General features: G+C 57.9%; 95 protein-coding genes, 3 tRNA genes, 2 rRNA genes and 1 pseudogene (2 of these 101 running past the window's edge). 50 read left to right on the plus strand and 51 right to left on the minus strand.

Annotation, left to right across the window (positions count from 1 at the left end; genetic code table 11):
• From tldD to mreB, 8 genes are all read right to left on the minus strand, one after another.
• Positions 1–444: the beginning of a metalloprotease TldD gene (gene tldD, locus V6L81_RS22260; protein ID WP_338660334.1), read on the minus strand. Its footprint begins 999 nt before the window's first position; the window shows 444 of its 1443 coding nt (coding positions 1–444); it begins with the start codon at positions 442–444; its stop codon lies beyond the left edge, outside the window.
• Between the two features lie 155 nt (positions 445–599).
• The gene (locus V6L81_RS22265) at positions 600–1427 is read right to left on the minus strand and encodes a carbon-nitrogen hydrolase family protein (RefSeq protein ID WP_095023076.1); all 828 of its coding nucleotides are present in this window, start codon (positions 1425–1427) and stop codon (positions 600–602) included.
• Positions 1428–1436: 9 nt separating this feature from the next.
• Positions 1437–5249, minus strand: coding sequence for a YhdP family protein (locus tag V6L81_RS22270; protein ID WP_338660335.1), 3813 nt, complete (start codon positions 5247–5249; stop codon positions 1437–1439).
• Between the two features lie 75 nt (positions 5250–5324).
• Entirely contained in the window at positions 5325–6782 is a 1458-nt protein-coding gene (rng, locus tag V6L81_RS22275) for a ribonuclease G (protein WP_095001127.1), read from the minus strand.
• Between the two features lie 56 nt (positions 6783–6838).
• On the minus strand, positions 6839–7444 hold the full coding sequence (locus tag V6L81_RS22280; protein WP_095018244.1) for a nucleoside triphosphate pyrophosphatase: 606 nt from the start codon (positions 7442–7444) through the stop codon (positions 6839–6841).
• Between the two features lie 51 nt (positions 7445–7495).
• Positions 7496–7984 carry a rod shape-determining protein MreD gene (mreD, locus tag V6L81_RS22285; RefSeq protein WP_095001125.1) on the minus strand — a complete coding sequence of 163 codons (489 nt, stop codon included), beginning with the start codon at positions 7982–7984 and terminating at the stop codon, positions 7496–7498.
• On the minus strand, positions 7985–9055 hold the full coding sequence (mreC, locus tag V6L81_RS22290; protein ID WP_095001124.1) for a rod shape-determining protein MreC: 1071 nt from the start codon (positions 9053–9055) through the stop codon (positions 7985–7987).
• A gap of 143 nt (positions 9056–9198) precedes the next feature.
• Positions 9199–10236 carry a rod shape-determining protein MreB gene (gene mreB / locus V6L81_RS22295; RefSeq protein WP_002555108.1) on the minus strand — a complete coding sequence of 346 codons (1038 nt, stop codon included), beginning with the start codon at positions 10234–10236 and terminating at the stop codon, positions 9199–9201.
• Between the two features lie 210 nt (positions 10237–10446).
• Here mreB and gatC point away from each other — a divergent pair, with 210 nt between their 5' ends.
• The 6 genes from gatC (at position 10447) to V6L81_RS22325 (ending at position 16805) form a co-directional block, all read left to right on the plus strand.
• Positions 10447–10734, plus strand: coding sequence for an Asp-tRNA(Asn)/Glu-tRNA(Gln) amidotransferase subunit GatC (gene gatC / locus V6L81_RS22300; RefSeq protein WP_016781778.1), 288 nt, complete (start codon positions 10447–10449; stop codon positions 10732–10734).
• A 15-nt stretch (positions 10735–10749) separates the two neighbouring features.
• A complete protein-coding gene (gatA, locus tag V6L81_RS22305) occupies positions 10750–12201 on the plus strand; it encodes an Asp-tRNA(Asn)/Glu-tRNA(Gln) amidotransferase subunit GatA (protein WP_095018245.1) in 1452 nt (483 codons plus the stop codon).
• Between the two features lie 10 nt (positions 12202–12211).
• Entirely contained in the window at positions 12212–13657 is a 1446-nt protein-coding gene (gatB, locus tag V6L81_RS22310) for an Asp-tRNA(Asn)/Glu-tRNA(Gln) amidotransferase subunit GatB (RefSeq protein ID WP_095018246.1), read from the plus strand.
• Between the two features lie 77 nt (positions 13658–13734).
• Positions 13735–14106: a septal ring lytic transglycosylase RlpA family protein gene (locus tag V6L81_RS22315; RefSeq protein ID WP_095018247.1), complete on the plus strand. Its 372-nt coding sequence runs from the start codon at positions 13735–13737 to the stop codon at positions 14104–14106.
• 47 nt (positions 14107–14153) lie between these two features.
• Positions 14154–15194, plus strand: coding sequence for a calcium/sodium antiporter (locus V6L81_RS22320; protein ID WP_338660704.1), 1041 nt, complete (start codon positions 14154–14156; stop codon positions 15192–15194).
• Between the two features lie 138 nt (positions 15195–15332).
• Complete coding sequence (locus V6L81_RS22325; protein WP_338660336.1) at positions 15333–16805, plus strand: PhoPQ-activated protein PqaA family protein; 1473 nt, start codon at positions 15333–15335, stop codon at positions 16803–16805.
• Positions 16806–16807: 2 nt separating this feature from the next.
• Here the strand turns inward: V6L81_RS22325 and V6L81_RS22330 are convergent, their stop codons facing one another.
• Both V6L81_RS22330 and V6L81_RS22335 read right to left on the minus strand, forming a co-directional pair.
• The gene (locus V6L81_RS22330; protein WP_095001119.1) at positions 16808–17749 is read right to left on the minus strand and encodes an AEC family transporter; all 942 of its coding nucleotides are present in this window, start codon (positions 17747–17749) and stop codon (positions 16808–16810) included.
• A gap of 64 nt (positions 17750–17813) precedes the next feature.
• Complete coding sequence (locus tag V6L81_RS22335; RefSeq protein WP_095018249.1) at positions 17814–18371, minus strand: hypoxanthine-guanine phosphoribosyltransferase; 558 nt, start codon at positions 18369–18371, stop codon at positions 17814–17816.
• Positions 18372–18535: 164 nt separating this feature from the next.
• Between V6L81_RS22335 and upp the strand changes: the two genes are divergently transcribed.
• A complete protein-coding gene (gene upp / locus V6L81_RS22340; RefSeq protein WP_095001117.1) occupies positions 18536–19174 on the plus strand; it encodes a uracil phosphoribosyltransferase in 639 nt (212 codons plus the stop codon).
• Position 19175: 1 nt separating this feature from the next.
• Positions 19176–20453: a uracil-xanthine permease family protein gene (locus V6L81_RS22345; RefSeq protein WP_095001116.1), complete on the plus strand. Its 1278-nt coding sequence runs from the start codon at positions 19176–19178 to the stop codon at positions 20451–20453.
• 106 nt (positions 20454–20559) lie between these two features.
• Here V6L81_RS22345 and hemH read toward each other — a convergent pair whose 3' ends face one another.
• Entirely contained in the window at positions 20560–21585 is a 1026-nt protein-coding gene (gene hemH / locus V6L81_RS22350; RefSeq protein WP_095001115.1) for a ferrochelatase, read from the minus strand.
• A 13-nt stretch (positions 21586–21598) separates the two neighbouring features.
• Positions 21599–22501: a TIGR01777 family oxidoreductase gene (locus V6L81_RS22355; protein WP_338660337.1), complete on the minus strand. Its 903-nt coding sequence runs from the start codon at positions 22499–22501 to the stop codon at positions 21599–21601.
• 192 nt (positions 22502–22693) lie between these two features.
• Between V6L81_RS22355 and V6L81_RS22360 the strand changes: the two genes are divergently transcribed.
• From V6L81_RS22360 to V6L81_RS22405, 10 genes are all read left to right on the plus strand, one after another.
• Complete coding sequence (locus V6L81_RS22360; RefSeq protein ID WP_095001113.1) at positions 22694–23680, plus strand: NAD(P)/FAD-dependent oxidoreductase; 987 nt, start codon at positions 22694–22696, stop codon at positions 23678–23680.
• Between the two features lie 173 nt (positions 23681–23853).
• Positions 23854–24822 carry a DUF523 and DUF1722 domain-containing protein gene (locus V6L81_RS22365; protein WP_130871983.1) on the plus strand — a complete coding sequence of 323 codons (969 nt, stop codon included), beginning with the start codon at positions 23854–23856 and terminating at the stop codon, positions 24820–24822.
• 2 nt (positions 24823–24824) lie between these two features.
• A complete protein-coding gene (locus tag V6L81_RS22370) occupies positions 24825–25763 on the plus strand; it encodes a MerR family transcriptional regulator (RefSeq protein WP_095001111.1) in 939 nt (312 codons plus the stop codon).
• Between the two features lie 8 nt (positions 25764–25771).
• Positions 25772–27217 carry a deoxyribodipyrimidine photo-lyase gene (gene phrB, locus V6L81_RS22375; protein ID WP_095018250.1) on the plus strand — a complete coding sequence of 482 codons (1446 nt, stop codon included), beginning with the start codon at positions 25772–25774 and terminating at the stop codon, positions 27215–27217.
• Positions 27210–27980, plus strand: a complete 771-nt coding sequence (locus V6L81_RS22380) for an SDR family oxidoreductase (protein ID WP_095018251.1) — start codon at positions 27210–27212, stop codon at positions 27978–27980. The genes phrB and V6L81_RS22380 overlap by 8 nt, the downstream gene beginning before the upstream one ends.
• Positions 27977–29224 (plus strand): NAD(P)/FAD-dependent oxidoreductase, encoded by a 1248-nt coding sequence (locus tag V6L81_RS22385; RefSeq protein WP_095001108.1) that lies wholly within the window; start codon positions 27977–27979, stop codon positions 29222–29224. The genes V6L81_RS22380 and V6L81_RS22385 overlap by 4 nt, the downstream gene beginning before the upstream one ends.
• The gene (locus V6L81_RS22390; protein WP_095018252.1) at positions 29221–30021 is read left to right on the plus strand and encodes a DUF1365 domain-containing protein; all 801 of its coding nucleotides are present in this window, start codon (positions 29221–29223) and stop codon (positions 30019–30021) included. The genes V6L81_RS22385 and V6L81_RS22390 overlap by 4 nt, the downstream gene beginning before the upstream one ends.
• The gene (locus V6L81_RS22395; RefSeq protein WP_296300745.1) at positions 30008–31279 is read left to right on the plus strand and encodes a cyclopropane-fatty-acyl-phospholipid synthase family protein; all 1272 of its coding nucleotides are present in this window, start codon (positions 30008–30010) and stop codon (positions 31277–31279) included. Before V6L81_RS22390 ends, V6L81_RS22395 begins: the two co-directional genes overlap by 14 nt.
• Positions 31272–31778 carry a DUF2878 domain-containing protein gene (locus V6L81_RS22400; protein ID WP_323165837.1) on the plus strand — a complete coding sequence of 169 codons (507 nt, stop codon included), beginning with the start codon at positions 31272–31274 and terminating at the stop codon, positions 31776–31778. Before V6L81_RS22395 ends, V6L81_RS22400 begins: the two co-directional genes overlap by 8 nt.
• A 240-nt stretch (positions 31779–32018) precedes the next feature.
• Positions 32019–32324: a YkgJ family cysteine cluster protein gene (locus V6L81_RS22405; protein WP_095001104.1), complete on the plus strand. Its 306-nt coding sequence runs from the start codon at positions 32019–32021 to the stop codon at positions 32322–32324.
• A 10-nt stretch (positions 32325–32334) separates the two neighbouring features.
• Here V6L81_RS22405 and V6L81_RS22410 read toward each other — a convergent pair whose 3' ends face one another.
• The 6 genes from V6L81_RS22410 to hemA form a co-directional block, all read right to left on the minus strand.
• Positions 32335–32853 (minus strand): acyloxyacyl hydrolase, encoded by a 519-nt coding sequence (locus V6L81_RS22410; protein WP_095001103.1) that lies wholly within the window; start codon positions 32851–32853, stop codon positions 32335–32337.
• 82 nt (positions 32854–32935) lie between these two features.
• The gene (gene murI, locus V6L81_RS22415; RefSeq protein WP_095038778.1) at positions 32936–33727 is read right to left on the minus strand and encodes a glutamate racemase; all 792 of its coding nucleotides are present in this window, start codon (positions 33725–33727) and stop codon (positions 32936–32938) included.
• Positions 33720–34475 carry a molybdopterin-synthase adenylyltransferase MoeB gene (locus tag V6L81_RS22420; RefSeq protein ID WP_095031454.1) on the minus strand — a complete coding sequence of 252 codons (756 nt, stop codon included), beginning with the start codon at positions 34473–34475 and terminating at the stop codon, positions 33720–33722. Before V6L81_RS22420 ends, murI begins: the two co-directional genes overlap by 8 nt.
• A complete protein-coding gene (prmC, locus tag V6L81_RS22425) occupies positions 34469–35299 on the minus strand; it encodes a peptide chain release factor N(5)-glutamine methyltransferase (protein ID WP_095024934.1) in 831 nt (276 codons plus the stop codon). The genes V6L81_RS22420 and prmC overlap by 7 nt, the downstream gene beginning before the upstream one ends.
• Positions 35300–36382: a peptide chain release factor 1 gene (gene prfA / locus V6L81_RS22430; protein WP_095003173.1), complete on the minus strand. Its 1083-nt coding sequence runs from the start codon at positions 36380–36382 to the stop codon at positions 35300–35302.
• 2 nt (positions 36383–36384) lie between these two features.
• Positions 36385–37668, minus strand: a complete 1284-nt coding sequence (hemA, locus tag V6L81_RS22435) for a glutamyl-tRNA reductase (RefSeq protein WP_095003174.1) — start codon at positions 37666–37668, stop codon at positions 36385–36387.
• A gap of 201 nt (positions 37669–37869) precedes the next feature.
• Between hemA and V6L81_RS22440 the strand changes: the two genes are divergently transcribed.
• The 18 genes from V6L81_RS22440 to hrpT all read left to right on the plus strand — a co-directional run bounded on the left by V6L81_RS22440 (position 37870) and on the right by hrpT (position 52491).
• Positions 37870–39594 carry a tetratricopeptide repeat protein gene (locus tag V6L81_RS22440; RefSeq protein WP_130871981.1) on the plus strand — a complete coding sequence of 575 codons (1725 nt, stop codon included), beginning with the start codon at positions 37870–37872 and terminating at the stop codon, positions 39592–39594.
• Between the two features lie 3 nt (positions 39595–39597).
• Positions 39598–40224, plus strand: coding sequence for a lipoprotein insertase outer membrane protein LolB (gene lolB, locus V6L81_RS22445; RefSeq protein ID WP_095003176.1), 627 nt, complete (start codon positions 39598–39600; stop codon positions 40222–40224).
• A gap of 1 nt (position 40225) precedes the next feature.
• Positions 40226–41086 carry a 4-(cytidine 5'-diphospho)-2-C-methyl-D-erythritol kinase gene (ispE, locus tag V6L81_RS22450; protein ID WP_370688637.1) on the plus strand — a complete coding sequence of 287 codons (861 nt, stop codon included), beginning with the start codon at positions 40226–40228 and terminating at the stop codon, positions 41084–41086.
• Between the two features lie 37 nt (positions 41087–41123).
• A tRNA-Gln gene (locus tag V6L81_RS22455) sits at positions 41124–41198 on the plus strand.
• Positions 41199–41243: 45 nt separating this feature from the next.
• Entirely contained in the window at positions 41244–42185 is a 942-nt protein-coding gene (locus tag V6L81_RS22460) for a ribose-phosphate pyrophosphokinase (RefSeq protein ID WP_019825119.1), read from the plus strand.
• 139 nt (positions 42186–42324) lie between these two features.
• On the plus strand, positions 42325–42912 hold the full coding sequence (locus V6L81_RS22465) for a 50S ribosomal protein L25/general stress protein Ctc (protein WP_095003177.1): 588 nt from the start codon (positions 42325–42327) through the stop codon (positions 42910–42912).
• 166 nt (positions 42913–43078) lie between these two features.
• Entirely contained in the window at positions 43079–43663 is a 585-nt protein-coding gene (gene pth, locus V6L81_RS22470; RefSeq protein WP_016781749.1) for an aminoacyl-tRNA hydrolase, read from the plus strand.
• Positions 43664–43686: 23 nt separating this feature from the next.
• On the plus strand, positions 43687–44787 hold the full coding sequence (gene ychF, locus V6L81_RS22475) for a redox-regulated ATPase YchF (protein ID WP_086798695.1): 1101 nt from the start codon (positions 43687–43689) through the stop codon (positions 44785–44787).
• A 124-nt stretch (positions 44788–44911) separates the two neighbouring features.
• Positions 44912–45976 (plus strand): aromatic acid exporter family protein, encoded by a 1065-nt coding sequence (locus V6L81_RS22480; RefSeq protein WP_095003178.1) that lies wholly within the window; start codon positions 44912–44914, stop codon positions 45974–45976.
• A gap of 250 nt (positions 45977–46226) precedes the next feature.
• Positions 46227–47144: a sigma 54-interacting transcriptional regulator gene (locus V6L81_RS22485; RefSeq protein ID WP_095021222.1), complete on the plus strand. Its 918-nt coding sequence runs from the start codon at positions 46227–46229 to the stop codon at positions 47142–47144.
• Positions 47145–47439: 295 nt separating this feature from the next.
• Complete coding sequence (locus V6L81_RS22490; RefSeq protein ID WP_095021223.1) at positions 47440–47667, plus strand: hypothetical protein; 228 nt, start codon at positions 47440–47442, stop codon at positions 47665–47667.
• Positions 47668–47764: 97 nt separating this feature from the next.
• A complete protein-coding gene (locus V6L81_RS22495) occupies positions 47765–48133 on the plus strand; it encodes an EscI/YscI/HrpB family type III secretion system inner rod protein (protein ID WP_095003181.1) in 369 nt (122 codons plus the stop codon).
• Positions 48134–48141: 8 nt separating this feature from the next.
• Entirely contained in the window at positions 48142–48897 is a 756-nt protein-coding gene (gene sctJ, locus V6L81_RS22500; protein ID WP_095019656.1) for a type III secretion system inner membrane ring lipoprotein SctJ, read from the plus strand.
• Complete coding sequence (locus tag V6L81_RS22505) at positions 48894–49439, plus strand: type III secretion protein (RefSeq protein WP_338660338.1); 546 nt, start codon at positions 48894–48896, stop codon at positions 49437–49439. The genes sctJ and V6L81_RS22505 overlap by 4 nt, the downstream gene beginning before the upstream one ends.
• The gene (gene sctL / locus V6L81_RS22510) at positions 49417–50031 is read left to right on the plus strand and encodes a type III secretion system stator protein SctL (protein WP_315263064.1); all 615 of its coding nucleotides are present in this window, start codon (positions 49417–49419) and stop codon (positions 50029–50031) included. The genes V6L81_RS22505 and sctL overlap by 23 nt, the downstream gene beginning before the upstream one ends.
• A gap of 83 nt (positions 50032–50114) precedes the next feature.
• Entirely contained in the window at positions 50115–50270 is a 156-nt protein-coding gene (locus V6L81_RS22515) for a hypothetical protein (RefSeq protein ID WP_338660705.1), read from the plus strand.
• Positions 50271–50305: 35 nt separating this feature from the next.
• Positions 50306–52291: a type III secretion system outer membrane ring subunit SctC gene (gene sctC / locus V6L81_RS22520; RefSeq protein WP_338660339.1), complete on the plus strand. Its 1986-nt coding sequence runs from the start codon at positions 50306–50308 to the stop codon at positions 52289–52291.
• Positions 52288–52491 carry an HrpT family type III secretion system protein gene (gene hrpT, locus V6L81_RS22525; protein WP_095019660.1) on the plus strand — a complete coding sequence of 68 codons (204 nt, stop codon included), beginning with the start codon at positions 52288–52290 and terminating at the stop codon, positions 52489–52491. The genes sctC and hrpT overlap by 4 nt, the downstream gene beginning before the upstream one ends.
• A 132-nt stretch (positions 52492–52623) precedes the next feature.
• On the opposite strand, the gene V6L81_RS22530 is transcribed toward hrpT, so the two are convergent.
• From V6L81_RS22530 to sctW, 13 genes are all read right to left on the minus strand, one after another.
• Positions 52624–53604, minus strand: a complete 981-nt coding sequence (locus tag V6L81_RS22530) for an AvrE-family type 3 secretion system effector (protein ID WP_338661110.1) — start codon at positions 53602–53604, stop codon at positions 52624–52626.
• Positions 53605–53618: 14 nt separating this feature from the next.
• Complete coding sequence (locus tag V6L81_RS22535; RefSeq protein ID WP_338661111.1) at positions 53619–56945, minus strand: AvrE-family type 3 secretion system effector; 3327 nt, start codon at positions 56943–56945, stop codon at positions 53619–53621.
• Between the two features lie 68 nt (positions 56946–57013).
• Positions 57014–58111, minus strand: coding sequence for a type III secretion system export apparatus subunit SctU (gene sctU, locus V6L81_RS22540; RefSeq protein ID WP_095019661.1), 1098 nt, complete (start codon positions 58109–58111; stop codon positions 57014–57016).
• Positions 58108–58905 (minus strand): type III secretion system export apparatus subunit SctT, encoded by a 798-nt coding sequence (gene sctT, locus V6L81_RS22545; RefSeq protein WP_095021228.1) that lies wholly within the window; start codon positions 58903–58905, stop codon positions 58108–58110. Before sctT ends, sctU begins: the two co-directional genes overlap by 4 nt.
• Before the next feature lie 12 nt (positions 58906–58917).
• Positions 58918–59178 (minus strand): type III secretion system export apparatus subunit SctS, encoded by a 261-nt coding sequence (gene sctS, locus V6L81_RS22550; protein WP_095003190.1) that lies wholly within the window; start codon positions 59176–59178, stop codon positions 58918–58920.
• 7 nt (positions 59179–59185) lie between these two features.
• Positions 59186–59839 carry a type III secretion system export apparatus subunit SctR gene (sctR, locus tag V6L81_RS22555; RefSeq protein WP_095003191.1) on the minus strand — a complete coding sequence of 218 codons (654 nt, stop codon included), beginning with the start codon at positions 59837–59839 and terminating at the stop codon, positions 59186–59188.
• Positions 59836–60825, minus strand: coding sequence for a FliM/FliN family flagellar motor switch protein (locus V6L81_RS22560; protein WP_338660341.1), 990 nt, complete (start codon positions 60823–60825; stop codon positions 59836–59838). Before V6L81_RS22560 ends, sctR begins: the two co-directional genes overlap by 4 nt.
• Complete coding sequence (locus tag V6L81_RS22565; RefSeq protein WP_169916765.1) at positions 60825–61211, minus strand: type III secretion system HrpP C-terminal domain-containing protein; 387 nt, start codon at positions 61209–61211, stop codon at positions 60825–60827. Before V6L81_RS22565 ends, V6L81_RS22560 begins: the two co-directional genes overlap by 1 nt.
• A complete protein-coding gene (locus V6L81_RS22570) occupies positions 61190–61636 on the minus strand; it encodes a hypothetical protein (RefSeq protein ID WP_338660342.1) in 447 nt (148 codons plus the stop codon). Before V6L81_RS22570 ends, V6L81_RS22565 begins: the two co-directional genes overlap by 22 nt.
• The gene (locus tag V6L81_RS22575) at positions 61623–62981 is read right to left on the minus strand and encodes a FliI/YscN family ATPase (RefSeq protein WP_169916766.1); all 1359 of its coding nucleotides are present in this window, start codon (positions 62979–62981) and stop codon (positions 61623–61625) included. Before V6L81_RS22575 ends, V6L81_RS22570 begins: the two co-directional genes overlap by 14 nt.
• Complete coding sequence (locus V6L81_RS22580; protein WP_254925221.1) at positions 62978–63895, minus strand: FHA domain-containing protein; 918 nt, start codon at positions 63893–63895, stop codon at positions 62978–62980. The genes V6L81_RS22575 and V6L81_RS22580 overlap by 4 nt, the downstream gene beginning before the upstream one ends.
• A 35-nt stretch (positions 63896–63930) precedes the next feature.
• Positions 63931–66024 carry a type III secretion system export apparatus subunit SctV gene (sctV, locus tag V6L81_RS22585; protein WP_095024943.1) on the minus strand — a complete coding sequence of 698 codons (2094 nt, stop codon included), beginning with the start codon at positions 66022–66024 and terminating at the stop codon, positions 63931–63933.
• Positions 66021–67052, minus strand: a complete 1032-nt coding sequence (gene sctW / locus V6L81_RS22590; RefSeq protein WP_256938075.1) for a type III secretion system gatekeeper subunit SctW — start codon at positions 67050–67052, stop codon at positions 66021–66023. Before sctW ends, sctV begins: the two co-directional genes overlap by 4 nt.
• A 330-nt stretch (positions 67053–67382) precedes the next feature.
• Between sctW and V6L81_RS22595 the strand changes: the two genes are divergently transcribed.
• The gene (locus tag V6L81_RS22595; RefSeq protein WP_095019668.1) at positions 67383–67907 is read left to right on the plus strand and encodes an RNA polymerase sigma factor; all 525 of its coding nucleotides are present in this window, start codon (positions 67383–67385) and stop codon (positions 67905–67907) included.
• 80 nt (positions 67908–67987) lie between these two features.
• On the opposite strand, the gene V6L81_RS22600 is transcribed toward V6L81_RS22595, so the two are convergent.
• The gene (locus V6L81_RS22600; protein ID WP_095003198.1) at positions 67988–69205 is read right to left on the minus strand and encodes an MFS transporter; all 1218 of its coding nucleotides are present in this window, start codon (positions 69203–69205) and stop codon (positions 67988–67990) included.
• A gap of 172 nt (positions 69206–69377) precedes the next feature.
• On the opposite strand from V6L81_RS22600, the gene V6L81_RS22605 reads away from it, so the two are divergent.
• Positions 69378–69454, plus strand: a tRNA-Met gene (locus V6L81_RS22605).
• Positions 69455–69803: 349 nt separating this feature from the next.
• Complete coding sequence (locus V6L81_RS22610) at positions 69804–71168, plus strand: glycosyltransferase family 39 protein (protein WP_338660343.1); 1365 nt, start codon at positions 69804–69806, stop codon at positions 71166–71168.
• Positions 71169–71243: 75 nt separating this feature from the next.
• Here the strand turns inward: V6L81_RS22610 and V6L81_RS22615 are convergent, their stop codons facing one another.
• The 4 genes from V6L81_RS22615 to V6L81_RS22630 form a co-directional block, all read right to left on the minus strand.
• The gene (locus tag V6L81_RS22615; RefSeq protein WP_338660344.1) at positions 71244–71726 is read right to left on the minus strand and encodes a cupin; all 483 of its coding nucleotides are present in this window, start codon (positions 71724–71726) and stop codon (positions 71244–71246) included.
• Positions 71727–71743: 17 nt separating this feature from the next.
• Positions 71744–71819: transfer RNA gene (locus V6L81_RS22620), tRNA-Phe, on the minus strand.
• A 99-nt stretch (positions 71820–71918) separates the two neighbouring features.
• On the minus strand, positions 71919–73319 hold the full coding sequence (locus tag V6L81_RS22625; RefSeq protein ID WP_338660345.1) for an FAD-linked oxidase C-terminal domain-containing protein: 1401 nt from the start codon (positions 73317–73319) through the stop codon (positions 71919–71921).
• Between the two features lie 102 nt (positions 73320–73421).
• On the minus strand, positions 73422–76676 hold the full coding sequence (locus V6L81_RS22630) for a response regulator (RefSeq protein ID WP_338660346.1): 3255 nt from the start codon (positions 76674–76676) through the stop codon (positions 73422–73424).
• A gap of 281 nt (positions 76677–76957) precedes the next feature.
• Between V6L81_RS22630 and V6L81_RS22635 the strand changes: the two genes are divergently transcribed.
• From V6L81_RS22635 to V6L81_RS22660, 6 genes are all read left to right on the plus strand, one after another.
• Positions 76958–77539, plus strand: a complete 582-nt coding sequence (locus tag V6L81_RS22635; protein WP_095019672.1) for a fimbrial protein — start codon at positions 76958–76960, stop codon at positions 77537–77539.
• A gap of 75 nt (positions 77540–77614) precedes the next feature.
• Positions 77615–78313, plus strand: a complete 699-nt coding sequence (locus V6L81_RS22640) for a molecular chaperone (protein WP_095019673.1) — start codon at positions 77615–77617, stop codon at positions 78311–78313.
• A 35-nt stretch (positions 78314–78348) separates the two neighbouring features.
• The gene (locus V6L81_RS22645) at positions 78349–80970 is read left to right on the plus strand and encodes a fimbria/pilus outer membrane usher protein (protein ID WP_095031443.1); all 2622 of its coding nucleotides are present in this window, start codon (positions 78349–78351) and stop codon (positions 80968–80970) included.
• On the plus strand, positions 80963–81889 hold the full coding sequence (locus V6L81_RS22650; protein ID WP_095021237.1) for a fimbrial protein: 927 nt from the start codon (positions 80963–80965) through the stop codon (positions 81887–81889). Before V6L81_RS22645 ends, V6L81_RS22650 begins: the two co-directional genes overlap by 8 nt.
• A gap of 19 nt (positions 81890–81908) precedes the next feature.
• Entirely contained in the window at positions 81909–82400 is a 492-nt protein-coding gene (locus tag V6L81_RS22655) for a fimbrial protein (RefSeq protein WP_095019676.1), read from the plus strand.
• A 7-nt stretch (positions 82401–82407) separates the two neighbouring features.
• Entirely contained in the window at positions 82408–82926 is a 519-nt protein-coding gene (locus V6L81_RS22660) for a fimbrial protein (RefSeq protein ID WP_232527630.1), read from the plus strand.
• 9 nt (positions 82927–82935) lie between these two features.
• Here V6L81_RS22660 and V6L81_RS22665 read toward each other — a convergent pair whose 3' ends face one another.
• The 7 genes and pseudogenes from V6L81_RS22665 to V6L81_RS24290 form a co-directional block, all read right to left on the minus strand.
• On the minus strand, positions 82936–83580 hold the full coding sequence (locus tag V6L81_RS22665; RefSeq protein ID WP_095023120.1) for a response regulator: 645 nt from the start codon (positions 83578–83580) through the stop codon (positions 82936–82938).
• A gap of 36 nt (positions 83581–83616) precedes the next feature.
• Positions 83617–84264, minus strand: a complete 648-nt coding sequence (locus tag V6L81_RS22670) for a response regulator (protein WP_095003207.1) — start codon at positions 84262–84264, stop codon at positions 83617–83619.
• Between the two features lie 90 nt (positions 84265–84354).
• A complete protein-coding gene (locus tag V6L81_RS22675; RefSeq protein WP_095021239.1) occupies positions 84355–85551 on the minus strand; it encodes an EAL domain-containing protein in 1197 nt (398 codons plus the stop codon).
• A gap of 11 nt (positions 85552–85562) precedes the next feature.
• Complete coding sequence (locus V6L81_RS22680; protein WP_095021246.1) at positions 85563–88331, minus strand: ATP-binding protein; 2769 nt, start codon at positions 88329–88331, stop codon at positions 85563–85565.
• A 96-nt stretch (positions 88332–88427) separates the two neighbouring features.
• Entirely contained in the window at positions 88428–89309 is an 882-nt protein-coding gene (locus V6L81_RS22685; protein ID WP_095039415.1) for a Dyp-type peroxidase, read from the minus strand.
• 97 nt (positions 89310–89406) lie between these two features.
• Positions 89407–89838, minus strand: coding sequence for a methyl-accepting chemotaxis protein (locus V6L81_RS24285; protein WP_371928120.1), 432 nt, complete (start codon positions 89836–89838; stop codon positions 89407–89409).
• A gap of 108 nt (positions 89839–89946) precedes the next feature.
• A pseudogene (locus V6L81_RS24290) lies at positions 89947–90936 on the minus strand (PAS domain-containing protein); the annotation flags it as partial.
• Between V6L81_RS24290 and V6L81_RS22695 the strand changes: the two are divergent.
• Positions 90935–92353: a short-chain fatty acid transporter gene (locus tag V6L81_RS22695; RefSeq protein WP_095003210.1), complete on the plus strand. Its 1419-nt coding sequence runs from the start codon at positions 90935–90937 to the stop codon at positions 92351–92353. The pseudogene V6L81_RS24290 and the gene V6L81_RS22695 sit on opposite strands and share 2 nt — an antisense overlap.
• 120 nt (positions 92354–92473) lie before the next feature.
• Here the strand turns inward: V6L81_RS22695 and can are convergent, their stop codons facing one another.
• On the minus strand, positions 92474–93118 hold the full coding sequence (gene can, locus V6L81_RS22700; RefSeq protein WP_095003211.1) for a carbonate dehydratase: 645 nt from the start codon (positions 93116–93118) through the stop codon (positions 92474–92476).
• A 151-nt stretch (positions 93119–93269) separates the two neighbouring features.
• Between can and V6L81_RS22705 the strand changes: the two genes are divergently transcribed.
• A complete protein-coding gene (locus V6L81_RS22705) occupies positions 93270–93653 on the plus strand; it encodes a serine kinase/phosphatase (protein WP_169916771.1) in 384 nt (127 codons plus the stop codon).
• Positions 93654–93767: 114 nt separating this feature from the next.
• Here V6L81_RS22705 and rimI read toward each other — a convergent pair whose 3' ends face one another.
• Both rimI and V6L81_RS22715 read right to left on the minus strand, forming a co-directional pair.
• Positions 93768–94220, minus strand: coding sequence for a ribosomal protein S18-alanine N-acetyltransferase (gene rimI, locus V6L81_RS22710; protein ID WP_016781701.1), 453 nt, complete (start codon positions 94218–94220; stop codon positions 93768–93770).
• Positions 94213–94986 (minus strand): energy transducer TonB, encoded by a 774-nt coding sequence (locus V6L81_RS22715; protein ID WP_095003212.1) that lies wholly within the window; start codon positions 94984–94986, stop codon positions 94213–94215. The genes rimI and V6L81_RS22715 overlap by 8 nt, the downstream gene beginning before the upstream one ends.
• Positions 94987–95130: 144 nt before the next feature.
• Between V6L81_RS22715 and mksB the strand changes: the two genes are divergently transcribed.
• Genes mksB through mksF form a run of 3 tightly spaced genes read left to right on the plus strand, consistent with a single transcriptional unit; the run spans position 95131 to position 99885 of the window.
• On the plus strand, positions 95131–96408 hold the full coding sequence (gene mksB, locus V6L81_RS22720) for an Mks condensin complex protein MksB (RefSeq protein WP_095019681.1): 1278 nt from the start codon (positions 95131–95133) through the stop codon (positions 96406–96408).
• Positions 96398–97048 carry an Mks condensin complex protein MksE gene (gene mksE / locus V6L81_RS22725; protein WP_150628566.1) on the plus strand — a complete coding sequence of 217 codons (651 nt, stop codon included), beginning with the start codon at positions 96398–96400 and terminating at the stop codon, positions 97046–97048. Before mksB ends, mksE begins: the two co-directional genes overlap by 11 nt.
• Positions 97045–99885: an Mks condensin complex protein MksF gene (gene mksF, locus V6L81_RS22730; RefSeq protein ID WP_338660347.1), complete on the plus strand. Its 2841-nt coding sequence runs from the start codon at positions 97045–97047 to the stop codon at positions 99883–99885. Before mksE ends, mksF begins: the two co-directional genes overlap by 4 nt.
• A gap of 57 nt (positions 99886–99942) precedes the next feature.
• Here mksF and V6L81_RS22735 read toward each other — a convergent pair whose 3' ends face one another.
• The 5 genes from V6L81_RS22735 to V6L81_RS22755 all read right to left on the minus strand — a co-directional run.
• Positions 99943–102246, minus strand: coding sequence for a PqiB family protein (locus V6L81_RS22735; RefSeq protein ID WP_095019683.1), 2304 nt, complete (start codon positions 102244–102246; stop codon positions 99943–99945).
• The gene (locus V6L81_RS22740; RefSeq protein ID WP_095003217.1) at positions 102239–102862 is read right to left on the minus strand and encodes a paraquat-inducible protein A; all 624 of its coding nucleotides are present in this window, start codon (positions 102860–102862) and stop codon (positions 102239–102241) included. The genes V6L81_RS22735 and V6L81_RS22740 overlap by 8 nt, the downstream gene beginning before the upstream one ends.
• Positions 102849–103508 (minus strand): paraquat-inducible protein A, encoded by a 660-nt coding sequence (locus V6L81_RS22745; RefSeq protein WP_095021242.1) that lies wholly within the window; start codon positions 103506–103508, stop codon positions 102849–102851. The genes V6L81_RS22740 and V6L81_RS22745 overlap by 14 nt, the downstream gene beginning before the upstream one ends.
• Before the next feature lie 189 nt (positions 103509–103697).
• A 5S ribosomal RNA gene (gene rrf, locus V6L81_RS22750) occupies positions 103698–103813 on the minus strand.
• Positions 103814–103975: 162 nt separating this feature from the next.
• Positions 103976–104495 (minus strand): 23S ribosomal RNA (locus V6L81_RS22755) (it continues 2374 nt past the right edge of the window).

Genomic DNA, 104495 nt, shown 5'->3' on the forward strand with positions numbered 1-104495 from the left:
GCGGGTGGCGGCATCGACACGCTTGAGCAGCTCGACCTTTTCTGCGCGGCTGATGACTTCCAGCGGGTTGTCCGGGCCATACAGCTGAGCCACGTCCTGAGTGGTGAACGCCTGCACCGTGCCGTTTTGCCCGGCACGGGAGATCGAACGGGCGGCGCGGGCGGCCTGACCCAATGCGTCCAGGGTAATGGCATTGCTGTAGGCAAAGCCGGTCTTCTCGCCAGACTGGGCGCGAACACCTACACCCTGGTCGAGGTTAAAGCTGCCTTCTTTGACGATGCCGTCTTCCAGCGTCCAGGATTCGGAAATCTGGCCCTGGAAATACAGGTCTGCCGCGTCGATACCCGGCCCGGCCAGGTCTCCCAATACGCTTTGCAGGCTTTCGATGGTGACACCTCCGGGTGCCAACAGGTGTTCGCTGACTGAGGTCAACAACTCGCTCATAATCACTCCGTCTTGGCCCCTGCTTCAGCATCTTTGAGTGCTGAACCCTCGGGCCTGAAAAATCTGTTCTGTGGGAGCGGGCTTGCTCGCGATGGCATCGATGCGGGGCAACGGTTACACCCTGTCGCCTGCATCGCGAGCAAGCCCGCTCCCACTTAAATTAGATGGGCGTTGAACCGCCGATGGCTCACCACCGGCATGCGCGCCCTGATATCCGCCTGCTCAAGCGCATCGCGGCGGGCCAGCAACACCCCCTCGCCCTGCGCCTGCTCGGCCAGCACCCGCCCCCAGGGATCGATAATGGCTGCATGCCCCCAGGTTTCTCGCGGGCCCGGATGCACGCCGCCCTGGGCCGCTGCAAGGATATAGCACTGGGTTTCAATGGCGCGGGCGCGTATCAGTATCTCCCAATGGGCCGCACCCGTGACAGCGGTAAAGGCCGAGGGCGCGGTAATCAGTTCAGCGCCCGCAGTACGCAGCTCACTGTACAGCTCCGGGAAGCGCAGGTCATAACATACGCTCAGGCCCAGCTTGCCGACCGGGGTATCCGCCACGACCACACGCCTTCCATGAGCATAGTCATCAGACTCACGGTAGCGGCCACGGTTATCGGACACATCCACGTCAAACAAGTGCAATTTGTCGTAACGGGCCGCTTGCTCGCCCTCGGCGTCGATCAGCAATGAACAAGCATTGACCTTGGCTTCAGGCTGCCCCTCGGGGGGCAGAGGCAAAGTACCAGCCACTACCCATAACTTGAGGTCGCGGGCGGTCTGTTTCAACCAGGGCAGGATCGGGCCCTCACCCAACGCCTCGGCGCGGCCGATGGCGGCAGTATCGCGACGGCCCATCGCGGCAAAGTTCTCGGGCAACACGGCCAGTTGCGCACCGCCTTGGGCAGCCTCCTCCAGCAGCCGGCGCGCCTGGGCCAGATTGGCCAGGACATCGCTCTGGCTGACCATTTGAATCACTGCCAGGGTCATGCTGCGCTCCTAGTGTTTCTCGAAAGGCTTGTCGAAAGTGATCTTCGGATCGTTCCACGGCCCTTGAATGCTGTATTGCACGCTGGCGAAGCGCGACACCTGGTCACCGATCAGCTTGTTGAGCAGGAACATCGCCCCGCCCGCTGCCGGCCCGCCCACCAACAGCGCTGCAAGGGGCAGGTTATTGGTCACGGGCAAGGTCACCAGCAGCTTGGCGTCGACCCGGTCGGTGACCATGTTCAATGTACCGTTAAGTTCCAGATTGGTGGACGGCCCGGTCATCAGGATCGGCTTGCCTGTGCTGTACACGCCGCTGCGGGCATTGAGCACGCCCTTGACCCGGTCATAGCTCAGGCCCTTGCCGAACAGGTCGGAGAAGTCCAGGCGCAGACGACGGCCAATGGCGTTGAAGTTGAGCAAGCCAAAAATGCGCAGCACCTGGGCGCTGCCGTCGACTTCCACAAACTGCCCCTTGTTGAGCGAGGCGTCCAGTGTGCCGGAGAAACGCTTGAGGCCAATCCACGCTGGCGAACCGGGCCAGTTGCCATCGATGTCCACATGAAAGTTGTCGCTGGTGACGCTGGGGGCAAAGCCCCAGTTCTTCAGCACCGTGGCCAGGTTGCCGCCACCCAGGCGCCCCTGGTACCAGCTCTTGCTGTTACCCGCCACGCCTTCCCAGCCGCCCGAACCTTCAAGCAGCATGCCCTTGAGCCCCAGATTGAGACTGGTAAGTCTGATGCCCCGGCTGTTGGGTCGAATGTTGAGTGACCAGGCACCAAGCAGGTCCGCCCCCTGGTAGAGCTGGCGAATAATGATGTCCAGAGCCGGTATTTTGCGCGGGTCGACCGCAGCCAGCGGGTCGGGGGCATTCTCGTCTGCCACCGTCTTGGGATCAGGCGCAGGCAGGCGAATGGTCTGCATGTTGACCACAATCGGCGCGTTGTTCGCATCCGGTAGGGTCACGGCGCCGATGGCCTGCTTGCTGTCGATTTGCAGCGCCCAGGAGGCGGCGACGCGCTTCATGACCAGGCGCACCTGATCCAATTGGGTGCCGAAGGCAATCAACTTGCCGACTTTAAAGTCCGCACTGCTGAGCAGTTGCTTGGCGCTGCCGCCGGGGTCATTGCCGGCATATCGTTCGACCAGCGCCTGCCAGGGGGCGACGTCCAGCTCCGACAGCACGCCGCGAATGCGCAGGCCCTTGGTCGTGGGCAAAACGGGTTTGCCATCGCCCAGGAACAACTCGCCACGCCCGTCTTCAAACTTGCCATTGGGGGCAGCAAAGGTCAGGTTGACCAGGTCGCCGTAGTCAAACCAGTACCGCCGCTCGGCGCCTTGCAGAGTCATGCGAAACACGCTGTTGCGGCTTTCATTGGCCGCCAGCCCGAAGGGTGCCGGCAAATCCACCACCGCGCCCTTGAGGCTGGAGCTGACGCGTAACTGGCTGTCGGCACCGTCCAGGGTCAGTTGCAACTGATAAGGCAAGTCACCGCTTACCGGGATCGGTTGATTGAACTTGAGCCAGTCCGTGAGTTTTTTCACCCCCACCTGACCGCTGGCCACCACCCGGGTGCTGATGCGGCCAGGCTTGCCGTCGGCAAAGATCTGCGCGGTGATCGGGCGATCGAACGCCCGGGCGCTGATGCCCTTGCCGCTCAGGCCCTTGGCACTGTCAAAGCGCAGGTCACCCTTGAGCTGGGTCAGTTCAAGCTCGGGTTCGCTGATTTTCAGGCGCGCCTTGTCGACATTGAAGTCCACCAGGATTTTTGGCTCCACGCCCTGTTCCAGCGGGATGTCCAGATCAACACGGCCCTTGAGCGCACCTTCACCCTGCCAGCCAGCGAACGTTTCTGCGGTACCTATCGGTGCTTCCTGAAGAATTTTCAGACCGTCCCCCAGCCCGCCCTCAAAGTCGCCATCCAGAAACAGATGGCTGACCTTGCCGGCAGGCACATGCGGGATGCTGACAGCCACGTTACGCACACGGGTGTCGAGTAGCTGACCTTTGCTGGCCATGATCCGCACACCGCTGTCTTCAATAAACACATCGCCCGACACGTTACGCACATGGGGCCAGCCAGGCTGGAACGCCAGTTCTGCGCCATGCACCTTGAAAAACAGGCTGATATTGCGCGCCGCCGCAACGGCGTCATGGCTCAGCGAACCTTGATACTGGAAGAAGCCCTCTTCGACTGCGCCTTTGATAATCGCCGTGCTCAGCCACTCCGAAAGCGCCGGACTCAGTACTTCAGGCAGGTACTTGGGGGTAAAACGGCCGTCGCCATCTGTCAGGCCCACCCGCAGGTCCATGTAATCTTCCTGGGAATGGTCAAGGTGAATGCGGATCAAAAAGTCGGCCGCGATATTGCCCTCTTCCCCCAGCACTTTGATGTAGGGCGCAATCAGGGTGAAGCTGTCCTTGTTCAGGGTCCAGCTCAGCAGGGCATTGGCTTGCAGGTATTGCCAGGGCTTGGCGAAGATCGGGTCGAGGTGCAGCATGAAGTCTTTGCTGTCCAGGCGCAGTTCGCCCTTGCCCAGGTCGCCGCTGATCAGGCCACTGACATTGCGCGCCGCCGGAGCGCCGTGGGTGGCATTGAAGCCGACCTGCTCCAGATTGGCCGCAAAGCTGATTTTTTGATCGTCCGTGGCTGCTGGACGATAATCAGCCAGCACATTGCGCAAGGTGCCGGTAACGCTCAATTGATCGATGACTTTGGCGACGGCTTCCGGCACGGGGGCCAGTGAGTCCATCAGCGGCGTGATCGGGGTCAGGTCCAGGCGGTCGGCCTGCAGGTGCCAACGCTCCTGCTCCTTGTCGGTGGCCGCGAACTGCTGCAGTTGCAGACGGGTTTCCCAACGGGTCTTGCCCAGGTTCATGGCCAGTGAGTCGAGCACCACCCTGAAACCCTGTTTGCCGCGCTCAGCCCAGGCATGCAGTGCCAGGTTCTCGATGGTCTCGGGTTTGCGATCGGCATAGGCACCACTGAACCGGGTCGCATTCAGGCGCGCCACCGCGCTCTGTACCGAGCCCTGGCTCCAGTTGAACCAGAACTCGCCTCCAGCCTTGAGCTCGGAGACTTTCCACGGTGCGATCAGCGTGGCCGGCAGCCACTTGGCCCAATCACTTTGCGGCAGGCTCAGATAGGCCTGGGCCGCACCGTCACGCCAGTGGCTGGCCTGAACCTGTGTGCTGAGGCTCAGCGCCACGGGCTGGCCATCGGGCAACGTCAGCCGCGCATCAAGACGCTGGTCCGACGCGCCGACGTCCAGCGTCAGCCCGACATAAGTCAGGGTCAGCGGGGATTGCTTGTAGGGTTCCAGGGTCACCTGGCTGTCGAGCACCGACAACCGCGCCACACGTTGCAGCTGGTTGAGCAACTGCTCAGGGTCAAGCGGCTGGTCATCCTGCACCGGCAGCCCTTCGAGTGCCCAGTGGCCGTGTTCATCCTGGCGCAAGCTCAGTTGCAGACCATTGAGCTGCACGTGACCAATACGGATATCACGGTTCAACAGGCTGGCCCACACATCGGGCACCACCTGCACTTCATCCAGACGCAGGGCGCTGTTGCCCTCACCGACCATGACGTCGTGGGCCTTCAATACCGGCGCCATTCCGCTCCAGCTTCCTTCCAGGCTGCCAATGGTCAATGGCATGCCCAGCGCTTCGCGGGCTTTGCTCTGCACTTCAACGCGGTATTCGGCGATCAGGGGGGTCAATTCACGGCCGATACTGACGTACAACGCCGTCAGGACCAAAACCAGAGCGCACGCGCCCAGCCCCCAACGGGTCAGCGCGGCAAAAAAGCGTGTCAGACGCTCCATGTCAGGTGGCCCCTTAAATATTGATCGTAGGGGCCGGTTTCAGCCCCTTTTCGACGCTATGTGACGCTAGATACTTCAGAGCAGCACCACGTCGTATTGTTCCTGGGAGTACATGGTTTCGACCTGAAAACGAATCGTGCGACCGATAAACCCTTCCAGCTCCGCGACATTGCCTGACTCTTCGTCCAGCAAACGATCCACCACTTTCTGGTTGGCCAGCACACGATAGCCGGTCGCTTGATAAGCCCGGGCCTCTCGCAGGATCTCACGGAAGATTTCATAGCAGATGGTTTCGGGGGTTTTCAACTTTCCCCGGCCCTGGCAGCACACGCACGGCTCGCACAACACTTGCTCCAGGCTCTCGCGCGTACGTTTGCGGGTCATCTGCACCAGACCCAACTCGGTAATGCCGATGATGTTGGTCTTGGCGTGATCACGCTCCAGCTGTTTTTCCAGGGTGCGTATCACCTGGCGCTGGTGCTCTTCATCTTCCATGTCGATAAAGTCGATGATGATGATCCCGCCCAGGTTGCGCAGGCGCAGTTGCCGGGCAATCGCGGTAGCCGCTTCGAGGTTGGTCTTGAAGATGGTTTCCTCAAGGTTGCGATGACCCACAAACGCGCCGGTGTTGACGTCGATGGTGGTCATGGCCTCAGCCGGGTCGACCACCAGATAACCGCCGGACTTGAGCGGTACCTTGCGGTCCAGAGCCTTCTGGATTTCGTCTTCAACGCCGTACAAATCGAAAATCGGCCGTTCGCCTGGGTAGTGCTCAAGGCGGTCGGCGATTTCCGGCATCAGTTCGGCAACAAATTGCGTGGTCCTCTGAAAGGTTTCCCGCGAATCGATGCGAATTTTCTCGATCTTGGGGCTGACCAGATCACGCAATGTACGCAGCGCCAGGCCCAGGTCTTCGTAGATCACCGTCGGCGCGCCCACCGTCTTGATCTGGGCACCGATCTGGTCCCACAAACGACGCAGGTAGCGAATATCCATCAGGATCTCATCCGCCCCGGCACCTTCGGCCGCCGTACGCAGGATAAACCCGCCGGCTTCCTTGATGCCTTCCTGGGCCACGCAATCACTGACCACCTGTTTAAGGCGTTCGCGCTCGGCTTCGTCTTCGATCTTCAGCGAAATGCCGACATGGGCGGTGCGCGGCATATACACCAGGTAGCGCGAGGGTATCGACAGTTGAGTCGTCAGGCGCGCACCTTTTGAACCTATCGGGTCTTTGGTGACTTGCACCACCAGGCTCTGGCCTTCATGCACCAGCGTACCGATGCTTTCAACGGCCTGGCCTTCACGCAGGGAAATTTCGGAGGCATGAATAAAAGCAGCACGATCCAGACCGATATCCACAAAGGCAGCCTGCATGCCGGGCAAAACCCTGACAATCTTGCCTTTGTAGATATTGCCGACAATGCCCCGGCGCTGGGTACGTTCGACATGCACCTCTTGCAGAACACCGTTCTCTACCACTGCCACGCGCGATTCCATCGGCGTGATGTTGATCAGGATCTCTTCACTCATGGCTGGGTCTCGTTCAGGCGTCATCACAGTAGTGCCACGTCTCGTAGGTGCCGTATTCAGCGCACGGTAAGGTTTTGCCAACAGGGTATGCCGAAATGCCCGAGCAGTTCTGCGGTTTCGCACACAGGCAGGCCCACGACGGCGGAATAACTGCCATTCAGGCCCGCCACAAACACCGCAGCCAAGCCCTGAATGGCGTAGCCACCGGCTTTGTCCAGGGGTTCACCGCTGGCCCAATACAGGCTGGCTTCTTGTTTGCTGATGTTTCTAAAGCGTACCTGACTGCGTACCACTCGGGTTTCACAGCGCCCGGCGTCAATAATCGCGATCGCGGTCAACACCTCATGCTCCCGGCCAGACAGCGCCATGAGCATAGCCAAGGCGTCGGCCTCGTCGACCGGTTTACCGAGAATGTGTTCATCGAGCACCACGGCCGTGTCAGCCCCCAGTACGCAAAACGCAGCGTCCGGCATGGTCGTCAGCAGTTGTTGGCGCCCGGCCTGGGCCTTTTCGCGCGCCAGGCGCTCGACATAGGCCACAGGGGATTCATTCGGGAGGGGAGTTTCGTCAATGGCTGCGCTGACCGTTTCAAACGGCACGCCGATCTGAGTCAACAACTCGCGTCGGCGCGGTGAGCCAGAGGCCAGATAAAGCGAGGTCATCAAGACATCTCCCTGTCGAGGTGCACAAACCAGGAAATGGCTCGTATCCGGTTAATTGATTTTGAAGCGTCTGCACAGCCCGCGCAGCCCGTAACTGACCCAGGGCCACAGCAGGGCACTGACCACACCCGGCAACACCAGCGCCAGCGTTGGCTGGCGATTGCCGGTCAACGCACTGAGCCACAGTTGGGCAAGCTGCGCCAGGCCGAACACAACCAGAAGCACCAGGCATTGCTGCCACATCGGGAACACCCGCAAGCGCTGCTGAAGGGACAGCACCAGAAAGGTAATCAGGGTCAGGGTCAGGGCGTTCTGCCCCAGCAACGTGCCATACAGCACATCCTCCGCCAACCCCAGGCAAAACGCGGTGACCATGCCCACTTTGTGCGGCATGTACAAGGCCCAGAAAGCCAGTAGCAATGCCAGCCAGAGCGGGCGCAGGATTTCCATGAACTGGGGCATGGGTGAAATACTGAGCAACAGGCCAATGGCAAATGTCAGCCAGATGATCCAGCCGTTACGCGAACGGGTACTCGCCATTTATTGCCTCTCCCGGGTAGTGGCCGGCACGGCGGCTGGCGGCTTGGCGGCAGGGGTTGCAGCGGGCGCAGGTTTTTTCACGGTCTTGGGCTCGGCAACAGCCGCCGGAGCTGGAGCCACAGCCGCCGGGATAACGGCCGCTGCAGGCGCAACCGGCTTGGGCACCGTCGCCGGAATGATCGGCGGCGGTTCACCGTTTTGTTCAGCCTGCTGAGCCTTGGCCGCATCGTTGGCCCGCTCTTCAGGGGTACGGCTGTCACTGAACACCAGCAGCAGGTAACGGCTGCGATTCAGGGCTGCCGTCGGCACGGCCCGCACAATGGCAAAGGGCTGACCCGAATCGTGAATCACCTCCTTTACCGTTGCCACCGGATAACCGGCCGGGAAGCGCTGCCCCAGGCCAGAGCTGACCAACAGGTCACCCACCTTGATATCCGCCGTGTCAGCAACATGACGCAGTTCAAGGCTCTCGGGGTTGCCTGTACCGCTGGCAATCGCCCGCAACCCGTTACGGTTGACCTGCACTGGAATGCTATGGGTGGTATCGGTCAGCAACAGGACACGCGAGGTGTAGGGCATCAACTCAACCACCTGCCCCATCAGACCGCGGGCATCGAGTACCGGCTGGCCCAGCACAACGCCGTCACGTTCACCCTTGTTGATGATGATGCGATGAGTGAAGGGGTTGGGGTCCATGCCGATCAGCTCGGCCACTTCGACCTTTTCGTTGACCAGCGCCGAAGAGTTGAGCAACTCGCGCAGGCGAACGTTCTGCTCGGTCAAGGCCGCCAGCTTTTGCATGCGCCCCTGAAGCAGAAGGTTTTCGGTTTTGAGTTTCTCGTTTTCAGCCACCAGCTCAGTGCGGCTGCCGAACTGACTGGCCACACCCTGCCACAAACGCTGCGGCAGATCGGTGATCCAGTAGGACTGCATCAGTACCAGAGACATCTGGCTGCGCACAGGCTTGAGTAACGTAAAGCGAGCGTCCACTACCATTAGCGCGACCGATAGCACGACCAGCACCAGAAAGCGCACGCCCAATGAGGGGCCTTTGGAAAAGAGCGGTTTAATAAGCCGCTCCTCCCGGGCAGGTGTTCAATTTATTCATACGGCTTCAAGCGGCCTGGATGAAGATTGACAGAAGATAAACGCCAAAAGGCAGCACTGCAAAGTGCTACCTTCTGATGATAACGAAAGGGCTGCACCACGCGATCTTATTCGCTGGAGAGCAGGTCCATCGTGTGTTTATCCATCATTTCCAGCGCACGGCCACCGCCACGCGCAACACAGGTCAACGGGTCTTCGGCAACAATCACCGGCAGTCCGGTTTCCTGAGCCAGCAACTTGTCGAGGTCACGCAGCAAGGCGCCACCACCGGTCAGTACCAGGCCACGCTCGGCGATGTCCGAAGCCAGCTCTGGCGGAGACTGTTCCAGCGCGCTTTTCACGGCCTGAACGATGGTTGCCAGCGACTCTTGCAGAGCCTCGAGCACTTCATTGGAGTTCAGGGTGAAGGCACGTGGTACGCCCTCTGCCAGGTTACGGCCGCGTACGTCGACTTCACGTACTTCACCACCCGGGTAGGCAGTGCCGATTTCCTGCTTGATGCGCTCGGCAGTCGATTCACCGATCAGGCTGCCGTAGTTACGGCGCACATAGGTGATGATTGCTTCGTCGAAACGGTCGCCACCTACCCGTACGGATTCGGCGTAAACCACACCGTTCAGGGAGATCAGCGCGATTTCAGTGGTACCGCCACCGATATCGACAACCATCGAGCCACGAGCTTCTTCAACCGGCAGGCCTGCACCGATGGCCGCAGCCATTGGTTCTTCGATCAGGAACACTTCACGGGCACCGGCACCGAGTGCCGATTCACGAATGGCGCGACGCTCTACCTGAGTCGATTTGCAAGGCACGCAAATCAAGACTCGCGGGCTAGGTTGCAGGAAACTGTTTTCATGCACCTTGTTGATGAAGTACTGCAGCATTTTTTCGCAAACGCTGAAATCGGCGATAACGCCGTCCTTCATCGGACGAATGGCAGCAATGTTGCCCGGTGTACGGCCAAGCATGCGCTTGGCCTCGGTGCCGACAGCAACGACACTTTTCTGGTTACCGTGTGTCCGAATAGCCACAACTGATGGCTCATTCAGGACAATACCGCGCTCGCGCACGTAAATAAGGGTGTTGGCAGTGCCCAGGTCGATGGAAAGATCGCTGGAAAACATGCCACGCAGTTTCTTGAACATGGGAAAGGGACCCTAGGCAACGCGTGGGTAAAAAAGTGCGGCAAACTCTAACAACGACAGGGATTTTGGGCAAGGCGCCAATATGTTAAATTGGGCGCTTTTCTGAGCACCAACACCCACAATCGCGGCCATATGACCGTAGAAATGCGGTAGTGTTCCGACAATCTAACACACGGATAGCATCCGTCCTGTTTTCCACTGGAGAATCCCATGGCGCTAGACCGCTCCGACGTGGAAAAAATCGCACATTTGGCCCGTCTTGGCCTCAATGATGCCGATATTCCACGCACCACCGAAGCCCTTAACAGCATTTTGGGGCTGATTGATCAGATGCAGGCCGTCGACACGACCGGTATCGAGCCTCTGGCCCACCCACTGGAAGCCAGCCAGCGCCTGCGTGCAGACGTCGTGACTGAGAGCAATCATCGCGAGGCGTATCAGTCCATCGCACCGGCGGTCGAAAACGGCCTCTATCTGGTTCCGAAAGTCATCGAGTAAAGGGAAAGCGCCTGCATGCATCAATTGACTCTGGCCGAGATCGCCCGCGGACTCGCCGATAAAAAGTTTTCTTCCGAAGAGCTGACCAAGACCCTGCTGGCGCGTATCGCCCAGCTCGATCCTCAGCTCAACAGTTTTATCACCCTCACCGAAGACCTTGCCCTGGAGCAGGCCAAGGCCGCTGACGCACGTCGCGCCAACGGTGAAAGCGGTGCCCTGCTGGGCGCCCCGATCGCTCACAAGGACCTGTTCTGCACCCTGGGCGTACGCACCAGCTGCGCCTCGAAGATGCTCGACAACTTCAAGGCACCGTACGACGCCACAGTGGTAGCCAAGCTGGCCGCTGCCGGCGCCGTAAGCCTGGGCAAGACCAACATGGACGAGTTCGCCATGGGTTCGGCCAACGAATCGAGCTACTACGGCGCGGTCAAAAACCCGTGGAACCTTGACCACGTACCCGGCGGTTCGTCGGGTGGTTCGGCCGCCGCCGTTGCCGCCCGCCTGTTGCCTGCCGCGACGGGGACCGACACTGGCGGATCAATCCGACAGCCGGCAGCCCTGACCAACCTCACAGGCCTGAAACCGACGTACGGTCGCGTTTCGCGCTGGGGCATGATCGCCTACGCCTCCAGCCTCGACCAGGCCGGCCCGCTGGCTCGCACGGCCGAAGACTGCGCCATCCTGCTGCAAGGCATGGCCGGTTTCGACCCGCAAGACTCCACCAGCATTGACGAACCCGTACCGGACTTCAGCGCCAACCTCAATGGTTCGCTGAATGGCCTGCGTATCGGCGTGCCTAAAGAGTTCTTCAGCGAAGGCCTCGACACGCGTATCGCCGAGCTGATCCACAACAGCATCAAGGAACTGGAAAAACTCGGCGCCGTGATCAAGCCGATCAGCCTGCCGAACATGCAGCACGCGATTCCTGCGTACTACGTCATCGCACCTGCCGAGGCCTCGTCCAACCTGTCGCGTTTTGACGGTGTGCGCTTCGGCCATCGCTGCGAAAACCCCAAGGACCTCACTGACCTGTACAAGCGCTCGCGCGCCGAGGGCTTTGGCCCGGAAGTACAGCGCCGGATCCTGGTGGGGGCCTACGCCCTGTCGGCGGGCTACTACGACGCTTACTACCTGCAGGCGCAAAAAATCCGTCGCCTGATCAAAAACGACTTCATGGCGGCATTCAACGAAGTCGACATCATCCTCGGCCCGACCACGCCTAACCCGGCCTGGAAAATCGGCGCTAAAAACAGCGACCCGGTTTCCGCCTACCTGGAAGACGTCTACACCATCACCGCCAACCTCGCGGGCCTGCCGGGCCTGTCGATGCCAGCCGGTTTTGTCGATGGCTTGCCAGTGGGCGTGCAGTTGCTTGCACCTTATTTCCAGGAAGGTCGCCTGCTCAACGTCGCCCACCAGTATCAGTTGAACACTGACTGGCACACGCGCTCACCTGCCGGCTTCTGAGGAGAAACATATGCAATGGGAAGTTGTGATCGGGCTGGAAATTCACTCCCAGCTCGCCACCCAATCGAAGATTTTCTCCGGTAGTGCCACCACCTTTGGTGCAGAACCGAACACCCAGGCCAGCCTGGTAGACCTGGGCATGCCCGGCGTATTGCCGGTACTGAACCAGGAGGCCGTGCGCATGGCCGTCATGTTCGGCGTGGCAGTAGATGCCGAGATCGGTCAGCACAACGTGTTTGCCCGCAAGAACTATTTCTACCCCGACCTGCCCAAGGGCTACCAGATCAGCCAGATGGAGTTGCCGATCGTCGGCAAGGGTCACCTGGACATCACTCTGGAAGACGGCACCGTCAAGCGGGTCGGCATTACCCGCGCGCACCTTGAAGAAGACGCCGGCAAAAGCCTGCACGAAGACTTCAGCGGCTCCACCGGCATCGACCTGAACCGCGCGGGCACACCGCTGCTGGAAATCGTTTCCGAACCGGACATGCGCAGCGCCAAAGAGGCCGTGGCCTACGTCAAAGCCATGCACGCCCTGGTACGTTACCTGGGTATCTGCGACGGCAACATGGCCGAAGGCTCGCTGCGTTGCGACTGCAACGTATCGGTGCGCCCGGTGGGTCAGGCCGAGTTCGGCACCCGCTGCGAGATCAAGAACGTCAACTCGTTCCGTTTTATCGAGAAGGCGATCAACAGCGAAATCCAGCGCCAGATCGAGCTGATCGAAGACGGCGGCAAGGTTATCCAGCAAACCCGCCTGTATGACCCGAACAAGGACGAAACCCGCGCCATGCGCAGCAAGGAGGAAGCCAACGACTACCGTTACTTCCCCGATCCGGACCTGCTGCCGGTGGTGATCGAAGATGCGTTTATCGAACAGGTTCGCGCCACCCTGCCAGAACTGCCACCGCAAAAGCGCGAGCGCTTCCAGTCGCAGTTCGGCCTGTCGGCTTACGACGCCAGCGTTTTGGCCTCCAGCCGCGAACAGGCGGACTACTTCGAAAAAGTCGTGAGCATCAGCGGCGACGCCAAGCTGGCGGCCAACTGGGTCATGGTTGAGCTGGGCAGCCTGCTTAACAAGCAAGGCCTGGACATCGACCAGTCACCGGTAAGCGCCGAACAGCTGGGCGGCATGCTGCAGCGCATCAAGGACAACACCATCTCCGGCAAGATTGCCAAAGTGGTGCTTGAAGCAATGGCCAATGGCGAGGGCAGCGCTGACGAGGTCATCGAAAAGCGCGGTCTCAAGCAAGTCACCGACAGCGGCGCCATTGAAAAGGTGCTGGACGAAATGCTGGCGGCCAACGCAGAGCAGGTCGAGCAATACCGTGCGGCAGACGAAGCCAAGCGCGGCAAGATGTTCGGTTTCTTTGTCGGCCAGGCGATGAAAGCGTCCAAAGGCAAAGCTAACCCGCAACAGGTCAACGAGCTGCTGAAAAGCAAACTCGAAGGCTAAGCCACTCAACTGTGGGAGCGGGCTTGCCCGCTCCCACAGATTTTTGTGGTTATTTCCCGCAACAGAAGGATTCCCCCATGAAGCAGCTACTCGGCGCCTGCGCCCTGCTCAGCTTGCTCGCCGGCTGTGCCAGCCATGACATAGACCCCCGCGGCTATGACAAAACCGGCATTGCCTCCTATTACGGCGCTCGCCACCACGGCAAGCGAACCGCCAGCGGTGAACCTTTCGACCAAAATGCCCTTACCGCTGCCCATCCCGCCCTGCCTTTCGGGACGCGGGTACTGGTCACCAACTTGAGCAACGACAAATCCGTCGTGGTACGCATCAATGACCGCGGCCCGCATACCCGCAGCCGCTTGATCGATCTTTCACGCCAGGCCGCCAGGCAGTTGGATATGCTGCGCAGTGGCACGGCTAAAGTCCGGGTCCAGGGCTTGAGCGACTAAGCGAGGGGGTCACTATTTTCGGCTTGAACGCATTATCTGCGTGGAGCGTGCTGCAACTGTTCGGCGGCCTGGTGCTGTTGATTGCAGGTGCGCAGCTGTTGGTGCGCTGCGCAGAGCACATTGCGAGCAAATTGAAGGTACGGCCACTTCTGGTCGGCTTGACCGTGGTAGCAATGGGCAGCAGCGCACCCCAGATGACGGTCAGCCTGCAGGCCGCGCTCAATGACACCGCGGACATTGCCGTGGGCAGTGTCATTGGCAGCAATATTTTTAACATCCTCGTCACCCTCGGGCTTTCGGCGCTGATTATTCCACTGCGGGTGTCGCGACAGCTGGTGCGCCTGGACATCCCGTTGATGATTCTCGCCAGCATCATGGTGTTTGCACTGGCCCTGAACCATCAACTCGACCGCCTGGACGGCGCACTGTTGCTGGTCGGCTTGCTGGTGTACCTGTTCTTGCTGCTGCACCAATCCCGCCACAGCGGTCACCACCACCCCGGCCGCGACACCCCTTACGCTTCATGGCTACGCACACTCACGCAGATGGGCTGCGCCTTGCTCCTCCTCGGGTTTGCCGGCCATCTGCTGCTGGGCGCTGCCGTCGAGGTGGCTTCAGAGCTGGGCCTGTCCGAACGCATCATCGGCCTGACCATCATCGCCGTGAGTACCTCACTGCCCGAGCTGGCCACTTCCCTGATTGCTGCATTTCGCGGCCAGCGTGAAATTGCGGTGGGCAACGTCATTGGCAGCAACGTGTTTAACCTGCTGGGCGTATTGGGGCTCACCGCCCTGCTGGCGCCCGCGCCACTGTCGGTGTCGCCCAATGCACTGGCCTTCGACCTGCCGGTAATGCTGGGCGTCGCAGCACTGTGCCTGCCGGTGTTCTATAGCGGCTATCGGGTGACACGGGCGGAAGGCTTGCTGTTTCTCGGCTTGTATCTGGCGTATGGCCTGCACGTAGTGTCATTCACCACCGGCATGCCGCTGGCAGGCAAGCTCGAGCATCTGATGCTGTTTTACATTCTGCCGGCTTTGTTGCTGTTTCTGCTGTTCAGCACTTTGCGTGCATGGCGCCGACAACATTGAGGCGTGGTGATTACCACTTAATGCAGGAACAAAACCTACAACAAAGACAGGTACATCCTGCTGAAGTATTTAGATAACTCCCGTAAACATGGAGGATGCCGCGCGATAACATGCGCCTCTGGTATTTACGGGCCTGCCATGAACTCACTTCGCTCCCTCGTTTTACTCGCCCTCACCTTGCTGACAAGCGGTTGCAGTTACGCATCGGATGCCGCGATGACCTGCTTCATCAACAACGGTCAAGATTTCAGTAAAGTATTGGGCTGCTACAAACAGGCTCAAGCTGATCAGGCGCTGACGCATAAGTTCATCGGCTCAACATTGTTTCCCGGGGTGGAAAGACGTCGCTTCGAGCTTCAGTCCCAGCGCTGGACAGGGCATGACTACGCTCGCCCGACCGACTGGGTTCACACTGTCGATATCTATATTCCGCAAGCTGCATTGAATAGCCAGGCACTATTGATCGCCAATAACGGGATCAATATCCCTGCAACCGACAAACCCCTGCAACCTTCAACAGACTTTACCGAAGAAATGGCACTCGGCATTGCCCGGCAAACGCAAACCATTGTGGTCTCTGTCAGCAATATCCCGAATCAGTACCTGACCTATACCGATGATGACCTGGCGCGTCGCGAAGATGACAGCGTGGCCCATAGCTGGTCTCTGTTTCTAAAAAACCCTGAGACCCGGCCATTTCTTTCGCTGCACATTCCCATGATGCTCACACTGGTCAAAGCCATGGACCTTGCCCAACAGGAGCTCAAGCCATGGCAAATAGATCGTTTTATTGCCAGCGGCGCGTCCAAACGGGGGTGGGCGGTATGGATGACGGCGCTGACAGACTCGCGGGTGAGCGCAATAGCTCCCTTTGTTATCGATATTCTCAACACCAAAGCGGTTCTGAAACACACCTATGGTGCTTATGGTAAAAGCTGGCCGATTGCTTTCAATGCCTATCACCACGAAGGCATTACGCAACAGTTAGAAACGGCTGATTTCGACAAACTGATGCAGATAGAAGACCCTCTGCTCTATGTCAAATCATCAACCGACAGGATGACAATCCCCAAGTACATCGTGAATGCCAGCAGCGATGACTTTTTTCTCCCGGACAACGCACGGTTTTATTTTGACGCGTTGCCTGGAACAAAAATGCTCCGTGTCGCACCCAACGCAAACCATTACGGGATCAAGGCATTTATCGAGAGTTCGTTGATTGCTTTTACCAACCGACTGCAACAGAAACGTCCATTACCGACCCTAACAACCATCGAAAAAACCGAATCGGCAAGTTCAAAAATGCAACTTGGGTTTTCTGAACGCCCCACCAAACTGGTTCAATGGCGCGCGTTCAATCTCAATGATCGTGATTTCCGACTGGCCTGCGGTATCAGGTACGAAGCCACCCCGATTGTCATGACCGAAAACAACACGCTTACCGTTGAGTTGAACTCACCCGAAGAGGGCTGGAGCGCCAACTACATAGAGGCCACGATGGCCGACGGCCTGGTCATCAGTACGCCTGTACTGGTTTTGCCGCACACCTATCCGACCTGGACACCCAAACAAATCGGGCCTGCATGCAGAAACCTGAACGATCCAGCCTGAGATTAAATCCAGCCGCCCCACTGCAACACAAAAATCCCGATATTGGTGGTGATAGCCGCCATCAAGGTGGTGATCACGATAATCGCTGCTGCCAGCTCGTGATTACCATTGGCTGCCCGCGCCATGACATAACTGGCAGCCGCCGTAGGGCTGGCGAAGTACAGGAACAAAATCCCCAGTTCCGGCCCGCGAAAACCGCAGATCCAGGCGCCGAGGGTTGCCAGCAGCGGCATGCTGACCATTTTCACCAGGCTGGCGCTCAGCGCCATGTCGCCACTTTTGCGCAGGCTCGCCAATGACAGCGTGCCACCGATGCAAATCAGCGCCAGCGGCAAGGTCATCGCCGCCAGATACTCACCCGATGCCTGCAACCAGCCAGGCAAGCTGATCTTGAACAGCGCAAAGGGCACTGCAGCCAGAACACTGATGATCAGCGGGTTTTTGACCACGCTTTTGCAGATACTCCACGGATCGGACTTGATGACCGGGCTGTAAACCGCCAATACGATGGTCGACAGGGTGTTGTAGAGCAGGATCACCAGGCCGGCGAGCACTGCCCCCAGTGAAATCCCGTAGTCGCCGTACATGCTGGCCGCCAGAGCCAGGCCGATAACCCCGTTATTACCGCGAAAAGCGCCCTGGGTGTAGATGCCGCGATCTTCCCGCGGGCAGCGCCAGATTGACCAGCCCCACGCCAGGGCAAAGCTGAACAGGGTCGCCGCGACAAAATACGCCAGCACCTTGGGCTGCAAGGCAGCCCTGAGGTCGGCGTGCAAAATACCCAAAAACAACAACGCCGGCATGGTGACGTTAAACACCAATGCCGACGCCGTATGGATAAAGTTGTCATTGATCCAGCCCACGCGCTTGAGCACCACGCCTAAAAACAGCATGGCAAACACGGGAGCCGTAATGGAGAGCGTCTGAAGGAATATAGCCAGCATGTCGGCGCTCTCGTGAAGACAGGACAGGTTGAAGCCTTCCAGGGGTCAGCTTCAACGACCTTTATTACATACCTTTGACGGCATAAATGCCGGCAGCATTACGCCAGTAGCCTTTGTAGTCCATACCATAGCCAAACACGTAACGGTCAATGCAAGGCAAGCCCGTGTAGTCGGCCTTCAGGTCAGGACGCGCCTTGCGGTCATGTTCCTTGTCGATCAATACCGCGGTATGCACCTGACGGGCACCGGCGTGTTTGCAGAAATCAACGATCGCGCTCAGGGTGTGACCTTCATCGAGGATGTCATCGATGATCAGTACATGACGGTCTATAAACGAGACTTCAGGCTTGGCTTTCCAGAACAGGTCACCACCCGTGGTTTCATTGCGATAGCGTGTCGCATGCAAATACGACGCTTCAAGCGGAAATTGCAGATGGGTAAGCAGCTTGCCGGAAAAAATCAGGCCGCCGTTCATCACACAAAATACCACTGGATTGGTCTCGGCCATTTCAGCCGTGATTTGCGCGCCAACGCGGGCAATGGCTGCCTCGACTTCAGCTTCGGTGTACAGGCAGTCAGCCTCTCGCATGATTTGACGGATATGCTCGAGATCAGCAGACATGACGCTCTCCAGGGGGTGTTGTGCAAGAAAAGCGGGCAAAGGTACGCATCCGCTTGGCTCAGATCAAGCATTTATGGACTAACGTGCAGTAATGTCTGTAGGACATCACCCCGGATTAGATTAATCTAGGCCGGTTTTTTTGCCTGCCCCCGGAGTTTTTCCCTATGCCTATCCGTGAGATACGCCATCCGCTAATCCGTCACAAACTCGGCCTGATGCGTCGTGCTGACATTAGCACGAAGAATTTCCGCGAGCTCGCTCAGGAAGTCGGCGCGTTGCTGACCTATGAAGCCACCAGTGACCTGACCCTCGAAACCTACGATATCGACGGCTGGTGTGGCACTGTTCAAGTTGAAAAAATCGCCGGTAAGAAAATTACCGTCGTCCCGATCCTGCGTGCAGGTATCGGCATGCTTGAAGGCGTCCTTAGCCTGATCCCGGGCGCCAAGGTCAGTGCTGTCGGCATTGCCCGCAATGAAGAAACCCTCCAGGCCCACACTTACCTGGAAAAACTGGTACCGGAAATCAACGAGCGTCTGGCGATGATTATCGACCCGATGCTGGCCACCGGTTCCTCGATGGTTGCCACCATTGATCTGCTGAAAAAAGCAGGCTGCAAGGAAATCCGCGCCATGGTGCTGGTTGCTGCGCCTGAAGGGATTGCAGCTGTTGAAGCCGCTCACCCGGACGTAACCATCTACACCGCCTCCATTGATGAGCGTTTGAACGAGCACGGCTACATCATTCCGGGCTTGGGTGATGCCGGCGACAAGATCTTCGGCACCAAGCAAAAGGACATTTAACATGCAGGACGAGTTCAACGACCCGCTCTGGCGCCAGATCATATCTGGCGCGCAGATGCTCTTCGTGGCCTTTGGCGCGTTGGTGTTGATGCCTTTGATTACAGGCCTGGACCCTAACGTTGCGCTGTTCACGGCGGGTCTCGGGACTCTGCTGTTCCAGATCGTGACCCGGCGCCAGGTGCCGGTCTTTCTGGCTTCGAGTTTCGCTTTCATTACTCCGATCATTCTCGCCAAGGGTCAGTTCGGCCTGGCCGCGACCATGGGCGGCGTGATGGCAGCCGGTTTCGTGTACACCTTTCTCGGTTTCGCGGTAAAGCTCAAGGGCACCGGTTTTATTGACCGCCTGCTGCCACCTGTGGTGATTGGCCCGGTGATTATCTCGATCGGCCTCGCGATGGCACCCATTGCTGCACACATGGCCATGGGTCGCGCTGAAGATGGCACCGAGCTGATTCACTATCAGACGGCCATGCTGATCTCGATGCCAGCACTGCTGACCACCTTGATCGTGGCCGTATTCGGCAAAGGGATTTTCCGTCTGGTGCCGATCATTGCCGGCGTGCTGGTAGGTTTTGGCATGGCGTTCTACTTCGGTGTTGTCGACACCGCCAAGATCGCCGCCGCCCCCTGGTTTGCGCTACCGCACTTCACCGCGCCCGAGTTCAACTGGCAGGCGATTCTGTTTATCGTCCCCGTGGCACTTGCCCCGGCCATTGAACATATCGGCGGTGTCATTGCCGTAGGCAGCGTAACCGGTCGCGACTACCTGAAAAAACCGGGCCTGCACCGCACACTGTTCGGTGACGGCATTGCCACCACTGCAGCCGGCTTGCTGGGTGGCCCACCCAACACCACGTACGCCGAAGTGACAGGCGCGGTGATGCTGACCAAGAACTACAACCCGAAAATCATGACCTGGGCGGCGATCTTCGCCATCAGCCTGGCATTTATCGGCAAGTTCGGCGCACTGCTGCAAAGCATTCCAGTGCCGGTGATGGGCGGGATTCTGTGCCTGCTGTTCGGTTCGATTGCGGCGGTGGGCATGAACACCCTGATCCGCCATCAAGTCGACCTGAGCGAAGCACGCAACCTGGTAATCGTCTCGGTGACCCTGGTATTCGGGATTGGCGGCGTACTGATCGGTACGGGGATGGGGCCTGAGGACTTCGGTCTCAAAGGCATCGCGCTGTGCGCCATTGTGGCGATTGCGCTGAACCTGATCCTGCCGGGCAATGACAGCTGGAAGCACAAGAAAAAAGGTGACGGGCCCGTCATCTGACCTGTAATCCTTGTGGGAGCGGGCTTGCTCGCGATGGCATCACCTCTATCCAACAGATAGACCGCGTTGACTGCATCGCGAGCAAGCCCGCTCCCACAGGGGTTTCCTACAGGGCCAGCGGCGCCCTCTCACACAACGTGTTCAACGCCTGCGCCCACTGCGGGTGGTCATTGAGACACGGCACCAGCACCAACTCCTCGCCCCCCGCCTCGATAAACTGCTCGCGTCCGCGATCGCCAATCTCTTCCAGGGTTTCAATGCAATCGGCCACAAACGCCGGGCACATCACCAGAATCTTCTTTACCCCTTGCTTGGCCAACGCATCCAGACGCGCCTCAGTGTAGGGTTCAATCCACTTGGCCCGGCCCAGACGGGACTGGAACGCCACCGACCACTTCCCTTCAGGCAAGCCCATGCGCTCGGCAAAGGCCTGTGCGGTGCGCAGACACTGCGCCCGATAACAGGTGGCAAGTACCGCAGGCGATGCATTCTTGCAGCAGTCATCATTTTTGAAGCAGTGGTTGCCGGTCGGATCCAGCTTGTGTAAATGCCGCTCGGGCAAGCCGTGAAAGCTCAGCAGCAAGTGATCGTAATCCTGCTCCAGATGCGGTTGGGCACTTGCCACGAGAGCATCGAGGTATTCGGGCTGATCATAGAACGGTTGCAGGATGGAGAACTGGACAGGCAGCTTTTTGGCCTTTACCACCCGCTTGGCCTCTTCAATCACCGTGGTCACGGTGCTGTCGGCGAACTGCGGGTAAAGCGGCGCCAGAGTGACCTTTTTGATGCCCTGCGCAGCGATACGGGTCAACACGGTTTCAATCGATGGCTCGCCGTAACGCATTGCCAGCTCGACCGGGCCCTGGCTCCACTCTTTGGTCATGGCCTGTTGCAAACGGCGGCTCAGTTCCACCAGCGGCGAACCTTCCTTCCACCAGATCGAGGCATAGGCATGGGCCGATTGCTCGGGCCGCTTGATCAGAATCAGCGACACCAGCAAGCGTCGCACCGGCCACGGCAGATCGATGACGTACGGGTCCATTAAAAACTGATTCAAGTAGCTGCGTACATCCGCTACCGAAGTAGACGCCGGCGAACCCAGGTTAACCAGCAACAGCGCGTGATCGGTCATGCAACTTCCTATTTCAGGGGCGGGCGGCGACATCTTCGAGCGCCGCACGCAAATCGGTGAACTGAAAAGTAAAACCCGCTGCCAGCAGTTTTGCCGGTTGAGCCCGCTGGCCACCCAGCAACAAACCGGCCATCTCGCCGAGCAGCACACGTAACACAAAGGCAGGCATGGGCATAAAGGCCGGGCGGTGCAACACGCGACCCAGCACCTGAGCAAATTCGCCATTGCGTACCGGATGCGGCGCGCAGGCATTATAAGGACCGCTTGCGGCATTCTCATGCACAAGAAAATCAATCAGGGCGATTTGGTCATTGATATGAATCCACGGCATCCATTGCCGACCATTGCCTATCGGCCCGCCCAGCGCCAGCTTGAACGGCAACAACAGGCGCGACAAAAAGCCGCCTTCGGACGCCAGCACCAGCCCCGTGCGCACCAGGACCACGCGCACCCCCAAAACCTGTGCCCGCTGAGCGGTCTCTTCCCAGGCGATACACAAGTGGCTGGCGAAATCCTCACTCACCGTCGGCGACTCTTCTGTCAGCTCGCGCTCACCACCGTCGCCATACCAGCCCACCGCCGAACCCGATACCAGCACTGAAGGCTTTTGCGCACGACTTTGCAACCAACCCACAAGGGTCTCGGTCAAGGTGATGCGGCTGCTCCACAACAAAGCCTTGCGCTTGCGGGTCCAGGGCCGATCGGCAATCGGCGCGCCGGCCAGGTTGATCACCGCATCAATCGGCTCCTCACCAAGCTCTTCAAGCAGGGCAATCCCTTTGACCTGGGCACCGCATAATTGAGCCACCTGTTCGGGGCGACGGCTCCACACACTGAGGCGATGGCCTTGCGCCAGCCAGTGACGACAGAGCTGACGCCCTATCAAGCCTGTACCGCCGGTCAGCAAAATGTGCATGAGTTGATCCTCACAAGGAGTTTTATCGGGAGCACTGGTCTATTTTTATATAAAGACCTTTTATCGGTCGTTGAGCTGATTTAAGAATAGGCCACATGGATCTGAAGCAAACACTAAAACCTATACTAAAAAACATAATTGTACAGGTATTGCCGACGGCGTAGTCTGTGCAAACAGAGATCGGGGGCCACAATGACTGTACCCATCGCAATTATCGGTGCCGGCATAGCCGGGCTGTCAGCCGCAAATGCCCTGCACAAGGCGGGGCATGCAATTCAATTGTTCGATAAAAGCCGGGGCAGCGGGGGACGCATGTCGAGTAAGCGCAGTGATGTCGGGGTACTGGACCTGGGGGCTCAGTATTTCACCGCACGCGACCGCCGTTTTGTCGATGAAGTCCAGCAATGGCAAGCCGAAGGCTGGGCCGCCGAGTGGGAACCGCACCTGTACCACTATAAAAATGGCCTGTTAAGCCCCTCACCCGACGAGCAAACCCGCTGGGTGGGCACGCCGCGCATGAGCGCCATTACCCGAGGCCTGCTGGGCCATTTGCCCGTGAGTTTCTCCTGCCAGATCACCGACCTTATACGCGGCGAAAAACGCTGGCACTTGCTGGATGCCGAAGGTGAGGAACACGGCCCGTTCAGCCACGTCATCATCGCCACTCCGGCACCACAAGCCACGTCCCTGCTGGCCAGCGCACCCAAGCTCGCAAGCGCTGCTGCCGGTGTGAAAATGGAACCGGCCTGGGCCGTGGCACTGGCGTTCGAATCCCCCCTCGACACGCCCATGGAAGGCTGCTTCGTGCAAGGCAGCCCGCTGGACTGGCTGGCCCGTAACCGCAGCAAACCCGGGCGCGACAGCCAGCCTGACACCTGGGTCCTGCACGCCACCAGTGCCTGGAGCAAACAGAACCTCGACCTGCCCAAAGAGTCAGTGATCGAACATCTGCACGGCGCATTTGCCGAGTTGATGCACTTCCCTACTCCCGCACCGATTTTCAGCCTGGCCCACCGCTGGCTCTACGCCCGCCCTGCTGCGGCGCATGAATGGGGCGCGCTGGCCGACTCCGATCTGGGCCTGTATGCCTGTGGTGACTGGTGCTTGTCAGGTCGCGTGGAAGGCGCCTGGCTCAGCGGCCAGGAAGCAGCGCGACGGCTGATCGAGCATCTGGATTGAAGCCACAACACGTGCCGCAGCAGCTGCCGCAGGAACGAGCAGCTGCTACGCGGGATTAACAACCCTCCAAAATACCTGTACAAGAAATTTGACTTGTACAACATCTGGCATATGATGAACTCAAGTTGTACATCACCAAAAAGATGTACAAGTAATTCTTGGAGGTTCGTCACATGCCCAGCCCCACATCTGCCCGGCACAAACCCAAAATAGCCATCAGCGCCTGCTTGTTGGGGGCTGAAGTGCGGTTCAACGGCGGGCATAAAGAGTCACGCCTGTGCAGCCAGGCCCTGACCCAACACTTCGAATTTGTCCCGCTTTGCCCCGAGGTCGCCATCGGTCTGGGTATTCCGCGCCAGCCGGTGCGATTGGTGGGCAACCCCTTACAACCCCAGGCTGTCGGCACGGTCGACAGCACGCTGGACGTGACCCGGCCCCTGCACGACTACGGCGTGGAAATGGCCGCGGCGCACACCGATATCTGCGGCTACATCTTCATGCAGAAGTCACCTTCCTGTGGCCTGGAGCGGGTCAAGGTGTATCAGGACGGCGGACGCCCTGCCGAACTGAGCGGGCGCGGCATCTACGCCCGGGCATTCTGTGACGCTCAACCCGATTTACCCGTGGAAGAAGACGGCCGTTTGAACGACCCGGTGCTGCGGGAAAACTTCATGACCCGGGTGTACGCCTACAGCGCCTGGCAGGCACTGCTCAAACAGGGCGTTACCCGCCGCTCACTGACCGAGTTTCATGCCCGCTACAAATATCTGCTGATGGCCCATCATCCGGTGCAGTACAAAACCCTCGGCAACCTGCTCGGCAGCCTTGGCAAGCAAGACCCTATGGGCATTGCACCGCAGTACTTCAGCGAACTGATGAAAGCCCTGAAAAAATGCGCCACCCGCCGCACCCACACCAATGTGCTGCAACATATCAGCGGCTACCTCAAGCAAGCCATCAGCGCCGAAGACAAGCAGGAAGTCCAGCAACTGATTGGCCAGTACCTGCACGGCATCGTGCCACTGGTGGTCCCGTTGACCCTGCTCAAGCATCACTTTCGCCTGCACCCCCACCCGTACATCTCGCGCCAGGTTTACCTGCAGCCGCACCCGGAAGACCTCAGCCTGCGTAATGCCATCTGACCATGAATGATGACCTGATCATGTCCAACACCCCTGGTACGGACTACAGCCAGGCACTGGCCGAAGGCTGGTTGCCCATCCGCGAAGTGTCGCGCATCACCGGTGTGAATGCCGTGACCCTGCGTGCCTGGGAACGCCGCTACGGCTTGATCGTGCCGCACCGCACGGCCAAGGGCCATCGCCTGTTCTCGACCGAGCATATCCAGCGCATCCAGCAGATTTTGTTGTGGCTCAACCGTGGCGTGTCGGTCAGCCAGATCAAGCCGCTACTCAACGCGCCGCCGACTCTCGCCCCGGCACCTGACAGCGACTGGCAGGCGTGGCGGCAAACCATGATTGAAGCCATCAGTGAGCTGGCCGAACGCCGCCTCGACGACTGCTTTAACCAGGCAATGTCGCTCTACCCCGCCCGCCCGCTCTGTGAACAACTGCTGCTGCCTCTTTTGAGCGAGCTGGAACAACGCTGGCAAGGGCAGTTCGGTGCGCAATTGGAGCGGGTGTTTTTCCACTCCTGGCTGCGCAGCAAGCTGGGGGCACGGATTTATCACAACAACCGTTCGCTCAAGGGCGCGCCGGTACTGCTGATCAATCATTCCGACCTGCCCTTCGAGCCGCAACTGTGGCTGACCGCCTTGCTGGTCAGCAGCAGCCACTGCCCGGTCGAAGTCTTCGACGCACCTGTGCCCGGCGGCGAACTGGGCCTGGCTGTCGAGCATTTGAAGCCCCGCGCCGTGGTGCTGTACTCCAGCAAAACCCTCAATACCCATCAACTGCCCCGACTGCTGCAGGGTATCGACTGCCCGATCCTGATCGCCGGACCGACGGTATGCATCCACTTCGACCAGTTGTCCGTAAGTACAACCGAGATCGCAGGATTGTATCTGGCCCACAACCCGGTAGAGGCCCATCAACGCCTCAGCCAACTCGGCCTTTATCGCTAGGAAATGATATGCAACTGATCTGGCTGCGCACCGACTTGCGCCACGACGACAACACCGCCCTGAGCGCCGCTGCCAAACGCGGCCCCACCCTGGCCGTATACCTGATCAGCCCCGAGCAATGGCTGGCCCATGACGATGCGCCAAGCAAGGTAGACTTCTGGCTGCGCAATCTGCGCACGCTGAGCAACAGCCTGCAACAGCTCAATATTCCTTTGCTTATTCGTACTGCGCCCAGCTGGGACCAGGCGCCTGCGGTGCTCCTTGAGCTGTGCCAGCAGCACGGAGTTGAGGCGGTACACACCAACCAGGAATATGGCATCCATGAAACCCGCCGCGACCAGGCAGTTGCCCGGGCCCTTGAAGCTCAGGGCATCGAGTTTCACGGTTACCTCGACCAACTGTTGTTCCAGCCGGGCAGCATCCTCACGCAGTCGGGCTCGTACTTTCAGGTCTTCAGCCAGTTTCGCCGCATCTGCTACAACCGCCTGCACATGGCCTTGCCCAAGCTGGTTGCCAGGCCTGAAAAACAATCACCGCTGAATATCCAGAGCGACGTCATACCCAAGTCTGTCAGCGGTTTTGCCGTACCCAGCGATTCGCTGCGCGCATTGTGGCCAGCAGGCGAGGATCAGGCTCGCCAACGCCTGGCACAGTTTGCCGATGAGCAGATCCACTACTATCAGGACGAACGCGACCTGCCCGCCAAACCCGGTACCAGCCAGCTGTCGGCCTACCTCGCGGCAGGTGTGATCTCACCCCGCCAATGCCTGCACGCCGCATTGCAAAGCAACAACGGCGAGTTTGAAAGCGGCAGCCCGGGGGTATTTACCTGGATCACCGAGCTGCTGTGGCGCGAGTTCTACAAACATATCCTGGTGGGCTACCCACGGGTCTCACGTCACCGCGCCTTTCGTCCGGAAACCGAATACCTGCCCTGGCGCCACGCGCCGGATGAACTGGCCGCCTGGAAACAGGGCCGCACTGGCTTCCCGATTATCGACGCGGCCATCAGGCAACTGCTGGAAACCGGCTGGATGCACAACCGCCTGCGCATGGTAGTGGCTATGTTCCTGACCAAAAATCTACTGATCGACTGGCGCGAGGGCGAGCGCTTTTTTATGCAGCATCTGATCGACGGTGATCTGGCCGCCAACAATGGCGGCTGGCAATGGAGTTCATCCACGGGAACCGACTCGGTGCCGTATTTCCGTATTTTCAACCCGATCACCCAGTCCGAACGCTTCGACCCCGAGGGTAAATTTATCAAGCACTGGCTGCCCGAACTGGCCGAGCTGAACAAAAAACAGGTGCACAACCCCGCGTCGGTGGGCGGGCTGTTTGGCGTGGCCAATTACCCGGCGCCCATCGTCAACTTGAGCCAAAGCCGCGACCGCGCCTTGAGCGCCTTCAAAAATCTGCCCTCCCGGCAAATGCTGGAGGCCAGCCATGGCTGATCGGCGGCGGATCTGGCTCACGGGCGCGAGCAGCGGCATTGGTGCGCAAATGGCCGAAGAGTTGCTCAGTAGTGGCGCCCGGCTGGCATTGACAGCCCGCACGCTGGCGCCTTTGAAAGCCTTGTCCGACCGTTACCCCGGACAGGTCTTGCTGGTGCCCGGCGACCTGACCGACAGCCTGCAGGTACGCGAAATTGGCAAGCGCATCATCCAGGCCTGGGGCGCGCTGGACACCGTAATCCTCAATGCAGGCACCTGTGAGTATGTTGATGCCCGCCACTTCGACGCCGCACTGGTCGAGCGCGTGGTGCGCACCAACCTGCTGGCCAACAGCTATTGCCTGGAAAGCGCACTGCCACTGCTGCGCGCAGGCTCGCGCCCGCATCTGGTGGGAGTGGTCAGCTCGGTCACCTTATGGCCATTGCCACGGGCCGGGGCCTACGGTGCGTCAAAAGCCGGCCTGCGCTACTTGCTCGAATCGTTGCGCATCGATCTGGCCCAGGAACAGATCGATGTCACCCTGGTCAGCCCCGGCTTTGTCGATACCCCGCTCACTGAACACAATGACTTCCCGATGCCCATGCGCTGGCCTGCACACAAGGCGGCACGGCATATTTGCCAGCGCCTGGAAAAACGCCCGCTGGAGATCGCCTTCCCGACGCTGTTCATTGCCTCCTTGCGGCTGCTGGCAAACCTGCCAAAGCGCCTGCAAGTGGCGTTAGGCAAGCGTCTGGCACGTACATCCGACGGTAAGCCATCATGAAAATAGCGATCATTGGCAGCGGGATTTCAGGGCTGACCTGCGGCTACCTGCTGCATAAAGAACATGATGTCAGCGTGTTCGAGGCCAGCGACTGGATCGGCGGGCACACCCATACCGTCAATGTGAGCGTCAAAGGCCAAACCTATGCCGTGGACACCGGCTTTATTGTGTTCAACGATTGGACTTACCCTAATTTCATCAAATTGATGGAGCAATTGGGTGTTGGCTCCAAAGCCACTGAAATGAGTTTTTCAGTCCACGACACCGACAGCAACCTCGAATACAACGGCAATACCCTCAACAGCCTGTTCGCCCAGCGCAGCAACCTGTTGTCGCCCAGGTTCTGGGGCATGTTGCGCGATATTTTGCGTTTCAATCGCGAGGCCATTCGCGACCTGGACGAACAACGTATTGCCAGCAACACCCGGTTGGGCGACTACTTGCGACTGCGGGGTTATGGCTCGCGCTTTATCGAACACTATATCGTGCCGATGGGGGCTGCGATCTGGTCGATGTCCCTGGTCGAGATGCAAGCCTTTCCATTGCAGTTCTTTGTGCGCTTTTTCAAGAATCACGGCCTGCTCAGCGTCAGCAATCGCCCGCAATGGCGTGTGATTGAAGGCGGTTCCAGTAGCTACCTAAAACCCTTGAGCGCAGGATTTGCCGACAGGATTCGCCGCAACTGCCCGGTTATCCAGGTTGAACGCAATGCCGAAAGCGTTCTGGTGCACAGCGTTGGTGGTACTGAATCTTTCGACAAGGTGATCTTTGCCTGTCACAGCGACCAGGCCCTGAAGCTGCTGGCCAAGCCCTCGGTTGCCGAACAACAGATTCTGGGAGCCATGCCATACGCCGACAACGAGGTCGTGCTGCACACCGATACCCGATTACTACCCGACCGAAAGCTGGCTTGGGCTAGCTGGAATTATCGCCTGGGCGGTGCAGGACAAAAACGTGCAGCCGTAACCTACGATATGAACATCCTGCAAGGGATTCAGAGCGAGACCACTTTTTGCGTCAGTCTCAACCAAACCGCAGCAATTGACCCGCTCAAAGTGCTGGCCAGCTACACCTATGCCCACCCGCAATACAGCCTGGACGCCGTCGCCGCGCAAGCGCGCTGGCAAGAACTGCTGGGCGCACAGCACAGCTACTTTTGTGGCGCTTATTGGGCCAACGGCTTCCATGAAGACGGCGTGGTCAGCGCCTTGCGCGTGGCCCAGGCCTTTGGTCAGCAATTATGAACAGCGCCCTGTACAGCGGCTGGATCGGCCATCGGCGCTTTGCTCCAAAGCCCCATGCCTTTCGCTATCAGATCGGCCTGTTGTATCTGGATCTGGATGAGCAAGACGCTGTACTGGGGCTTTCACCACTGGCAGGCAAAAGTCGTTTTGCGCCCTTCTCGTTTCGTGAAACCGATTACCTGAAAACCTTCACCGCAACCGGCATGCGCCTGATTGATGCGGTACGCCAGCAAGTTTCCAGCGCTTTGGGGTATACGCCGCAAGGCCCGATATGCGTGCTCACACAAGCCCGCAGTTGGGGGCTTTCCTTCAACCCGGTGAGCTTCTTCTATTGTTACGAAGCTGACGGAAAACTGGCCGCCCTCCTGTGTGAAGTCACCAATACGCCTTGGCGCGAACGTTATCACTATGTGCTTCCCGCCAATGGAGACGGTCTTTCCCACGTTGCCGTGGCCAAAGCCTTCCACGTATCACCTTTTCTGCCACGGGATCTGGAATACCACATGAGCTTCAGCCCGCCCCAGGCCCGGCTCGGGGTGCATATGGCCGACTGGCAAGGTGATCTGAAACTGTTTGATGCCACCCTCAACCTGCAACGCACTCCCCTGGACCGCCCGGGCCTGCACCGCTATCTGCGGCAGTTCCCGTGGATGACCGCCAAAACCTGCCTGGCCATTTACTGGCAAGCCTTGCGCCTGTTTCTTAAACGCACACCGATTTTTTCCCACCAGGCCGCCGACGGCGCCTTTCGCATTGCCGCCCTGCAACCCAAGGATCAACGCCATGAAGAGCCCTAGCCTGGTGAGCAAAACCTCACTGTCGACTACCCACAACCTGACCAGCGCACTACTGCGACGCGGGGTGCTGCGCCAGCTCAGTCAATTGAAAAGCGGGCATCTGGTGATCACCGAAAACGGTGAACGCCTGATCTTCGGTGACAGCGGCGCGGGCCTGGTCGGCGAGGTGCAGATTCACGATACAAGTGTCTGGGGCATGATCGCCAGCAACGGCTCGATTGGCGCCGGCGAAGCCTTTATTCATGGCTACTGGAGTTCACCTGACCTGACCAAAGTGATCCGCGTACTGGTCAGCAACATGGACGTGCTTGATGCCATGGAAGGTGGCCTGGCCCGCCTGGGTCGCCCGCTGATTCGTGGCTTGCACTGGATCAATCGCAACACCCGCAAGGGCTCGCAAAAAAACATTGCTGCGCATTACGACCTGGGTAATGACATGTTCGAGCAATTCCTCGACCCGACCATGATGTATTCCGCCGCGCAGTTCTTAACGGCTGACGACACCCTGGAGCAAGCCCAGCTTAACAAGCTGCAGCGCATCTGCCAGAAGCTCGACCTCAAGCCCGCAGACCATTTGCTGGAAATCGGTACCGGCTGGGGCAGCATGGCGCTGTATGCAGCGCAACATTACGGCTGCAAGGTGACGACGACTACATTGTCCAAAGAGCAATTCGACTACACCCAAACCCGCATCGAAGCGCTGGGCTTACAAGAGCAAGTAACGTTACTGCTGGAGGATTACCGCGACCTGACCGGGCAATACGACAAGCTGGTGTCGATCGAGATGATCGAAGCAGTCGGCCATCACTTCTTGCCCAGTTACTTCAAGCAATGCGCCCGCTTGCTCAAGCCCCACGGCCTGATGCTGCTGCAAGCCATCACCATTCGCGAGCAGCGTTACGAGCAGGCAAAAAGTAGCGTGGACTTTATCCAGCGCTACATCTTTCCCGGTGGTGCACTGCCTAGCGTGCAAAAAATGCTCGAAATTGTCGGCAAGGACACCGATATGAATCTGATGCATATGGAGGATTTTGGCCTGCACTACGCCAAAACCCTGCGCTTGTGGCATGAGAACTTTCGCCGCGCACACGGCCGTTTAACGGAATTGGGCTACGACGAATACTTTCTGCGCCTGTGGGAGTTTTACCTGTGCTACTGCGAGGGCGGCTTTCTCGAGCGCAGCATCGGCACCGCACAATTGTTGCTGGCCAAGCCGGCGGCCATGCCCGAACCATTGCTTGGTCGCTTCAATGCCTAAAAACCTGGTAAATGCCGGGCTGTTCCAGCTCGGCTGGTTTGCCTGTGTATTGGGAGGCAACAGCCTGTGGTTGCTGCTGGCCGCGGGCGCCCTGCTGGTGCATCTTCTGTTTATCAGCCGCTCATTGGCAGAAGTGCGCCTGGTAGTGGTCGTGTGCGTGCTCGGCAGTACGGTGGACAGCCTGTTGCTCAATGCCGATGTTTTCGCCTTCAAGCAGCCCGGCATAGTGATTCCGTTCTGGCTGATGTTGCTTTGGGCCCTGCTGGCCATCACCTTGAACCACTGCCTGGCGTGGACTGCCAAGCCCTGGTGGCGTGCTGTTTTGCTGGGAGCCATCGGTGGACCGCTGTCGTATTACGCCGGGCAACGTCTGGGCGCGGTGCAATTCCCGCTGGGCCTGTGGCCGACGCTGGCCGGGTTGAGCCTGTTGTGGGCTGGGTTGTTTGCGGTCCTTGTAGCGATTGCCGACAGGCTACGTCCGGTTGCGCAGCAAGTGTAAATCCTGAGAGCGAGTTTCATCTGGCAAACCGCAATGGCTGACTTTACGACGGCTGCGGCAGCTGCAAGGTCTGAAGGAAATTTTAACTGTGGGAGCGAGCCTGCTCGCGAAAGTCGTTCGCGAGCAGGCTCGCTCCCACAGGGAGGGTTGACCGGCAACAGAGTATCTACGGGGGGTTATACATCTGCGTTCATCAGCACATTCACACCTGATGCCAGCACTGCCTTACACTGCACGCCTATGACCAACATCCCCCTGACCGAAATTACCGAACCCGCCGTTACCTGTTCAACGTGCGCGGCATGCTGCTGCCAGCTGGAAGTGATGCTGATCACCGATACCGGTGTGCCCGAGCGTTTTATTGCAGAGGATGACTGGGGCGGCGAAGTGATGCTGCGCCTGGATGATGGTTGGTGTGCGGCTTTGGACCGCAACACCATGATGTGCACCATCTATGAGCTTCGACCACTGATTTGCCGCGAGTTCGAAATGGGCGAAGTCGAATGCCTCAATGAACGCCAGGGCATTGCCACGGCGTATCGCTAAATACCTGCCCCTACAGCGGCATGGTGTAGTGCAGCGCATAGCTTTCTACGCCGTCATTGGTGCTGGAGATCCCGGCATTGGAATAGTGGGTCGCACGTATCCCGACCTCATGACCACCGGCAAAGCGCAGGCCAAACCCCAAACGGTCTTCAAACTGGAAAGCTGTTCCCAGACGGTTGCCCTCCACTTCAGTGTGCGAGAACAACGCCACCCCGATCCCGGCTTCGAGATAGGGCTTAACGCTTCCACCGGCAAATTCGTACACCAGCACGGGCGAGAACGACAGGCTATTACTCGCGGATGACTTGTCACCTTCCCAGTAGGTGTAAGCCCCATCCCAATAGCCGGTCAGACGCCCCACATCACTTTGTAGCCAGCTTTTGTCCCAATCAGATTTCAAGCCCAGACGGTAGGTCATGGTCGATTCGCTGGTGTGCCCCACCGCAAATTCAAGCCCGGCAGCCTGTGCAGTAAAACTTTGCCCCAGTGCAGCGGCTGCAAGCGCAGCCAAACAAAACAGTCGCTTCATAAGAAAATCCTATTTTCATATGCCCATGTCAGTGGTTATGCGCTTCATCAGGCAGGTGTCATGAAGCATAAGTTCTGTTTTTTTACAGACCGAAGCTTCGCACAACGCCAGATTTATTCCACAACACAGGCAGGATATTTCCTAAGTGTTCAGGAGAAGCGCTGGTCCAGAACTGCGTTTCAGCAGGCGGGCCAGCTGCCAGCAAGCCGCGCTCAGCCAACAATCGCTTGAGCTGGCGCGCCACGGCGGCACCGGTGTCGATCAGGGTAATCGAACCAGGAAGCATCTGGCTTAGCAGAGGCTTGAGGAAGGGGTAATGCGTACAGCCAAGAATAATGGTGTCACAGCCCGCGGCCAGCAACGGTTCGACATAACCGCGCAACAAAGTACGCAAGGTATCGCTGTGCAGGTCGCCGGTTTCGATCAGCTCCACCAGGCCCGGGCATGGCTGAGTGACAACCCGCACATCGCTGGCAAAACGATCGAGCAAGGCAGCAAATTTGGCGCTCTGCAATGTGCCGGTCGTGGCGAGTACGCCTACCACTCCACTGCGGGTGGCCGCTGCCGCCGGTTTGACCGCTGGCTCCATACCGACCATGGGCCAGGTCGGGTAACGCTGACGCAAATCCGCCACCGCAGCCACCGTTGCAGTATTACAGGCCAGCACCAGCGCCTTGGCGCCTTGCTGCTGGAAAAATTCAGCCATTACCGCGCAGCGCTGACGAATGAATTCGGGGCTTTTTTCGCCATAGGGGATATGCCCGCAGTCCGCCACATAAAGCAGCGACTCGTTGGGCAATAGCGCGTGGATCTCCTTGAGTACCGACAAGCCACCGACGCCGGAGTCGAAAACGCCAATCGGCGCCTCACTCATGGCCAGTACCGCATACGCTGCAGGCCGGGTCGCGCTTGACCCGCAATTCGCGAAAACGCGTGCTCGAGGCATCGACCAGCAACAGCCGGCCCACCAGTGGCTCACCAAACCCGGCCAACACCTTGAGCGCTTCAAGGGCCTGCAAGCTGCCGATCACCCCCACCAGGGGACCAATGACGCCGGCTTCGCTGCAGGTCAGCTCCTCTTCGCTGCCATGCCCGTACAGGCAGTGATAGCAAGGGCTGGCACTCTGGCGCGAGTCAAACACCGACAGCTGCCCCTCAAGGCGAATCGCCGCGCCACTGACCAACGGCTTGCGCGCCGCAACACAGGCCTTGTTCACCGCTTCACGGGTGGCAAAGTTGTCGCAGCAGTCGAGCACCAGATCCACCGCGGCAACGGCGTCGGCCAGCGAATCGGCATCCAGCACCGAGCGGTGGGCAACCAGCTTGAGATGCGGATTGATCAGGCGCAGTCGGCGCAACGCCGAGTCCACCTTGCTCTCGCCAACATTGGCAGTGTCATGAATGATCTGACGCTGCAGATTGGTCAGGTCAACGCTGTCAAAGTCAGCCAGATGCAGCTCGCCGACACCGGCGGCGGCCAGGTACAGCGCGACGGGCGAGCCCAGCCCACCCAGCCCGACAATCAGCACACGGCTGTTTTTCAGCTTCAGCTGGCCATCGATATCAACCTGTTGCAACAGGATCTGTCGGCTATAGCGCAACAGCTCCTCGTCGGTCAGCACGGCAGGCGGCCCAATGTAATGCGTTCGTGGCCGCCCAGGTCCGTGCGGCTTTCAACCTCGGTAAAACCTGCGTCCTGCAACAGTTGGCGCACAGCTGCAGCCTGATCGTAACCGTGCTCCAGCATCAACCAGCCACCTGCATTCAAGTGCTGCGCAGAAGCGGTAATGATCTGGCGGATATCGTCCAGGCCATCGGCACCGGCAACCAGAGCGCTTTCAGGTTCGAAACGCACATCGCCTTGCGCCAGGTGAACATCACCGGCAGCAATATAGGGCGGGTTGCTGATAATCAGGTCAAAACGCTGGTCGTCCAGCGCGCTGAACCAATGGCTGGTAAACACATTGACGTTGTCGAGCTGCAAACGCTGGCGATTGCGCTCGGCCAGAGCCACGGCCTCAAGCACGCGGTCAACTGCCGTGACGTGCCAGGCGGCACGTTCACTGGCCAAAGCCAGGGCGATTGCACCGCTGCCAGTGCCCAGGTCCAGCACTTTGGCCGGGGTTGCGGGCAGCAGGGCCAGCGCGGTTTCCACCAGCAACTCGGTGTCCGGGCGCGGAATCAGCGTATGCGGCGCCACTTCCAGATCAAGGTTCCAGAAACCCTGCTGCCCCAGAATATAGGCCACCGGCTCACCGGCACGGCGGCGCAGCAAGTACTCGGCGAAGGTCAAGGCGGCTTCGCTGCTGACGATTTTTTCGGGCCATGTGTGCAGATAGCTGCGCGACTTGCCCAGGGCAGCGGCCAGCAGCAGCTCCGCATCAAGACGGGCCGTAGGTGAATCAGGCAGTTCAGCAGCACGCAACAAGCTGGCAATAATAGTCATTTATTCACCCAGGGCTGTCAGTTGATCAGCCTGAAACTCCGCCAATAAAGGCTCGATAACGGCATCAACGCCGCCAGCCAGTACGTCATCCAGGGAATACAGGGTCAGGTTGACACGATGGTCAGTCACTCGCCCCTGCGCGAAATTGTAAGTGCGGATGCGCTCGGAACGATCCCCCGAGCCCACCAGCGACTTGCGCTCGCTGGCAATGGCATTGGCCGCGGCGCTGGTTTGCTGGTCATTCAATTTGGCCGAGAGCCAGGACATCGCCCGCGCCCGGTTTTTATGCTGGGAACGCTCTTCCTGACACTCCACCACAATGCCCGAGGGCAAGTGAGTAATGCGGATGGCCGAGTCGGTCTTGTTGACGTGCTGGCCACCGGCTCCGGAGGAACGGTAGGTATCCACACGCAAATCGGCCGGGTTGATCTCGATGGCTTCCTGCTCATCGGGCTCTGGCAGCACCGCCACGGTACAGGCCGAGGTATGGATACGACCCTGGGATTCGGTTGCAGGTACACGCTGCACGCGGTGTACACCGGACTCGAACTTCAGCTTGGCGTAAACATTCTCACCTTCGACACGGGCAATGACTTCTTTATAGCCACCATGCTCGCCGATGCTTTCGGACAGGATTTCAACCCGCCAGCCACGGCGCTCGGCGTAGCGCGAGTACATGCGAAACAGATCACCGGCAAAAATCGCCGCTTCATCGCCACCGGTGCCGGCGCGAATTTCCAGAAACACGTTGCGCCCGTCATTCGGATCCTTGGGCAGCAGCATGCGTTGCAGGTCTTTTTCCAGTTCGATCAATCGCTCTTTGGCTTCACGAACTTCCTCGACTGCCATTTCGCGCATGTCCGGGTCGTTGTCCTTGAGCAACGCCTGGGCGCCTTCAAGGTCGGCCTGCACTTTGAGCCACTGCGCGTAAGCGGCAACAATGGGTTCAACTTCCGAGTATTCCTTGGAATAGGCGCGGAATTTGGTTTGATCGGAAATGACTTCGCCATCGCCAAGCAATGCGGTCAGTTCTTCAAAACGGTCCTGGAGGATGTCCAGTTTATTAAGCAGTGACGCTTTCATTACTATTTTTTATCCGCAGAGCTATGCGATGAGCCCTCACCGAGGGCAAAAAGTTCTTGGGCCATGGCCAGCGCATCGAGGCGGCCTTCGGCGGAAAGTTTTTTCAGTTGTACGCTGGGGGCATGAAGCAATTTGTTGGTCAGCCCGCGCGCCAGTTGTACCAGCACATCTTCCGGATTGCTGCCGTTGGCGAGCATGCGCTGGGCCTTTTGCAGCTCTTCGTCACGCAGGCGTTCGCTTTGCTGGCGGTAGGCCTTGAGCACATCCACAGCCGCCAGTTCACGCAGGCGCACCATAAAATCGTCAGCGCCGATGCTCACCAGCTCTTCTGCCGCCTGGGCCGCGCCCTGACGGCTCTTGAGGTTTTCCGCAACCACTTCATGCAAGTCATCGACGGTATAGAGGTACACGTCGTCCAGCTCACCGACTTCAGGCTCGATATCCCGGGGAACGGCAATATCGACCATAAAAATCGGTTTGTGCTTGCGCAGCTTCAGGGCGCTTTCGACCGCGCCCTTGCCCAAAATCGGCAATTGGCTGGCCGTGGAGCTGATCACGATGTCGCTGTGTACCAGCTCCTGGGGAATATCCGACAGCAGTACCGCGTGGGCGCCAAACTGCTCAGCCAGGGTACTGGCGCGTTCCAGGGTACGGTTGGCCACCACGATACGCTTTACTCCCAGGTCATGCAGGTGGCGGGCGACCAGGGTAATCGTCTCGCCCGCACCGATCAGCAAGGCCTGGCTGCGCTGCAGATCGCTGAAGATCTGCTTGGCCAGGCTCACCGCGGCAAAGGCCACCGAAACCGGGTTTTCACCGATGGCGGTGTCGGTGCGCACCTGTTTGGCCGAGTTGAACGTGGCCTGGAACAAGCGCCCCAACAACGGCCCGACCGTGCCCGCCTCACGCGCCACGGCATAGGCCGACTTCATCTGGCCGAGAATCTGCGGTTCGCCCAACACCAGCGAATCCAGGCCTGAAGCCACGCGCATCATGTGACGAACGGCTGCGTCGTCTTCATGGATATAGGCGCAGGCACGCAGTTCATCGAGGCTCAGGTCATGATAGTCCGCCAGCCATTGCAGCACACGGTCTGCCGAAAGGTGGTCCTGCTCTATATAGAGCTCGCTGCGATTGCAGGTGGAGAGGATCGCAGCTTCGCGACTGTCGGTTAGGCGGCAGAGCTGCTGCAAGGCCTCAACCAACTGCTCCGGAGTAAAAGCCACGCGCTCGCGGACGTCTACTGAAGCAGTCTTGTGGTTAATACCGAGTGCGAGGAAGGCCATTCAAGATCGCTGATGATGACAAGAAGCCGACAATTGTCCTACTTCGCCAGATTCAGAACAACCATTGCTGACTATTGTCTCTATAGTTAACGTCTGTTGAACACATCATCAGCCCCGGATATCGATAGTCGCACCTGTTATGGTTTGCACCATTGCATGTGTCATGATGCCCAGACCGCAGGTAAGTCGCCCATCTCTTATATGAATAGATCCTCCGCGTTGCTCCTCGCTCTCGTCCTTCTCAGTGGCTGCCAGGCTCTGGCCCCCACGTCCCCGGATGACTCATCCGCGGCAGAAGACGTTTCCTCCACCCCGGAAAAACCCACGGTCTACAGTTCGTTCAGCGAAGACACGCTGTACAGCCTGTTGAGCGCCGAGCTGGCCGGCCAGCGCAATCGTCTGGATATCGCCCTCGATAACTACGTGACGCAAGCGATCAACACGCAGGATCCGGGAGTTTCCGAACGCGCTTTCCGTATCGCCGAGTATCTGGGCGCCGACCAGGCCGCACTGGATACCTCGCTGATCTGGGTGAAAAACGCCCCGGACGATATCGAGGCGCAACGTGCTGCAGCCATTCAGCTGGCGCGCAACGGCCGTTATGACGAATCCCTGGTCTACATGGAAAAAGTCCTGCAGGCCAAGGGTGATACTCACTTCGATTTCCTGGCCCTGGCGGCCATAGAAACCGATGCGGATACCCGGGCAGGTCTGCAAAAAAGTTTTGACAGCCTGCTGGCCAAGCACCCGGACAACGGTCAGCTGATTTTCGGCAAGGCCTTGTTGATGCAACAGGACGGTGATGCCGAAGGCGCGCTGAAGCTACTGGAAAAGAACCCGCCGCAAAACGGCGAAGTCGCCCCGATTCTGTTGCGCGCCCGTTTGTTGCAAAGCCTCAACCGCGGCGATGAAGCGTTGCCCCTGCTGAAAAAAAGCGTCAGCCAGTACCCCGATGACAAGCGCCTGGGCCTGACCTATGCGCGCACCCTGGTCGAGCAGAACCGCATGACCGAGGCAAAAGTGCAGTTTGCCAGCCTGGTGGAGCAATACCCCGAAGACGATGAGCTGCGATTCTCGCTGGCACTGGTTTGCCTGGAAGGCAAATCCTGGGACGAAGCCGAAGGCTATCTGCAAGAGCTGATCGAGCGCGACAGCCATGTCGACTCGGCGCATCTGAACCTGGGCCGCATCGCCGAAGAACGCAATGATCCCGAGGGCGCACTGGTTGAGTACGCATTGGTAGGTCCCGGCAGCGAATACCTGCCCGCACAACTGCGCCAGGCGGACATCCTGATCAGCCATGGTCGCGGCGCCGAAGCCTCGAAAAAACTGGCCTCGGCCCGTGGTGCACAGCCCGACTACGCCATCCAGCTGTACTTGATAGAAGCCGAAACCCTGGCGGCGAACAACCAGACCGATCGCGCCTGGAACACGCTGCAACAAGCACTCAAGCAATACCCGGACGATCTCAACCTGCTGTATTCACGCGCCATGCTGGCCGAGAAACGTAACGATCTAGATCAGATGGAGCGGGATTTACGCGCCATCATCAAGCGTGAACCTGACAACGCCATGGCATTGAACGCCCTGGGCTATACGCTTTCGGATCGAACCACTCGCTACACGGAAGCCAAGGCGCTGATCCAGCAAGCCTATGATCTGAACCCGGACGACCCTGCTGTGCTCGACAGCCTGGGCTGGGTGAATTATCGCCTTGGCAATCTGGATGAGGCCGAACGCTTGCTGCGCCAGGCACTGGAGCGTTTCCCTGATCAGGAAGTAGCCGCTCATCTGGGCGAAGTGCTGTGGGCCAATGGCAAGCAGCGTGAAGCGAAAAAAATCTGGGGCACTTTTCTTAAAGAAAATCCTGACAGCCCTATTCTGCGCAAAACCATTTTGCGCCTGACCGGATCAGAGACTCTTTAACTCATGTTTTATCGTCACTTGCGCCATCTCGTGGTTTTCAGCCTGATTGCCGTGCTCGCCGGTTGCGCGGGCTTCGGCGCCCGCGAATCCGTAGAAGGCCACGGCAGCCCTGCCCTGTGGTCAGCCCACAAACAGCAATTGACCCGGCTCGACGGCTGGCAAATCAGCGGCAAAGTCGGCATTCGCGCCCCTAAAGAATCGGGCAGCGCCACGCTGTTCTGGCTGCAGCGCCAGGACTATTACGACATACGCCTTTCCGGTCCGCTGGGCCGCGGAGCCGCTCGCCTGACCGGGCGCCCGGGCAGCGTGCTTCTGGAAGTGGCCAATCAGGGCCGCTATGAAGCACCGACCCCTGAAGCGCTTTTGGGCGAACAATTGGGCTGGAGCCTGCCAGTGTCACATCTGGTCTGGTGGGTACGCGGCTTGCCTGCGCCCGGCAGCAAAAGCCGGGTAACATTGAATGCTGACAGCCGCCTGGCCAACCTGGAACAGGACGGCTGGAAAATCGAATATTTGAGCTATGTCGAGCAAAACGGCTTCTGGCTGCCTGAGCGGGTCAAGCTGCACGGCCCGGATCTGGATGTCACGCTCGTGGTTAAAGATTGGCAACCTCGCTTGTTGGGTCAATAAGATGCAAGACCGTCTGAATCGAAACACTCTGGTTTTGCCCTCCCCGGCAAAGCTTAATCTGATGCTGCACATTCTCGGTCGTCGCGAAGATGGCTATCACGAACTGCAAACGCTGTTTCAATTTCTCGACTACGGCGATGAAATGACCTTTGCCGTGCGTGACGACGGAATCATTTGCCTGCACACCGAATTCCCCGGTGTTGCTCATGACGACAATTTGATCGTCAAGGCCGCAAAAAAGCTTCAGGCACAATCCGCTTGCCCGCTGGGGATCGATATCTGGATCAAAAAAGTGTTGCCCATGGGCGGCGGCATCGGTGGCGGCAGTTCCAATGCCGCCACAACACTGCTCGCGCTCAACCATCTTTGGCAACTGGCCTGGGATGAAGACCGGCTGGCAGCGCTGGGCCTGACTCTTGGGGCCGACGTCCCGGTTTTCGTTCGTGGCCACGCCGCATTTGCTGAAGGTGTCGGCGAAATTCTTACGCCTGCCGAGCCAGAAGAACCCTGGTATCTGGTGCTTGTCCCGCAAGTATCTGTAAGTACTGCAGAAATATTTTCAGATCCGTTGTTGACACGTGACTCTTTGCCCATTAAAGTGCGCCCCGTTCCCAAGGGAAACAGCCGAAACGACTGCGAAGCAGTAGTGAAGGAGCGTTATCCAGAAGTACGTAACGCTTTGAATTTGTTAGGTAAATATACCGAAGCAAAATTAACTGGAACTGGAAGTTGTATATTTGGGGCCTTCCCAAACGAAGCAGATGCTGATAAAGTGCTGCACCTTCTTACAGAGACCCTTACAGGGTTTGTAGCAAAAGGAAGCAACGTTTCGATGTTGCATCGCAAGCTGCAAAATTTGTAAAAGGAAACGGGTACACGGTACTCGTAGCAACAGATACAGGGGCGTCGCCAAGCGGTAAGGCAGCAGGTTTTGATCCTGCCATGCGTTGGTTCGAATCCAGCCGCCCCTGCCATTTCTTATACTCATCCAGGTTACCCTCAGCCTTCAGGTACTGCGCGTGTCCAAGATGATGGTCTTTACGGGGAACGCTAACCCCGATCTGGCTCGGCGTGTCGTACGTCAGCTGCATATCCCACTCGGTGACATCTCTGTCGGCAAGTTTTCCGACGGCGAAATTACCGCTGAGATTAATGAAAATGTCCGCGGTAAAGACGTTTTCATCATTCAGCCGACTTGTGCTCCGACCAACGATAACCTGATGGAACTCGTCGTGATGGCTGATGCCTTCCGCCGCTCCTCAGCGACTCGTATTACTGCTGTTATTCCTTACTTTGGTTATGCCCGTCAGGATCGCCGTCCGCGTTCCGCACGTGTGGCTATCAGCGCAAAAGTTGTTGCTGACATGCTTACCGTAGTCGGCATCGATCGTGTTCTCACGGTTGATTTGCATGCTGACCAAATCCAGGGTTTCTTCGATATTCCTGTAGATAACATCTATGGCTCCCCAGTTTTGGTGGATGACATCGAAGATCAGCGCTTTGAGAACCTTATGATTGTGTCCCCGGATATCGGCGGCGTCGTGCGTGCACGTGCTGTTGCCAAATCCCTGGGCGTCGATCTGGGTATCATCGACAAACGCCGTGAGAAAGCCAATCACTCTGAAGTGATGCATATCATCGGTGATGTCGAAGGGCGTACCTGTATTCTGGTTGATGACATGGTCGATACCGCCGGCACGTTGTGCCACGCGGCTAAAGCCTTGAAAGAGCATGGTGCTTCCAAAGTGTTCGCCTACTGCACACACCCTGTGCTGTCGGGTCGGGCAATCGAGAATATCGAAAATTCCATGCTGGATGAGCTGGTGGTGACCAACACCATCCCGCTGTCCGCTGCCGCACAAGCCTGTTCGCGTATCCGCCAACTGGATATCGCACCGGTTGTGGCTGAAGCGGTTCGCCGCATCAGCAACGAAGAATCGATCAGCGCGATGTTCCGATAAGGGCCCTGCCCTTTCAGGACTTCTGCTGACGAAAAGCGCCCCGCCCCAGCAATCCGTTGGGGCGGGGCTTTTTTGCCCATACCGTCCATGGCGCTGGTCGCAAACGCCAGGGCGGATGTGGTTATTTTGGAGATACAACATGAACGATTTTACTCTGAATGCTGAAGTGCGTTCCGACCTGGGGAAAGGTGCGAGCCGCCGCCTGCGTCGTCTCGCAAGCCTGGTTCCAGCTGTAGTTTACGGTGGCGAAAAAGCCCCTGAATCCATCAGCATGCTGGCTAAAGAAGTTGCCAAACTGCTCGAAAACGAAGCTGCTTACAGCCACGTTATCGAACTGACCGTTGGCGGCGTTAAGCAAAACGTGATCATCAAAGCTCTGCAACGTCACCCGGCTAAAGGCCACGTGATGCACGCTGACTTCGTACGCGTTGTTGCTGGTCAAAAACTGACTGCAATCGTACCGGTTCACTTCGTTGGTGAAGCGGCTCCGATCAAGAAAGGCGGCGAGATCTCCCACGTTGTTGCGGAAATCGAAGTTTCCTGCCTGCCAAAAGACCTGCCTGAATTCATCGAAGTTGACCTGGCTAACGCTGAAGTCGGCTCGATCATTCACCTGTCGGACATCACCGCTCCTAAAGGCGTTGAGTTCGTAGCTCTGGCACACGGTAACGACCTGGCAGTAGCCAACGTTCACGCTCCACGTGTTGCACCAGAAGCAGCAGAGTAATTCATTACTCTGTCGTTGGAGTCTTGAGAAACATCGCGAGCTAACACGCAGCGAGTAAAGCGGACAAGATCGCGAAGTTTACTCACGTAAACCCGCTTTCTTGTCCGTTTTCGCCGCTAACCGTTAGCGGCGATGTTATCCACAACTCCATAGAAGGGCCCTTGTCGTGACCGCCATAAAACTGATCGTTGGCCTGGGAAATCCAGGCACCGAATACGAACAGACCCGGCATAACGCAGGGGCCCTTTTTGTTGAGCGTCTCGCGGCAGCCAATGGGGTAAACCTCGTTGCAGACCGCAAATATTTTGGCCTGACCGGGCGCTTCAGCCACCAGGGTCAGGATGTTCGTCTGTTGATTCCCACCACCTATATGAACCGAAGCGGCCAGGCCGTTGCGGCGCTTGCCGGTTTCTACCGCATTGCGCCGGAATCCATATTGGTGGCCCACGACGAACTCGATCTCCCGCCAGGCGTTGCCAAGCTCAAGCTGGGCGGCGGCCACGGAGGTCACAACGGATTGCGCGACATCATCGCGCAACTGGGGAACAACAAAGATTTCTACCGTCTGCGGCTTGGCATTGGCCACCCGGGCGTCGCCAGCATGGTGTCCAACTTTGTCCTCGGTCGTGCGCCACGCGCCGAACAGGAAAAACTGGATGCCAGCATCGATTTTGCCCTCGGCGTGCTGCCGGATATCCTCGCCGGGGAATGGAACCGTGCGATGAAAAACCTGCACAGCCAGAAGGCCTGACTCTTTTTCCGAGGGGAAACACCATGGGATTCAACTGCGGCATCGTCGGCCTGCCTAACGTCGGCAAGTCCACCCTGTTCAACGCCCTTACCAAGTCCGGTATCGCGGCCGAGAACTTCCCCTTCTGCACGATCGAGCCGAACACCGGTATCGTGCCGATGCCCGACCCACGCCTGGACGCGCTGGCTGCCATCGTCAAGCCACAGCGTATCCTGCCGACCACCATGGAGTTCGTTGATATCGCGGGCCTGGTGGCTGGCGCATCGAAAGGTGAAGGCCTGGGTAACAAGTTCCTGGCCAACATCCGTGAGACCGATGCCATCGCTCACGTGGTCCGCTGCTTTGAAGACGAAAACGTTATTCACGTTTCCAACAGCGTTGACCCGAAACGCGACATCGAAATCATCGACCTTGAGCTGATCTTCGCCGACCTCGACAGCTGCGAAAAGCAACTGCAGAAAGTCGCGCGCAATGCCAAAGGCGGTGACAAGGAAGCCGTAGCCCAAAAAGCCCTGCTGGAACAGCTGATCGCCCACTTCACCCTGGGCAAGCCGGCACGCAGCCTGATCAAGAACATGGACGCAGATGAGAAAGCCATCATCAAAGGCTTCCACCTGCTGACCACCAAGCCGGTGATGTACATCGCCAACGTGGCTGAAGACGGTTTTGAGAACAACCCGTTGCTGGACGTTGTGCTGGCTATCGCTGAAGAAGAAGGCGCGATCGTTGTTCCGGTCTGCAACAAGATCGAAGCAGAAATCGCCGAGCTTGATGACGGCGAAGAGAAAGACATGTTCCTGGAGGCCCTGGGCCTTGAAGAGCCTGGTCTTAACCGTGTGATTCGCGCCGGTTACGAAATGCTGGACCTGCAAACCTACTTCACCGCCGGCGTGCAGGAAGTTCGCGCCTGGACAGTAAAAGTAGGTGCGACCGCCCCTCAAGCAGCCGGTGTGATCCACACCGACTTCGAAAAAGGCTTTATCCGCGCTGAAGTTATCGCCTACGACGATTTCATCAAGTTCAACGGGGAAGCGGGCGCGAAAGAAGCCGGTAAGTGGCGTCTGGAAGGCAAGGAATACATCGTTAAAGACGGTGACGTCCTGCACTTCCGTTTCAACGTGTAATACAGCACACGTATAAAAAACCGCGCCCAGGCGCGGTTTTTTTTGGCCTGGCGTTTGTGGCGCACTCCGGGGCGCAACAACGGTCTATGGTTAACGCCATCTCACCTCATGATCGGGAGCCTCAATGATTCCCCGCGCCAAATTCCTCAGCCGCTATACCGACCCCATAGTCGAAAAAATCAAAGCCCGCTGGTCCCTGGGCTGGCGAGACGCCCTGGCCTCAGCCATTGCCGCCGCACTGGCGTGGATTATCGCCCGGCATTTTTTCGGTCACATACACCCCGTGTTTGCCGCAATCAGTGCCGTGGTGTGCCTGGCTCCAGGCCTGCCCAGTCATGGCAAGCAAGCGGTGGGCCTGATGGTGGGTGTCGCCACCGGGATCATCGTAGGCGAAGCCGCCTTGTGGTTGCCGGATGCTTACCCGTTGGTGCGTATTGGCTTTGCCACCTTCTCTGCCATCGCCATCGCGGCACTCTATGGCCTGGGGGCCGTGGTGCCCATCCAGGCCGGTGTATCGGCGGTGCTGATGCTGGCCGTAGGCCCGGAAAGTGCTGGCGTGGTACGGATGCTTGATGTGGTCGTGGGCTCATGCGTCGGGCTGGTTTTCAGCCAGATACTGCTGACCCCCAACCCGATCGGCATTATCGACAGCTCCGCCAAGGAGTTGCTCGAAAAGCTGGCGTCGGGATTCGGTAAAAGCCTGCAAGCTCTCGAAGGACAAGATGCGGCCAAGGCTCAAAATGCCGTGCAGATATTTTCCAGGGCCCACGACAGCCTTATTGCCCTGGAGAACGGCATCAGCATGGCCCGCAATACCGCCCGCTGGACCTTGCGCGGGCGCTTTGTATCACGGGAAGTCAAAGACATTGCCAGCCGTTACGAGCGCCACGCCGTGCGTTTATACGCCAGCTCCCTGTTGTTTGCAGAAGCCTTTGCCGATGCCTTGCGCAAGGAACAGGGCCCGGCACCGTCCTCCCTCCACGAACGGCTGGCAAACGTTGCTTCAGGCTGCGCCTCGATCGCCAGCGACGATGAACACCCGGTACTCATCCCCGTAGCCGGCGATGAATCGGCCGATGTTGTGTCAGCACCATGGCAGCTGTGCATGCAGCACTTGAGCACCGTTGAAAGCGCCCTTCTGACCTTCGGATTTACGACTCAGGGCGATAGCAGAAAAAACCCTGAATAAAAATACGAATAAATACCCGTTTACCCTTACCTCCACGAAGTTCGATCCATGGAGGTAAGGCACGCTATCCCTACGCCAATAAATACTAATCCTTACCGTGTCTATGTGTTTTAGCTCTCGACAGGCGGCCAGTTCAGGCCTTGGTTTAAACCGTCAACACCTTCAAACTATAAAATAAAAAGCGTTGTTTATACCTGTTTAACATTGCGAATTTCCCCTATCAAAAAAACATGGCGCCGGAGTATATTCAATGGGATCCTTTCGCCCGGACAAAGAGCCTTCAAGCCTATATTTTTCCGATGACACACAACTTCACGCTACTGTCAGAAATGCGGCAGCACAAAATATCGACATAATGCTTCATGGTGAAACAGGCACAGGCAAAGATACATTGGCCGAGCATCTGCATACCTTATCCGGGCGCCGTGGTCGTTATATTGCACTCAATTGCGCGGCCATCCCCGAGAGTCTGGCGGAAAGCCAGTTGTTTGGTGTCACCCAAGGCGCATTCACCGGCGCCCTGCAATCACGTGCAGGATTTATAGAAGCTTCAGATAAAGGCACTCTGTACCTGGATGAAATAGACAGCATGCCGCTGGCTTTGCAGGCCAAATTGTTGCGCGTTCTGGAAACCCGTGGTGTTGAGCGATTGGGCTCGACAACATTCATCCCTGTGGACATGCGTGTGATTGCCTCGGCCCAAACCTCCCTTGCGAAGTTGGTGGCACAAGGTCATTTCAGGTGCGACCTGTACTATCGCCTGAATGTCGTGAACCTGCACTTGCCGCCTTTGCGAGAACGACGCGAATACATTACCCCCTTGTTTATGGAGTTTATTCAGCGTGAGGCCCGGCATTTCAACTCATCCATACCAGTACCGAACACTGCGCTGCTACAACAGATCATCTGTCATGACTGGCCGGGCAATGTCAGGGAGTTACGCTCCGCAGCAAAGCGCTTTGTGCTCGGGCTACCCCCGCTGGATACCTCTTCCTGTGAACATGAATCCACAATTCTAAATTTAAAAATGCGCCTGCAACAAATAGAAAAGCAGTTGATCGCAGATTGTTTGCGACGCCACTTTAATTGTATCGATTCTGTGGTAATCGAACTTGGGATTGCCAAGCGCACGCTGTACCACCGAATGAAACAATTAGACATTTACTGAGTAGTTCCCACTGGAACTGCCCACATGGATATCGACACTTAAATAGCGAACAGACGTTCTGTTGCACTCCCAATACCGAACCACAGAGGCACATACATGTTCCCTTTACTTTCACTTGTAATGCCCTTTGCGAGCCAGGTCCTCAACGCGCTTGGCGGATTTGGAAACACAAGAATGCCCCCTGCAAACCCGGCAAATACTCACACCAAAAATATCGATCACTCTCAAACGAACATATATATAAATAATAAAATTTCGTTCTGACCTTCCTGAGAAAACCAAGAGGATAAAGAGTATGTTTACAGAAATAGTTAGATTCTTTGCAGGAATGGCGCGCGGTGCTGGCGACGACCCACTCCAAGCGCAAAAAAACTTTGCGCGCGAACAGGAATGGAAAGCCGCCGCGGCCGCCATGCACAAAACGGGAGTTGACACGAGAAACGGCATAGCCGCCGGAGTAATGGACTCAAGTAGCAAGTCAATGAATGCAATCTTTGCAGGTGCCAAGGCCATCTCGTACTGATTTTATTCATACCGCCCCATCTCGAATGGGGCATCCGGCCAATCGGGGCGTGCAGCCACACAAGCATGCAACTACAACTCACAGCTTGAGGTTTCAAATGAAAACCCACTTTCCTTCGAAGCTCCCCCAGGCCGTCTTGAGTGCCTCTGAACTACCCTCGAACACCCCCGAACTGGCCGATATCCATTGGTTCAACGCCTCTTTGCTTGCCACGGCAACTAAAGCAACCAATACCGAGATATCCGATAAATTGACCAGCCACCCACTCAAACAGCGCTCTGCACTTTTAGCGGGTCTGTCGAGTACCGCCGCAAGGGCCCTGCAAAAAGCCAGTACCAGCACCGACCCCCTCGACATGCTCAAATCCACCCGGGCCCTGTCGGCGCTCCACCTTGAGACCGTGCTGAGCGCCAAGATGATCAGCAAGACGTCACAAGCCATCGAAAAACTCACCAATCTGTCTTAGGTAACCGCATGGCAGCGCGCCTGATCAAGAGTGTGTGTTTCCTGCTCGTGCTGGCCGTCACCGGTTGTGGTGAAAGCGTGGTGCTTCACAGCCAGCTCTCCGAACAGGAGGCCAATGCAGTCATTGCAGAACTGGCAGACAAACAGGTCCACGCTCAAAAAGTCCCCGATAAAAATGGCATTTCCATTCGTGTCAGAACAGAAGCTATCAGCCGGGCGATTAACTCGCTGTCGGCGGCTGGCCTGCCCAGAACAAAGCGCTCCACACTGGGTGATATTTTTCGCAAGGAAGGTGTCATTTCTACGCCACTTGAGGAGCGCGCCCGTTACATCTATGCGCTGTCACAAGAGCTTGAAGCCACACTGTCGAGCATTGACGGGGTGATAGTCGCGCGCGTGCATGTGGTACTGCCCGAACGTGTGGCGCCAGGTGAGGCCGTGCAGCCCGCATCCGCTTCGGTGTTTATCAAACACGATGCCAGACTGGACCCCGACGGCATCCAGTCGCGGGTACGGCGGATGGTTGCCAGCAGCATTCCGGGCATGGCAATGGCAATCGACAACCCGCACAAAATAACCACGGTTTTTGTTCTTGCCGCCGCGTTTCAGGACAACCAGCAACTGCTGTTCTTCGGACCTTTTCTGGTGCCGCAGCAAGACCTGGGGTTCTGGAAAAGCCTGTTCGCTGCACTGGTGACAGGGTGCCTGCTGGCAATCATTACGCCAGTTGTATGGTTAAAGCTGCGCAAAAAGGGCTCTGCATGAATGACCTTGATGCCTGGGTACAGTGGTGGGCCTTGCCATGGCGCTACGCCCATCCGCACTGGCAGATCCTTGACGCATCGCCCGCCTTGCTGCGCAACCAGCATGCAGGCGCCAGCAAGAGCTTGGGTATCGCCCCCTGCCTGCCCTGTGCGCCCACAACCAGCCTGATGCAGCTGGCACTGGCGCAACCGGCGCACTATGACGCGTTGCTGCAAAGGGTCGAGCGTATCTGCCGCACTACACCTTCTGCTGCACGGGATGACACGCAGCGTTTGTGGTGCCAGCGCCTTGCCAGGGCTTTGCACACGCAGGACTGGCTCGAGCCCGCCGACGATCCCTTGCAACTGCTCAGAGCATGGCTCGAACCACCGGTCTGGCAGAGGTTGCGACTGCGCTTTGCCCCTGCACGGATCGAAACGCTGGAGCAAAAACCGGTGCCGGCCATTTCACCGGCCAAACTCCGAACGCTCTGGCAAACAGTGTTGTGGCACACACGACCCCGCGACGAGGGGCACAACCATGCTGACACGCCGCACGATTGAGCTGCAGCCAGGCGCAACCGGGCTGCCCCAGGTACTGATCAGCAGCCAGAACCTGATCGATTGCGGCCTGGCCAATGAGGTGCTGGCCCAGGCACGTGCCCAGGCAGACGAACTGCTGAGCAACGCTGAAAACGCTGCCGAAACGCTGCTGCAAAAGGCCCACAGCGAATTCTGGCAACAGGCCAATGCCCATCTGGCGCGTTGGCAACAGGAACATGGCGCCTTGTACCAAGCGATTGAAACCAGCGCCTCGCAAGTGGTCAATCAGGCTCTGGAGCGATTGCTCGGTGAGGTGCCGCCACAGATGCGAATCAATGCCTTGCTGGCGCAACTGCTGCCAGCCCAATGCCCGCCATTGAATGCAACCCTGCGCTGCCACCCGCAGATGCTTGCACCTGTACGGCAGTGGCTAAGCACCCGCCCGGATACCGCATGGCAACTGCAAGCAGATGAACGCCTCGACCCCTTCGCTCTGGTGCTGGTCACTGCGCAACACGACCTGCGCATTGACTGGGCCACAACGCTCAAGGCGCTGCTGATCCCCATGACCACTGATGGAACTGATCCGGCAGGAGCTACCACTGAGTGGTGAGTATTGACTGATGGAGGTTCTATGGCTTCGTTCGAAAGCATCCAGCGTCGCATTGACACCCGCTTTATCCAGGCCCAAAAAAACTGGAGGAGATCGCCCTGAACAATCAAGCAAGCCCCGAAGACATGCAGCGCTTCCTCGACGCTTCACAAAAAATGGCCATTGCCAGTTTCTCGATCAACGAGCAAACCCGATTCAAGCACAGCCTGACCAAAAGCATTATTGATGCCGTGCAGTGATGCTCGGGTTCAAGCACTCCCTCCAATGGGCCCTGTTGCCAGCTCTTTTTTTGCTAGCCAACGGGGCGATGGCCGCCATTCCACAGGAGTGGCAAAAAACGCCTTATGCCCATGAAGCCAATAACCTGTCAGTGCCTGATTTTCTAGGGGCCTTTGCCCATACCGTGGGCCTGCAACTACAGATTGATGGCGCGCTTCAAGGCGTCGTAAACGGCAAGCTGCGCGCCGACACGCTCACCGGTTTAATGGAGCGGCTTGCACTGGAACACCGTTTCCAGTGGTTTGTGCATAACAACACGCTCTACATCAGTTCGCTTGACCAGCAGACCACGAGCCGCCTTGAAGTTGCGGACGATACCATTGCCGATCTGAAGCAGGCCCTGACCCGGATAGGCCTGCTGGATGAGCGTTTCGGCTGGGGCGAGTTGCCGGATATCGGCGTGGTACTGGTGTCCGGGCCCAAACGCTATATCGAGCAGATCAGGCAGTTCAGTCGCAAACGGGCAGAACCCGCCAATAAACAGGATGTGCTGACTTTCACACTGCAGTTCGCCAATGCGGCAGACCGGCAGATCGATTATCGGGGCGAAAAACTGAGTGTGCCCGGTATCGCCAGCCTGTTGCGCGGGTTGCTCGATACCCAGTCATCGAGCCCGTTCGCTGCTCCCTCCCCCGGCCCCTCGCCAGTATCCGGCACGGCCTCCCCCATGCCTTATTCAAGCAATCCACCACCGCCCGCGCTCACCGCCGATTTGAAATCATCAGGCCTGAACGCCATCCGCGTGGAGGCCGATGTACGTAACAACAGCGTGTTGATCTACGACGTCAGCGAACGCCGGACGCTCTATCAGGCACTGATCGCCAAGCTCGATGTCCCGCGCAAACTCGTGGAAATAGACGCCGTGATTCTCGATATCAACCGCACCCAACTCAATGAACTGGGGACGAAATGGGGCTTTCAGAGCGGCCGTTTCGGGATGGCTACTGGGTTGTCGGGCACTTCCCCGACAACCGTGTCCATGATCCAGGCTGACCGTTTTGCAGCCGAGATCAAGGCACTTGAAGCCCGCGGGCTGGCAACGGTGGTATCCAACCCCTCGATCATGACCCTGGAAAACCAGCCCGCTGTTATCGATTTCAATCGCACGCAATATATCCAGGCCGTCGGTGAGGGCGTGGCCAACATCATGCCGGTCACCACCGGCACCAGTTTCCAGGTCATACCCCGGGTAATCGAAGCCAGTGGCGCCAATCAGATTCACCTGATCATCGATATCGAAGACGGCACCTTTGCCGATAACACAGGGCAGCATTCCACACCGGATGTTCGCAAAGGCAACATCAGTACCCAGGCAGTGATCCACGAAAAACAATCCCTGGTCATCGGCGGTTTTCATGTCGCTGAAGAGGTCGACAGCCGCAATCGAGTCCCCGTATTGGGAAATATCCCATGGCTGGGCAAGCTGCTGTTTTCGTCCACGCAGAACACTAAAAATCGCCGTGAGCGACTGTTTATCCTGACACCCCGCCTGATTGGCGACCAGACCAACCCTGCCCGCTACCTGCCACAATCGGATCAGGCGCAACTGGAGGCAGCGCTGACCCCATTGAGACGGCGTGATGCGAAGCAGCCAGTGATTCAGCGCTCCGATATTACCCGGGTGTTCCGTCAACTGGTCACGGGCCACGTGCCTGGCCGGTTCACAGCGATGCCGATGCCGACCCGGACGGGCAGCCTGTGCAAAGCGTTCACGTCTCTGAAGGTCGATACCGAGCGTCATCAGTGGTACGAAAGTGAGGACTACAACGTGGCCGTACTGGTATTGCACAACCAGAGCCAGAGCCGGGTGCGCGTCGATGAACGTGATTGCAGCACTGCCGGCACCCTGGCGGTGAGTGTCTGGCCGACTCCGTGGCTGGCGCCCGGCGAACGTGCGGAGGTGTTTATCGCGACACGAGCACCCGAGCCCGACGAACAATCAAGCGTGTCTCGGCCATCATTGCTGGAGGTCGCGCCATGACTCGGCTGATCGCAGTTGCCATGGCGGCGGCCCTGGCTGGACTGTTGCAAGGCTGCACCTCGGATTGCCGTACAGACCTGTGCGCGCGCCCGGCCTCCAGCGCCAGGACGCTGGTGATCTGGTGGCCACCACACATGCGTACAGATACAGGCTCGTATGCTGAACGTTCAGACCATCACGTTGTGCCTCTGGAACCCTAGATCAACCGTGCAACGACCCATTGCCCCGGTGATCTGAAGACATTCAAACCCACGCATCCAATCCTGCGCAGAGTCTTAGCCCCCACCCCCATGTACCGGCCTGTCTGATTATCAGCCAGGCCGGTATTGTCATTACATCAAAGGGCTGCGGCCATGCCGGATCTTTTGGTCAAGCTGCTCGGGATTCAGCTCCCGAATACGAGCCGAGGGCAACGTATCCTTGAACTCAACGCGCAAGGGAGTGTTCTGATCCATACCGTATTTCAACTCAATGTTGAGGAGTTTGCAGGAATTGCTCAAGGCTGCCCTGCTGGAGTAGGCCACAAGAGGAATGGGGGTCTTCATAGCGTCGGTTCTAGTTGCCGTATAGCTTACAGCCAAGGTTTTAATCCGCAGGTTGTCCGGGTTTTCCAGGGCCTTTTGCACATCATTTATGGCGTTAGGCCCATCCCCTATCTGATTGTCAATCATGCGCAGCACCTTCGGCTTGACCTCCAGCCTGATCACTACCGAGGTGCCCTGGCTGCTTTCCAGGTCGTTGATGATCCGCTCGAATTGTGGCTGCTGGGCAAACAGCCGGAGAATTGCCGCCTTGTTAGCAGGCGCAGCGTCATTCAGCCACTCATGGTCAGGGCCACCTTTTACCCCCACATAGGAAACCGTTCTTTCAACTGATTTGAGTGCTCGCCGACCTTGTGCGGCCAGCGCCTCCTGGTGAAGGCAGGTTTGCAGCTGTTCATTGAGGGCATGGTGCTCTTCAGAACGGGTAGCGGGTGACGGTAGCTGAATGAATAGACGATGCAGATGTTGCAGTTGCTCCACCAGTGGGCCCTGTGCTGCAAACGAGGTCAGGTGTTGCTTGAGTGGCGCAGAATGCCGGGACAAGGCATCGCGTAATCCATTGACTTGCGCCTGATCGATCACAGCAGGCTGCTTGAAGGTAAAACGCATGCTGCGGGCAACACTGCGATCAAACCCCAGGGTGAACGAAGAATCACTCGTGATATACGGCACCCACGTAGGTCCATCGGCACCGAGCTGAGTCCACAAGGCGCCATTGGCCGGCGCCATACCTAAAGAGGCACTGCCTCTGGCTAACCATTGGGTATTCACGCTTTGGGCCCGGGTTATTTCATCCTGCCCCAAGACGACAGCGCTGCGTTGATCAACATGAAACAGTTGAAGCCCCCCCCCGCATTCACCATAGTACGTACCAGGCCACCAGGTGTATTCGAGGTTTCCGGCATCAACATGTGAAAGCGGGGCTGCACATGAGCGGAAACACTCAAGTCCAAAGCGTTTTTCGAGCTCGTGCCGCTCTTGTGATTGCTGCCAAGATCCAGCAAGTCGAAAACGTTCCCTTTCTCCCCGGTGAGGATGGCCATCATTGCGGGAAAATCTGCCTCCCTGATATCAAAGCTGACGCTTTGCTCGTTTTCATGCGTCAACGCCAATGTAGTCTCAGCCCCTACCCTGAGCCGGCCTTCGAGTGGCACCTCGGAGGGAAGCAACATGTTACCGACGCCTACAGAACCAGTGACGGTATGGCCAGTGCCCATATTGATGTCAACGCTGACCCCCTGATCGGTTCGAGTCAGCGTTATGCCGTTGGTATTGTCTCTTGAAACACCCCCTATGATTTCAAGCAACGGGACTGGAAGTAAGAACAGGGATGCCGATAAGGTTTTGCTCCGGCTCGATGCAACTGACTGGCCGCTTTCAGACTTTTGAATGCATTGAAGCAGAGCCTGCTTGACCGTCTCTTGTGGATTGAGCCCCAAGGTAGTGGTTATATGAAAATTGAGCGCTGATCCCGGGGTACCCAAGTCCCTGGCCAACAATTTGAAGTTGTTATAGAGCGTTTCTGCCTGCTTCAATCCATTGATGCTCTGCGATGTTTTCTTGTGTACCGGGCTGTTTTGATAGTTCTCTATCGCACTCTCCAGGCGGGCTGTTATTTCGGCCTGATCAGGCGCTTTACCCTCCAGCCGGTCGACCAGTTTGACCAGCCTGAAAAGTGTGCGGGCGTGCTGAATCAAATCGCTCTCGATCAGCCCGGTCGAATTGCTCAAATCACGTTTCAGGCCAGCGTCGTGCAACGACAAACAAACACCCTGTTTTTCGTAACTGCGCAGCAAGGCCGCTGTGATATCAGACTTTGAAGACCCCATATTCTCGAAGGACTGGCGAATTCGGGACAGGTTGCTCGCTGAGCCTTCAGTGGGTTTGCCACTCGTTGTGGGCAGATAATCCGGGATCACACGGGCTCCCTTGATCTCGCCCAATCGCCTGGCCAATTGCACGCTGCACTCTTCTACCTCACTCAGAAAACGCTTGAGTTTTGTGGCCAGGGCCTGGGTTGGCTGGCCCTCGCCCAGGCGGTCAAGGCGACTTGAAATATCCATCGTACGGGGTGTCACGCTCGCCAGCGTACGCAATAGCCCCTGCAGTTCCCGCACATCCGCGTAGAGGTCTGCCAGCCCGCGTCGCCCTTTAACATCATGCTGGATACCAAGGCCGATATTCTTGATCCCCTGAACAGGATGAAAATGGGCTAAAGCACTTTTAATGACCCCACGATCAACCGACAGGGCTTCAGTCTTGTGGCCAAAACAATCGGAGGTCACGGCCCAGGAGGTGCCGTTGTCCTGGCTCTTCAACTCAGCGTTGCCCAACACCGTACCCAGTGATCTCGCGGGGGTGTTTGAGTGTGCCGTTAAAGGTTTCCATTGCGGGTCACCATCCGCTGAAACAATCAACTGCCGATAGTGTTCACCCCATCTTTTTTGTTGCGCATTGTTTTCACCCCAGCTGACGATCAATTGCTGACCTGCTCCCATACGCAACGACTTGACCGGCGCATTGTCCGGCACCGGCACGGGAGTCCAGGTGAGCGCTGAGGTGCAAGGGGTTTGCCAGTGAGCCTTGTCGAGCTTGAGCAGTTCGCCGGCGCCGGTCTGTGCATACAGATCTCCCTGACGGTCAAGTGCCAGCGCCACAAGCTCTTTAGGCCGGGTAAAGGTCAAGACCCTGGCCTTTCCGTTGACGTGGGCAATCAGCTTGTTTTCAGCATCAAGCGTTACAAATTGCCTGGCGTTATCGATAGCAAAACCGGTGATCTTTCGCTCGTTATTCTCAACCATGGCGCCACCAAGGTTGATATGGGCATGAGCATCATTAACAGGTGTCAGGTCATAACTGGCACCGCTGTACGCAGCATCCCGCGTTTTATGGATTGCCAGCGCTTTCAGCTCTGCACCTTGCAATACATAAGCGCGACCATCCAGGCCACGCTCCAGTCGCTCCACATTGTGGTGAGCGCTTTTATCCCATTGCTGTGAGCACTCGTTCCAGCACAGCAATGTGTTGCCCTCAAGCGCAACCTTGCCCCGCGGCCCAAGGTCCACACTACCGGCGAGTGTCTGCAGCCCTGGCTCGGGCAAACCTGTGTCGTTCACTCTGAGGATCACATCACTGAGGTTCCAGCCCGATGCCTGATCAGGGCCATGGCTCAAAGGGGTGCTGTGTAACTGGCGGCGGGAGTCGAGGACAAGGGCGTTGAGCCGGCCTTGATCATCATGCATAAAGCCCTTGATGCTGACTGCGCCCTGATGCAGCTGCTCAAGATTATCGAGTGGTTCAGGGCGCATGACCAATTGCCCGTCTTCGGCATTGCGCAGGTTCGCGCACAAAAACTCACCCTGAGGTGTCGAGGCGTACAGCACATCACCCGCCAGCCCCAGATGCGCCAGTTGCACCGGTTTACCCGACTCGTTGACGGGAACAAGACAAAGAGCAGCATCGGCTGTGTCGCGGCTGATTTTTAGCGTGAAACCCTCAAGGCTCGCCTGCGTTTTACCATCAATGCTCATGTCTGCGACCCCCTGCGGCACTTTCATCAGTTGCCCTTGAGCACTCAAGCCAATACGGCTGTATCGGGCCTCGTCCTTGTCGGGCAACCAACGAAGCGTCTGTGCTTCTAACCGGTACAGGCGTTGCTCGACCACACGAAACTGGCCGCCTTCGGCGGTTGTTTGCACACCGCTTATCTGCCCCAGATGGGCACGCCCGGGATTGATCGGGGGCGATGGGTAAAAACTCAGGGGAAGACTGCTTTTAAGTACTGCAGCGGCCGCAGGGGTGGACTGGATATGAAATACATTAAATTTGTCGTCCCTGATTCGCAGGTTCCGGGCAGGGCCTGCGTAAGTGGCATCTTGCTTGAACGGCCTGGACAACTGATTCAGTTGGGCGGCAATGTCCTGGCCCACATACGAGCCTTGGGTCACGACTTTTCCTTCAACCAGGCTGGCGCTGAATGCCAGAGAGGGCTGCTGATAATGACGAAAACCGGTCATTTGCACCGATTCGGTGGGGCCAGAAGTGTTCGGGGAGGCTGTGCCGCGCATTTCTGACGGCGCTGGCTTTGCGGGTTCAAAAAAATTGACGTCCATGACTGCTCAACTCTGACTGGCTGATGAAGAGTGAGTGACCATGTAATAGCGCCCGGTTCCTGCCCCGATCAGCGTTGCTCAAGTTCCGCCAACTCGATGACTTCACGGCGCTCGTCATCATCCAGTTCTCGCAGAGTGCGGTAGACCAGCGCAACCGCCTGCAGGGTCTCGCGGCTGATGCAATGCCCGGTCTCGATGCCATACAGCGTGCGAGCCAGCCACACACACTGAATCACCGGAACATCTGCTGCCCGTGCCCTGTCGATCATTCGCCGTGCCCGGGCATCAGCCCCCTTGGCAATCACGGTCGGCAAAGGCGTCTGTGGCGGCCGGTAGTACAGCGCCACGGCAAAATGCGTAGGGTTGATCAGCAGCATGTCGGCCTCTTCCAACGGCGGAGTCGGGGCCACAGGCTCTTCATGGGCCAGCTCCTGGGCCAGTGCCCGACGCAGCATCTTGGTATGTGGGTCACCTTCCATGCCCTTGTACTCCTTGACCACTTCGACATGGGTCATGCGCATGCGCCGGGCAAAAAAATACCGCTGCAACGCCAGGTCAACCACTGCTAGCACCAGCAGCAGGCCAAGGCACACATGCAGCAAATGCCGGAACAAGGCGATCAGCGCGACGATATAGCCCGGCAAGTCAGCGTTGACCAACCCGACCAACGCCCCCAGGGAAGGCCCGATCACGCGGTAAAGCACCGCACAGATCAGCAGTGCCTTGATCAGGCCGGTGAGCAGGGTCAACAGTGACTGGGCCGAAAACATCTGCCGGGCCTGATTGACCGGGTTGAGCCGGTTGAAGTCCGGGATCAGGACTTCAGGGGCAAACAGAAAGCCGAATTGCAGCCAGCTGCTGATTAATTTCATCAAGACTGCAACGCCGGTCATCAGTAAGGCGAAGTCAAAAAACAGGTAACCCGCCTCGACGAACACGGCCTGCAGCGAATGACCAAAGGGTTGCCCGACCAGTGAAACGGGCAGCATCAGCAATTGGCCAAAACGCTGCAGGCTGTTCTGAGCCGTGATCAAGGCGACCTCACTGATAACCGCCAGCGTCAGCAGTTTGGCGATGTCCTGACTTTGCGCAACCTGGCCTTTTTTGCGCTGGTCCTGCAGTTTTTTCTGGCTGGCGTCATATTTCTTCTCACCCGAATCGCTCATGACTCACCTACTTTGAAGAGCTGGCCCAGTGCGTGCCCAAGATCCCCCAGCAGACTCATCCGTCCCACGATCAGCTCCTCCAGTTGTGGCAGGTAGAGCAGCAGAAAGCCCAGCCCGGCCAGGCTTTTGGCCGGCATCGACAGCACAAATACCTGCAACTGCGGGCTGTAGAGGCTCAACAGGGCAACAGCGAATTCGATCAACAACAACAGCGCAATAAAGGGCGCGGCGTAGAGCAGCAGATGCGTGAAGGTATCGCCGAGCAAAGAAAGAAACACGGCAAAACCATCCGCAGCAATGGTCGGTAACCAGAGCGTGGGGGGCCAGATCAGGTAGCTGTCCCAGATCACCCGGGTCAAGCTGCCCAGCCCGAGGGTGACCATCAGCAAAAAAATGCTCAGTTGCTTGAACAGGTGCCCGACAGGTGTGGCATCCGCCCCTAGCGAAGGGTTGAGCTGCCCGCCGATCAGGGCACCACGCTGGTTATCGAGCAAAGCCCCTACCGACTCGAACAGCCAGAACGGCATGGACAGCAGCATGCCCAGCAAAAAGCCCAGCATGGCCTCTTTGAGCATCAGACCGCCGAGCGCCAGCAGGGTGTAATTCACGCCCGACAAGGCGTGATAAATACCCGGGGCAGGTATCAGGGCCAGCGCAAAAACGATGACATGCCGGGGCATGCCGCGCACATGTTCGAAGCAGAATGCCGGGATCAGAAAAAAACAGGGATACAGGCGCGCCATCGCAATTGCGAGGCTGGGCAGGTATTCGAGAAACGCAATTTGTGGGGCCATCGGGTGTTCCCTCTAAAGCGCCGAGCGGGCGACCATGTCAAAGGTGAGGTTGATCAATTGAATCAGTTCAACCCCGATCCAGCGCCCCGTCAGCGCCAACGTGACGCCCACTGCAACCAGCTTGATGCCGAAGGGCAGTGTCTGGTCCTGTACCTGCATCAGCGCCTGCACCAGCGAGGTCAGCACACCCACCGCTACAGCCACGATCAGCGGTGGCGCAGACAGCACCACCACCAGCAGCATGCCCTGCTTGAACAGCAAAATCGGCTCCATGGACGCCTCACAGATAGGACAGGAACAGACTGTCGAGCAGACGTGTCCAACCCGAAACCAGCACAAACAGCAACAGCTTGAGCGGCAATGAAAGGGTCATGGGCGAGACCATCTGCATGCCCAGCGCCAGCAACAGGTTCGAGACGATCAGGTCGATCACGATAAAGGGGATGTAAATCAGAAAACCGATTTCAAACCCTGCCTGTAGCTGCGACAGCACAAATGCCGGTACCAGCAGGATAAGGTCGTCACGCTTGACCTCTTGCGCCAGTTGCGCAGGCCATAGACGCGCAGTGTTATCCAGCAGATGGGTCAGCACATCGGGAGCAGTGTTGCGTGCCATAAAGGCCCGCAAGGGCTTTACTGCCTCCTCCCCGCTCTCCTGCAAGGCTTGCACACTGCTCATATCCAGCGGCGTCTGCTTGAGGGCCTGGGCGGTTTCATACCCCACCGGTGCCATGACAAACATTGTTGCAGCCAGGGCAACTCCATAAAGGGCCATGCTCGGCGGCACCTGCTGCACACCAATGGCGTTGCGGGTAATCATCAACACAATGCAGATTTTCAGGAAGGCGGTGCACACCATCAGCAGCATGGGCATCAGTGACAGGCCGCCGAGAAACAGCGCCAGCAGAAAGGGATCGATCCCTTGAACGGTCATTGCGAAAAACTGATGCGCGACAGTTGCAGGCCAAGGTGCCCCTCAACCTCCACCAACTGCCCGTGACCGATCGGCCGGTCGCCGTAATACAACCCGGCCATGCCCGTGTCATAGCCCTCGATGCTCAACACCATGCCGGGGGCCAACTGGCGCAGCTCACCCAGGCTCAACTTGAGTGCGCCACAGCGCACGCTCAGCTCTACCTGCAAGGTTTCAAACGGCTCATTGCCTTTATGCCGTTCAACGTCCGTACCCGCAAACATCACCTCTTCCACAGCCGACTCCTCGAGAGCACACACGGTCAGGCAGCGACGCCCGCCTTCATCATCAATTTGCGATGTGATCCGCCACCGCCCAATCCTCAACTGCCCCACGCCATCACCGCTGAACAACAGGCGCTCCGGCACCAGCACGTCGCCTGGTCGTACCCTGCGCAACTGCTCAACCGTCAACGGCAGATAGCCAAGCACCACGGGCACAGGCACGGCAAAGCAATCGGGCAACGGCGCCTTGACTGCCTGCCATTGTCCCGCCTCGCAAAGCGCCAACAGGCTGTGGGCCGCCAGCATCAATCGGCCGACACTTCGCGATGGGCCCAGCACTACACTGAGGCAGCACTCGAATGCGCCCACCTGCCTGTCGGCAAGGGGCCGCAGATAGCCAAAAAGCGCCCTTACCTGCGCACTCATGCGCTGCTCAAAGTGCGCCCAAAACCATGACTGGGGATCGTTGCCGGTCTCGGCCAGCACCACCGGGCACTCGCCAAACAGGCTAAGCAAGGGCCCTGCATCACTGAGCGTAAAGACCCCGCAGCGGCTCTCGAACGAGACACACGCACCACCCCCTGGCGCCCGCCCCGGTTCCAGCAAAAGCTCACCGGGCTCGCCTGCGACCTGAAATGAATAGCGCAGGCCACGACCCAACCGCCAACAGGCCTGGACCGTGGTTGCGTCCAGCTGTGGCAAGGTGATCGGCGCTACCGTCATCACTGGCACTCCTGCAGTAACCGGATCCTGACGACCTGCCCCAAGGCACGGGCCAGACGCCGTTGACAGGGTTGCTGCTGACGGGAGAGCCATTGTCGGGTGGCGGATTGCTGCGCCTTTAAAATGATCAGCCAGCCATGATGTTCATAACGGGCGCTGACACTGACCCGCCCGCGATGTGCCAGATGCAGCACAAATTGCACTGGCCATGGCCCTGCCCCCGGTGCACGGGGCATCAGTGCCTCGGACAACACCTGTGCCAAGCCCCTATCCGCGCCTGCCAGGCTGTCTGCAAACAGTTTGCAGTCGGCTGCGCGCGCCGGGGCGGCAGGCAGATACCGGGCCAATGGCAACGGCACCGGGTTTACTCCTGATGACTCGGCCATCCCGCCTCCTCTGCCAGCAACATCGACAATTCCAGAAGTTTTTCGACCTTTCTCTGGCATTCACCCGCGTACTGGCGGGCACTCTCGACATGGATCGCAACCACGCGCTGCTGCTCGAGCAGCGCTTGCAAGGCACTTGCCTGCTGCGCTGTTTGAGCCGCCCACTGGCGCTGTGACTCGTCCCAGCCCGACAGGGTCCTGGGCGACACCACCTGCCCCTGATACCGGCCGGTAAGTTCGGTTTGCTGCCGGTTTTCGTTTTGCCTGGCCTGCTCAACCGCCGAACGGGCCTGCTCAATGTTCAGGCCAAGGGCTCGCAGCTCCATACGTTTGATGTGCAACAAACGCTCAGCCCGATCGGCCCGATGTTGGCGCAGGCGCCGCAAGGGCTCGGTGGCAGGCGGGCGGTTTTCAGAAGGGCACATGGGCAGTCAACTCGCTCAAGTGCTCCAGGGTTTCCTGAAACGTTGCAGGCTCGCGCAAGTCCTGACGCAAAAAGGCCTCCACACGCTGGCGGCTCTCGACGGCCAGGTCGGTCAGGGCATCGTTGCCCGCCTGGTACTCACCCAGCCTGAGCAGCAGTTCGATCTGCTGATGCGCGCTCAGCAATCGCCTGAACGCGGCCATGTTTTGCATATGTTCTGGCGCAGCCACATTGCTCAGGATCCGTGACAGGCTGCCCAGCACATCTATCGCCGGATAGTGACCGCGCTCTGCCAGTTTGCGGGACAACACAATGTGCCCGTCCAGCAAGGATCGAACCTCATCGGCTACCGGATCGCCCATGGAGTCCTGCTCAATGAGTACGGTATAGATCGCGGTGATAGACCCCTCGCGAGTCAGGCCTGCGCGCTCTACCAGACGTGGCAACAGGCTGTAAACCGAGGGCGGCAACCCGCCTCTGCCCAAGGGTTCGCCAGCGGCCAGACCGATTTCCCGCTGAGCGCGGGCAAAGCGCGTCAATGAGTCGATCAACAATAAAACCCGCCGGCCTTTGCGTCGGAAACCTTCGGCCAGAGCAGTTGCGGTAAAGGCTGCCCGCGCACGCTCCATACTTGTGCGATCAGAGGTTGCGCACACCAGCACGGCTTTGCCCCGCAGCCCCTCATCCAGCTCATGGTCAAGAAACTCACGCAGCTCGCGACCGCGCTCGCCAACCAGGCCAAACACGATCACATCGCACTCGACGTTGCGGGCGATTTCGGCCAGCAGGGTGGTCTTGCCACAACCGGCACCGGCAAACAGCCCGACCCGCTGGCCCTCACCCAGGGTCAACAACCCGTCAATGGCCCGTACCCCTGTTGGCAAAGTGCGACCGATGCGCGGCCTCTGAGTGGCCAGGGGCGCCTCGCATACAACAGCATTGGCCTCCTCACAAGGCCGCCAGGCGAAGCCCCCCCCGTCGCCCCCGGCAAGCGGTCGGCCAAACCCGTCGAGCACTTGCCCCAGCAGATCATTGCCGACGCGAACCTGATGCACAGCCCCCAAGCGTTCAACGGCCGCCCCTGCGCATATTCCTTCGAGGCTCGCCAAAGCACTGAGGGTGGCGTCTTGCTGATCGCAGCCGATGACCTCTGCCAGTATCCATGCGTTGCTCCCTGCCTGAACCCGGCACAGCTCGCCAATGCGGGCCTGGGGCAGGCAGCATTGCAGCAGCATGCCATTGATCCGCAGGAGCCGACCGCTCAGGGTCACCGGTGAAAAACCCGCCAGGTGCGTGAACTGGCGTTGCCGCCAGCGCTCAAGGCGCTCAGCAATCGTGCCGTTCACCAGCTCACCTCATAGCGCTGCGCGCCTTCAAACAGTACTCGGCGGTTGTCGATCGCAGTCAGGCGCACACCCTGCGCTTCGTCACCAAAAAACAGCCTACGCCCGTCGGCCAATACAACATGGGCCTTTTGGCCACCGATTATCTGGACGATCCTGAAGGGCAGTACCGTGCTGATTTCCTGGACCTGATTAATGATCGCAACCGGCGTTTCAAACTGCGCCTCGAAGCGATCGAGCATCCGCGAGACCAGTGCCAGCGAGTCTTTGCCGACATCACCGTCCAGGATGATTTGCTCATCAACCATCTGCAGCCGGATGGCGTTGTCCAGATCACGCTCGATCAACATCTTGAGTAATTGCTGATGGACCTGATACGTTGTTGCAAGCTGACGCCTGTCACTGACAGCCAATGGCTTCGGAGAAAGTGCCTGTGCCGTGTTTGAAGGCTGACAGACTTGTGCCGCCAATATCAGCACCGACACGCTCAGGGCCAGCGCCAGCCACTTGCCAGGGCGGCGCGCAGGCACCATGCCCGAGCGCGCGGCGGCCGTTTCGCTCTGCACCCTGGTTACTTCTGCCAGCTCATCCACCCAGGCACTTTGCGTATTGGCGATGCACAAGCGTATCCCGCCAATGGCGAACGCCTTACCCGCAGCCAGATCGGCAATCTGTGCCCGGGCAGTGCCGGTTTCATCCTGCAAGAGACCTTCCTGCGCCTGCACTGTCCAGCGCCCGTCCACACAGTGCAACCGGGCATGCCTGGCTTCAACGCCAGGGTCGTACAACTCCAGGTCGGCATCTTGATGGGCACCGATGCTCCAGCATTCACCGAACAAAGGCAGTGCAGCCCCCTCATGCAAACCGCTCAGCACTCGCAACTCGAACAGCAGGCCAGGCTGCTGCGAATCGAACACCACGGTTGCGCCATCAGGTAAGCCATGCCCCGGACTCAAGACACGGCCTCGCGCAGCACACCGTCGAATTGCAGATCAAGACGCCCGAGCACCTTGACCTTGGCCGAGCCGGTCAACTCGGCGAAAGACATGACCGGCACATGGTTGAATTCATCGAACAACAGCGTGCGCAACGGGCTGCGCAGATCCTGCGCCACCAGCAATACGCTTGCGTCGCACTTGCGCGGTGCAAAAGCCTCCTTGAGCAGCGCCACAAGTTGCGTACTGTGCTCATTGTCCAGGGCAAAGAACACGCCCGATTGGGTTTGGCGCAATGCCTCGCGAAAAAGGTTTTCGCTATGGGCAGACAACAGCCAGGCATGCAGACCGTCAGCCTGACTGTACAGATGATAGATCTGCGACTTCAGGGCAATCCGCGCATAGTCCGCCAGCGCTGACACTTCGCGCTCGTGCTGGCCATGTTCGGTCAGCACTTCGACAATCAGGCGTACTGCCCGCAGGGGTACGCCTTCACTGGCCAGGCGCTGCAGAACGGCAGAGAACCGGGACAGCGGCATGATCCGCTGCAACTCTTGAACCAGCTCAGGCTGGCTTTGCTCAAGCCAGCCGAGAATCGACTTGCTCTCCTGCAACCCCAAAAATTGCGGCCCGCTGATCATCATGGCTTGACGCATGCGCTCAACAATCAAGGCATGGGCACTGAACGACTCGACGCCCTCCCGGGCCAGCAGCGGATCACCGGGGTTCAGCCATAGCCAGTCCCGTTCATCTCTTTGCTCGCTGCCTCTGAGAGCACTCTGAGGAGCATCCGTGACACTGTCCCGTGCCACGGCCCGTCGTTCATCAAAAGTCGCCTTGAGCGTGGGCACTTCGTGAACACAAAAGCGAAACTCATCCTCGGGCAGCATGTCGCTGTATTCGATTTCAAAACTGGGAAGTGTCACCCCGATACGGGTGACGATACTGTTGCGCACCTGACGAATCCCGTGAATCAGCCGCTCAGTAAGCTCCAGGCTTTGATGGGCACTGGCGAACTGCAGCAGATACGGGCGTGTCGGATCAAACACTCTCAGATCTTCGTCGCCGTTGTGTTCAGGGGCCACCTGCACTGCTTGCGCCGGCTCCAACGCCTCAGCCTTGCGGCTTCGCGACCACCAGTAAAAACCCGGCGCAAACGTACACAGGGCAATCAAGCCAAACACCGGGGCGGGCATTCCCGGCAGGGCGGCGAAGGCCAGCATGGCCGCCGATGCGATCATCCAGCTCTTGGGTTCACGGGTTATCTGCTGGCCGATTTGTGCCCCGACATGGCCGCCTGGCGATTGGTCGTCGGGGGCAACACGGGTGATGATCATCCCCGCGGTCAAGGCAATCAACAGAGCCGGAATTTGCGCGATCAGACCATCACCGATGGTCAATACCGAATACAGCGTGATGGCCTCGCCAGCACTCATCCCGTGTTGCACTACCCCCGTGGAAAACCCGCCGAGGATATTGATCAGCACAATCACCAGGCCTGCGATGGCGTCTCCTTTGACAAACTTCATGGCGCCGTCCATGGCACCGAACATCTGGCTTTCCCGGGACAACTGGTCACGCTTGTATCGGGCCTGTGCACCATCGATCAACCCGCCACGCAGGTCACTGTCGATGGACATCTGCTTGCCCGGCAGCGCATCCAGGCTAAAGCGCGCCGCCACTTCAGCGACACGTTCCGAACCCTTGGTAATCACCAGGAAATTGACGATGGTGATGATCAGAAAAATCACCAGCCCCACCGCCAGATTCCCCCCCACCACAAAGTTGCCAAAGGCCTCGACGATCTCGCCCGCATCCTGCTCCAGCAGGATCAGGCGGGTCGTGGCAATCGACAACGCCAGACGAAACATCGTGGTCAGCAGCAAAAGTGCAGGAAATGTGGAAAATGCCAAAGGGTTGGGCAGATAAAGCGCCAGCACGATCAACAGGCTGGCCAGGCACATATTGAGCGCGATCAGCACATCCACCAGCCAGGTCGGCAAGGGCACGATAAAGATAAAAACAATGCCCAGCACCGCCACGGCCCCGAGCACTTCGCCCGGGCTTGCCACATTGCCAGGGCCTTTACTGAGCCATTTGACGAGCCTCATCGAATCGGTCTCGTCAGCCCTGCCGACAGCTGGACGATACCTTCGCTCTGAGTGTGTTCACCCATCAGGCTCAAAAAAGACTGCAATGCGTCCTGACGGCTTGCAGGGTCACTCCAAACGGCCAACGGGAGACGCTGAATCAACGGATAAACTTGATTGAGCAAGACCAGTTGACTGGAAAGGTTTTCGCCACCCAACTCACGACTCAGGCTTTGCACCTCATCGCTATCGATGCCCGTGCCCGCGTACCCCAGCAGACGTTGCAACAGGCAGACTGGCGACAGTTCGGCCTGCCGTTCGCGGGATGACAATCGCTCAATAAACCACCGGCAACTGTGCAAAAGGCTGCTCAACTGGGTGCAGCCTTGAAGTCCGCTCAACAAGGTACGCAACCTGAGGCTCGGCACCGAGGGCCGGTGGGCGGCGATATCATCCGCCAGCGCGCGCGCCATCACGCGCAACCCGTCGTTGACCCTCTCTTCATCGAATAAAGCCAGCAAGGCCTGGATAATGCTCGGCAGTGATTGTTTGCGCACCACACTGGAGTAATACAGCGTGCGAACAGCCTGGCGCAGCGCGGCATCGCCTTCGGCTGCTGCCAGCGCCAGCGCAATATTCAGGCCCGCCTGAATTTGCCGGTCATAGCGGGTATGCAACTGTGCCTGAACCTTCTGCACCCGCTCGATATCACCTTCACGCCCTTGTGCCCGGGCCTGAGCAACCATGTACTGCAAGACAACACTGGTGCGGGCCGGGTCGTCGCCGGTCAACGCCAGCAAGGCTTCGACCCCTGAGTCTGACGCCAGTGCCAGACGAACGTGCCGGGTCAGCAGCCCCAGGCTGAGCTGAGCGGGATGCCCCAGTTGCTCATAGAGCTCGTTTAACTGCTGGATACCCTCAACCTTCTGCACCCGGTTATCTACCGTGCGCAGCGCGCGCTGAGCCAATGCCTTGCTGCTGCTTTCGGCTTTCTGGCTGAACAACATGCCAACCTCTTCAGCGGCACTTTGCGCAGAAGACTGGGGCATCTGCCCCCCAACGCTCCGAGAAGAGAGCAGGATCTGCGCGGTGTCGTTTCGCCCTTCAACTTTCATAGCGCTGCCAAGTCAGGAGGTTTCATTGACCTGTGTGGTTGATCACAGGCAAGCGGTTCCCTGGCAGTAGCATTGGCATGTTTTTGAAAAAACTGGCGCACGCACAAGGTCCGCTACGCAAGATCCGGCACAACCGCGCCTGTTAAAAACCTGTAAAGCTCATATAAATCAGATGGCTATATTCGATCCGCAAATTGGCACAGGCGATGCTTGGGAGGTCCTTGTCGAAACCATTTTCGATAGCACTCACCCTGAGGATAAAAAATGGATCACCTTGATAAGGCTTCCCCCCCTGCCCCTGACTTTCTGGATCTGTCGACTGAACTTCAAAAAAAACTTAAAGCGTTTATCCACAAGCGCGTACTGAACCCCGAAGATGCAGAGGATATTTTTCAGTTGACCTGCCTGGAGGCGTGGCGCAGCAAAGCACGCTTCAACGGCCAGGCAACGCTCAGCACATGGATGTGCGGCATTGCCCAGAACCTCATTCGCAATCATTTTCGTCGGTTGCACGCAAGGCCGGTGCATTGCGAGTTCGACGAGACGCAGTGCCATGAGCAGGACCACAGCCCCGACCTGTATGGTCAATTTGAGACTCACCGCAGGCTTGAGCTCACGCTGATTGCCTTCAACCGGCTGCCCATCGAAATGCGCGACACGTTGTATGCATCGGTGCAAAGCGGCAGCAGTTATCGCGACACCGCCAGCGCTCTGGAAATCCCTATAGGGACAGTTCGCTCACGCATCTCGCGAGCTCGCGAACAACTCAAGATGGCCACCCACTGCTAGTGCCCGCCACGGATGCTCAGAGGGGTCCATGATTGAGGGCACGCCCGGAGCAAGGCCAGGGAATGGCCCCCACTACCGACTCAGACTTTTTTCGTTCGCGGCAGCAAAATCGCCAGCACGCCGAACAACGGCAGGTAAGAGCACAGGGTGTACACATACTCGATGCCATGAATGTCCGCCAAATGCCCGAGCAAGGCCGCACCAATCCCGCCAAAACCAAACATCAGGCCGAAGAAGATACCGGCAATCATCCCCACATTGCCCGGCACCAGCTCCTGGGCATACACCACAATGGCCGAGAATGCCGAGGCCAGGATAAAGCCGATGATCACGCTGAGCACACTGGTCCAGAACAGGTCGGCATAGGGCAGCAGCAAGGTAAACGGCGCCACCCCGAGAATTGAAAACCAGATCACCGCCTTGCGGCCAATACGGTCACCGATGGGGCCGCCAAAGAACGTGCCCGCCGCAACTGCGCCCAGGAACAGGAACAGGTACAACTGCGAGGTGGACACTGACACGTCGAACTTTTCGATCAGGAAGAACGTGTAGTAGCTGGTCAGACTCGCCATGTAGAAGTACTTGGAGAACACCAGCAAGCCGAGCACCGCCAGGGCACCGAGTACCCGCTGCTTCGACAACCCATGAGTCGCCTGCTGCCCGGCCTTGAGCTTGAACAGATTCAAATGGTTGCGGTACCAGCGACTGATGACATACAGCAGCCCAACGGCGAACAGGGCAAACAGGCCGAACCAGGCCACGTTACCCTGACCAAAGGGAATGATGATGGCCGCAGCCAACAACGGGCCAAAGGCCGAGCCGGCATTGCCACCTACCTGGAAGGTCGATTGCGCAAGCCCGTAGCGCCCGCCCGAAGCAAGCCTCGCTACACGGGAAGCTTCGGGGTGAAACGTAGAAGAGCCAATACCCACCAGGGCGGCGGCCAGCAAAATCAGCGGAAAACTGCCGACCTGAGACAACATCAAAATCCCGATCAGGGTGCAAACCATCCCGGCAGGCAACAAAAGCGGATTGGGATGACGGTCGGTGTAGTAACCCACCCACGGCTGCAATAGCGAAGCGGTCATCTGAAACGTCAGGGTTATCAGTCCGATCTGAGTAAAGGTCAGGTCATATTTGGCCTTGAGCATCGGGTAGATCGACGGCAGTACGGCCTGGATCAGGTCATTGATCAGATGCGCCAGGGCCACGGCGCCGATAATGCGCATGACCAATGGGCTTGACTGAGGGGCTGGAGGGGACGCGATTGTAGTTGTTTGAGCGTTGCTAAGAGCCATTTGGGTTTCCGTACGACAGGTGAATGCGCGCTTGCAGATCCGTCAATGTGCCATTCTTTTACAAGATCTTTCCATGCAAACGCCGTAAAACCTTAAGCAATTGATAGAACGAAGATTTTTTTTAGATATTTGCTTGACACACCCCCCGTACGAGGGAATAATGCGCGCCATCGGCTACATAGCTCAGTTGGTTAGAGCATAGCATTCATAATGCTGGGGTCCGGGGTTCAAGTCCCTGTGTAGCCACCAAACGCTTGTTTACAGAAGTCTCCATGAGTCTGCAGACAGTACAAGAAGCCCGCCTAGTGCGGGCTTTCTTGTGTCTGGGGGTTTCTTAATGTCTCCTCCCAAATCTCCCCGTCGCATCCTGCGAGCCCTCGGCCAATAACCTGGCAACTGCGTCCAGAAATCGCCTACCCCCTTACGTCATGACCGATCCGGATCAGTCTGCTTCACACCTGTTCGCAGCCCATGATCTGAAATGGACAGGTAGCCCCACTATTCCCTGACACTTTTAATATAATAAATATTTACTTTTTAAATCTGGGTTACCTAAAAAAAACAATGCTAGCCTGCGCGTTTTTGGAGAGCCGCTTATATGAAGGCACTTAAATACGTCACTTTTAAATACCCCTGCTCCGTTATTTTTATAATGTCTTTTTTCCTATTTGCTGCCCTGCAATACAGGCCCGCAGTGCTCAATTACACAACACGCTTCGTCGACTTCGCCCACTATATGTTCCAGGACGGATTGACGCTTTTTCCAATCTCTGATGACCTGCAGCCCTATCCCGACTACACAGTGACCCATACGCTCCTCGTTTATCTGATTTCACTGCCATTTGGCCAAGTATCCCTTCTCTCCCTGGCGACGCCCTTTTGTATTGCTGCCGCCTTGACACTGGTATTCATATACAAGCTGGGTGAACGGCAGGAAAAGAAATGGGGCGCATATGGTGTTGTGTTCGCGCTATTCACCTGGTCATTTCTGGACGGCGTAAACTCCTTATCAATGGATATATACCCTGCACTTTTTACCGTGATATGTTTTTATCTGGCCTGTGCAGGAGACGAGCATAAACAAACATCCCGATTGCTGCTTATACTCGCAGCCCTGGCGCTGGGCTTTGCATTCCGTGGTCCTGTTGGCCTGATCGTCCCAGCCAGTGTAGTCGCCTCTTATTACCTGCTGAGCCGGCAATGGCGCAGGCTCGTTGTGTTCTGCCTGCTCGCCGGCCTGGTCCTGGGCGCTGCCCTTTTGCTGCTGATAGCGGCTGCCTACGCACAAGGTGGACATGCTTTCTTGCAGGAGGTATTGGTCAAGCAAGGGCTGGGGCGATTTGACAGTAACCAGGCACCTCGTTATTACTTCTACTTCTCTGCCGGCTTGCTGACCTACGGTGTAACCGTTTTTATTGCCTTGAACGTCATCATCAGAAAGGGCAAAGATTTTTTTGCACCGTCGCCTCTACCGTCGACAAGCATGCTCTTGTATCTCTCGGCCTGGCTTCTTGTCGTGGTCGTACTGCTGACAATTCCAAGTGCCAAGAAAGCGCGTTACATACTTTCAATCACACCCGCGATTTCCTTGTTAGCGGCCTATATCTTTGTAGATCGAAGCCAACGATTCGCCAATACCAGAGACAAACTGCTGAAGTTCTGCTTGAGACTGCCCGTTATTGGCCTCGGAATGCTTCTGTTTGCATTTATTTATAATCACTTTGCGGCGCCCCCTGTTCAACCGAACTACCTTGGTGCAATGACGGGCTTGATTATTCTTGCCGCGGCTCGCCCCTGGATGGAGTCACGCCTTTATTCACATCCACATCGCGAGTTTTTAACATTCTCTTTTGGGGCGACGGCCTTTCTTATACTGGACATGTTTTTCTTTAACGCCATTACCTACCATCTGGAATTGGCCAATGAACCGACCCCCAAGTTCCTGCCTTATTGGTTTTGGTGACGCGAGCGCTCACAACGTCACCCATTACGGATTCCGCTAGAATGAGCGGCTATCAAGCAGCCGCCTGATGCGGGCTTATTCTTGCCTGACGATATCGACTGAAATCTCCACCGCCTCAATCACTCCCCGGTTTTCAAGCCAGTGCGTGGTGTGCCTGTCTTCAGGCCAGCCCACACCCGGGCCATACTCCGTGGCGATACCATTTCTATGGTCAGTGATAACGCCGTGAAGGATATAGACGGTGCCAGGCCTCTCTGTATGGTTGTGAACCGGCCCGAAAACGCCCCCCGGCTCAATCGTCACCTTACGCATGCGAAGCTGGCGCCCTGCCATTCCCTCGATCTCGGGGCCAAGGTCGATGGTGGCCAGCAACGTGACCGTAACGCCTTTGGTCTCGGGTACTGCCTGTTCATTGCTCATCGCACCCACCTCTTCAAAAGACAAAGCCTTATTGAAAGTAAACATCCTGAAAGGCGTAACGAGTGACGAGGCGACAAAGGGATAGGCAGAACAGATTTGCTCCACCCGAAAACAAAAAACCCCCGAAGCCATAGGCATCAGGGGTTTTGCTGTTGTGGTGCCCAGAGACGGAATCGAACCGCCGACACGGGGATTTTCAATCCCCTGCTCTACCGACTGAGCTATCTGGGCAAGGCGGCAATTAAACGTGTTTTACCGTCGGGGCGTCAAGCACGAAATAAAAAAAAGACCAATGATTACCTGCGCTTACATCACCGCCCAGGCCTGATATCACCCCTGGGGCAGGATTTTCCCCGGGTTCATCAGCCCAAGAGGGTCGAGAGCCTGCTTGACCAGGTGCATGACACCCAGTGCGGCGCCATGCTCCAGGGGCATGAACTTTATCTTTCCCGAACCAATGCCATGCTCTCCGGTGCAAGTGCCCTCAAGGGCAATGGCGCGCTCGACAACCCGCTCATTGAGCGCTTCGGCTTCAACCAGTTCTGCGGCATTGCCCGGGTCGACCACCATCCCCAGGTGAAAGTTGCCATCCCCGACATGCCCGACCATGCCTACGAAAAATGAAACCCTGGCCACATCTTCAGCCGTTTCGGCAATGCACCGGGTCAGCGCCGAAATCGGTACGCAGACATCCGTGCTCCAGATCCGACCATTCGGCCGCATGGACTGCATTGCATAGTGGACACTGTGCCGGGCACGCCACAGGGCATTGCGCGCATCAGCATCGCCAGCCGCCTGGAAACCCGATGCACCATTGCTTTCAACAATCTCCCGGGTCAGTTCCACCTGCTCCGCCACACTGGCCGGGGAACCGGCGAACTCGAAAAACAGCGTCGGCGTTTCAACCAGGCCCATGTGCGAGAAACGGTTGACCGCCTGCACCGTGCGCGCATCGAGCAATTCGACCCGTGACACTGGAATGCCATATTGAATGATCGACACCACCGAACTGACCGCCGCCGCTATCGTCGGGAAGGTACACACCGCCGCGCAGGTGGTTTCCGGAATACCGTAAAGGCGCAGTGTGACTTCGGTGATGATCCCCAGCGTGCCTTCCGAGCCGACAAACAAGCGCGTGAGGTCGTAGCCAGCGGATGATTTTCGCGCCCGTCCACCGGTCTTGATCACCTGACCGTCAGCCAGCACCACGGTCAGGTTCAACACGTTTTCGCGCATGGTCCCGTAACGCACCGCATTGGTCCCTGAAGCGCGGGTCGCTGCCATGCCTCCCAGGGTGCTTTCACCGCCCGGGTCGACCGGAAAGAACAGCCCGGTGGTACGCAGTTCGGCATTCAGCTGCATGCGGGTTACCCCGGCCTCCACAGTGACATCCAGATCATCCGGGCGCACGGCGATGATTCGCTGCATGCGGCTCAGGTCGATACAGACCCCGCCCCGGGTAGCGCCTACATGGCCTTCCAGTGAAGTGCCACCACCAAAGGCAATGATCGGCACTCGCTGCGCTGCGCAGAGTTTGACGATGGCCGCCACCTCGGCCGTGGACTCGGCGTAACACACCGCGTCCGGCGGCAAGGTCGGGTGGTATGACTCACCTCGGCCGTGTTGCTCGCACTCGGCTCGGCCAGTGCTCAGGCGCTCACCGAGCAGCTCGCGCAGGGCATCGAGCAGGGTGGGCATGGGAGAAGCGTGAAATGCAGGGTTAGAGGCCATGGAAACGTCCATATTATTGTTGGGAGGGACGATTCCAAGGTACAACAAACGGCCACTGTGATCACCGGCAGATCCGCACGCCCGCTGAACGTGGCCGTAACGTTACTGGCTGCCGGGATATAACGCCCCGTCAACCAGCCTCGCGACCACCCTGCGCAAACGTTCGAGCAATACCTCATTGGCCGCGACCGAGACCGGGTTCAAGGGCTCACGCAACAAGGCAATTTCGCACTGATTGCAGGCCTCAGCCAAATTGACAGCGCCCACCGTGGCAAAAGAACCGTGCATCCGGTGCACATAACTGATCAGTTTCGAGGTATTGCCCTGCTGCAACGCCAGCTGAGCCTGCGCCAGATCCTCCTGCATGGTGGCGATAAACAGCCGATGCATGGCTGGCGAAAGGCTGATCCAGTCTTGCAGATCATCCGTCTGCAGGGGTGCATCGGGGGCATCATGGACGCCAACAGGCAGCTCGGCAGGCGCTGCGCACAAGGCGGACAAGGTCTGGCGCAATGTGGTCAGGCTCAGGGGCTTGACCAGCCATACATTCATTCCCGCTTCCAGGCAGCGCTCCCCTTCTTCACGCAGGGCATTGGCGGTCACACCAATAATCGGCACCCGCGGGTCAAGCTCACGCAAGCGGCGCGTCAGCTGATAGCCATCGAGTCTGGGCATATTGACGTCGGTGATCAGCAGATCAAACGACGCTTCCTTCCAGCGCGACAGGGCCTGCTGCCCGTCGTCTGCCAACGTAACCCGGGCCCCCAGGGCCTCCAGCTGCTCCCTGAGGATCTCCTGGTTGACGGGATTGTCCTCGGCGACCAGGACATTCAACTCCAGCTTTGCGGAATAGGGCACCACACTGGCGGACGCCTGGGGGACAGCCCCATGGGCGATCTGCATCAGCGTTCTGCCAATGGCGCGAATATCATAGGCATTGACCTCCCAGCCACGGGCAGTCCTTTGCGGCTGGCTGCCCCCCGACTCGGTCGCCAGCAGCCGCTCACCTTGCCAGGGCACTGTCAGCGGTTGGTCAGGGTCCAGATCCAGCAGGATTGCAGGGTAGTCGGGAGGAAGCGCTGCCGGCATAACCTGGGCGCGAGCGCCCCAATGGTTTAACCAGTCTGCCAGGATCTGCCCTATATCATTGCGCGCAGCGCGCACGTAAACACGGACCCCCTCAAGGTCGATATCGGCACAACTACCCAGTGAGCCGGCGATAACCGGTAAGCTCATATGCAACGAAAAGCTGCTGCCAAGCCCCGGTTCACTGACCACCCGCAAATTCGCGCCCATCATCTCGCTCAAGCTCGCACAAATGGACAGGCCCAGCCCCGCACCGCCTGCACGTTCGCTGCCACCCACCTGGGAAAAGGGCTTGAACAGGCGCGTCAGTTGCCCTTCGCTGATCCCCACGCCGGTATCGGAAACCTGCCACTGCAACGCGGCCTGCCCTTGTTCGATGCCTATCACCTTGAGCCTGAAGACAACCCAGCCGGTGTCGGTGAACTTGATTGCGTTACTCAGCAAATTATTGATGATTTGCCGAATACGTACCGCATCGCCACTCAACAATGGCGGCAACTGCGCGTCGGCACAGGCAAAAATCTTCAAGCCCTTATTGCTCGCCGCGGCTGAATAACTGCGCACACAGTCTTCAAACAAGTCCAGCGGACAGAAGGACTTGGCCTCGACAGCCATTTGCCCGGACTCGATCTTGGAGACGTCCAGCACATCACTGATCAACTGAAACAACACCGTAGACGACCGCTGAATGGTCTGCAGGTATTCACGCTGGCGCTCATTCAGAGACGTAAGGCCCAGCAGTTCAAGATTGCCCAGTACCCCGTATAGAGGCGTACGAATTTCATGGCTCATGGTTGCCAGAAACAGAGTTTTGGCTTTGCTCGCTTCGTCAGCCGAACGCCGCTCCTGCTCCATCAGGTTGGCGTCATCCACATGCCGGGTGACGTCGTTGAAACCACAGAGCACCACGTTCTTGCCCTTGTAACGGGTAAAGACAAAACAGGCCTGCAGATAGCGCCCCGCGACTTCCAACTGGACCTCTCCCAGTTCGTGCTCACCATAATCGCGCTTCAGCAGGGCAATCAGTTCAGGGGTACCCTGCCACTCATGCGCCCTCTGGTTTTCCAGCAGGATCTCTCCCGTGCTGCGCTCGACCACGCACAACCCCACGGGTGCGCTGTCGAGCATGGCCCGATTGAATTCTTCGCTCTCGGCCAGGGACTGGCTGGCACGCTGGGCAGGTTCGATGATTTGCTTGCGGTACCAGCGGTTGAAGCGCCAGCCGATCAGCCCAAACAACACCAGCAGGCCCGCCGCGCCGGCCAAAGGCCATTTGGCATAGCCAAAGAAGTTCTGATAACTGATCGCGTACAACCCGACCCAGGGCGTGGCCCCGCCCGAACTCAGCTTGAAGCGCAGACCATCGCGGGTAATGCTCAAGCCCAGGGGCAGATCCTCGACATCCCCGGCGTCCCCCAGCAATACATCGCCGGCAGGCGAGATCAAGGTCAAACGGCTGTTGGTGGGGTGCATCAGCAAGCGCTCCAGATCACCGATATCGCTGACGTCCAGTAACGCGTTCAGGATCACCAGGTCATTGGCTTCAGCCCCCGGTGGCATGAAGTTGCGCGACAGATTCAGCCCGACGGCGCCGACAATGTACTTGCGCTTTTGAATCAGGTCCTGCGGAGCTTTTATCCAGATCAGTTCATCACTGCCAAGGGCATGGCGATGCACCATAAGTTCATCGTACAAACGTTTGGTCACATCGAAAAAGTTGCTTTTGAGCAATAGGGGGGACTGCCGCGTGCCCTCAATACCGGGCACCGCAATAGTGAATTGATCGCTGGGGGAAAAAACAAATACCTGCGGCGCCACATAGTGGGAATCGGACCAGTAAGCCGTGAAAAGATCGGTCAACTGCACACCGAGCGAGTAGACGCCCTGCATTTCGGTATGGGTGAACTTGTCTCGCTGGCTCACCGTAAAGGGCAATGACTTGGCCGTGTCACGGTTCTGGAACAAGCGCTCATCGCCCTGACGGATCAGTACCTCGTGCGAGTGCGGTTGGCTATCTATCAGCAGGTTTTCATTAGCCTGACTGTAGCTTTGAACGGCAATACGCAAAAAGGTCTCATGCTCATGAATGCTTTCCATCAGCCGCGCGAAATGAAAATCCGTCTTCTCGCCCTCCTCCTTCAGCACTCGATTAACCGCCCAATAGCTCATGCTCACCAGCAGCAGGGCAAACCCGGTGAGCAGGAGCAATAGTTTGTTCAGTCTGAGTGAGCTCAGTGCCAGCGCACCGAGACGTACCTTAGCTTGCTTCATGATTTAGCGCCGTCGATGACCTGGGAGGAAATAGGCAAGCCTGTTGCTAGCCAAAGGGTTACACATTGCACTATCCGCCAGCCCCCACTGCGCTCGCCACGAGCCTTGCGCCGCCACTTCTGCGCCCTCGAAATGGCCTGAGCAAGCCGAACAGGAATTGTCTGATGGGGATTCTCCTCTGGCAATTGCATCCTTTGCATCACCTGCCGCGGCGAGCCGTTGGCAGGGGGGGCATTAAATAATGGAAATCACACATCATTGGTTTGTAGAGGGCTTCTCTCATGTTTCATAAATTTGGCAAATACACCGCGCTTTGTGGCTCTTCGCTGCTGATCGTAATGGCTGCTGCTACCGCTCAAGCGGCTGATGGTCAGGTTGAATTCACCGGCACTATCAACGACAACGCATGCACCATCAACAGCGAAAGCGTTAAAAAAGCGGTTGATATGGGCCAGGTCCGTATTGCCGACTTCCCTAACACTGTAGGGGCTGTCGCCACTGCTGGCGCCACACCATTTTCGATCTCGCTGGAAAACTGCAGCGGCTCGACCCTGAAAAACGCCTCCATCAAATTCAGCGGCCAACAAGCTGGCACTGATGCAACCGTGCTGGGCATGACCGGTGACAACCAGGTACCCGGCGTTGGTATCCAGATCAACGACGCGCGCACCGGTAACAAGTTGCCACTTAACACGGCCAGCAACGATTACGTTCTGCGTCCGCAGTCCAACACCTTCGACTTCACCGCATCCTATGTTCGCCTGGTTGCCGACACCGCAGCTTCGGGTGAGACCCCGGGTGTGCGTGGCATCGGCACCGGTAAAGTCAATGCATTGGCCAGTTTCGACGTTACCTACAAGTAATTTATGCATTTAACGAAGAGCTCGCGGTTGATCGCGATTGATCGCGAGCTCTGGCGTTAACCAGAGGACATCTTAATGCGTTTAAAAGTTGCAGCCTTTTTGGCACTGGCAGCAAGCTTCTGGCTGCCCCAGGTTCATGCAGGCGTCAACGTGGGTTCTACGCGCGTTGTGTATCAAAGCAAGGAGAAAGAAGCCAACCTTGCACTTTCAAACTCGGGTGATGACGGTGTGCCGTATCTCGTGCAGTCGTGGGTCAGCCCGTTCGATGACCGCGACGCCAGCGCCGATGAGTTTATTGTCACACCGCCGTTGTTTCGCCTGGATGCCAAGGGCCAGAACCTTCTGCGCATCATTGCCACCAACGCTCAGAACCTGCCCGATGACAAAGAAAGTCTGTTTTTGCTCAATGTCAAAGCCATCCCGGCCAAGAGCGAGGAACAGCGTAACCAGAACGTGCTGCAAATAGCACTCAAGACCACGATCAAACTGTTTTATCGCCCTGCCAACCTCAAGGGCACATTGCCCGAAGCTGTTGAAAAACTTCAGTGGCGGACCGAAGGCGGGAAATTGGCGGTGCATAACCCGTCAGGCTACAACGTAGTGGTCAGTGAGTTGCTGGTCAACAACAGCGCCAGCAAAGGCATGCCCGAGGTTATCAAGCCCGGCAGCACCGTCACCACTCCGATAGCGCTGAAAAACAGCGACAGCCTAGAACTTAGCTACATCAACGAGTACGGCAGCACAGTCAAGGCCGCACCCGTTACCCCACATTGATCACTGAATAATCCGCTGAATGGAAGGACCCCCTCATGCTGCGATTGCGCATGTGCGCCTTCGCGCGCCGAGTAAAGTGCTGGAGCACGATGACCGTTGCGGCTACAGGTCTTGCAACAACCGCAGTGCATGCAGACTACAGTTTTGACTCTTCTTTTCTGGAAATTGGCGGCGGCAACGCTTCGAGCGAAGTGGCCGAGCAAGTAAAAGCCATGAGCCAGGGTCAACTTCCGGGGATCTACCGGGTAGACCTGTCAGTGGATGACCGGCTTGTGGAGCAGCGCGACCTGCACTTTGTGCGAGAAACCGCGAGCCAGATATCGACTCCCAACGGCCTGTTCCCCTGCTTCAGCCTTCAGGCCCTGATGGATTTGGGAATTGACCCCACACGCCTGAAAAATGCGGACATCAGCGCCGACAATTGCGTGTACTTCAACCGTGACCTTACCGGCGTCACCTACGATTACGACTTCAACAAGCAGCATTTGAGCCTGCAGGTTCCCCAGGCGTATATCGGCAGCGTGCCGTTTGAAACCCGGCGCAAGACCTGGAGCGATGGCGAGCAGGTGGCCTTCGCCAACTACAGTTTTTCCGGGAGCGACTACGAGAACCAGTTCGGCAGCCGCCAATCCCAGTTCGGCAGTGTTCATAGCGGGTTCAACAGCGGCGCCTGGCGCTTTCGCAATTTCTCGACCTGGCAAAAAGGCACTAACGTCGACGGCAGCTGGAAATCGGTGGACACCTATGTCCAGCGCGACCTGGGCAACCTTATGGCCATTGCCACGGTGGGTGAAAGCGCCACCGACAGCGATCTGTTCGACACCATCTCTTACCGCGGCGTGGGGATCGCTTCTGATCTGGACATGCTGCCCGATGATGCGCGTAATTTTGCCCCCGTAGTGCGTGGGGTTGCCAACGGCCGCTCGCTGGTGACATTGCGCCAGCGCGGTTATGTCATCAGTGAACAGTGGGTGCCGTCAGGCCCGTTCGCCCTCAAGAACCTGTACTCGACCGCGGGCAACGGCGATATCGAAGTCACCATCGAAGGCCCCAATGGCGAGCGCCAGGTCTACATCCAGTCATTTGCCTCTGTGCCTTACATGTTGCGTGAAGGCCAGCAAAGCTACGCCGTGACCGCAGGCCAGTATCGCCCGGCAGAAGGCGCGCAGAATTCGCCCAAGCCCAGTTTTGTCCAAGGCACCTATCGCCGCGGCCTGACCGAGGGCACCACGCTGTTCGGTGGCAGCATCGTCAGCGAACAATACAAATCGGCGCTGCTTGGCTTTGCCCACGACTTTGCCGGCTTTGGTGCGATTTCCCTGGACGTGACCCATGCCATCAGCGAAGACATGGGCGCAGACGCCAAAACGCTGTCGGGCCAGTCATATCGCTTCCGGTACTCCAAATCCATCGATCTGACCGATACCAGCTTCAGCCTGATTGGCTATCGCTACTCCACCAGCGGCTATTACAGCTTCAACGAGGCAATCAACGCACGCTCCAACAACTCGCTAGAGCCCTATGTCGATGAAACCCTGAATAACAGTGCGGCGTTTTCCCCCTATTTGACCGGCCATATGAAAAGCAGCTTTACCGCCAACGTATCGCAACAATTCGGTACCTGGGGCGGCATGTACGCCAACCTGACCAAAACCGATTACTGGAACCGGGCCAAGAGCAATACCTCCATTCAGTTGGGCTACAGCTTCAGTGTTGCCAGCGCCTCCTACAACCTGGGGCTGTCACAGAACAGCGGCATGGGCGACGACATCCGTAGCGTGTCGCTGAGCGTCAGCCTGCCGCTGGGCAGCCCGGGCAGCAGCAGCCGCATCGGCCTGAGCACCAACCAGGACTCCGCCGGCAATGCCAGCCGCAATGCCACCTTCAGCGGCTCGCAACTGCAGGACGATGCCCTGTCGTACAACCTGGGCATCAATCAGCAGATCAGTGACGATGACCGCGTGCTCGGCGGCTCGGTGGCGGCCCGCTACAACGCGGCCAATGCCATTTGGCACGGCTCCTATAACAAGGATCAGAACACCCGTCAGATGGACTATGGCGTGGAAGGCGGCGTGGTTGCCATCCGCAATACCGTGATGTTCACCCAGCCATTGGGCGAGACCAACATCATTGTCGCCACCCCCGGCGCCGCCGATGTGGGCGTGCTGACCAAGAGCGGGATCAAGACCAACGGCAGTGGCTACACGATTATTCCCTCGGCGCAGCCGTACCGCAAAAACAAGGTATCGCTCAACACTGACTCACTGTCGGACAACACCGACATTGCCAACCTGGTACAGGAAGTCACCCCCAATCGTGGTGCCTTTGTCCTGGCCAACTTCGAAACCCATAACGGCCGCCGCCTGCTGGTCAGCGTCAGCTCAAGCACTGGCAAGCCCGCCCCTTTCGCCGCCGAAGCGCAGCTGTATGACCCCAAGGGCACTCTGCTGAGCAGCGCGATGGTAGCCGACAAGGGCCGGGTATTTATGACTGGCGTGCCGGACAAGGCGCGGCTGCTGATCAACGTCAACGGCCAGCCTTGGTGCGCCAAGGACCTGGACCTGAACACCTACAACCTGTCAGAGACTGGCATCGGGCAACTGACCATCCGTTGCGATGCCAAATCGCCAGACACTCAAGGTACTCCCGATGCATGAATCAAACGTCAAATCATCTCGTCCGGGGCTGGTCAAAGTCTGCTTGTTGCTGCTCTGCCTGTTGCTGGGACTTGTCAGTCAGCAAGCGTTTGCACTGATTGAAAACAACCTCGCATGCACCCCTACGGGCACCACCGGCATCATTCAGCTGGGCGACCTTGCGCCATCCACCAGCTATACCGCCAACATGACAGCCAACTGCCGGGTTACCCGTTGGTTTCCCTTTGGCGCGTCATTGCAGCACAGCCAGTTCTACAACCAGGGCAGAGGCAGCAAGGTCCAGGTGTTTCATACCAACTCTGGACTGATGGTTCCCGAGCTGCCCATCGGGACTGCGACCACTACATGCATGCCGTGGAGCTGTGTGCAGCTGTACGTGGGCAACACCTTTTCCTACAACGTTCTGCTTTATGGAACGGCGCCCGTCACGCCTGGCAACTACATGGTCAGTGTCACGCTCACAGACACCTCTATCCAAGGTTATGAGGCTTACGGCGACTACTTGCAGACCGTCATTCTCAGCTTCCGGGTCATCCAGCCCGCCTGTTCGATGGGCTCGGCAAAAACCCTCAACCTGCCCTTTGGCACACTCAGCAGCAATGACTTCGCCAGTTCGCAGCAAATTGCCAATATCACCATGAATTGCACTCGCGGTACGCAAGCGACCGCCACGCTGGTACCCACCCAGGCGGCCATCAGCGGCAGCCCGGGTGTTTCAGCCACAACTCTGGCCGGTCTGTCGATGGCTGCCACCTGGGCTGACACCAACACGGCAGTGAGCTTCAACAGCCCACGCACGCTGGCGCTGACCAATGGCAGCAACAACATCAGCCTTGGTTTTCGCCCGCGCCTGAATACCAGTGTTTCGCCTACCGGAAATTTTTACAGTCAGTACACCCTCAACATCACCTATCTCTGATCAAGTAAGGAGCTCAACCATGAAATTATCCCTGACATTGGCTGCGACACTGTTCGCAGGCCTGCTCAGCTCGACCGCCAACGCCGTAACAGACACTGTGACCATCAACCTGAGCGGCACCCTGACGCGTCCGCCCTGCAACCTGACCAGCAGCAAGACGCTGACCGCCAACTTCGGCAGCCTGCGTTATGACCAGGTGGCCGATGCCGCGCTGATCGACATCCCCCTCACCATGACCTGCCCGGCCAACTCGGTACTGGCGGTGAGCATTCTGGCAGCCCGCACGATTCAAGGCTCAACCACACAGGCCTCAACGGGCAAAACCAATCTGGCTTATTCATTGCTCTGGAACAGCGACAGCACGGCGGCCAACATTACCGGGACCAAACGCAACCTGACCAACCAGAGCGGCACGGTCGACCTGAGTATGAAAGCAAAGTTGATTGCCCTTGGTGCGTTGACCGAGGGTGCATTCAGCACTTCGGCTGTTATCAGTATCGAGTACCTGTGAGATGTCCATGCTCGCCAGAGTGAGCCTGTGGGTGGCGATGCTGTCCACCGCAGCGCTGTTGCTCAGCCCGGCCATCTGTGCAGAGGATGCCGCCCTGATAGAGGTGGGCGGCACTCTGATAAAACCACCCTGCACAGCCAACTTCCCGGCCTCGCAAAGCGTGGATATCCCCAAGACAAACCTCAACTCGCTGAACTCGGACATCACCGGCTGGACCGATGTCAGCCTGGACTTTCAATGCATCAAAGGCAGCCAGGTACACCTGCGTTTCAGCGCCGGCAATGGTGCTTTTGACAGCAGCACACTGCGCACCACGCTCGACAGACTGGGGCTGAAAACCCGCCTGAGCGACATGACCAGTACGTTGAAAGTGATTGACCTGAAGCTGGGCGAGCAATTGATCTTCCCGGTTGAAGAAACGCGGCTCAAGCTCCAGCTCTCAGTGCGGCCGGTCAAGACCGGGGAGGAACTGCCCGCAATCGGCAGTTACAGCTCAACGCTATTGATGGAAATGATCTATCTGTAAACCGCTGCGTCAGGCAAACAGATTGGCCTTGACGCACAAGATCAGCAGCGCTTGATCATTGTCGACATTGAGTTTGCGCATCGCCGAAATCTTCAGGGTACTGATGGTTTTAATGCTGCGGTTCAGGCTATGCGCGACATCGCTCACACTCACCCCCGTAGAGAACAGACGCAGGACCTCGAACTCCTTGACCGTCAGTTGGCTGAGCCTTTGCGAAAGGTCATCGGCGTCCTCACTCAAGGCCCCTTGCGGCTGGTCCTGCTGGTAGTGCCCTTGGCGATAGAACGCGTCCAGCGCCACCAGGATCTGCTCAAGCCCAGCGCTCTTTGAAATGACACCGCTGATACCCAGCTCATACAGCCAGGTCAGTACTTGTGCATTGGTTATAACGGTCAGGATCAATACCTTGGGTTCGGGAAAATGCCGGCGCAGGTACTCCACCAGGCGAGTGCCGTCACCATATTGATCGTCACCCGGCATGTTGTAGTCGGTAATAATCACATCAGGCTTGAGTAACGAAATTTTGTCGATCAACTCCGAGGAACTCATTGCTTCGCCCACAACCTTGAAACGCGGGTCACGCTCAATGATTTCACGCACGCCCATCAACACAATCGGATGGTCGTCGGCCAATAAGACTTTCATTTGCGGCATGGCAAACATGACTCCTGCACTGGAAGAGCACTACAGCTATTCGAAGGGGTCCGCTTTGATGCAATAGGTCAGCAAGGCATGATCGTTAAGCACTTCCAGCTTCTGCATCGCAGCCACCTTTTGGGTGCTCACGGTTTTAACGCTGCGGTTCAATTGGCGGGCGATATCACCCACGCTATTGCCCGCAACAAACAGCCTCAGCACCTCAACTTCACGGGGTGAAAGTGTGGAGAAACGTTCATCAATGACTTTGGGGTTAGTCACCACAGAGATGGCTGGAGCAGCCGGGGCCGTATAGTCCCGATCGTTGGCCAACGCACTTAGGGCCTTGCCTATTTCTTCGCGGATATGGCTTTTAGCAATCACGCCTGCCACACCCAGCTCCAGCAAGCGCGAGATAATCAGATGATTGCTCATGACTGTCAGCACCAGGATCTTGACCCCGGGAAAATGCTCAATGATGTACTCGATCAGTTGCAGACCGTCGCCATAGGTTTCATCCCCTGGCATGTTGAAATCAGTAATCAGCAGTTCGGGTTGATGCAACTGCAACTGCTCGACCAACTGCGACGAGCTCAGCGCCTCGCCTACCAGGGAGAAATACTCATCACGTTGAATCATTTCCCGAAGCCCCAGTACCACCACTGGATGATCGTCGGCAATCACTACCTTTAATTCGCGCATTGCCTGGCTCCACATTGATGACATGGCAAGTTCGGCGCCCCCGGTTTCTACAGATCGAGCGCAGAACAAGACCCGTGGCGCCGCACTCAGCTACCCCGGTGATGGCTTAGAGCTATCGTCCAGTAAAAGAGTTTCAAAGTCGGCGCACGATATAGCGCCGCAAATAAGGAAACCTTGCACTTGATCACACTGGATGCTGCGCAGAAACTCGAGTTCGGCCTGTGTCTCGACGCCCTCGGCGACAACTGTCAGGCCCAGCTTGCGGCTCAGTTCAACAAGGCTGCGCAGTGCTGACGCCAGATTCTCGTTTTCGACACAGCCATGTACCAGCGACCGGTCAATCTTGAGCTCACTGAATGGAGTGGAAACCAGATTGAAGTAAGAGCTGAATCCCTTGCCAAAATCATCCTGGGCCAAGCCAAAGCCCATCATGCGCAAACGACAAGCTCCCGCATAGTAATTACTGAGCTCTTCTGTGGTTGAACTCTCCATCAGTTCAAAAACGATACTGCGTGGCTCGCCACCATCAGCAATCACAGCGTCGCGCAGACGGTCGGCGAGCGCATGGTTATCCAGCAAATGCGTGGGCAAGTTGATTGAAACCGGAATATCCCAGCCCTGCTCTCGCCATTGTCTTTGGGCTTGAAGTGTTTGCTCCAGCATCAGCCACAACAGCCGCTCTTCAAGACCGTGGCTGATCAACAAGGTCAGAAAGTCCTTGGGCAATAACAAGCCGGCCTCGGGATGCACCCAACGCACCAGGGCTTCTGCACTGAGAATATTGCCGTTGCGCAGGGATTTCTTGGGCTGGAACCATGCTTGAATCTGCCCGTTGGCCATGGCCAATTCGATACTCTGCGGGTCGACTTCAATGGCCAGTGAGGGGTCCGTATCACCGTTAAGGCGGAAAAGCTCCATTCGCTCTTTCAAGCGCTGTACCGCATTGAACTCGACCGGTTTGGAGATCAGGCCAATCACTGAAATACCCAGGTTTTTTGCTGCCAACCCCGCACTAATCAGCATGCGCCGGGACGAGGCGCTCATCAGTGCCAACGCCGGTTTATTTTTCAGGGCGGCAACTCTCTGGATCAGTTGCACACCATCCATCACAGGCATCAGCAAGTCACTGAGCAGCAAGTCATAGTCATGACGCGCCAGACACTCCAGCGCGCCATCGCCATCCCAAACGGTGTCAACTGTAAAGCCACCCACCTCATTGAAAACGTTCAGCAAATACTCATGCTGAAAAGGGTGATCCTCAACGACCAGTACACGATAGGGCTTCACTGGATCCTCCTTTAGAAGTGCTGAAGACAGTTGTATAGGGTGTGCAGCGTAAAAGGCTTGATCAGGCAGTGATTCATCCCCGCATTCAGACAGCGCTCGCTCTCCTCACGCATGGCATTGGCCGTTGCACCAATGATCGGCAGCGTTATGTTCATGGCCCGCAACCGGGCCGCCAGCTCATAACCATTCATTTTCGGCATGTTGACGTCGGTCAGCAGCAGATCAAAATCGTCGTCGCGCCAACGCTCGAGTGCTTCCAGTCCATCGCTGACCAATGTCACTGTGCAACCCAACTCTTCAAGTTGATCACGCAGAATCAGTTGATTGATCACATTGTCTTCGGCAACCAGAATGCGCAAACCGAGCTTGAGTTCCGTCTTCACCGTACCCGGCTCAAGATCGCTGCCAATACCCATGCCCTGGGCCTTGCACAGGGCACGATAGACGTCCTGCAAGCTACTCAGGTCCGCTTGCCAGCAAGGGTTTTCAACGGCGGGAGCTACCGACATGTCACTGGCGGCTACCACCAGCGGGCCTGTCCAGCCAGGTTCAAGCAATTGCCGGGCAGCGCCGGGATGCAGCTCCAATAAAACAGCAGCATCGGATGCATCCCCTGGTTTCGGCGCCCCAAGATGAGCCCGCGCACCCCAACGGCGTAACCAGGCGCAATAACACTCGGCCAGTTCGCGCACGGGGGAAACCACATAAACAACGCGGGCAGCCAACTCGCCAAAAGGGCTAAAACGCGCCGGTTCGCTAACCTGCACCAAGGGCAGATGCAGGGTAAAACTGCTACCCAATCCCGGCTCACTGACCAGACGCATGGTGCCGTTCATCAAGTGCATAAGGCGCTTGCAGATGGACAGGCCCAGCCCGGTGCCGGCGACCACGTTTTTCGCAGACTCCACTTGATAAAAAGGCTCGAACAGATGAGCCTGCTCTTCATGGGCAATACCTTTGCCAGTATCGGAAACCTGCCAGTGCAACATCACGCGCTCATCATCACGGCTGTCCATTTTCAGACGCAGGACAATTTTTCCGTAGTCCGTGAACTTCAGGGCGTTGTTGAGCAGGTTATTCAAGATCTGGCGGATGCGGGTGACATCACCGCTGAGCCACTCGGGCACCGTTGAATCAATCAATGCAAACAACTGCAGGCCCTTGGCCTGGGCTGCGCCACTGTAGCCCAGGACCACCTCTTCTATCAGCTCAAGAGGGCTGAAGGTGTTGAGCTCCAGTTGCAGCTGACCCGCCTCGATACGCGACACATCCAGCACGTCGCAAATCAGCTGCAACAAGTTGCCGGATGAGCGTTCGATAGCCTTGAGATAGTTGTTCTGCTGATCATTAAGTTCGGTACGCGCCAGCAGTTCCAGCGTGCCCAAAACACCGTACAGGGGTGTACGGATTTCGTGGCTCATGGTTGCCAGAAACAGAGTCTTGGCCTCATTGGCCCGGTCCGCCAGTTGCCGGGCACGTTCGAGGGTTACTTCAATCTGTTTACGTGCGCTGATGTCGCTGAACGCGCAAATCAGCACGTCCTGACTTTTGTAGCGCGTAGGGGCAAAGGCCAGGTACAGAAGACGGCCATCCTCCATTTCGATCTCATCACTGTTGCGCAAGTCACATTCATCGAACGCGCGTGAAATCCAGCCATGGCATAGCTTGCTGCGCTCAGTGCCGTTACCCAGCCACTGTTGTGACAAGGAGTTTTCCAGTACCACGGTGCCGTCTGTGCGCCGGATTACACACAGGGCCATCGGTGCAACTTGCAATACGGCACGACTGAACGCCTCACTTTCAACCAGCGCCTGAATGCGTTTCTCACCCGGGGTGATCAGGCGCCGATCAATGCGCACAATCAGTAATCGCAAGCCGATGCAGACGGCAATAAACAACAAAACACAGCCCAACAAAGGCCCGCCCAAAACTGGCAATAGAGATTTGATATCTAAGGCATAAACGATTTGCCAGCCCGAATAGCCCAGCTTCTTCGTGATTGCCAGGCTATCGGGCAACCAGCCACTACCGATAAAGCCAAACGAATTCTTGGGTTCCAGCGTCTGCAATGAATTGACGAGAGTGGATTGTGCGGCGTTGGTGAACAGAATCTGGCCTTGACCGTTGAGCAGCATGAAGTCACCGGCACTTTCACTGCGCAAGGCCTCTACCAGATCCGGAACCTCGACCTCAATGCCCAGCCAGCCGGAAGACAGGTTACGGTTATCGAGTCGGGAAAATAAATAAAAGGGGGCATTCAGGACCTTGCTGTCGGTCAGCCACAGATCATCACCAAATGAATAGGCCTTGGCCCCTTCATCAAGCAGGCGCTGCAACACCACTTTGGGCAGCGGTTCAAGGTTGCCTGAAGAGTCGAACAAACACACCACTTTGGGCTTATCCGTCTGCGGCACATACAACAGATTGACTTTGCTTTCGTGCAAATAATCCATCATCCGCCGGGTCAGCCAAAGGTTCCAGTGGCCAGCCTCACTGCCCAGGCTGATGTTGACCTCTTCTTGTGGATCAATACCGGCAACCGTTTGGCCTGCCTGATGATCAGGCACAGTGGCCAGCACCAGGCTCTTGAGAAGCGTCTGGCGGCTGACGAAAAAATCCTGGGCATTGAACACCGCCTCGTTCATAAAACTGCGGCGCTGCGAGACCTCTTCGTTGAACACGGCACGCAAGTATACGAACGACCCCGCAAGGAGTCCGACGATCAGGCCACAGGCAAATAAGTGCAGGAGTTTTCGAGCGGCTTGGGGGGTCGATTTCATGCCGCAAGCCTGAGGCTGCGGCATGCAAAAAATAATCAGACAATTCCTGAAACCAGTCGTCGCTGACTCCGCTCTGCTACGGGGGAGTGACGCTTATTACGGACGCACCGCACTCAAATCCATCCGCCCGTCTTTCATCGGCGGGCACCAGTAGTAGCCACCGTTAAGTGGACGGCTGTAACGATACAAGCCATCGATGATGCCGTCTTCCAGACCGCTCATGCGCCGCAGTTGCACTTCAAAGGCATTCAGCGTGCGGCCAAAGGCAACAAACATCAGCCCGGACTTGCCGTTTTCTGTCCACGGCATGGAGCGACGCACAATAAAGGCTTCCGGGGTGAAGCTTTCCTGGGCAGTACGTTTGACGTGGGCAGACTCCGGCGCATCGTCCAGCTCTTCGTTGTCGCTCTTGCGACGACCCATGATGTTGTCCTGCTCCTCGGACGGCAGTGCGGCAAAACCGTTCAGGTCATGCTGCCACTGCTGAATGGCCACAAAGCTGCCACCGTCCAGCCCGGCGCCAGCATTGGCAACGATGGCCGCGTCCACAGCCGCTTCGTCCACCGGGTTTTCAGTGCCGTCTTCGTAGCCGGTCAGGTCACGATCAGTGCCGTAACGGAAGCCTTCGGTCACTTGCAGCAGGTTGAACGCAGGCGCCAGGGCAGTCTCGATGGCCTGGCTGCGGTGCAGCAGCTCGCCACGGTCTTCGCCCAGCAACCACAGCCACAGGGCGTGCTGGGTCGACGGGTTTTCAACCATGGCATTGATCGCAGGAAACACCCGCAACCCCGGGACTTTCGCGCCAAGGGCCAATACCAGCGGCGAACCAAAACCGGCCACCACGCTTTTGCCATCCACCCACTGCGACAAGGTGTCGAGTGCAGCCGGCAAAGCTTCTACTGACTTGAGGGCGAAAAACATGTAACGCGCTTGCGAAGGTATCGGTTTGGCAAGAATGCTCGACTGGTAGAGACTCATAGAAACTCCTTTGGAAAGCCTGGAGTTTACTCCTACCAGTACTTTTTCCGTCACCTCAGAGGGATTTTTCTTAAGTTCAACCCCTGCATATCAAGGCTCATGACGACAGCTGGTTGGCAAACTGACCCACGGCATCGACCACTTTCTGCGCGCCATCCTGGATTTCGACAATCACCGTGCCCGCTTCGGCGGCCAACGCCAATCCTGCTTCGGCCTGAAGCTTGCCATCGGCCATCAGGGTCACGGCGCTACGGGCCATGTCCTGGTTCTGCCGCACCACACCGATGATTTCTTCAGTGGCCTTGCTGGTGCGCGACGCCAATTGGCGCACTTCGTCAGCCACGACGGCAAAGCCACGACCTTGTTCACCGGCACGCGCGGCCTCAATGGCGGCGTTAAGCGCCAGCAAGTTGGTCTGGTCGGCAATCGAGCTGATGGTCTTGACGATGCTGCCAATCACTTGCGACTGATCGCTCAAGGCTTCAATGCCGTCACCCGCCTGCTGCATGTGACGGGCCAGATCACGCATCACTTGCACCGCTTCGGTCACCACTTTGGTGCCGCGCTGGGCACTGCTGTCGGTTTGCAGCGAAGTGCTGTAGGCAATGCCTGCCGCTTCGCAGACGGCCTGTTCCTGATGAACCTGATCGGTGATCACCGTGGCGAACTTCACCACTTTGTACAGGTTGTCATTGGCGTCGCGCACCGGGTTGTAGGTGGCCTCAAGCCATACATCACGGCCGTGACTGTCGATGCGCTGAAAGCGTGCCGCGACAAACTCACCCGCATTTAAACGCTGCCAGAAGGCCTGGTATTCGGCACTGTTCTGTTCTTGCGGGGTGCAGAACATGCGGTGATGTTTGCCCTGGATCTGCCCCAGGGTATACCCCATGCCGGAGAGAAAACGCTCATTGGCGGTCAGCACTTCGCCCTTGAGGTTGAACTCGATCACGGCGGTAGAACGCATCAGCGCACTCATCAGGTTTTCATGGTCGCGGGAAGTTTCGATGGTGCGCGTCAGGTCACTGGAGAAAATCGAAATGCGCAGCACCCGCCCGCTGGAGTCCAGAATCGGCTGCATGATCGAGCGCAGCCACGCTTCCTGGCCATTGCCGCGCAGCAAGCGCACGGTGCCACTGTAATGTTCATTGCGCTTCATGGCGCTCTTGAAACGAAGGCTGTGTTCGTCGTTTTTCAGGTGCGCGGGCACCAGTTCATCAATATGCAGACCCAACAACGCAGTACCGGTGTAGTGCATCTGTTGGGTGAAGTTATGGTTGGCTGTCTCGATGCGCCCATCCGCGCCCAGAGACAGCACCAGCATTTCGCTGTCCAGGCTCTCCCGAACCTGCTGCAGGCTGGATATTTCTTCGCGAAGAGCCGACAGCTCTTGCTTCAAGCGTGTGTTGAACATGGGGTACCCGGAGCAATGAAAGAATGCGTGCAACAGAATCGGCTTTAGGCGAATTTTCTGGAGCGCCGAAAACGACCGTTCATCCAAAACCGAGGCCACTGAATAACCCTGCACATTCATGGCCACACACACCGGGCCATCGGAATTGCTCCCGCTTTGATTTACTGTGCTCGGGCCATCCCATAACCATAAGAAAACCGAGGTACATTTCATGGCCGCCGAGATTACAGACAGCCGCTCTGCCCGCTTTGCCCTGCGCTGCTCGAACTTTGCCGAGCGCTGGTTTCCCGACTCGTGGGTGTTCGCCGCTGTTGCGGTAATAACCGTGGCATTGGCCACGATGCTGATGGGCGCCAAACCCACCGATGCCGCCATGGCATTTGGTGACGGCTTCTGGAGCCTGATCCCGTTCACCATGCAAATGGCCTTCGTGGTGATTGGCGGTTATGTGGTGGCCAGCTCGCCGCCCGCCGTCAAATTGATCGACAAACTGGCCCGGGTACCGAAAAACGGCCGCCAGGCGGTGTGCTGGGTAGCGTTGATTTCAATGGTCGCGTCATTGCTCAACTGGGGGCTGTCGCTGGTGTTTGGCGGCTTACTGGTACGGGCACTGGCCCGGCGCACCAACCTGCGCATGGACTATCGCGCCGCCGGCGCTGCGGCCTACCTGGGGCTGGGCGCGGTGTGGGCACTGGGGTTGTCGTCTTCGGCTGCACAGTTGCAAGCCAACCCCGCCAGCCTGCCGCCGTCGATTCTGGCGATTACCGGGGTTATCCCCTTCACTGAAACCATCTTTCTCTGGCAGTCCGGGGTGTTGCTGGCGGCGCTGGTAGTGGTGTCGTTGATTGTCGCCTACGCCACCGCACCCGGCGCTGAATCCGCCCGCGACGCAGCTGCCTGCGGTATCGACCCGAGCTTCAGCTCACCGAAGCTCCCCCCGCGCACACGCCCCGGTGAGTGGCTGGAATACAGCCCGCTGCTGACCATTTTGCTGGTGCTGCTGGCTGCTGGCTGGTTGTTCCATGAGTTTTCGACCAAACCGGCGATCAGCGCCATCTCCGGGCTCAACACTTACAATTTTCTGTTCCTGATGCTCGGTGCCCTGCTGCACTGGCGCCCGCGCAGTTTTCTCAATGCCGTGACCAGCGCCGTGCCAACCACCACCGGGGTGATGATCCAGTTTCCGCTGTATGGCTCGATTGCCGCATTGATGACGGTGGTCAAGGGCACCGACGGGCAAACACTGGCCCACCATATCTCGACGTTTTTCGTACAAATCGCGTCCCATGACACTTATGCATTATTGATGGGCGTGTATTCGGCGATTCTGGGCTTTTTTATCCCGTCGGGTGGCGGCAAGTGGATTATCGAAGCGCCGTACGTGATGCAGGTGGCCAATGATCTGGGCTATCACCTGGGTTGGGCTGTGCAGATCTACAACGCCGCCGAGGCGCTGCCCAATCTGATCAATCCGTTTTACATGCTGCCGCTGCTGGGCGTACTGGGTTTGAAGGCGCGGGACTTGATCGGCTTCTCGTTTGTGCAACTGTTGGTGCACACGCCGCTGGTGCTGTTTTTGCTGTGGGCATTGGGGACGACGCTGGTGTATACCGCGCCGGTGATGCCGTAAGCGAACTCGTAACTAAATGTGGGAGCGGGCTTGCTCGCGATTCAGGCGGCGCGGTAAAGCAGGAAAACCGCGTCGATACCATCGCGAGCAAGCCCGCTCCCACAGGTTATGCATGCAACTTTATACTGCGCCCACCGGCCGCAAACGATACTGCGGCGGCAACTGGTCAAGGCCGCTGATGGTGGTGTTCAGGCTTTTCCAGCGACCGTCCTTGATCCCGTAGATGCAGCCATGCACCGACAGCTTCTGCCCGCGGTGCCAGGCATTTTGCACAATATTGGTATGCCCGACGTTCGCCACCTGCTGGATCACGTTCAATTCGCAGAGGCGGTCAACCCGCTCTTCCTCGGTGGGCAACAGCGCCAGCGCTTCACGATTCTCGTAATACAGGTCACGAATCGAACGCAGCCAGCCATCGATCAGCCCCATCTGCTGGTCCTTCATCGATGCGCGTACACCGCCACAGCCATAGTGGCCGGTCACCAGAATATGTTTGACCTTCAAAACGTCGACCGCGTACTGGATCACCGACAGGCAATTCAAGTCAGTGTGCAACACGACATTGGCCACGTTGCGGTGCACAAAAAGATCGCCGGGCAACATGCCGACAATTTCGTTGGCCGGCACCCGCGCATCCGAACAACCAATCCACAGGTATTCCGGTGTTTGCTGGCGGGCCAGCTTGGCGAAGAAGTCGGGATCTTCCTGCTTGATCGCATCGGCCCAACGCTCATTGTTATCAATCAGATCTTGTAGTTCGTTCATGCTGTGGAGCCTCAAGAGTTGATGCGCTGTTCTGACAGCCGACCAGCGGTCGGGGTCACTTGCCCCATGACATTCCGGCGGTCAGTTGGGTGGAATCTTCAGCAATGGCTACAGTCATCGTATTAAAGCACCCAGAGTATGAGGAATTACCATGACTGATTCACGTCGCCCCTACGGGGCACCACAACCCGCACCTATCGACGATATCGAGGACGCCATGGGTTCGGTGGAGCCGCTGGATTTTGATGATGACGATACCTATGAGCCCGTCAGCGACTTGTTTGTCGACGATACAGGCTCCAGGCACAGAGCCGCGCTGGATGACGAACTGGATCTGGGCCTCAACGACGACGACCTGGAGCAGGAGATGCTGATCCGCGAGGACGGCGCCCGCGATGCCAAGGAGGCTGCCCAGGGCCCGGACGGTGCCGCTGACTGGGATCTGAGCCTGGTTGATGAAGACGAAATCGGCGCCGGCAAAGGGCTGGATGAAGCCGAACTGGCGGAAATTGACCCGGTGGGACGCAAGCGTTGAAAGGTAAACCCTGTGGGAGCGGGCTTGCTCGCGATCGGATCAACACGGTTTACCTGATAAACCGCAGCGCCAGCATCGCCAGCAAGCCCGCTCCCACACAACGACTTTTCGCCGTCAGTCGACCAGCGTACAGGCCATCACCACCGCATCTTCACGCCCACCCACAGCCGGGTAGTAGTCACGGCGACGGCCGATTTCATTGAAGCCATAACGCTCATACAACTTGAACGCCGCGGTATTGCTGTCGCGCAGCTCAAGGAAGCATTCGCGCGCCTCATGCTGATAGGCAATCGACATCAAGTGCTCAAGCAGCTTGAGCCCCAGGCCACGGCCCTGGCTCTCGGGCTTGACGGTGATATTGAGCAGATGGGCCTCGTCGAGGATGATCTGCACCACGCCATGCCCTACCTGCTGCTCACCTTCAAACATCAGCCAGATATGGTACTTGCCCAGGCCGTCGAGAAATATGCCGCGGGTCCAGGGGTGACTGAAAGCGGCGTATTCAATTTTCAATACCGCATCAAGGTCCGCCTCGGTCATCGGGCGAAAAGTTACCGCATCACTCATCGTTCTGTTTCCAGCGCGCCATTAGCCGGCGCATGGCTTGCCACACATGCGCTTTGCGTTGTGGCTCATCCATTAAGAGTTCCAGGCCCGGCAACGCCCATGCGCTGCCCAACCCTTCAATTTGCAGTTCAGTGTTGAACGCCTCGGCATCGGCCTCACCGGCAAAGCGCACCGCAGGCAGCCCGATCAGCCACAAACAGGCACATTCGGCCTCTTCCAGGCGGGCCATAAGAAAGCCCTGCACAAACTCACGCGCAGCCTCGGGCCCTTGATCGACATTGCCACGCCGCAGCAACGGCCAGCGCACCGGCTCGCCAATGATTTGCGGGCTGTCGGGCAAGCCGGCAGCGCGCAACATGTCCTTTAACAATAAATAGGCCGGGTCGCGGCTCTGGAATGCACCGCCTGTGGGTAACTCCACCAGCACCAGGCAACGTCCGGCCCGCAGTAACTGCAGGGCAAAACGCGGCGGTGGCAGTTGCACGACCTTGGCCGGTACAGGTGCCAACTCGGCTTCGACCACCGGTTTGCTGACCGGGCGACTGACCGAAGGCCGGGGCACTTCGATTTTTGGCCGCTCGACAGGTTTGCCCGGTGCAACCGCCGCCTTGACCGCAGGCCTTGTGATCACAGGCTCCGCGGGCGGCTCGGGGAGCACCAGCAGTTCTGGCCGCGAAGGGGCGGCAAACGGCAGTTCAGTGCGCGGCAACCAGCTGACCACTTGCATGGCAGTCAAGAAAGCGCGGCGGCGGGACTCATTCAACAAGGGTCGGCCATCTGTGGATTACTAAAGTGTGGGGATTCTACCGCCCTTCTGCCCTTCCCGCCCGCAGTTGATCTGCCAAGTGATGACTCGACAGCACGTTGCAGTACAATCGCGGCCTTTACTTGCCAATTGACCGGCCCTCCCATGATCGAACCCAAGCGCGTTTTACGTGCCCTCGCCGAGCACTGGGCACTCCTTGAGCCTTTGTGTGAACACTTCGACCAAGGCACCCTGAGCCTGAACGAATTACGCCTGCAACTGGCCGTTCATCAGATGGACAGCACGCCGCAAGACATCACCGCCGTGCTCGATGCCTGGATTCGTCTGGACATACTGGTGCCGGTCGCCAAAAGCCCGAACCGTTTCGAGCTAAACGCCCAGATTCACGACTTTCTGGCTTATTTGCGCCACGAGCACCGACTTGGCCTGTGCCTGGAAATCGAAGCCTACCTGCGCCATCTGGAGCGGCTGGCAGGTTATATCCAGGATGCCTTCGACATTCGAGACGGCCATGACCTGGCACGCCAGCTGCGTTTGCTCGATATGCGGGTACGCGATGTATTGAAAAAACTCGCCAACGATGAACAGGCGCTGGTGGCCGTAGCCGAACGGGCCAAGACCAGCGACCGGCAAATTCCGTTGCGTCAGCGCTATGCCGAAGTGCTGGCAACCTGGGATGAATACGTCGAACCCATGATTCAGCTGGTCAACGCCGACGGCGCTTTCGAGCAAGGCGTACGCAAGGTCGAAGTGGTGCTGCTGCGCATGCTCAGCGAACAGCAACGCCTCGGCCACTTGGTAGACGACGACATGCTGCTGCGCACCCATGCGCGCATCCTTGAGATGCAAACCAGCGCCCAGATGACCCTGCGCCATGCCCGTGAGTTGCTACTGCCGCTGCGTGAAGAAGCCCGCCGGCACAATGCCGTGACCCGTGGTGCCGCGCTGGCACTGGCAGCCATCCGCCGCAAAGGCCTGGACGCAGTGCCGCAAGCAGCCATGCCGATGTTCACCCGCCCGCAAAGCACCTTTTTGGGCAGCGCCAGTCAGGTTGAGGCTTATGTCTATGCCCTGGCCCGCTTCGAAGCCAAACCGGCGAAATTTCCCAAGGCGCATAAGGTCCACCGCGGCGAAACGCCCAAGGCCCCGCGCACGGTCAAGGAAATGCTCGACCGCTGCAGCGATGCGCTACCGATGCCGGACTTGATGTGCTGGCTGCTGGCACAAGAGCCAGACGGCGACACCGATGAGCTGCTGTACTGGTTCTCACGCCTGTCCCGTGAAAAACGCTTCGTGCGCGAACGCCTGGAGCGCCGCGATTACCACACCCACGAACATTTGGTCAGCCTGCGCTCCTTCGCTCTGCTTTCTCACAGCGAAGATGCGACCCAGACTACTGCGAGCTCTCTGCATGCATCTTGATCTTTCTGAACTGTCCCAGCTGGCACCGATTTTTCGTGAGCTGTTCAAGGGTTATCACGTCAGCCGCCGCGACCCGGAGCTGTACGCGCAACTGTCGAACTTCCAGGATCAATACCGCGCCCTGTTTAAAGCCCTGGGCTTTGAACTGGTGTGTGATACCCGCGGCTTCTATTACTTTGTGCCCGACACTGCCACTGCGCAGGTCAACAAGACCGCACAGCGCCTGGCGCTATTCACGTTCATCATCGTCGAGCATCTGGCCGATCAGGGCCGCGACCCGATCGCCGTGCTCGACGGTGGCAGCCTGGGCCGCGACGAGTTGCCTGCGCTGCTGGAAAAATACCGCGACCTGTTTGTGCAGGCTGAAGTCACCAGCCAGGACGAACTGGAAGAAAAGATCATGCGCCGCATGACCCAGCTCGGTTTTGCCAGTGAAGAACCCGGCATCTATCGCTTTCTGCCACCGATGCACCGTTTTCTCGATGTGTGCCTGTCGGTGCAACAAGACCGCGACCTGGCCGCCAGCCTGCACAGCATCTTGCCATTGCCCACACCGGTGCTGGCCGATGATGACAGTGAGGACGAAGAAACCGCATTGGCCCGCGCCATTGCCGACGAACAACAGGAGATGGACGCATGAGCCAGGAACGCTACGGCATTCGCCGCTTTGCCCTGTTGAACACCGCCGGTTACAGCCTGGGGCTGTTCCCGCTGGAACACCCGCTGTCGGTCTACGGGGCGAACAACCTCGGCAAGTCGGCATCAATCAACGCCTTGCAGTTCCCGATTCTGGCGCGCATGTCCGACATGAGCTTCGGCAAATACAGCCTTGAGCAGTCGCGACGCTTTTACTTTGCCTCGGACACCAGCTACATCCTGGTCGAAGTGTCCCTGCCCCACGGCCCCCATGTGATCGGTGTTGTCGGTCGCGGCCCGGGGGGCGGCTTCGGTCACCAGTTTTTTGCCTACGCGGGCAAACTGGACCTGGCCCACTACCAGAAAGACGACACCTGCCTGCGCCAGAAAGAGCTGTTCAACAATCTGGAGCGTAATGGCCTCAAAGCCTACGAGCTCAAGCCTGATGAACTTCGGCGTCTGCTGGTGGGCGGCCATACGTCGATCCCCCTGGACCTGACCCTGATCCCGCTGCGCTCCACCAGCGAGCAGAGCCTCAAGACCTTCCGCGCGCTATTTATCAACCTGCTGCATATGCGCGAAATCACTGCGGCCAAGCTCAAGCAACTGTTCCTCGATGCGTTCGAACACAGCCTGCGTTCGGGCAGCGTTGATTACATTGCTGCGTGCGAAGAAGCTTTCCGTGATGTACGACGCATGGAGCAGGACTACAACGCACTGGTCGGCGCCGGGCCGTTGGTCGAGGCATTGGCCGCAGGTGTGCGCCAGCGCGACCTGCTGCGTGGCAAGCTGCACCGCCTGTCACCGCTGCTCGATTCCTTGCTCGGTACCTGGCAGGACTACGCCGGGGCCCGCAAGGAAGAGCTGCTGATCCAGTCCGAGCACTACCGCAACGAACAGGACGCCCTGCAAAACAACCAGCGCAGCAGCACTCAGGAGTTGATGCGTCTTGAGCGGGAAATTTCCGGTATCCAGCGCTGGCTCGGCGAGTTGTCAGTGCTCAAACATCGCTTCGCCCTGGTCGACGACGTAAAGGTGCTTGAGCAGCAATTGCTGAGCGCCAAAGACGCCCACGACGAACTGGCGGGGGCGCTGGCGCAGTCGCGTCAGTTCAGTGCCGAGGATCTGGACGAGCGACTGCGCGATCTGGAAAAGCGCCTCAAGTCGGTCAAGCAGCAGCTCGATCACGCCGACAACAACAGCTATGCCCGCTTGCGCGAAGAGTTTTCGCAGCAGGATGTGGAACGCCTGATGCGCCTGTTCAACAGTGCCCTGTTCAGCCTGCCCCTGGGTGAGCACGGGATTGCGCTGGATGACAGCGATGCCTGGGTCAAATCGCTGGAGCTGATCCTCGATGGCTTTAAAGGCGAGCGTTTTGAAGCCCCGGGCCTGTCCATCGACTTGAGCCATATCGAGCCCCCTGCCCTGCAGGCACTGGCGGACCGCGCGGCTTTGCGCGAGCAGAAAGAGCGTCTGGAAAAAGAGCTCAAGCAACTCAAGACCCAGCAGGCCGTGACCTCTGACCGCGCCGCAAGCAAGAGCGAAGCCGAGTCCCTGTATCAGCAGGTGCTGGATGCGCAAAAGGCGCTGGAAGATTTCCGCCGCAGCCAGACGCTCAGTGCAGAAGAAGGCGAAAAACTCGAGCAACTGGCTCAGGCCGAAGCTGCGCAGGACGAGTTGAAACGCTCCAGCGATGCCTTCACCGAGCGCGTCCAGCAGTTGTCGGCCAAGTTGCAACTGGTCGGTCGCCAGATCGGTGACATGGAAGCCAAACAGCGCACCCTGGATGACAGCTTGCGTCGACGCCAACTGCTGCCCGCCGACTTGCCGTTCGGTACGCCATTTATGGATCCGGTCGACGATTCGATGGACAACCTGCTGCCGTTGCTCAACGACTATCAGGACAGCTGGCAGGGCTTGTTGCGTTGCGACGGCCAGATCGAGGCGCTGTACGCTCAGGTACGCCTCAAGGGTGTGGCCAAGTTCGACAGTGAAGACGATATGGAGCGGCGCCTGCAGTTACTGATCAACGCCTACGCCCACCGCACTGAAGAAGCCCTGACCCTGGGCAAGGCGCGCCGGGCCGCAGTCACCGATATCGCCCGCACGCTGCGCAATATCCGCAGCGACTACGACAGCCTTGAGCACCAACTGGCATTGTTCAACCGCGAAATCAACAAGCGTCAGGTGTCCAACCTCAAAAGCTTCCGTATCGTGCTGGCCCCCAACAAGGAGGCGCTCAAGCATATCGATCAGATTATCCACAGCGCCGGCCAGTACGAAGAAGGCGAGACACTGTCGGTGTTTGACCTCAGCCAGAGCACCGAACAGGACAACAAGAACGAAGAGGCCAAGGAGTATCTGGCGCGCCTGGTGGCAGCCAACCATAACCAGTTGGGGCTCAAGGACTTGTTCGAGCTGGCGTTCGAGATCACCAAGCTCAATGGCCAGCCGGTGATCCACACGGATATCGATGGCGCTGCGTCCAACGGTACGACCATGACGATCAAGGCGCTGACCAACATGTATTTGTTGCTGCACTTGATGGACCGCGATCAGGCCGGGCGTATTCGCTTGCCGTACTACCTGGACGAAGCTGCCGACATTGACGAGAAAAACCAGACAGCTCTGCTGGAGACCAGTTTGCAGCTGGGCTTTGTACCGATTCTGGCCAGTGTGAAGCCGCAGGTCTGCGCCCATGTGGCCATCGACCTGGAAGGCGGCAGCGGCCCTAACGGGATCTATATCGATGAAGACGACTGGAAGCACATTCGTCGCCATGACGAGGTGAAACCTGATGCGTTGACGGCGGTGGAAGAACGCGAACTGGATGAAGTCTGAGACTGAACCCCGTACATAAAAAAACCGCGATCATTGATCGCGGTTTTTTTTTGCAGCTTATTTGCCTAACGGGATCTTCGGTGCCCACTGCAGCCATTCGTCTTCGAACTTGTCAAAGAGCGGGAAGGTTTGCTCAGGGCGAGCCTGGGTACCCAGCTTGTCGCCGTCCGGTGTGGCGAAGGCAATGCCACCCTGCACCAGGGTTTCCAGGGATTCAGTGCGAATCGTTGCTCCTTTGAACAAACCGAAGTCGACACCAAAACCGCTCGTATTCCAGAAGCGGCTACCGCTATGCACCAACGGCGCGTAACGCGGCTCGATCAGGATATGTACCAGCACCCGGTCGGCACTGTTGCCCAACTCATACCCCGTGACTTTACCCACGGTGACTTCACGGTAGGTGACAGGCACGCCCTCCTTGAGCGAACCACGACGGGCAGCGCTCAATACCAGGCTCAATCCGGCCTGGGAAACGGCGGCATCCGGCGCTTGCTCCAGGGCTACAAAACTGGTCTGGCGCCCCAGTTGTTTGCTCGCCGGTTGCACCTCGAGGTACTGGCCGGTGACCAGGGTTTCGAGGTTGGCCGTTTTCATCAAACCAAGCTCCGGCTTGACCACCCAGAATTGGCTGCCAACCCGCGCAATCCGCTCAGGCACTTCGGTGATGCGTGCCTTGAGCAGAACCGATTGCAGGTCCTCGCTCAGGTCAATGCTTTCGATCTTGCCAACATCCAGCCCCTTGAAGCGAATCGGCGTACCCTCGCGCAGGCCATCGGCACGCGGCACCTTGATCGTAACGGCGACTCCCTGCTGCATGGCTGCGTCACGGTCAGTAAACAGACGGAAACGCGGGATACGTTTTTGCAGCGGCGCCTTGGCTTCCGGTGTTTCAAAAGCAATCCCGCCGGCCATCAGACTTTGCAGGGATTCGCTTTTAACCTGGATACCGCCGGTCAAACCGCCGGTCAACGTGATGCCGCTGGCATTCCAGAAACGGGTCGAAGCATTGACCAGATTCTCGTATTCCTTCTCGATATGGACACCGATCACCAACTGCTTTTTGGTGCGGGAGAACTGATAGCTCTGCACCGAACCGACCTTGACCTGCTTGTAGAGGATCGGGCTGCCGACATCCAGCGAGCCCAGGTTCTCGGTAAAGAGCACCATATGCAGGCCCGGTGAGCGCAGATCCAGCGGCGGAGCCTTTGGCCGGGCGACGAATTCGCGTTCGGGGGTGCTGCCCTTGTCACCCGGGCGAATGGCAATGTAGTTGCCTTTGACCAGCGCCTCCAGCCCGGTAATGCCGGCCAGGGAGATGGACGGCTTGACCACCCAGAACTGGGTGCCCTGCACCAGGTAATCTTCTGCCAACGGGTCCAGAGTCAGCTCGGCACTGGCGCTGGTCAGATCAGGGTCCACCTTGAGACCCTTGAGGCTACCGACCTGGATGCCTTTGTACATGACCGGCGTACGACCGGCCTGCAGGCCCTCGAAGTCGCTGAGTTTGACTTTGACCTTGATCCCCGCCTGCGCGGCATCGAAGTCTTCATAAAGACGGAACGGCAGGCTCGAATCGGTGGGCGGGCTGTCTTTGCGGTTCTCTGGAGTGGCGAAGGCAATACCACCGGCCACAATACTGGCCAGAGATTCGCTGCGCAGTTTCACACCCGACAGGTTGGCATCGATGCTGATACCGCTGGCATTCCAGAAGCGCGTATGTTTGCGCACCAGATTGGCGTAGGTCGGCTCGATAAAGACTTTGATTTCAACAGTGCTTTGGTCTTCGGAAAGCACATAGCTTTTGATCTGCCCTACCTGGATCTGCTTGTAGAACACCGGGCTGCCACGGTTCAACGAACCGAGACGCTCAGCTTTAAGCGTCAGGTGCAGACCTGGTTTGGCATCAGACAAGGGCGGTTCTTGGGACAGCGCCTTGAACTTGCGTGCAGGCTCGCCATCGGCGGGACTGACCGCAATATAGTTGCCGGACACCAGCGTTTCGAGCCCGGTGATACCGGCCAGAGTGACACTGGGTTTGACCAGCCAGAAACGGGTATTGGTTTTCAGGTATTGCTCAACGTCCTTGTCCATTTCGACGGTAGCAATCACCCCTTTGCTGGGGCCAGACTCGTCGAGGGCGAGGGTTTTCACCTTGCCCACGGGCATGCCTTTGTAGACCACCTCGGTCTTGTTGGCGACGATGCCTTCGCCGCTCTCGAAACGCACCTGAATATCGATGCCGGTTTCGCTGTAGGCACGCCACCCCAGCCAGCCACCGATGACCAGGGCAATAAGCGGAAGGATCCAGATCGCCGACCAGTTGGAAGCCGGGCGGGTTTTAGCGGTAGGCAAGTCACTCATGGTCGTCGTCCGACTCCGTGTTGTCCCAAATCAGTCGGGGATCAAAAGTTACAGCTGCAAGCATCGTTAGCACCACCACACTGGCAAATGCCACTGCGCCAAGATTGGCTTCGATGCTGGCTATGCGTCCAAAATTCACCACGGCCACCAAAATGGCAATGACGAAAATATCCAGCATTGACCAACGGCCAATGAACTCGATAAATCGGTACATGATGATACGTTGCCGGGCAGAAAGAGGCTGATGGCGTTGTACCGAAAACAACAGCAAGGCGATGCCGACCAGCTTGAAGGTGGGCACCAGAATACTTGCCACAAACACCACGGCAGCAATCGGGATCATGCCGTGCTGTACCAGCTCGATGACACCCGCCATGATCGTACTCGGCGAGCCCTGGCCCAATGAGTTGACTGTCATGATCGGCAGCAGGTTGGCCGGGATATAGAGAATGGCCGACGTCAGCAGCAATGCCCAGGTGCGCATCAAACTGTCGGGGCGACGCGCGTGAACCAGAGCACCGCAGCGAGTACAGGTTTGCTCGTCGGTTTCGGGGTCTTGCCTGTTCAGTTCGTGGCATTCGCCACAGATCAAGATACCCGCATCAATCGCCCGCATGAGCATCCTCCCCGGATAACGCCTGCCAGATCTGGTGAGGTGACATCACCACTTCCAGCCAGACCTGTACCAGCAACAGGCTGACAAAACAGACCAGGCCCAGGCCAAGACTCAGCTCAGCCAGATCGGACAGTTTTACGATGGCCACCAGCACGCCCATGAAGTACACCTCAAGCATGCCCCAATCACGCAGATGGTGATAAATGCGGTAAATCAGCAAACCGTAGCTGCGCCCGATATTCCAGCGAATGCTCAGCAACACAGCAAGCTGGCAGAGCAACTTGAGCAGCGGGATGCCCATGCTGCACAGGAACACCACCGCCGCGATGCCTTGCATGCCGGTGTTGTACAAACCGAGCACACCACTCCAGACCGTGTCTTGCGACGCCTGGCCCAGTAGATTGAGCTGCATGATGGGTAAAAAGTTCGCAGGTATGTAGAGCAGCAAAGCAGCAATCACAAGCGCAAGGCTGCGTTCAACCACCTTGTACCTATGAGCGTAGAGTTCATAGCCGCAGCGCGGGCATTGGGCTTTCTCACCGAGGGCGAGATGCGGCTTGCGCATCAGTAGATCGCACTCATGACAGGCCACCAACTCGTCCAGCGGTAATTCTGACACCCTGCGGGGGTCAACCGGATCTGGCATATAGGGAGTCTCAGGCTCAGAAAATGACTGGGCCTATTCTAGTGCGCGGGCTACAAAATAACTGTGCCTATTTGCAGGACTTTAGCTGCAGGCGATCTGAAGAACGATACGCTCAGGCGGGTCATAACTTTTTTCGCCACAAAAACAAACCCCCTGTCTGCGTTAGCAGACAGGGGGTTTGGAATTTAATCTTGACGATGACCTACTCTCACATGGGGAAACCCCACACTACCATCGGCGATGCATCGTTTCACTACTGAGTTCGGGATGGGATCAGGTGGTTCCAATGCTCTATGGTCGTCAAGAAATTCGGTAGCCAGGTCGTTTACCTTTCGGTTTACGCTCCAGCGAATGGGTATGTAATAGATGTGGTGTTTTGTGAACTGCAAACTTTCGGTTTGTATCGTCTTCACACACCGCAATTCGCATGCTCTTGTGTTCAAGGGCGCAAATTGCTTGGGTGTTATATGGTCAAGCCTCACGGGCAATTAGTATTGGTTAGCTCAACGCCTCACAGCGCTTACACACCCAACCTATCAACGTCGTAGTCTTCGACGGCCCTTTAGGGAACTCAAGGTTCCAGTGAGATCTCATCTTGAGGCAAGTTTCCCGCTTAGATGCTTTCAGCGGTTATCTTTCCCGAACATAGCTACCCGGCAATGCCACTGGCGTGACAACCGGAACACCAGAGGTTCGTCCACTCCGGTCCTCTCGTACTAGGAGCAGCCCCTCTCAAATCTCAAACGTCCACGGCAGATAGGGACCGAACTGTCTCACGACGTTCTAAACCCAGCTCGCGTACCACTTTAAATGGCGAACAGCCATACCCTTGGGACCGGCTTCAGCCCCAGGATGTGATGAGCCGACATCGAGGTGCCAAACACCGCCGTCGATATGAACTCTTGGGCGGTATCAGCCTGTTATCCCCGGAGTACCTTTTATCCGTTGAGCGATGGCCCTTCCATACAGAACCACCGGATCACTAAG

The sequence above is a fragment of the Pseudomonas bubulae genome (assembly GCF_037023725.1).
In the GTDB taxonomy this organism is placed as follows: domain Bacteria; phylum Pseudomonadota; class Gammaproteobacteria; order Pseudomonadales; family Pseudomonadaceae; genus Aquipseudomonas; species Aquipseudomonas bubulae.

Coding starts and splice junctions, on each gene's coding strand:
- mreD (WP_095001125.1), bottom strand. CDS start 7,984: ATGGCGAGTACCCGTTCGCGTAACGGCTGGATCATCTGGCTGACATTT.
- V6L81_RS22625 (WP_338660345.1), bottom strand. CDS start 73,319: ATGGCCTCTAACCCTGCATTTCACGCTTCTCCCATGCCCACCCTGCTC.
- V6L81_RS22680 (WP_095021246.1), bottom strand. CDS start 88,331: ATGAAATCGACCCCCCAAGCCGCTCGAAAACTCCTGCACTTATTTGCC.
- V6L81_RS22330 (WP_095001119.1), bottom strand. CDS start 17,749: ATGCTGGCTATATTCCTTCAGACGCTCTCCATTACGGCTCCCGTGTTT.
- can (WP_095003211.1), bottom strand. CDS start 93,118: ATGAACGAACTACAAGATCTGATTGATAACAATGAGCGTTGGGCCGAT.
- V6L81_RS22735 (WP_095019683.1), bottom strand. CDS start 102,246: ATGAGTGACTTGCCTACCGCTAAAACCCGCCCGGCTTCCAACTGGTCG.
- V6L81_RS22385 (WP_095001108.1), top strand. CDS start 27,977: ATGAAAATAGCGATCATTGGCAGCGGGATTTCAGGGCTGACCTGCGGC.
- V6L81_RS22705 (WP_169916771.1), top strand. CDS start 93,270: ATGACTGATTCACGTCGCCCCTACGGGGCACCACAACCCGCACCTATC.
- V6L81_RS22480 (WP_095003178.1), top strand. CDS start 44,912: ATGATTCCCCGCGCCAAATTCCTCAGCCGCTATACCGACCCCATAGTC.
- V6L81_RS22560 (WP_338660341.1), bottom strand. CDS start 60,825: ATGACGGTAGCGCCGATCACCTTGCCACAGCTGGACGCAACCACGGTC.
- V6L81_RS22685 (WP_095039415.1), bottom strand. CDS start 89,309: ATGAGTCTCTACCAGTCGAGCATTCTTGCCAAACCGATACCTTCGCAA.
- V6L81_RS22535 (WP_338661111.1), bottom strand. CDS start 56,945: ATGGACGTCAATTTTTTTGAACCCGCAAAGCCAGCGCCGTCAGAAATG.
- V6L81_RS22740 (WP_095003217.1), bottom strand. CDS start 102,862: ATGCGGGCGATTGATGCGGGTATCTTGATCTGTGGCGAATGCCACGAA.
- V6L81_RS22745 (WP_095021242.1), bottom strand. CDS start 103,508: ATGCCAGATCCGGTTGACCCCCGCAGGGTGTCAGAATTACCGCTGGAC.
- V6L81_RS22505 (WP_338660338.1), top strand. CDS start 48,894: ATGAATGACCTTGATGCCTGGGTACAGTGGTGGGCCTTGCCATGGCGC.
- V6L81_RS22345 (WP_095001116.1), top strand. CDS start 19,176: ATGCAGGACGAGTTCAACGACCCGCTCTGGCGCCAGATCATATCTGGC.
- V6L81_RS22570 (WP_338660342.1), bottom strand. CDS start 61,636: ATGTGCCCTTCTGAAAACCGCCCGCCTGCCACCGAGCCCTTGCGGCGC.
- gatA (WP_095018245.1), top strand. CDS start 10,750: ATGCATCAATTGACTCTGGCCGAGATCGCCCGCGGACTCGCCGATAAA.
- V6L81_RS22400 (WP_323165837.1), top strand. CDS start 31,272: ATGCCTAAAAACCTGGTAAATGCCGGGCTGTTCCAGCTCGGCTGGTTT.
- V6L81_RS22280 (WP_095018244.1), bottom strand. CDS start 7,444: ATGACCTCGCTTTATCTGGCCTCTGGCTCACCGCGCCGACGCGAGTTG.
- V6L81_RS22395 (WP_296300745.1), top strand. CDS start 30,008: ATGAAGAGCCCTAGCCTGGTGAGCAAAACCTCACTGTCGACTACCCAC.
- prmC (WP_095024934.1), bottom strand. CDS start 35,299: ATGACTATTATTGCCAGCTTGTTGCGTGCTGCTGAACTGCCTGATTCA.
- V6L81_RS22325 (WP_338660336.1), top strand. CDS start 15,333: ATGAACTCACTTCGCTCCCTCGTTTTACTCGCCCTCACCTTGCTGACA.
- V6L81_RS24285 (WP_371928120.1), bottom strand. CDS start 89,838: ATGCGTGATCTGGCCCGTCACATGCAGCAGGCGGGTGACGGCATTGAA.
- gatB (WP_095018246.1), top strand. CDS start 12,212: ATGCAATGGGAAGTTGTGATCGGGCTGGAAATTCACTCCCAGCTCGCC.
- sctL (WP_315263064.1), top strand. CDS start 49,417: ATGCTGACACGCCGCACGATTGAGCTGCAGCCAGGCGCAACCGGGCTG.
- V6L81_RS22650 (WP_095021237.1), top strand. CDS start 80,963: ATGCATGAATCAAACGTCAAATCATCTCGTCCGGGGCTGGTCAAAGTC.
- V6L81_RS22335 (WP_095018249.1), bottom strand. CDS start 18,371: ATGTCTGCTGATCTCGAGCATATCCGTCAAATCATGCGAGAGGCTGAC.
- V6L81_RS22635 (WP_095019672.1), top strand. CDS start 76,958: ATGTTTCATAAATTTGGCAAATACACCGCGCTTTGTGGCTCTTCGCTG.
- V6L81_RS22670 (WP_095003207.1), bottom strand. CDS start 84,264: ATGCGCGAATTAAAGGTAGTGATTGCCGACGATCATCCAGTGGTGGTA.
- V6L81_RS22490 (WP_095021223.1), top strand. CDS start 47,440: ATGTTTACAGAAATAGTTAGATTCTTTGCAGGAATGGCGCGCGGTGCT.
- V6L81_RS22600 (WP_095003198.1), bottom strand. CDS start 69,205: ATGGCTCTTAGCAACGCTCAAACAACTACAATCGCGTCCCCTCCAGCC.
- V6L81_RS22355 (WP_338660337.1), bottom strand. CDS start 22,501: ATGCACATTTTGCTGACCGGCGGTACAGGCTTGATAGGGCGTCAGCTC.
- V6L81_RS22495 (WP_095003181.1), top strand. CDS start 47,765: ATGAAAACCCACTTTCCTTCGAAGCTCCCCCAGGCCGTCTTGAGTGCC.
- V6L81_RS22695 (WP_095003210.1), top strand. CDS start 90,935: ATGGCCGCCGAGATTACAGACAGCCGCTCTGCCCGCTTTGCCCTGCGC.
- sctV (WP_095024943.1), bottom strand. CDS start 66,024: ATGAGGCTCGTCAAATGGCTCAGTAAAGGCCCTGGCAATGTGGCAAGC.
- gatC (WP_016781778.1), top strand. CDS start 10,447: ATGGCGCTAGACCGCTCCGACGTGGAAAAAATCGCACATTTGGCCCGT.
- ychF (WP_086798695.1), top strand. CDS start 43,687: ATGGGATTCAACTGCGGCATCGTCGGCCTGCCTAACGTCGGCAAGTCC.
- hrpT (WP_095019660.1), top strand. CDS start 52,288: ATGACTCGGCTGATCGCAGTTGCCATGGCGGCGGCCCTGGCTGGACTG.
- sctU (WP_095019661.1), bottom strand. CDS start 58,111: ATGAGCGATTCGGGTGAGAAGAAATATGACGCCAGCCAGAAAAAACTG.
- sctW (WP_256938075.1), bottom strand. CDS start 67,052: ATGCCCCAGTCTTCTGCGCAAAGTGCCGCTGAAGAGGTTGGCATGTTG.
- V6L81_RS22270 (WP_338660335.1), bottom strand. CDS start 5,249: ATGGAGCGTCTGACACGCTTTTTTGCCGCGCTGACCCGTTGGGGGCTG.
- hemA (WP_095003174.1), bottom strand. CDS start 37,668: ATGGCCTTCCTCGCACTCGGTATTAACCACAAGACTGCTTCAGTAGAC.
- sctS (WP_095003190.1), bottom strand. CDS start 59,178: ATGGAGCCGATTTTGCTGTTCAAGCAGGGCATGCTGCTGGTGGTGGTG.
- V6L81_RS22645 (WP_095031443.1), top strand. CDS start 78,349: ATGCTGCGATTGCGCATGTGCGCCTTCGCGCGCCGAGTAAAGTGCTGG.
- V6L81_RS22565 (WP_169916765.1), bottom strand. CDS start 61,211: ATGGCCGAGTCATCAGGAGTAAACCCGGTGCCGTTGCCATTGGCCCGG.
- lolB (WP_095003176.1), top strand. CDS start 39,598: ATGTTTTATCGTCACTTGCGCCATCTCGTGGTTTTCAGCCTGATTGCC.
- phrB (WP_095018250.1), top strand. CDS start 25,772: ATGCAACTGATCTGGCTGCGCACCGACTTGCGCCACGACGACAACACC.
- prfA (WP_095003173.1), bottom strand. CDS start 36,382: ATGAAAGCGTCACTGCTTAATAAACTGGACATCCTCCAGGACCGTTTT.
- V6L81_RS22370 (WP_095001111.1), top strand. CDS start 24,825: ATGAATGATGACCTGATCATGTCCAACACCCCTGGTACGGACTACAGC.
- V6L81_RS22440 (WP_130871981.1), top strand. CDS start 37,870: ATGAATAGATCCTCCGCGTTGCTCCTCGCTCTCGTCCTTCTCAGTGGC.
- hemH (WP_095001115.1), bottom strand. CDS start 21,585: ATGACCGATCACGCGCTGTTGCTGGTTAACCTGGGTTCGCCGGCGTCT.
- V6L81_RS22615 (WP_338660344.1), bottom strand. CDS start 71,726: ATGCCTATGGCTTCGGGGGTTTTTTGTTTTCGGGTGGAGCAAATCTGT.
- V6L81_RS22630 (WP_338660346.1), bottom strand. CDS start 76,676: ATGAAGCAAGCTAAGGTACGTCTCGGTGCGCTGGCACTGAGCTCACTC.
- sctR (WP_095003191.1), bottom strand. CDS start 59,839: ATGACCGTTCAAGGGATCGATCCCTTTCTGCTGGCGCTGTTTCTCGGC.
- upp (WP_095001117.1), top strand. CDS start 18,536: ATGCCTATCCGTGAGATACGCCATCCGCTAATCCGTCACAAACTCGGC.
- V6L81_RS22610 (WP_338660343.1), top strand. CDS start 69,804: ATGAAGGCACTTAAATACGTCACTTTTAAATACCCCTGCTCCGTTATT.
- V6L81_RS22640 (WP_095019673.1), top strand. CDS start 77,615: ATGCGTTTAAAAGTTGCAGCCTTTTTGGCACTGGCAGCAAGCTTCTGG.
- ispE (WP_370688637.1), top strand. CDS start 40,226: ATGCAAGACCGTCTGAATCGAAACACTCTGGTTTTGCCCTCCCCGGCA.
- mksE (WP_150628566.1), top strand. CDS start 96,398: ATGCATCTTGATCTTTCTGAACTGTCCCAGCTGGCACCGATTTTTCGT.
- mreB (WP_002555108.1), bottom strand. CDS start 10,236: ATGTTCAAGAAACTGCGTGGCATGTTTTCCAGCGATCTTTCCATCGAC.
- murI (WP_095038778.1), bottom strand. CDS start 33,727: ATGAGTGAGGCGCCGATTGGCGTTTTCGACTCCGGCGTCGGTGGCTTG.
- V6L81_RS22405 (WP_095001104.1), top strand. CDS start 32,019: ATGACCAACATCCCCCTGACCGAAATTACCGAACCCGCCGTTACCTGT.
- V6L81_RS22655 (WP_095019676.1), top strand. CDS start 81,909: ATGAAATTATCCCTGACATTGGCTGCGACACTGTTCGCAGGCCTGCTC.
- V6L81_RS22390 (WP_095018252.1), top strand. CDS start 29,221: ATGAACAGCGCCCTGTACAGCGGCTGGATCGGCCATCGGCGCTTTGCT.
- V6L81_RS22380 (WP_095018251.1), top strand. CDS start 27,210: ATGGCTGATCGGCGGCGGATCTGGCTCACGGGCGCGAGCAGCGGCATT.
- V6L81_RS22665 (WP_095023120.1), bottom strand. CDS start 83,580: ATGCCGCAAATGAAAGTCTTATTGGCCGACGACCATCCGATTGTGTTG.
- V6L81_RS22595 (WP_095019668.1), top strand. CDS start 67,383: ATGGATCACCTTGATAAGGCTTCCCCCCCTGCCCCTGACTTTCTGGAT.
- sctT (WP_095021228.1), bottom strand. CDS start 58,905: ATGGCCCCACAAATTGCGTTTCTCGAATACCTGCCCAGCCTCGCAATT.
- V6L81_RS22360 (WP_095001113.1), top strand. CDS start 22,694: ATGACTGTACCCATCGCAATTATCGGTGCCGGCATAGCCGGGCTGTCA.
- sctJ (WP_095019656.1), top strand. CDS start 48,142: ATGGCAGCGCGCCTGATCAAGAGTGTGTGTTTCCTGCTCGTGCTGGCC.
- mksB (WP_095019681.1), top strand. CDS start 95,131: ATGATCGAACCCAAGCGCGTTTTACGTGCCCTCGCCGAGCACTGGGCA.
- V6L81_RS22660 (WP_232527630.1), top strand. CDS start 82,408: ATGCTCGCCAGAGTGAGCCTGTGGGTGGCGATGCTGTCCACCGCAGCG.
- V6L81_RS22485 (WP_095021222.1), top strand. CDS start 46,227: ATGGGATCCTTTCGCCCGGACAAAGAGCCTTCAAGCCTATATTTTTCC.
- V6L81_RS22465 (WP_095003177.1), top strand. CDS start 42,325: ATGAACGATTTTACTCTGAATGCTGAAGTGCGTTCCGACCTGGGGAAA.
- rimI (WP_016781701.1), bottom strand. CDS start 94,220: ATGAGTGATGCGGTAACTTTTCGCCCGATGACCGAGGCGGACCTTGAT.
- V6L81_RS22265 (WP_095023076.1), bottom strand. CDS start 1,427: ATGACCCTGGCAGTGATTCAAATGGTCAGCCAGAGCGATGTCCTGGCC.
- V6L81_RS22365 (WP_130871983.1), top strand. CDS start 23,854: ATGCCCAGCCCCACATCTGCCCGGCACAAACCCAAAATAGCCATCAGC.
- V6L81_RS22410 (WP_095001103.1), bottom strand. CDS start 32,853: ATGAAGCGACTGTTTTGTTTGGCTGCGCTTGCAGCCGCTGCACTGGGG.
- mksF (WP_338660347.1), top strand. CDS start 97,045: ATGAGCCAGGAACGCTACGGCATTCGCCGCTTTGCCCTGTTGAACACC.
- rng (WP_095001127.1), bottom strand. CDS start 6,782: ATGAGTGAAGAGATCCTGATCAACATCACGCCGATGGAATCGCGCGTG.
- V6L81_RS22315 (WP_095018247.1), top strand. CDS start 13,735: ATGAAGCAGCTACTCGGCGCCTGCGCCCTGCTCAGCTTGCTCGCCGGC.